At 64.7% G+C, this 101,421-nt stretch carries 83 protein-coding genes, 4 tRNA genes and 2 riboswitches (1 of these 89 running past the window's edge); of the genes, 49 read left to right on the plus strand and 38 right to left on the minus strand.

Annotated elements, in window-relative coordinates; all coding sequences use genetic code 11:
- The 4 genes from EBQ26_RS05230 to cobJ form a co-directional block, all read left to right on the plus strand.
- Window positions 1–1,443: the 3' portion of a precorrin-3B synthase gene (locus EBQ26_RS05230; protein WP_238944154.1), read on the plus strand. The gene continues 3 nt to the left of window position 1, outside the view; only the last 1,443 of its 1,446 coding nucleotides appear in the window; the start codon falls outside the window, past its left edge; the stop codon is at window positions 1,441–1,443.
- Window positions 1,444–1,855: 412 nt separating this feature from the next.
- Window positions 1,856–2,485 carry a precorrin-8X methylmutase gene (locus EBQ26_RS05235; RefSeq protein ID WP_122237967.1) on the plus strand — a complete coding sequence of 210 codons (630 nt, stop codon included), beginning with the start codon at window positions 1,856–1,858 and terminating at the stop codon, window positions 2,483–2,485.
- A gap of 23 nt (window positions 2,486–2,508) precedes the next feature.
- The gene (locus EBQ26_RS05240; protein WP_122238045.1) at window positions 2,509–3,300 is read left to right on the plus strand and encodes a precorrin-2 C(20)-methyltransferase; all 792 of its coding nucleotides are present in this window, start codon (window positions 2,509–2,511) and stop codon (window positions 3,298–3,300) included.
- 97 nt (window positions 3,301–3,397) lie between these two features.
- Complete coding sequence (cobJ, locus tag EBQ26_RS05245) at window positions 3,398–4,282, plus strand: precorrin-3B C(17)-methyltransferase (protein WP_122237968.1); 885 nt, start codon at window positions 3,398–3,400, stop codon at window positions 4,280–4,282.
- Here the strand turns inward: cobJ and EBQ26_RS05250 are convergent.
- Window positions 4,198–5,019 (minus strand): cobalt-precorrin-6A reductase, encoded by an 822-nt coding sequence (locus EBQ26_RS05250; protein ID WP_122237969.1) that lies wholly within the window; start codon window positions 5,017–5,019, stop codon window positions 4,198–4,200. The genes cobJ and EBQ26_RS05250 overlap by 85 nt on opposite strands.
- Between EBQ26_RS05250 and cbiE the strand changes: the two genes are divergently transcribed.
- The 9 genes from cbiE to EBQ26_RS05300 all read left to right on the plus strand — a co-directional run bounded on the left by cbiE (window position 5,018) and on the right by EBQ26_RS05300 (window position 15,376).
- Window positions 5,018–6,343 carry a precorrin-6y C5,15-methyltransferase (decarboxylating) subunit CbiE gene (gene cbiE / locus EBQ26_RS05255; RefSeq protein WP_122237970.1) on the plus strand — a complete coding sequence of 442 codons (1,326 nt, stop codon included), beginning with the start codon at window positions 5,018–5,020 and terminating at the stop codon, window positions 6,341–6,343. The two genes, EBQ26_RS05250 and cbiE, sit on opposite strands and share 2 nt — an antisense overlap.
- A 165-nt stretch (window positions 6,344–6,508) precedes the next feature.
- Entirely contained in the window at window positions 6,509–7,141 is a 633-nt protein-coding gene (locus EBQ26_RS05260; protein WP_122237971.1) for a cobalamin biosynthesis protein, read from the plus strand.
- Complete coding sequence (gene cobM / locus EBQ26_RS05265; protein WP_122237972.1) at window positions 7,138–8,001, plus strand: precorrin-4 C(11)-methyltransferase; 864 nt, start codon at window positions 7,138–7,140, stop codon at window positions 7,999–8,001. The genes EBQ26_RS05260 and cobM overlap by 4 nt, the downstream gene beginning before the upstream one ends.
- Before the next feature lie 68 nt (window positions 8,002–8,069).
- Window positions 8,070–8,918: a precorrin-6A synthase (deacetylating) gene (cobF, locus tag EBQ26_RS05270; protein WP_122237973.1), complete on the plus strand. Its 849-nt coding sequence runs from the start codon at window positions 8,070–8,072 to the stop codon at window positions 8,916–8,918.
- A gap of 82 nt (window positions 8,919–9,000) precedes the next feature.
- The gene (locus EBQ26_RS05275; RefSeq protein WP_122237974.1) at window positions 9,001–10,158 is read left to right on the plus strand and encodes an ATP-binding protein; all 1,158 of its coding nucleotides are present in this window, start codon (window positions 9,001–9,003) and stop codon (window positions 10,156–10,158) included.
- 161 nt (window positions 10,159–10,319) lie between these two features.
- Window positions 10,320–10,838 (plus strand): vWA domain-containing protein, encoded by a 519-nt coding sequence (locus tag EBQ26_RS05280; protein ID WP_238944155.1) that lies wholly within the window; start codon window positions 10,320–10,322, stop codon window positions 10,836–10,838.
- Window positions 10,839–11,428: 590 nt separating this feature from the next.
- A complete protein-coding gene (ppk1, locus tag EBQ26_RS05290; RefSeq protein ID WP_238944163.1) occupies window positions 11,429–13,567 on the plus strand; it encodes a polyphosphate kinase 1 in 2,139 nt (712 codons plus the stop codon).
- Window positions 13,568–13,696: 129 nt separating this feature from the next.
- Complete coding sequence (gene cobW / locus EBQ26_RS05295) at window positions 13,697–14,746, plus strand: cobalamin biosynthesis protein CobW (protein ID WP_122237976.1); 1,050 nt, start codon at window positions 13,697–13,699, stop codon at window positions 14,744–14,746.
- 183 nt (window positions 14,747–14,929) lie between these two features.
- Window positions 14,930–15,376: an META domain-containing protein gene (locus EBQ26_RS05300; protein WP_122237977.1), complete on the plus strand. Its 447-nt coding sequence runs from the start codon at window positions 14,930–14,932 to the stop codon at window positions 15,374–15,376.
- 77 nt (window positions 15,377–15,453) lie between these two features.
- On the opposite strand, the gene EBQ26_RS05305 is transcribed toward EBQ26_RS05300, so the two are convergent.
- Both EBQ26_RS05305 and EBQ26_RS12595 read right to left on the minus strand, forming a co-directional pair.
- Window positions 15,454–15,771 carry a hypothetical protein gene (locus EBQ26_RS05305; RefSeq protein WP_122237978.1) on the minus strand — a complete coding sequence of 106 codons (318 nt, stop codon included), beginning with the start codon at window positions 15,769–15,771 and terminating at the stop codon, window positions 15,454–15,456.
- Window positions 15,746–16,051, minus strand: a complete 306-nt coding sequence (locus tag EBQ26_RS12595) for a hypothetical protein (RefSeq protein WP_147474002.1) — start codon at window positions 16,049–16,051, stop codon at window positions 15,746–15,748. The genes EBQ26_RS05305 and EBQ26_RS12595 overlap by 26 nt, the downstream gene beginning before the upstream one ends.
- A gap of 137 nt (window positions 16,052–16,188) precedes the next feature.
- Window positions 16,189–16,472, plus strand: a riboswitch (cobalamin riboswitch).
- Window positions 16,473–16,655: 183 nt separating this feature from the next.
- Here EBQ26_RS12595 and EBQ26_RS05310 point away from each other — a divergent pair.
- The 6 genes from EBQ26_RS05310 (at window position 16,656) to EBQ26_RS05335 (ending at window position 24,504) form a co-directional block, all read left to right on the plus strand.
- On the plus strand, window positions 16,656–18,857 hold the full coding sequence (locus tag EBQ26_RS05310) for a TonB-dependent receptor (protein WP_238944156.1): 2,202 nt from the start codon (window positions 16,656–16,658) through the stop codon (window positions 18,855–18,857).
- Between the two features lie 156 nt (window positions 18,858–19,013).
- A complete protein-coding gene (locus EBQ26_RS05315) occupies window positions 19,014–19,844 on the plus strand; it encodes an ABC transporter ATP-binding protein (protein WP_122237980.1) in 831 nt (276 codons plus the stop codon).
- A 22-nt stretch (window positions 19,845–19,866) separates the two neighbouring features.
- A complete protein-coding gene (locus EBQ26_RS05320; protein ID WP_122237981.1) occupies window positions 19,867–20,901 on the plus strand; it encodes an ABC transporter substrate-binding protein in 1,035 nt (344 codons plus the stop codon).
- A complete protein-coding gene (locus EBQ26_RS05325; protein WP_122237982.1) occupies window positions 20,891–21,967 on the plus strand; it encodes a FecCD family ABC transporter permease in 1,077 nt (358 codons plus the stop codon). The genes EBQ26_RS05320 and EBQ26_RS05325 overlap by 11 nt, the downstream gene beginning before the upstream one ends.
- 261 nt (window positions 21,968–22,228) lie before the next feature.
- The gene (locus tag EBQ26_RS05330; RefSeq protein WP_238944157.1) at window positions 22,229–23,584 is read left to right on the plus strand and encodes a solute carrier family 23 protein; all 1,356 of its coding nucleotides are present in this window, start codon (window positions 22,229–22,231) and stop codon (window positions 23,582–23,584) included.
- A 26-nt stretch (window positions 23,585–23,610) separates the two neighbouring features.
- A complete protein-coding gene (locus tag EBQ26_RS05335) occupies window positions 23,611–24,504 on the plus strand; it encodes a pseudouridine synthase (protein ID WP_122237984.1) in 894 nt (297 codons plus the stop codon).
- 91 nt (window positions 24,505–24,595) lie between these two features.
- Here EBQ26_RS05335 and EBQ26_RS05340 read toward each other — a convergent pair whose 3' ends face one another.
- The 4 genes from EBQ26_RS05340 to metK all read right to left on the minus strand — a co-directional run bounded on the left by EBQ26_RS05340 (window position 24,596) and on the right by metK (window position 28,501).
- A complete protein-coding gene (locus tag EBQ26_RS05340; protein WP_122238047.1) occupies window positions 24,596–25,273 on the minus strand; it encodes an exopolysaccharide biosynthesis protein in 678 nt (225 codons plus the stop codon).
- 143 nt (window positions 25,274–25,416) lie between these two features.
- Window positions 25,417–26,190, minus strand: coding sequence for a monofunctional biosynthetic peptidoglycan transglycosylase (mtgA, locus tag EBQ26_RS05345; RefSeq protein ID WP_238944158.1), 774 nt, complete (start codon window positions 26,188–26,190; stop codon window positions 25,417–25,419).
- Between the two features lie 32 nt (window positions 26,191–26,222).
- Window positions 26,223–27,134: a shikimate dehydrogenase gene (gene aroE, locus EBQ26_RS05350; RefSeq protein ID WP_122237985.1), complete on the minus strand. Its 912-nt coding sequence runs from the start codon at window positions 27,132–27,134 to the stop codon at window positions 26,223–26,225.
- A gap of 179 nt (window positions 27,135–27,313) precedes the next feature.
- Window positions 27,314–28,501 carry a methionine adenosyltransferase gene (gene metK, locus EBQ26_RS05355; protein ID WP_122237986.1) on the minus strand — a complete coding sequence of 396 codons (1,188 nt, stop codon included), beginning with the start codon at window positions 28,499–28,501 and terminating at the stop codon, window positions 27,314–27,316.
- A 182-nt stretch (window positions 28,502–28,683) separates the two neighbouring features.
- Between metK and EBQ26_RS05360 the strand changes: the two genes are divergently transcribed.
- Both EBQ26_RS05360 and EBQ26_RS05365 read left to right on the plus strand, forming a co-directional pair.
- A complete protein-coding gene (locus EBQ26_RS05360) occupies window positions 28,684–29,595 on the plus strand; it encodes an LpxL/LpxP family acyltransferase (protein WP_122237987.1) in 912 nt (303 codons plus the stop codon).
- 59 nt (window positions 29,596–29,654) lie between these two features.
- The gene (locus EBQ26_RS05365) at window positions 29,655–30,530 is read left to right on the plus strand and encodes an LpxL/LpxP family acyltransferase (RefSeq protein WP_449224045.1); all 876 of its coding nucleotides are present in this window, start codon (window positions 29,655–29,657) and stop codon (window positions 30,528–30,530) included.
- On the opposite strand, the gene EBQ26_RS12600 is transcribed toward EBQ26_RS05365, so the two are convergent.
- The 4 genes from EBQ26_RS12600 to EBQ26_RS05380 form a co-directional block, all read right to left on the minus strand.
- Window positions 30,493–30,723, minus strand: coding sequence for a hypothetical protein (locus tag EBQ26_RS12600; protein WP_147474003.1), 231 nt, complete (start codon window positions 30,721–30,723; stop codon window positions 30,493–30,495). The two genes, EBQ26_RS05365 and EBQ26_RS12600, sit on opposite strands and share 38 nt — an antisense overlap.
- Window positions 30,720–32,459 (minus strand): single-stranded-DNA-specific exonuclease RecJ, encoded by a 1,740-nt coding sequence (recJ, locus tag EBQ26_RS05370; protein ID WP_122237988.1) that lies wholly within the window; start codon window positions 32,457–32,459, stop codon window positions 30,720–30,722. Before recJ ends, EBQ26_RS12600 begins: the two co-directional genes overlap by 4 nt.
- A 148-nt stretch (window positions 32,460–32,607) precedes the next feature.
- Complete coding sequence (locus EBQ26_RS05375) at window positions 32,608–33,657, minus strand: hypothetical protein (RefSeq protein ID WP_122237989.1); 1,050 nt, start codon at window positions 33,655–33,657, stop codon at window positions 32,608–32,610.
- A gap of 477 nt (window positions 33,658–34,134) precedes the next feature.
- Complete coding sequence (locus EBQ26_RS05380) at window positions 34,135–35,091, minus strand: CoA transferase (protein WP_122238050.1); 957 nt, start codon at window positions 35,089–35,091, stop codon at window positions 34,135–34,137.
- Window positions 35,092–35,268: 177 nt separating this feature from the next.
- Between EBQ26_RS05380 and metH the strand changes: the two genes are divergently transcribed.
- On the plus strand, window positions 35,269–38,040 hold the full coding sequence (metH, locus tag EBQ26_RS05385; protein ID WP_122238051.1) for a methionine synthase: 2,772 nt from the start codon (window positions 35,269–35,271) through the stop codon (window positions 38,038–38,040).
- Window positions 38,041–38,202: 162 nt separating this feature from the next.
- Window positions 38,203–38,562: a hypothetical protein gene (locus EBQ26_RS05390; protein WP_122237990.1), complete on the plus strand. Its 360-nt coding sequence runs from the start codon at window positions 38,203–38,205 to the stop codon at window positions 38,560–38,562.
- A gap of 256 nt (window positions 38,563–38,818) precedes the next feature.
- Here the strand turns inward: EBQ26_RS05390 and EBQ26_RS05395 are convergent, their stop codons facing one another.
- From EBQ26_RS05395 to EBQ26_RS05405, 3 genes are all read right to left on the minus strand, one after another.
- Complete coding sequence (locus EBQ26_RS05395) at window positions 38,819–40,099, minus strand: multifunctional CCA tRNA nucleotidyl transferase/2'3'-cyclic phosphodiesterase/2'nucleotidase/phosphatase (protein ID WP_122238052.1); 1,281 nt, start codon at window positions 40,097–40,099, stop codon at window positions 38,819–38,821.
- Between the two features lie 67 nt (window positions 40,100–40,166).
- The gene (locus EBQ26_RS05400; protein ID WP_122237991.1) at window positions 40,167–40,856 is read right to left on the minus strand and encodes a glutathione S-transferase family protein; all 690 of its coding nucleotides are present in this window, start codon (window positions 40,854–40,856) and stop codon (window positions 40,167–40,169) included.
- Window positions 40,857–40,913: 57 nt separating this feature from the next.
- The gene (locus tag EBQ26_RS05405) at window positions 40,914–41,489 is read right to left on the minus strand and encodes a 5-formyltetrahydrofolate cyclo-ligase (RefSeq protein WP_122237992.1); all 576 of its coding nucleotides are present in this window, start codon (window positions 41,487–41,489) and stop codon (window positions 40,914–40,916) included.
- Window positions 41,490–41,504: 15 nt separating this feature from the next.
- Here EBQ26_RS05405 and EBQ26_RS05410 point away from each other — a divergent pair, with 15 nt between their 5' ends.
- Entirely contained in the window at window positions 41,505–43,559 is a 2,055-nt protein-coding gene (locus EBQ26_RS05410) for a lytic transglycosylase domain-containing protein (protein WP_122237993.1), read from the plus strand.
- A gap of 156 nt (window positions 43,560–43,715) precedes the next feature.
- Here EBQ26_RS05410 and EBQ26_RS05415 read toward each other — a convergent pair whose 3' ends face one another.
- A complete protein-coding gene (locus EBQ26_RS05415; RefSeq protein WP_122237994.1) occupies window positions 43,716–46,019 on the minus strand; it encodes an NADP-dependent malic enzyme in 2,304 nt (767 codons plus the stop codon).
- Between the two features lie 131 nt (window positions 46,020–46,150).
- Between EBQ26_RS05415 and EBQ26_RS05420 the strand changes: the two genes are divergently transcribed.
- The gene (locus tag EBQ26_RS05420) at window positions 46,151–48,178 is read left to right on the plus strand and encodes an ATP-dependent helicase (protein WP_122237995.1); all 2,028 of its coding nucleotides are present in this window, start codon (window positions 46,151–46,153) and stop codon (window positions 48,176–48,178) included.
- 213 nt (window positions 48,179–48,391) lie between these two features.
- Here EBQ26_RS05420 and nusG read toward each other — a convergent pair whose 3' ends face one another.
- From nusG to EBQ26_RS05455, 7 genes are all read right to left on the minus strand, one after another.
- On the minus strand, window positions 48,392–48,970 hold the full coding sequence (gene nusG / locus EBQ26_RS05425) for a transcription termination/antitermination protein NusG (protein ID WP_122237996.1): 579 nt from the start codon (window positions 48,968–48,970) through the stop codon (window positions 48,392–48,394).
- Window positions 48,967–49,356, minus strand: coding sequence for a preprotein translocase subunit SecE (gene secE, locus EBQ26_RS05430; protein WP_122237997.1), 390 nt, complete (start codon window positions 49,354–49,356; stop codon window positions 48,967–48,969). The genes nusG and secE overlap by 4 nt, the downstream gene beginning before the upstream one ends.
- A 108-nt stretch (window positions 49,357–49,464) precedes the next feature.
- Window positions 49,465–49,540 (minus strand) — tRNA-Trp (locus tag EBQ26_RS05435).
- 51 nt (window positions 49,541–49,591) lie between these two features.
- Window positions 49,592–50,782, minus strand: coding sequence for an elongation factor Tu (gene tuf, locus EBQ26_RS05440; protein ID WP_095543731.1), 1,191 nt, complete (start codon window positions 50,780–50,782; stop codon window positions 49,592–49,594).
- 67 nt (window positions 50,783–50,849) lie between these two features.
- Window positions 50,850–50,924, minus strand: a tRNA-Thr gene (locus tag EBQ26_RS05445).
- Between the two features lie 35 nt (window positions 50,925–50,959).
- Window positions 50,960–51,033: transfer RNA gene (locus tag EBQ26_RS05450), tRNA-Gly, on the minus strand.
- Window positions 51,034–51,065: 32 nt separating this feature from the next.
- A tRNA-Tyr gene (locus tag EBQ26_RS05455) sits at window positions 51,066–51,151 on the minus strand.
- A gap of 45 nt (window positions 51,152–51,196) precedes the next feature.
- Between EBQ26_RS05455 and EBQ26_RS05460 the strand changes: the two genes are divergently transcribed.
- The 12 genes from EBQ26_RS05460 to EBQ26_RS05515 all read left to right on the plus strand — a co-directional run bounded on the left by EBQ26_RS05460 (window position 51,197) and on the right by EBQ26_RS05515 (window position 66,996).
- Entirely contained in the window at window positions 51,197–54,355 is a 3,159-nt protein-coding gene (locus EBQ26_RS05460) for a hybrid sensor histidine kinase/response regulator (RefSeq protein ID WP_122237998.1), read from the plus strand.
- Between the two features lie 159 nt (window positions 54,356–54,514).
- A complete protein-coding gene (gene pilB / locus EBQ26_RS05465; protein ID WP_122237999.1) occupies window positions 54,515–56,248 on the plus strand; it encodes a type IV-A pilus assembly ATPase PilB in 1,734 nt (577 codons plus the stop codon).
- Window positions 56,249–56,269: 21 nt separating this feature from the next.
- Entirely contained in the window at window positions 56,270–57,502 is a 1,233-nt protein-coding gene (locus EBQ26_RS05470; RefSeq protein ID WP_122238000.1) for a type II secretion system F family protein, read from the plus strand.
- Window positions 57,502–58,377: a prepilin peptidase gene (locus tag EBQ26_RS05475; protein ID WP_122238001.1), complete on the plus strand. Its 876-nt coding sequence runs from the start codon at window positions 57,502–57,504 to the stop codon at window positions 58,375–58,377. The genes EBQ26_RS05470 and EBQ26_RS05475 overlap by 1 nt, the downstream gene beginning before the upstream one ends.
- Window positions 58,377–59,000 carry a dephospho-CoA kinase gene (gene coaE / locus EBQ26_RS05480; RefSeq protein ID WP_122238002.1) on the plus strand — a complete coding sequence of 208 codons (624 nt, stop codon included), beginning with the start codon at window positions 58,377–58,379 and terminating at the stop codon, window positions 58,998–59,000. The genes EBQ26_RS05475 and coaE overlap by 1 nt, the downstream gene beginning before the upstream one ends.
- Before the next feature lie 105 nt (window positions 59,001–59,105).
- Window positions 59,106–60,344, plus strand: coding sequence for an FAD-dependent monooxygenase (locus tag EBQ26_RS05485; RefSeq protein ID WP_122238003.1), 1,239 nt, complete (start codon window positions 59,106–59,108; stop codon window positions 60,342–60,344).
- 118 nt (window positions 60,345–60,462) lie between these two features.
- On the plus strand, window positions 60,463–61,326 hold the full coding sequence (locus EBQ26_RS05490) for an HAD family hydrolase (protein ID WP_390614170.1): 864 nt from the start codon (window positions 60,463–60,465) through the stop codon (window positions 61,324–61,326).
- 13 nt (window positions 61,327–61,339) lie between these two features.
- Window positions 61,340–62,113 (plus strand): 2-C-methyl-D-erythritol 4-phosphate cytidylyltransferase, encoded by a 774-nt coding sequence (gene ispD / locus EBQ26_RS05495; protein WP_122238004.1) that lies wholly within the window; start codon window positions 61,340–61,342, stop codon window positions 62,111–62,113.
- 116 nt (window positions 62,114–62,229) lie between these two features.
- Window positions 62,230–62,736 (plus strand): 2-C-methyl-D-erythritol 2,4-cyclodiphosphate synthase, encoded by a 507-nt coding sequence (gene ispF, locus EBQ26_RS05500; RefSeq protein ID WP_122238005.1) that lies wholly within the window; start codon window positions 62,230–62,232, stop codon window positions 62,734–62,736.
- A gap of 28 nt (window positions 62,737–62,764) precedes the next feature.
- On the plus strand, window positions 62,765–63,790 hold the full coding sequence (locus EBQ26_RS05505; protein WP_122238054.1) for an NAD(P)H-dependent glycerol-3-phosphate dehydrogenase: 1,026 nt from the start codon (window positions 62,765–62,767) through the stop codon (window positions 63,788–63,790).
- A gap of 99 nt (window positions 63,791–63,889) precedes the next feature.
- Window positions 63,890–64,882: a KpsF/GutQ family sugar-phosphate isomerase gene (locus EBQ26_RS05510; RefSeq protein WP_122238006.1), complete on the plus strand. Its 993-nt coding sequence runs from the start codon at window positions 63,890–63,892 to the stop codon at window positions 64,880–64,882.
- 212 nt (window positions 64,883–65,094) lie between these two features.
- Window positions 65,095–66,996 (plus strand): GspE/PulE family protein, encoded by a 1,902-nt coding sequence (locus EBQ26_RS05515; protein WP_122238007.1) that lies wholly within the window; start codon window positions 65,095–65,097, stop codon window positions 66,994–66,996.
- Between the two features lie 222 nt (window positions 66,997–67,218).
- Here EBQ26_RS05515 and EBQ26_RS05520 read toward each other — a convergent pair whose 3' ends face one another.
- The 9 genes from EBQ26_RS05520 to EBQ26_RS05560 all read right to left on the minus strand — a co-directional run bounded on the left by EBQ26_RS05520 (window position 67,219) and on the right by EBQ26_RS05560 (window position 79,563).
- Window positions 67,219–69,717: a DUF1631 family protein gene (locus tag EBQ26_RS05520; protein WP_122238008.1), complete on the minus strand. Its 2,499-nt coding sequence runs from the start codon at window positions 69,715–69,717 to the stop codon at window positions 67,219–67,221.
- 114 nt (window positions 69,718–69,831) lie between these two features.
- Complete coding sequence (secF, locus tag EBQ26_RS05525) at window positions 69,832–70,782, minus strand: protein translocase subunit SecF (RefSeq protein WP_122238009.1); 951 nt, start codon at window positions 70,780–70,782, stop codon at window positions 69,832–69,834.
- Window positions 70,783–70,797: 15 nt separating this feature from the next.
- Window positions 70,798–72,708: a protein translocase subunit SecD gene (gene secD / locus EBQ26_RS05530; RefSeq protein ID WP_122238010.1), complete on the minus strand. Its 1,911-nt coding sequence runs from the start codon at window positions 72,706–72,708 to the stop codon at window positions 70,798–70,800.
- 207 nt (window positions 72,709–72,915) lie between these two features.
- A complete protein-coding gene (gene yajC / locus EBQ26_RS05535) occupies window positions 72,916–73,245 on the minus strand; it encodes a preprotein translocase subunit YajC (protein WP_122238011.1) in 330 nt (109 codons plus the stop codon).
- A 353-nt stretch (window positions 73,246–73,598) separates the two neighbouring features.
- Window positions 73,599–74,711 (minus strand): metallophosphoesterase, encoded by a 1,113-nt coding sequence (locus EBQ26_RS05540; RefSeq protein ID WP_122238012.1) that lies wholly within the window; start codon window positions 74,709–74,711, stop codon window positions 73,599–73,601.
- Window positions 74,711–76,060, minus strand: a complete 1,350-nt coding sequence (gene miaB, locus EBQ26_RS05545) for a tRNA (N6-isopentenyl adenosine(37)-C2)-methylthiotransferase MiaB (protein ID WP_095552298.1) — start codon at window positions 76,058–76,060, stop codon at window positions 74,711–74,713. The genes EBQ26_RS05540 and miaB overlap by 1 nt, the downstream gene beginning before the upstream one ends.
- A 170-nt stretch (window positions 76,061–76,230) precedes the next feature.
- Complete coding sequence (locus EBQ26_RS05550; protein ID WP_147474004.1) at window positions 76,231–76,800, minus strand: hypothetical protein; 570 nt, start codon at window positions 76,798–76,800, stop codon at window positions 76,231–76,233.
- 191 nt (window positions 76,801–76,991) lie between these two features.
- Window positions 76,992–78,212, minus strand: coding sequence for a CaiB/BaiF CoA transferase family protein (locus tag EBQ26_RS05555; protein WP_122238055.1), 1,221 nt, complete (start codon window positions 78,210–78,212; stop codon window positions 76,992–76,994).
- Window positions 78,213–78,378: 166 nt separating this feature from the next.
- Entirely contained in the window at window positions 78,379–79,563 is a 1,185-nt protein-coding gene (locus EBQ26_RS05560) for an acyl-CoA dehydrogenase (protein WP_122238014.1), read from the minus strand.
- Between the two features lie 134 nt (window positions 79,564–79,697).
- Here EBQ26_RS05560 and EBQ26_RS05565 point away from each other — a divergent pair, with 134 nt between their 5' ends.
- Entirely contained in the window at window positions 79,698–80,672 is a 975-nt protein-coding gene (locus EBQ26_RS05565) for a LysR substrate-binding domain-containing protein (protein ID WP_122238056.1), read from the plus strand.
- A gap of 132 nt (window positions 80,673–80,804) precedes the next feature.
- On the opposite strand, the gene EBQ26_RS05570 is transcribed toward EBQ26_RS05565, so the two are convergent.
- Together EBQ26_RS05570 and EBQ26_RS05575 are read right to left on the minus strand one after the other, a co-directional pair.
- Window positions 80,805–81,563, minus strand: coding sequence for a sulfite exporter TauE/SafE family protein (locus EBQ26_RS05570; protein ID WP_122238015.1), 759 nt, complete (start codon window positions 81,561–81,563; stop codon window positions 80,805–80,807).
- 10 nt (window positions 81,564–81,573) lie between these two features.
- On the minus strand, window positions 81,574–83,145 hold the full coding sequence (locus EBQ26_RS05575) for an MFS transporter (protein ID WP_122238016.1): 1,572 nt from the start codon (window positions 83,143–83,145) through the stop codon (window positions 81,574–81,576).
- Window positions 83,146–83,757: 612 nt separating this feature from the next.
- On the opposite strand from EBQ26_RS05575, the gene EBQ26_RS05580 reads away from it, so the two are divergent.
- From EBQ26_RS05580 to EBQ26_RS05605, 6 genes are all read left to right on the plus strand, one after another.
- On the plus strand, window positions 83,758–83,988 hold the full coding sequence (locus EBQ26_RS05580; RefSeq protein WP_122238057.1) for a DNA gyrase inhibitor YacG: 231 nt from the start codon (window positions 83,758–83,760) through the stop codon (window positions 83,986–83,988).
- A gap of 78 nt (window positions 83,989–84,066) precedes the next feature.
- Entirely contained in the window at window positions 84,067–85,125 is a 1,059-nt protein-coding gene (rfbB, locus tag EBQ26_RS05585; RefSeq protein WP_122238017.1) for a dTDP-glucose 4,6-dehydratase, read from the plus strand.
- A gap of 45 nt (window positions 85,126–85,170) precedes the next feature.
- Window positions 85,171–86,070, plus strand: coding sequence for a dTDP-4-dehydrorhamnose reductase (gene rfbD, locus EBQ26_RS05590; RefSeq protein ID WP_122238018.1), 900 nt, complete (start codon window positions 85,171–85,173; stop codon window positions 86,068–86,070).
- A 108-nt stretch (window positions 86,071–86,178) separates the two neighbouring features.
- Complete coding sequence (locus tag EBQ26_RS05595; protein ID WP_122238019.1) at window positions 86,179–86,469, plus strand: BrnT family toxin; 291 nt, start codon at window positions 86,179–86,181, stop codon at window positions 86,467–86,469.
- The gene (locus EBQ26_RS05600; protein WP_122238020.1) at window positions 86,456–86,767 is read left to right on the plus strand and encodes a BrnA antitoxin family protein; all 312 of its coding nucleotides are present in this window, start codon (window positions 86,456–86,458) and stop codon (window positions 86,765–86,767) included. Before EBQ26_RS05595 ends, EBQ26_RS05600 begins: the two co-directional genes overlap by 14 nt.
- 185 nt (window positions 86,768–86,952) lie before the next feature.
- Window positions 86,953–87,222, plus strand: a complete 270-nt coding sequence (locus tag EBQ26_RS05605; protein ID WP_122238021.1) for an SWIB/MDM2 domain-containing protein — start codon at window positions 86,953–86,955, stop codon at window positions 87,220–87,222.
- 303 nt (window positions 87,223–87,525) lie between these two features.
- Here the strand turns inward: EBQ26_RS05605 and EBQ26_RS05610 are convergent, their stop codons facing one another.
- The 4 genes from EBQ26_RS05610 to EBQ26_RS05625 form a co-directional block, all read right to left on the minus strand.
- Entirely contained in the window at window positions 87,526–88,992 is a 1,467-nt protein-coding gene (locus EBQ26_RS05610) for a cobyric acid synthase (RefSeq protein WP_122238058.1), read from the minus strand.
- Window positions 88,993–89,213: 221 nt separating this feature from the next.
- Window positions 89,214–90,203: a tripartite tricarboxylate transporter substrate-binding protein gene (locus EBQ26_RS05615; protein WP_122238022.1), complete on the minus strand. Its 990-nt coding sequence runs from the start codon at window positions 90,201–90,203 to the stop codon at window positions 89,214–89,216.
- A 341-nt stretch (window positions 90,204–90,544) separates the two neighbouring features.
- Window positions 90,545–91,015, minus strand: a complete 471-nt coding sequence (gene bfr, locus EBQ26_RS05620; protein ID WP_122238059.1) for a bacterioferritin — start codon at window positions 91,013–91,015, stop codon at window positions 90,545–90,547.
- 318 nt (window positions 91,016–91,333) lie between these two features.
- Complete coding sequence (locus tag EBQ26_RS05625; RefSeq protein WP_124781111.1) at window positions 91,334–91,945, minus strand: class I SAM-dependent DNA methyltransferase; 612 nt, start codon at window positions 91,943–91,945, stop codon at window positions 91,334–91,336.
- Between the two features lie 137 nt (window positions 91,946–92,082).
- Window positions 92,083–92,331: riboswitch (cobalamin riboswitch) on the plus strand.
- 213 nt (window positions 92,332–92,544) lie between these two features.
- Here EBQ26_RS05625 and EBQ26_RS05630 point away from each other — a divergent pair.
- Together EBQ26_RS05630 and EBQ26_RS05635 are read left to right on the plus strand one after the other, a co-directional pair.
- A complete protein-coding gene (locus EBQ26_RS05630) occupies window positions 92,545–94,236 on the plus strand; it encodes a PepSY-associated TM helix domain-containing protein (RefSeq protein ID WP_238944159.1) in 1,692 nt (563 codons plus the stop codon).
- On the plus strand, window positions 94,233–96,377 hold the full coding sequence (locus EBQ26_RS05635) for a TonB-dependent siderophore receptor (RefSeq protein WP_122238025.1): 2,145 nt from the start codon (window positions 94,233–94,235) through the stop codon (window positions 96,375–96,377). The genes EBQ26_RS05630 and EBQ26_RS05635 overlap by 4 nt, the downstream gene beginning before the upstream one ends.
- 286 nt (window positions 96,378–96,663) lie before the next feature.
- Here the strand turns inward: EBQ26_RS05635 and EBQ26_RS05640 are convergent, their stop codons facing one another.
- Window positions 96,664–97,287 carry a LysE family translocator gene (locus EBQ26_RS05640; RefSeq protein WP_122238026.1) on the minus strand — a complete coding sequence of 208 codons (624 nt, stop codon included), beginning with the start codon at window positions 97,285–97,287 and terminating at the stop codon, window positions 96,664–96,666.
- Window positions 97,288–97,405: 118 nt separating this feature from the next.
- Here EBQ26_RS05640 and EBQ26_RS05645 point away from each other — a divergent pair, with 118 nt between their 5' ends.
- From EBQ26_RS05645 to EBQ26_RS05655, 3 genes are all read left to right on the plus strand, one after another.
- The gene (locus EBQ26_RS05645; protein ID WP_122238027.1) at window positions 97,406–98,311 is read left to right on the plus strand and encodes a LysR substrate-binding domain-containing protein; all 906 of its coding nucleotides are present in this window, start codon (window positions 97,406–97,408) and stop codon (window positions 98,309–98,311) included.
- A 103-nt stretch (window positions 98,312–98,414) separates the two neighbouring features.
- A complete protein-coding gene (locus tag EBQ26_RS05650; RefSeq protein WP_122238028.1) occupies window positions 98,415–99,587 on the plus strand; it encodes a glycerophosphodiester phosphodiesterase in 1,173 nt (390 codons plus the stop codon).
- Window positions 99,588–99,751: 164 nt separating this feature from the next.
- Window positions 99,752–100,954, plus strand: a complete 1,203-nt coding sequence (locus tag EBQ26_RS05655) for an alpha/beta hydrolase family protein (RefSeq protein ID WP_122238060.1) — start codon at window positions 99,752–99,754, stop codon at window positions 100,952–100,954.
- Window positions 100,955–101,421: the final 467 nt, after the last annotated feature.

Consider the following 101,421-nt stretch of genomic DNA (forward strand, 5'->3'; position numbering starts at 1 on the left):
CAAAACGAAACTGCCCGCGTGCAGGGCTGGTGCCCTGGCGCATGGCGGCCCATGCCGTCGGGCGATGGGCTGGTGCTACGCGCGCGGCCGCCGCTGGGGCGGCTGACGGCGGCGCAATGCCTGCGCCTGGCGCGGCTGGCGGCCTCGCACGGGGCAGGGGTGGTGGAGCTATCCAGCCGCGCCAACGTGCAGTTGCGCGGCCTTGCCGATGCGCGCCATGCGACGGTGTTGCGCGCGCTGGCGGGGGCGGGCCTGCTCGATGCCGATGCGGCGCTGGAGCGGCGGCGCAACGTGGTGATCGATCCGCTGTGGCGCGCGGGCGATGGCGTGTTGGCGCTGGCACAGCGCTTGCAGGCCGCTATCGCCCAAGCGCCGGGGCTGGCGGATTTGCCCGCCAAGTTTGGCTGGGCCGTGGTGCGCAACGCCCAGGGCTTGCAGGAGTGGCCTGCCGATGTGCGCTTGCTGCCCGCAGCGCCAGGGTCTGCTGCCTCGCCTGAAGGGCGACCGGCGGCCTGGTGGGTGCAGCCCGATGGGCAGCCCTGGGCGCTGGCCGCCGCCACCGCAGAGGATGCCGTGGCCACCGCCATCGCGCTGGCGCAGTGGTGCGCCGCGCAGGCACAGGCGTTGCGCCAGCAGGGGCAACGGCCAATGCGTTTGCGCGCACTGCTGGCCGCCTGGCAAGCGGCGCAGCCACCGGCACTGGCTGCCATGCAGGCCGCGCAACAAACCGCACAAAAAAACACGCAAGAGGCTGCCCCCAAAACCGCCTCGCCGTGGCCCAGCATGCCGCCCTGGCCTTTGCCCGCAGGAGTGTGGCGCTGCGCCCTGCCTGCGGCAGGGCCCTCGGCGCCCCCACTCCCGCCTGCACCGGGTTGGTTGCCCGGCCTGGGTTGGCTGGCGGCGGCGCCGCTGGGCCGCATATCGGCCCGCGCGCTGGCGCGCCTGGCAGGCGCTTTGCACGAAGCGCCCGGCGCAGTGCCAGGCGCGCCTTTGCTGCGCATCACGCCCTGGCGCATGGTGTTGATCGAGATGGCCCAAAAGCCCGATACCCATTGGCTGCAAGCAGCGGGTTTGCTGGATGCGCAGCAGTGGCTCACCGGCGCTGACGACGCCCGCTTGCGCGTTTCAGCCTGCCCGGGCGCGCCCGCCTGCCATCAGGCGCTGACGCCGACCCAGGCGCTGGCGCTGGCGCTGGCCGAGCACGTGCCGCCCGGCGCGCATCTGCATATTTCCGGCTGCCCCAAGGGCTGCGCCCGCCAGCAGCCCGCCACCGTCACGCTGTACGCCACGCCGCCCGAGGCCCGCGGCGGCTGCGCCGCCCCGCCCCTGTTTGCGCTGGTGCGCAACGGGGCTTGCCACGACCGGCCCAGCGCGTATTGGAGCGCGCAGGCGCTGCACGAGCCGCCCGCGCTGGTGGCCGCACGGCTGTTTGCCCAGCCGTAGCGCGGCCCATCCCCTCCGCCCCTGCCCGCACTGCCCCCACACCGCTGCTGGCCCACGCTCTAGAGCGTGTGATGCACTTTCCGCCCCCCGCGAGAGCGCCCCGGCGTGTGCAGTGCAAGGCGCTGGCCCCGCCGCAGCCTGGCTGCGCTGCAAGGGGGCGGCAACGCCGCAATGCGCATGCCGGGGCGCTTCTCCCTTCGGGCTGGCCCCAAAACCATGCACTCGCTGCGCCCTCTCGCTTGCCAAGGCAGCCAGCCTTGGCGGCGCGCGCCGCCTTGCGATTACACGGTTTTGGGGCCAGCGCGGGGGAGCGCAAAGTGCATAACACGCTCTAGAAACACGCGCTCAAGCGACGCCACCGGGCGCTATCATCCTGCCCCTTTTACCTAGGCAAAAAGGGCAGGCAAGGCCGATGCAACACGTTTACGAGACCGATGGCGCCGCGATTTACCGGCAGTCTTTCGCCATCATCAGGCGCGAGGCCGATCTGGGCCGCTTTTCCCCCTTGGAGGAGCGCGTGGTGGTGCGCATGATCCATGCCGCCGGACTGGTGGAGTTGGCGCGCGATGTGGCGTTTTCCCCCGGCATGGCGCAAGCGGCGCAGCAGGCGCTGGAGGCGGGCGCGCCCGTGCTGTGCGATGCGCGCATGGTCAGCGAAGGCATTACCCGCGCGCGCCTGCCAGCCGACAACCCCATCATCTGCACGCTGCACGATGCGCGCACGCCCGCGCTGGCGCAGCAGTTGGGCACCACGCGCAGCGCGGCGGCGGTGGAGCTGTGGCGACCGCACCTGGCCGGGGCGGTGGTGGCCATTGGCAATGCACCCACGGCGCTGTTTCACCTGCTCAACATGTTGCAAGAGCCTGATTGCCCGCGCCCGGCAGCCATCATCGGCTGCCCGGTGGGCTTTGTAGGCGCGGCGGAATCGAAAGAGGCGCTGCTGCACACGCTGCCCGCCCCGGCGCTGATCGTGCACGGGCGTTTGGGCGGCTCGGCCATCACCGTGGCGGCCATCAATGCGCTGGCCAGCAGCGCCGAGTGATGCACCCCGACACCCCGATGACGATGCGCACAGACGAGCAACCCGGCGGCAGCGGCCACCACCACGGCAACGCCAGCCAGGGCGTGATCTGCGTGGGGCTGGGCCCGGGCGACCCGGAGCTGATGAGCCTCAAAGCCGCGCGGCTGGTGCGCCAGGCGCGACAGGTGGCGTATTTCCGCAAGGCCGGGCGCGCGGGCATGGCGCGCCAAATCGTGCAGGGCCTGCTCGCGCCCGATGCGGTGGAGCACGCGATGGAATACCCCGTCACCACTGAGATCCCTCTGGACGACCCGGCCTACGCCCGCACCCTGGCGGCGTTTTACGACCACTGGTGCCAGCGCCTGGCCGCGCTCTCGCGCACGGCGCAAGTGGTGGTGTTGTGCGAGGGCGACCCGCTGCTGTACGGCTCCTTCATGCATCTGTACGTGCGGCTGCGCGCGCGCGGCGATGTGCCGCTGGAGCTGGTGCCCGGCATCCCCGGCATGGTCGGCTGCTGGCACGCCGCCGGCCTGCCCATGACCTGGGGCGACGACACCCTGGCGGTGCTGCCGGGCACGCTGCCCGAGCAGGCGCTGGCGCAGCGCATGCGCGAGGCCGATGCGCTGGTGGTGATGAAGGTTGGGCGCAACCTGCCGCGCATCCGCCGCGCGCTGGCTCAGGCGGGGCGGCTGGAGGCTGCCTGGCTGGTCGAGCACGGCACCATGGCGCGCCAGCGCGTGCGCCGCCTGCTGGAGGTGCCCGAGCAGGAAAGCCCGTACTTCTCCATCGTGCTCGCGCCCGGCCACGGCCGCCGCCCCGTGGCGCAGGACGCCTAAGCCATATTCATATCAAAAGAAAAATCACTTCAATAGCATCATACCGAAACAAGGCAGTTTTATTTCTTATTGATTGATAAAAATGGAAAATACCTCTATGCAAACCCAGCCCGCCGCCACCGCTGGGCGGTTATACGTGCTGGGGTTGGGGCCGGGCGACGCCGCCCATACCACCCCGGCGGCGCTGCTGGCGCTGCACGCCGTCAGCGACGTGCTGGGCTACTTCCCCTACGTAGCGCGGGCGCGCCTGGCTTGGGAACACAACCAGGCCAGCGCACCGCACGCAGCCCTGCCGCAACCGCACTGGCACCCGTCGGATAACCGCGAGGAACTGGCCCGCGCACGCGAGGCGCTGGCGCTGGCCGCGCAAGGGCGGCAGGTGGCGCTGGTGTCCTCGGGCGATCCGGGCGTGTTTGCGATGGCAGCGGCGGTGTTCGAGGCCATCGACAGCGCCGCCCCCGCCGAGCAAGCCCTTTGGCAGGCACTGGATGTGCAGGTGCTGCCCGGCGTGACCGCCATGCTGGCCGCCGCCGCGCGCGTGGGTGCGCCGCTGGGGCACGACTTTTGCTGCATCAACCTCTCGGACAACCTCAAGCCCTGGGCCGTGATCGAGCAGCGCGTGCGCCTGGCGCTGGAGGCCGATTTCGCCCTGGCGCTGTACAACCCGCGCTCGCGCAGCCGCCCCGAAGGCTTTGCCCGCCTGCTGCAACTGCTGGGCCGCCATTGCGAGCCAGAGCGGCTGCTGATCTTTGCCCACGCCGTGTGCACGCCGCAAGAGCGCATCCACACCTGCGCGCTGGCGCAGGCGCGCGAGGACATGGCCGATATGCGCACCGTGGTGCTCATCGGCAGCAGCGCCACCCGGCGCGTGGGGCGCTGGGTGTATACGCCACGCTTTCATGCGGGATCGGCAGGCGTGGCCGATGCTGCGGATGCCACTGCCGGGGGCGACGCAGGCCCGCCCGCATCCCCTGGGCCATGACCAGGCCCGCCCTGCCCCAACCAATCGAGCACCTGCGCCACGCTTTGCACACTTGCGCGCGCGGGCAAGGCCGGGCGCTGCACCATGACCACCGGCAGGCCCAGGGCGCGCGCCGCGTCGAGCTTGCCGCGCGTGGCCTCGCCGCCCGCGTTTTTCGCCACCACCCATTCGATGCGGTGCTGGCGCAGCAGAGCCAGATCGTCCTCGGCGCTGAACGGGCCACGCCCCAGCACCACGCTGGCCTGCGGCAGCGGCAGTGCACCAGGCGCATCCACCAAACGCAACAAATAGTGGTGCTGCGGCTGCACGGCAAAGACATCGAGCTGCTTGCGCCCCACGGCCAGAAACACCCGGCTGGGCGCAGCGGGCAGGGCGGCCGCCGCTGCGGCCATATCGGCTACTTCATGCCAGCAATCGCCCGGCTGGAGCTGCCAGGGCGCGCGCTCCAGCGCCAGCAAAGCCGCACCGGTTTCGGCACAGGCCAGGCAGGCGTGGCGACTCATCTGCGCGGCAAACGGGTGGGTGGCATCGACCACGTGCGTGATGCCCTGCGCGCGGATGAACTGCACCAGCCCAGCCACCCCGCCGAAACCGCCGCAGCGCGTGGGCAAGGGCTGGGCCAGCGGCGCGCGCGTGGCCCCGGCATAGGAAAACACGGCGGCAATGCCCGCCTGGCTCAGCGCCCGCGCCAGCGCGCTGGCCTCGCTGGTGCCGCCTAAAAGGAGTACATGTGTCATGGCTGATGCAAAAGAAAATGCCATCCCCGCCAACCACAGCGCCACACCCGATGCGCCCTGGCTGACCTTGATCGGCCTGCAAGAAGATGGTCTGGCCAGCCTCTGCCCCGCCGCGCGGCACGCCTTGGCGCAAGCGCAGCACGTTTTTGGCGCGCCGCGCCATCTGGCACTGGCAGGCGTGGCCGCCGCGCCGCACGGCCCCGGGCGCGCCTGGCCCCAGCCTTTTGGCCTGGCGCCGCTGCTGGCCTTGCGCGGCCAGGCGGTGGTCGTACTGGCCTCGGGCGACCCCTTTTGGTATGGCGTTGGCGGCAGCCTGGCGGCCCATCTCTCGCCGCAGGAATGGCGCTGCTATGCGCAAAGCCCGACATTCTCGCTGCTGGCCGCGCGCCTGGGCTGGCGGCTGGAAGAAACACAGTGCCTGGGCCTGCATGCCGATGCCTTTGAGCGCCTGCTGCCCCACCTCGCCCCCGGCCAGCAACTGGCTGTGCTGCTGCGCGACGGTGCAGCCGCCGCCAACCTAGCCCAATGGCTGAGCGAGCGCGGCTGGGGCGAGAGCGATTTCTCCGTGCTGGAGCGCCTGGGCGGCCCGCACGAGCGCATCCGCCACTGGCGCACGCCACAGGGACATTCATTACAGGGGCATGCACAACAAGGAAATGCACGACACGCCATCGCCGCCCTGGCGGCCGATCCGGCCCAGGCCCCGGCGGCGGTAGCCGTGCGCGCCCGCGGCGGCCCGGCCCTGCCCACCGTGCCGGGGCGGCCCGAACACTGGTTCGCGCACGACGGCCAAATCACCAAATCCCCCATGCGCGCCATCACCCTGGCCGCCCTGGCGCCCCAGCGCGGTCAGCGGCTGTGGGATTTGGGCGCGGGCAGCGGCTCCATTTCCGTCGAATGGTGCCTGGCTGGCGGGCGCGCCGTGGCGGTGGAGCGCGCCGCCGAGCGCGTGGCACACATCACCCGCAACGCCCAGCGCTTTGGGCTGCGCCACGCCCTGCGCGTTGTGCACAGCCCGGCGCTGGAGGCCCTGCCCGCGCTGCACCAGCAAGGCGCGCCCGATGCCGTCTTCGTCGGCGGCGGCTTTGACGGCGCGCTGTTTGACTGGCTGCGACAGCACCTGTCCAAGGGCTGTCGTATGGTCGTCAACGCCGTCACCCTGGACACCCAAGCCCTGCTGCTGCAACTGCACGCCGAGCACGGCGGCCAGCTCATCAAGCTGGACTGGGCGCAAGCCCAGCCCCTGGGCCGCATGCACGCCTGGCAACCCGCGCGCACGCTGGTGCAATGGAGCTGGCAGGCCCCCGGCCCAGCCCGGCCATGACGTGCCCCAGGCAAGCCTTCCCGAATGCACAGGCATGGGCGCATGAGCCAAAACGCACAAAACCTCACCTGAAGTTTGAGATTTTGCAAAGGCGCGCCGCCACTTCCTCTGCATGATTGCCAGGACAATACCCGGCAACCAGCAGTACCCCCCAAAAGCCTTCGCATGCCCACCCCATCCTCCCCAGGCCACACCGCTGCTTTGAGAATCACGCTGGGCGTGGGCCTATGCGCGCAAGCCCGCGCCGACGACGTACACACCCTGTGGCAGCAGGCACGGCAAGCGCTCTGCCATGCGCTGCACCAGGCGCGCCTGCAACCGGACGACAGCGCAGCCGCCCCTATGGCACACCAGTTGCACATCGTCACCCTGGCCGCGCTCGCGCACAAATGCGGCCACCCCGCTCTGCGCCATTGGCTGGCGGACGCGCAGGACTGGCACGCCCACCAGCCGCCACGACTGCTGGCCGTGCCCGTGACGGAGCTGCCCGCCCAGCCCGTGCACACCCGCTCGGCACACATGCTGGCGCGCTATGGCAGCGGCAGCGTGGCCGAAGCCTGCGCGCTATGGGCCGCCGCCCTGCTGGGCCAGGCCATGCCCACAACCCGTGGGGCCCCTGCCAGCGCCGCGCAACCGCCGCGCGCGCGCCTGCTGCTGCCGCGCATCGTCGCCGCCAACCGGCGCGCCACACTGGCCGTCGCCATGAGCGCCGCCGAAGTCCAAACCCTGGGCGCCGCGCTGCAATCGGCGCTGGCCGCGCTCGCCCCCAAAATGCCCCCACCGAAAACCATCGCATGACCGTGCACTTCATCGGCGCTGGCCCCGGCGCTGCCGACCTCATCACCCTGCGCGGGCGCGACTTGATGGCCCGCTGCCCCGTGTGCCTGTATGCCGGCTCGCTCATCCCCGGCGCGCTGCTGGCGCACTGCCCACCCGGTGCGCGCATCGTCAACACCGCGCCCATGAGCCTGGATGCCATCGTGGCCGAAATGGCCGAGGCCCACGCGCGCGGGCAAGACGTGGCGCGCCTGCACTCGGGCGATATCTCCATCTGGTCCGCCGCAGGCGAGCAACTGCGCCGCCTGCGCGCCCTGGGCATCGACTACACCATCACCCCCGGCGTGCCCGCCTTCGCCGCCGCCGCCGCCGCCCTGGGCGCGGAGCTGACCCTGCCCGGCCTGTGCCAATCGGTCGTGCTCACGCGCACCCCCGGGCGCGCCAGCGCCATGCCCGAGGGCGAGCGCCTGGCTGCCTTTGCCGCCACCGGCGCGGTGCTGGCCATCCACCTCTCCATCCACGTGGCCGAGCAAGTGCAAACCGAGCTGCTGCCCCACTACGGCGCCGATTGCCCCGCCGCCATCGTCTGGCGCGCCAGTTGGCCCGACCAAACCGTGGTGCGCACCAGCGTCGGCCAGCTCGCACAAGCCGTGGCCAGCCACATGGAGCGCACCGCCCTCATCCTGGTCGGCCGCAGCCTGCACGCCCAAGACCTGGCCGACTTCACCGAAAGCCGCCTCTACGCCGCCGATTACGATCGCCGCTACCGCCCGCTGGGCGAGGCCCCGCGCTTTCCCGCCAGCGCCGCCATCCACACGCTGGACACCGCCACGGACCAGCCCCGCCCCGTAACCAACGGCACGCCGCCACAAGAAAAATAAATCAAAGAGAAATAAAAACACCATATTTAGGCAACATAATGCTTAAACTATTTTTCCTTTGATCAAAAATGCCAAACACCCCACCATCACCGCCCCTGCCGCCGCTGGAGCTGACGCTGATCGGCATTGGCGCGGGCAACCCGGCCCATCTCACCGGCGAAGCCGCTGCCGCCATGCGCGCGGCCGATCTCATCTTGCTGCCGCACAAGGGCGAAGAAAAAGCCGAGCTGGCCGCGCTGCGCCAGGGCTTGTGCGACGCCGTGCTGCAAGGCTCTGCCCGCCCGCGCCTGGCCGGCTTCGACATGCCCGTGCGCCGCAGCGCGGGCGAGGACTATCTCAACCAGGTCGATGAATGGCACGCCGCCATCGCCGGGCGCTGGCAAGCCACCATCGCCGCAGCCTGGGGGGGCATGCGTGCTGAGAACGCCGACGCCTCTGCCACTTCATCCCCTGCCGCCGCCCCGCTGGCCGTCGCCCTGCTCGTCTGGGGCGACCCGGCCTTGTACGACAGCACCCTGCGCATCGCCGCTCGCCTGCATCCGGCGCCGCAGCGCGTGCGCGTCGTGCCCGGCATCACCGCCATGCAGGCGCTGGCCGCCGCGCACGCCATCGCCTTCAATGCCATTGGCCAGCCCTTCACCGTCACCACCGGGCGGCAGTTGCGCGAGCAGGGCTGGCCCAGCGGCGTCGATACCGCCATCGTCATGCTCGATGGCCAATGCAGCTTCACCGCCTTGCCACCCGCGCTGGCGCAAACCCTGCACATCTGGTGGGGCGCTTACCTGGGCATGCCGCAGCAAATCCTCGACAGCGGCCCGCTGCTGCAAGCAGGCCCGCGCATCCAGCAAGCGCGCGCCCAGGCGCGCCAGCAGCACGGCTGGATCATGGACACCTACCTGCTGCGCCGCACCCCATGATTACAAATCAAAATAAAAACACTTTTATACCCAACATGCCTAAATAGGCATTAATTTTTACCTAAAGAAATAGAATTTTGCCATGCCCTCGCTGCCCGCCCCCTACCCTTTTGCCGCCCTCATCGGCCAGCCCCAACTCACGCAAGCGCTGCTGCTGGCCGCCATCGATCCGCACATTGGCGGCGTGCTCATCGAAGGCCCGCGCGGCACGGCCAAATCCACCGCCGCGCGCGCCCTGGCCGCCTTGCTCGCCCCCGCGCCCTTCGTCACCGTGCCGCTGGGCGCGGCGCTGGAGAGCGTGATCGGCACGCTGGACTTGAACCACGCCCTGGCTGGCCACGCCGTGCGTTTTGCCCCCGGCCTGCTGGCGCGCGCCGACGGCGGCGTGCTCTATGTAGACGAAATCAACCTGCTGCCCGATGCGCTGGTCGATGTCCTGCTGGACGCCGCCGCCAGCGGCGTCAACCTCGTCGAGCGCGACGGCATCTCCCATGCCCACCCCGCGCGCTTCGTGCTCATCGGCACCATGAACCCCGAAGAAGGCGAGCTGCGCCCGCAACTGCTCGATCGCCTGGGCCTGTCCGTGCAACTGGCCAACGTCACCGACGCCCAGGCGCGCCAGGCCATCGTCAAAGCCCGCCTGGCCTTCGACGCCGACCCCGCCGCATTCACCGCACGCTACGCCAGCGCGCAAGCCCAACTGGCCGCGCAATTGGCCGCCGCGCGCGCACTGCTGCGCGACCCGCACGCCCTGCCCCCACCCGAGGCCGTGCACGCCAGCGTCGCCCAGCACTGCATTGCCGCCCAAGTCGATGGCCTGCGCGCCGACCTGGTCATGCTGCGCGCCGCCCGCGCCCTGGCCGCCTGGCAAAGCGCCCCCGCCATCACCCCCGCGCACGTGGCCGAAGTGGCCGAGCTGGTGCTACGCCACCGCCGCGCCCCCGGCGCGCCCCTGCCGCCAGCCACCCAGCCAACCACCCAGCCCCCTGCGCCACCGTCCCCCGCCCACGACGGCACGCCCCCCAACGCCGGACGCCACAGCGGCGGCGATGACCGCAGCCATGACGGCGGCGATGGCAATAGCAGAAACGGCGACCACACCGGCCACCACACCAGCGATAGCGCAAGCGACATCGACTGGGGCGCGCTGCCGCCCGAGCCGGTCGGCATGGCCCCCATCACGCCGCTGAAATCGCTGCGCCCCTTGGCCGCCGCGCGCCCCGGCGCAAAAAAGCCCTAAGCCCCTGGCCCGCCGCAAACGCCAGCCGCGCCAGCGGCCGCCACCGGCACCGCCAGGGGCCGCCCCCCGCCAGCGCCGCCCACGCGCACCACGCCACGCCGCATGACGCGCCCGCAGGCATCGACTGGCCACGCACCCTCATCGCCCGCGGCCCCCAGCCCTTGCGCGCCGAACACCTGCGCCCCCGCAGCCGCGCCGCGCACACCGCCGCGCTGCACTGCTTTGTGCTCGATTGTTCCGCCTCCATGCTCGCTGGCGCGCGGCTGGCGCGCGCCAAAAGCGTGCTGGCCGAGCTGCTGGCCCAGGCCTACCGCTGGCGCGACCGCATCGCCCTCATCCGCTTTGGCGGCCCCGGCGCGGCCGTGCATGTGCCGCCACGCCGCGCCGCCGCGCTGCCGCAAAGCTGGATCGCTCCCATTGGCGGCGGCGGCGGCACCCCGCTGGCCGACGCCCTGGCCCAGGCCGACGCCTTGCTGCACCGCCACGCCCAAGGCCCACGCTGGCTGTGGCTGCTCACCGACGCGCGCACCCGCGCCACCCCGGCGCGCCCCGCGCATGCCCAGCGCATCGTCCTCATCGACTTTGACGACGCCCGCCCCCCCCTGGGCCGCGCCGCTGCCCTGGCCGACGCCTGGGGGCCGGATGTGCTGTGCCTGCCTGCCGCAGCGCTTTGTCATTAGAACGTGTGATGCACTTTGCGCTCTCGCGGGGGGCGGAAAGTGCATCACACGCTCTAAAAAGCCACCAGCGGGCTTCGATAATCGGGCGTTCTGCCCGCGCTGCGCTGGCGTGGATGCGGGCGCAGGCGATACGACGATGGGATCAGCGAATGATGAAAAAGAAAGCAGCCAAAACCAAAACGGCCAAGCCCGCCACAGCCCAGGCGGCCCAGATGACGCAGGCGGCCCCGGCCAGCCCAGGCGAAGCCGTAGCGGCAGATCCAACACCCCCAATCACCCCAACCGGCAAAGCCGCCAAGGCTGCAAAGACAGCCAAAACCAACAAAACCGACAAAACCGACAAAACCGACAAAACAGCCAAAGCACCCAAATCCGCCAAGGCCAGCAAAGCAGCGCCAACAAGCCAGGCTGGCGCCGTGACGGTGCTGCCCGCGCTGGCCGCGCCGGTTTCGGCCAGTGTGGATGTGATGCTCAGCCGCGCCGATGCCGACAGCCTCGCCAGCGCCATGCAGGCTGCGCGGGCCTTGCAAGCGGCCAGCGGCTCGGGCTGGAGTTTGAGCCGCACCCAGATCGAGGCCGAAACGGAGTTGATGGTGCACCTGGCGCGCCCGGCGGATATCCCCTGGCTGGACCGCGATCACAGCATCCTGGCCTTTAACGAGCGCGTGTTCGACTGGGCCGTGCGCGCCGATGTGCCGCTGCTCGAGCGCATGCGCTACCTGAGCATCGTCTCGTCCAACCTGGACGAGTTTTTCGAGGTGCGCGTGGCCGACCACCTGGAGGCCGCGCGCGATGGCGTGCTCGATGACGAATACTCCGTGCAAAGCTACGCGCGCCTGTCGGAAAAAGCCCATGCCCTGGTGCAACGCCAGTACACCCTTTACAACCAGCAACTGCTGCCCGCGCTGATTGAACAAGGCGTGCAAATCTTCTCGCACGGCAAACGCAATGCGGGCCAGCGCCGCTGGGTGCAGGAGTATTTCGAGCGCGAAGTGCGCCCGCTGCTCACCCCCGTGGCGCTCGATCCGGCCCACCCCTTCCCGCAGGTGGCCAACAAATCGCTGAACTTCATCGTGCGCCTCTCGGGCGAGGATGCCTTTGGCAACAGCAACGAAATCGCCATCATCAAAGTGCCACGCGTGCTGCCGCGCTTTGTGCGCCTGCCCGATTCGCTGGCCGGGGGCAAGGGGCGCATCGGCGTGGTCAGCCTCTCCAGCATCATCCGCGCGCATTTGCAGGACATGTTCCCCGGGCGCGCGGTGGTGGAGTTCTCGCAGTTTCGCGTCACGCGCCACTCCGATCTGGCCGTCACCGAAGACGAGGTGCAAAACCTGCGCACCGCCTTGCGCAAAGGCTTGCAGCACCGTCACTTCGGCAAGGCCACGCGCATCGAAGTCTCCAGCCGCTGCTCGCAAACCATCGTCAACCTGCTGCTGGCCGAATTCAACCTGCCCGCGCAAGCGCTGTACCGCGTCGATGGGCCGGTGAACCTGGTGCGCCTGAACCAGATGATCGACCTGCTGGGCAGCGAGCGCAGCCAATTGCTGTTTCCGCGCTGGATTTCGCAATGGCCGCGCTCGCTCAAAAACAGCGACAACCTGTTCGAGCGCATGCGGCAAAAAGACGTGCTGATCCACCAGCCCTTCGAGAGCTTCGACGCCGTGGTGGAGTTTTTGCGCCAGGCCGTGCACGACCCCTGCGTGGTCGCCATCAAGCAAACCGTCTACCGCACCGGCGCCGACTCGGTGATGATGGATTTGCTGCGCGAAGCCGTGCGCAAGGGCAAGGAAGTCACCGCCGTGGTCGAACTCAAAGCCCGCTTTGACGAGGAAAACAACATCAACTGGGCCGAAACGCTCGAAGCCATCGGCGTGCAAGTGGTGTACGGCATCGTCGGCCTCAAAACCCACGCCAAGATGCTGCTGGTCACGCGGCGCGAGGCGCGCGGCCTCAAACGCTACGGCCACCTCTCCACCGGCAACTACAACCCCAAGACGGCCAAGCTCTACACCGACTTGAGCTACCTGACGGCCAACGACACCCTCACCGCCGACATGGACGCCGTCTTCACCCTGCTGGCCAGCCAGGTCAAGCTGCCCAAGCTGGGCAAGCTGCTGGTGGCCCCCTTCACCCTGCACGCCACCATGATGGAGCGCATCGCCCAGGTGCAGGCCGCCGCCCAGGCCGGGCACAAGGCGCGCATCGTCGCCAAGATGAACGCGCTGACCGACTGGCGCCTGGCCGAAGCCCTGCACAAAGCCGCGCAAGAAGGCGTGCAAGTGGATTTGATCGTGCGCGCCGCCTGCATCCTGCCGGCCGTGCACGCCACGCCCAAAGGCGGCGCAGTGCGCATCCGCTCCATCGTCGGGCGGTTTCTGGAGCACTCGCGCGTGTTCTTCTTCCAAGCCGGCGAGGCCGAGCACCTCTACCTCTCCAGCGCCGACTGGATGAACCGCAACATGGCCCGCCGCGTGGAACTGGCCTGGCCCGTGCGCGACCCGCTGCTGCGCCAGCGCATCATGGACGAATGCCTGGTGGCCTATTTGATGGACGACCGCGACGCCTGGATGCTGCTGGAAAACGGCAGCTACCGCCGCCTCGAAGGCGAAGCCGCAGGCGTCAGCGCCCAGCAACTGCTGGCGCACTACTTCAGCACCGCGCCAGCGGCCAAAGCCCGCCCGCGCAAATCGTCCGCCGCCCAACTCACCGCCCGCGCGCGCAAGAAATAATCATTTTTTACATATCAAAGGAAATATCGAAAATACCATTTCGGCATGATGGTTATGAAAAATTAATTTTCAAAAATGAACTTTGATATGTAAACCACGTTTCTCAACCCAAGCACTCGCTATCGACCCATGCACACCACCAAAATCCCCGCCACCGTCATCACCGGCTTTCTGGGCAGCGGCAAAACCACGCTGCTGCGCCACATCCTGAACAACGCCCAGGGGCGGCGCATCGCCGTCATCGTCAACGAGTTTGGCGAGCTGGGCATCGATGGCGACATCCTCAAAGCCTGCGGCATCGGCTGCGACGAAGCAGGCCGCGAGAAGGAAGGCCAGCTCTACGAACTGGCCAACGGCTGCATGTGCTGCACCGTGCAGGAGGAGTTCTTCCCCGTCATGAAGCAACTGGCCGAGCGCCGCGCCGACATCGACGCCCTGCTCATCGAAACCAGCGGCCTGGCCCTGCCCAAGCCGCTGGTGCAAGCCTTCCAGTGGCCCGAAATCGCCGGCGTGTTCACCGTGGACGCCGTCGTCACCGTGGTCGATACCCCCGCCGCCGCCGCCGGGCAATTCGCCGCCAACCCGCAAGCCGTCGATGCCCAGCGCCGCGCCGACCCCAACCTCGACCACGAATCGCCCCTGCACGAGCTGTTTGAAGACCAGCTCGGCGCCGCCGACCTGGTGGTGCTCAACAAAACCGACCTGGTGGACGCTGCCGCGCTCGCGCAGGTCGAACACCTGGTGCGCGCCGAACTGCCGCCCGAAGTCAAAGTCGTGCAAGCCAGCGAAGGCCGCCTGCCGCTGGACGTGCTGCTGGGCCTGCACCGCGCCGCCGAGGCCACCATCGACCAGCTCCCCAGCCACCACGACCATGACGAAGACCACGACCACGACGAATTCGACTCCCTCGTCATCGACCTGCCCGAAGTGCAGCGCGAGCCACTGCTGGCCGTGCTGGCCGAGCTGGTGAAAGCCCAGGCCATCCTGCGCGTCAAAGGCTTTGCCGCCCTGCCCGGCAAACCCATGCGACTGCTGGTGCAAGGCGTGGGCAGCCGCTTCGACCACCACTTCGACCGCCCCTGGCAAGAAGGCGAAGCGCGCCGCACGCGCCTGGTCTTCATCGGCCAGGAACTGGACGAAGCCGCCCTGCGCGCCGCATTGGCAGCCGCAGCCGCCTGAGAACCCTTTATATACCAATCAAAAGGAAAAAATATTGCCTTGTTTCGGCAATATGGTATTGAAATCCATTTTCCAACGATTTGAAAACAAGGGCGCAGGCGCGCCCATCCCCATTAACCGCTCATGACCCGCTCATGACCCGCCCGTTGCCCTTGCATCGGCGCCCATGAAAGGAGCTCTCTCATGCCTTCCATCCTCCGCACCGCCGCCCTGCTGGGCGCCAGCCTGACCCTGATGGCCTGCACCTCCACCACCCCCAAAGCCCACCAGCCAGAGCCTGGCGCCAACCCCGCCTCCGCCCTCACAGGCCGCTGGCAAATCACCCGCATCGCGGGCCAGCCCGTGAATGCCTCCCAGCACCCCGTGCTGGAATTCGACGCCAGCGCGCACGCCTACTCCGCCACCGCAGGCTGCAACCGCATCTTCGGCCGCTACGAAGTCAGCCAGGGCCGCCTGCGCCTCTCGCCGCCGGGCAGCACGCTCAAAGCCTGCCCGCCCGCACAGCAAGCCCTGGAAACCGCATTGGCGCAAACACTGCAAGCCATCTCCAATGGCCGCTACCACGTCAGCCAGGACCAGCTCGAAATCCACACCCCGGCAGGCGCCGTGGCGCTGCAAGGGCAGCGTTGAGGCCCTGACTCCAACGCCGCTGCGGCCCATAAAGAAAAAGCCTGGATGCTTGAGCGCCCAGGCTTTTTCCACATTCTCTAATCCATTCCTGGAGCATCTGCATCGCGAATATGCAAAGCCATATACCTCAAAACAGGTGCAGCATGAATGAGCATGAGCGGAAATGCCATTTCCTCATCCTCCAGAATTTTCAATAAAAATTCATAATCATCAAAAAGCTGCCCCACAGCATAATCTTCCGGCATTTTGGAAAAACAATACCTATCCTCCTCACGCACATCCCAATAAAAATCCTCTTGCAAAGCCAATTCATGGCATCCCATGCGATATTCAATATGGTCAAAAATCCGGTTCATGATGACCCGCAAATCATGAATCTTGACAATATCTTGCATCCCTATCCTCCTCAATATCCGCAAGCATGAACCGCGTGGCGTAGATTTGAATGGCGCTGTGTGTCGCCTCTGTCACCAAAGCGTAGCAAGCCAGCGCATTCAAATCGACGCCAAGGGCATGCCACTTTTCCAAAAATCCTGCATCCTCGTTTTTTACCCAGGTTTTTCGGGCCTCCAGCACAACCGCGCCCCGCCAAGGCAACTCATCAAACAACATCCTCTTTTCCCAGTTCCCATCCACCCCATGCCACAGGCGGCGCCTGCTGCGCAGGGATGCCACACACCCCTTCTCGCCCAACGGCGATTTTCATGGCCTTGTCGCCCAACTCGCGCCCGCAGCCCTTGCCTTGGCACGATAATCCGCCCCCGGTTTTCACCCGCGCGTGCATCACACGCTCTAAGTGCCAATGCGCCGGGTGAAAGCCATGCTTGTCAGGTGCCTTGCGGTCGGTCACGGCCCAGGGTTAAACGGGAAGCAGGTGCGCTGCCATCCAAGCATGTTCGCCATGGATGGCTGCAAAGCCTGCGCTGCCCCCGCAACGGTCAGCGAATGACCGCCCCGACGCCCGCAGCGCGCCATGCGCATGCGGCAGCCACTGTTCCCCTTTCAGGGAATGGGAAGGCCGGGGCTTGCAGTACGCGCAATGCCTGCCGTCCCGCCATTCGCAAGCCCGGATACCGGCCTGTCAGGCTTGAACTCGGCGGTTGCGGGCGTGCGGCCGGCCGGACACAGCAAACTCCAAGACACGCTGGCGCCCCCCTCCCGGGCGCTGCGGGCGATGGGTGAGGCTGCGACCGTGCCTTTGCCTCTGCCTGGCCGCTGCCCCGTCACCGCGCGTCGCATTACCGCGCATTCGGCCCACGGGCCGCTACCAGGAGCCAGCATGTATCCCCACCACCTGCCCGCCAAGGGCCGCATTCCCTCTCCCTCCCCTCTCTCTGCCTTCCCCCGCACGGCGTTGATGCCTGCCATCATTGCCAAGGCGCTGGCGCCTATGGGCGTGCTGCTGGCGGCCACTTCGGCTGGCGCTGCCGATGCGGCGCGCGAGCTGCCGGCGGTGACGGTGCTGGCCGCCCAGCCCAGCGCCGCAGCGGGCTTGAACCAGCACGCGCCCGCCGACACCGGCTCGCGCCTGGGGCTGACGCCACGCCAAACGCCCGCCAGCGTCAGCGTGATCGGCAGCGCACAAATGGCGGCGCGCCACCTCACGCGCGCGCAGGATGCGGTGCTGGCCCTGCCAGGCATGGGCGAATCACCCTCGCCCGGCAATGGCTCGACCAGCCTGAGCGCGCGCGGCTTCACCGGCCACAGCTCGGTGGCGCAATTGGTGGATGGCACTCGCCTGGCGGTGGCCGCTGGCACGGTGAGCTATCCGTTCTCGACCTGGCCACTGGAGTCGGTGCAGGTGTTGCGCGGCCCCGCTTCGGTGCTGCAAGGCGATGGCACGATTGGCGCCGTGGTCAACTACGTCACCCGCAAACCGCTGTTCGATCGCAGCGAGCGCCAGGCGTTTCTGACGCTGGGCCAGCACAAGCAGGTGCACGGCGGCGTGGGCCTGCGCGGCCCCTTGAGCGATACGCTGGCCTATTCGGCCTGGCTTGATGCCGCGCGCAGCGACGGCGTGCGCCGCGATAGCGCCTACGATCGCCAGAACGCCTCGCTGGCGCTGACAGCGCGCCCCAATGCCCGTTTTGCCGCCACGCTGGCGTTTGATGGCGGCCACAACGATGCCGACACCTACTTTGGCACGCCCGTGCAGGGCCAGGCGGTGCCGCGCCAATGGCAGCGCCTGAGCTTCAACGTGGAGGATGCGCAGGTGAAATACCGCGACCAGGTCTGGCGCCTGCGCCTGCATTACGACGCCGCCCCCGGCGTGCAACTGCGCAACGAGAGCTACCACCTGCGCTCCAGCCGCCAATGGCGCAACGTGGAGGATTACACCTACAACAGCGCCACCGGCCTGGTTGACCGGGCTGATTTCATCGCCATCGGCCATGAACTCAAGCAAAGCGGCAACCGGCTGGAAGTGCAGGCCCAGGGCCAGGTGGCCGGGCTGTCGCACAAGCTGGTGGCCGGGCTGGAAGCCTGGCGCGCCGATCTCGACCACTTCAACAACTCGCCCTACGGCGGCGCCGACAGCGTCGATCCCGCGCGCATCGTGCCCGGGCGCTTTCACAGCCCCGACCCCTTTGGCCTGGGCCATCGCACGCGCCTGAGCACCACGGCGCTGTTTGCCGAAAGCCATTGGACGCTGACGCCGCAATGGACGGTGCTGGGCGGCCTGCGCGCCGACCGCATCCGGGTGCGCACCCAGAACATGCGCGCACTGGATGCACCGCGCCAGATCCGCTACACCCCCGTCACTGGCCGCCTGGGCGCAGTGTGGCAAGCCAGCGAAGCCGTTGCGCTGTACGGCCAGTTCGCCACCGGCACCGATCCGCAAGGCAGCGCGCTGTCGGTGCCCAGGGACAAGAACGCCGAGCTGACCCGTGGCCGCCAATGGGAAATCGGCGCCAAGGGCGAGCTGCCCGCCATCCACGGCGAATGGAGCGTGGCGCTGTACGACATCCGCAAAAGCCGCATCCCCACGCGCAACCCCTACCGCCCGGCCGTGACCGAGCAAATCGGCAGCCAAAGCTCGCGCGGCATTGAGCTGGCCCTGGCCGCCGAACCGCTGCCGGGCTGGACGCTGGACGCCAACCTGGCCCTGCTGCGCGCCCGCTACGGCCAATACCACTCCGCCACCCGCAGCGGCCAGCTCATCAGCTACGGCGGCAATGTGGTCAGCGGCGCGCCCGAGCGCATCTTCAACCTCTGGAGCGGCTGGCAACTGCACCCGCAATGGCAGCTCAGCGCCGGGCTGCGCCACCAGGGCCGCCGTCCGGGCAACCCGGCCAACAGCCGCTGGCTGCCCAGCTATACCGTGCTCAATGCCGCGCTGACCTGGCAGCCCCAGCCCCAAGCCAGCCTCAGCCTGTCGGTGCAAAACCTGGCCGACCGCGTTTACCCGCTCTCGGGCGGCAGCACGCGCTGGCTGCTGGGCGCGCCGCGCACCGTCTCGCTGACGGGCCGGTTCACGTTTTGACGCGCCCTGATACACACAGGCCAAGGTGAACCCGGCCGGGGCGTGCGCCACGCCCGCCTCGGCCCATTTTTTATATTTCAAAAGGAAATAAAATACCCTAGTTTTGGCTTGATATAAATCAAATCAATTTTACTTTGATGTGTATATAAAACATCCATGAACGACACCCATCCCCGCACTGCGCCCCCCGCGCTCAGCCTGGAGGGCATTCACCTGCGCCTGGGCGCGCAGGCCGTGCTGCATGCCCTTGACCTGCACGTGGCCGAGGGCGAACGCCTGGCCATCGTCGGCCCCAACGGCGCGGGCAAAAGCAGCCTGCTGCATGTGCTGGCAGGCCGCCTGGCGCCCGATGCGGGCTGCGTGCGCCTGTTCGGGCGCGAGCTGCGCCAACTGCCGCCCTGGCAACGGGCGCAGCAAATGGCCGTGCTGCACCAGGCCGAAGACCAAACCCCGCCGCTGGCGCTGCGCGACTATGTGGCGCTGGGCCGCATCCCGCACGGCGGCGGCGCGGGCGATGCCCCGGTGGAAGCGGCGCTGCACCGCTTCGGCCTGCACGCGCTGGCCGATCGGCGCATGGACCAGCTCTCAGGCGGCCAGCGCCGCCTGGCCGCCCTGGCGCGCGCCGTGGCGCAAACCCCGCGCGTGCTGCTGCTCGATGAGCCGACCAACCACCTGGATTTGCGCACCCGCATCGACGCGCTGGACGCCGTGGCCGCCCTGGGCATCACCGTCGTGGCCGTGCTGCACGAGCTGAGCCTGGCGCCCCGCTTTGCCCAGCGCGTGCTGGTCATGCAACAAGGCCGCGCCGTGGCCTGCGGCGCGCCCGCAACCACGCTGACCCCACCCTTGGTCCACGCCGTGTTTCGCATGGATGTGCGCACCTTTCCGCCGCTGCCCGGCCAAGCCCATCCCGCACTGCTATTCGACGCGCCGCCAGGCGCACGCCCGTTTGACGCCATCGCCCCTGCCTTTGCCGCCAGGCCATGAGCTTTTCTCATTCCTTGCCACCATGATGACATTGCCTCTTTCTTTACGCCGCCTGGCCCTGTTGCTGGCCGCCTGCGCCACCCTGCCTGCCGCCCAGGCCCAGCCCTTTCCGCTGACTGTGCCCAGTTGCGGCCAGACGCTGCGCTTCGAGGCCCCGCCGCAGCGCGCCGTGTTCCACGACATGAACATGACCGACATGGCCCTGGCGTTGGGCCTGCAAAAGCACATGGCGGGCGTGACCGGCGTGACCGGCTGGTACCAGGTGCGGCCCGCAATGCGCAAGGCGCTGGCAGGCATCCCCGAGTTGGCCCCGCGCCAGCCCGCGCTGGAAAACCTGCTGGCAGCGCGGGCGGACTTTTTCTTTGCCGGCTGGAACTACGGCATGCACCCCGGCGGCCCCGTCACGCCCGACACATTGGCGCGCCACGGCATCCCCACGCTGGTGCTGACCGAGAGCTGCATCCGCATCGACCCAACCCGCCCCGCCGCCAGCATGGAGCTGCTGTATGGCGACTTCATCAAGCTCGGCGCCATCTTCGGCAAGCGCGCCCTGGCCGAGCAAATGGTGCAAGGCTGGAAAGAGCGCCTGGCGCGCCTGCCTGCCCCGCCTGCCGGGCCGCCTGCGCGCGTGTTTCTCTACGACTCGGGCGAAGCCAGCCCCTTCACCGCCGGCCTCCACGCCATGCCGCAAGCGCTGATCGCCGCCGCTGGCGGACGCAACGTGATGGACGATTTGCCCACCAGTTGGGGCACGACTTCATGGGAAGTCGTCGCCGGGCGCGATCCGCAGCTCATCTTGCTGCTGGGCAGCCGCAGCGATCCGCAAGCCCAGCGCCTGATCGCCACCTTGCGCGCCCACCCCCTCATGCGCCGCCTGCCCGCCGTGCAGCAGGCGCGCTTTCTGGTGCTGCGCTATGAGGAAATCACGCCCGGCCCGGCCAATATCGACGCCATCGAAAAAATCGCGGCGGCGCTGCACGCTTTGCCCGGCGCTGGCGCACCAGCGTCCCCAGGCGCCACGGCCCCAGCCTCCCCCAAACCCGCCCATGCCCGCTAAGCGCCATACCGCCGCCCCAGCAACGCCCCAGTCGCGCGCGGCGCTATGGCGCAGCCTCTTGCTGGTGGTTTTAAGCATCGCCCTGGCGCTGCTGCTGTGCACCTCCATCGCCTTCGGCCCTGCGCCCCTGGCGCTGGACGAAGTGCCTGCCCTGCTCTGGCAAGGCTGGCAACAGTGGTGGCAAGGCGCGCCAGCCCAAGCCAGCGACAGCGGCATGGCTGCCGCCATCGTGTTCGAGCTGCGCGCGCCCCGCGCCCTCATGGCCGCCAGCGTAGGCGCGGCGCTGGCCGTGGTGGGGCTGCTGCTGCAAACCATCAGCCACAACGGGCTGGCCGATCCCTACACCTTCGGCCTGTCCTCCGGCGCGGCAGCGGGCGCGGTGCTGGTCATCACCACGGTGGGCGACATCGTCGGCATCTGGAGCCTGCCGCTGGCCGCTTTCAGCGGCGGCCTGGTGGCCGCGGGCGCGGTCATGCTGCTCATGCGCGGCCAGCGCCTGCGCTCACCCGAGCGCATGGTGCTGGCCGGGCTGGCCGTCTCCTTTTTGTTCTCGGCGCTGACCTATTTGATGACCTTCATGGGCGACCAGCGCGCCGCCCAATCCGTGCTGTTCTGGACCATGGGCGGCTTTGGCGCGGCGCGCTGGGACAACCTGCCCATCGCCCTGAGCGGCGCGGCGCTGGCCATCGGCTTTGCCCTGGCGCGCCACCGCGCACTGGACGCGCTGCTGGCTGGTGACGCCGCCGCACACAGCCTGGGCGTGGAGCCGGGCGCGCTGCGCCGCCAGGTTTTCATCGCCACTGCGCTGGCCACCGCCTGCTGCGTGGCCGTGGCCGGGGTGATTGGCTTTGTCGGCCTGATGGCCCCGCACCTGGCCCGCGCCGTCGCAGGCGCGTTGCATCGCCGCGCCCTGGCGCTATGCGCCCTCAGCGGCGCGGTGCTGATGCTGCTGGGCGATGTGCTGGCGCGCCGCCTGCTCGCGCCCCAGGAGTTGCCTGTTGGCGTACTTATCGCCCTGGTAGGCGCGGCCTTCGTCATTGGGTTGCTGACGCGCCCAAGACCATAAGCGCAAAAGATGCAATAGGGATTAACACGGATAGGACTCAACCAGGCCGGCAAACTTCCTATGATCCAATGCTGGATTGCGTCGCCGCCGATGCTGGCAACGCAGCCCCGATCGCGGCCGAAAAACGTCGCGTTCTCATTCGATAACTTTCTCTTATCGACGTGTTTTCCCAACCTTTGAGTCCATCACATCCATATGCCAATGCAACGTGAATACGGGAAAGAGCACCCGTACTGGCCACTAGGGCCCTTCAAAGTCCGTTTGCCTTTTATCCATTACCGCTGGGAATTCCCTGAAATGGTGCAGGCCTTCATGATGTTCGTGGTGAACATGGCCGCCATCCCGCTGCTGGAGCAGTACCTGGGCTTTCCCTACGAGGCGGCGCTGGCCGCCGTCATCGTGTGCAACCTGTGCTTTTTGCTGCCGGCCCTGCTGGGCGTGCCGCTGGTGCCTGGCTGGATCACGCCTGCACTGCCTATCGTGACGCTGTACCTGCAAGGCTTCGAGCCGGGGCCGCAGGCCGTCAAGGCCATGGTGGCGCTGCAAATCGAGGTGTGCATCATCTTCATCGTGCTGGGCGTGACCGGCCTGGGCAACCGACTGGTCAACTTCATTCCCAACTCGCTCAAGTGCGGCATCATCATCGGCGCGGGCATTGCCGCCATGATGGGCGAACTCAAGACGGGCGGCCGGGTGGAGGGCGCCCCCCTGTCCATCCTGCTGGGCTCCATGGTGGCGGCCTACATCCTGTTTTCCCTCTCGTTCAAGAGCGTGGTGCTGCGCAACAAGCTCGCCAAGATGATTTCCAACTTCGGCATGGTGCCCGGCATCGTGGTCGCCATGCTGGTTGGCTGGATCGCCAAAGAGTTCCCCTGGCCGAGCATCGAATGGGGCATCACCAGCCCCAACTTCGGCCTGCTGTATGAGCATCTGCCGCTGGTCGCGGGCTGGCCTGACACCGAGATGTACCTCAAGGCCATTCCCACCGCCCTTATCGCCTACGTGATCGCCTTTGGCGACATTCTGGTGGGCTTTACCCTGGTCAAGCGCGCCGATCACCAGCGCCCTGACGAAGTGATTGAAACCAACGTCACCCGCGTGCACCTGGTCACCGGCATCCGCAACGCCATCCAATCGGTGTTTGCGCCCTGGCCCGGCCTGGCTGGCCCGCTGTGGACACCTGTGCAGGCCACCACCGCCGAGCGCTACGCACTGGGACCCAAGGCCATGGACTCCATCTACAGCGGCCAAGGCACGTTCTGGATCTCCGGCCTCATCGCCATGTTCGTGCTGCCCCTGGTCACTCTGTTCAAGCCCGTGCTGCCGCTGGCGCTCTCGCTCACACTGATCCTGACGGCCTACATCTGCATCATGGTGGGCATGGAGGAGCTGAAGGACTCGGCCGAGCGCGGCGTAGCCGGCATCGTGGCCGTGACGCTGGCCATGCCCGATCCCAAAGCGACGATTTACGCCATCGTGGTGGGCCTGGTGCTGTACTTCCTCATCGAGCGTCAAAACGCCACGGAGCGCAGCAAAGGCGATTTGTCGATCATTTCCGACGGCACCGAAGCCATTGAAGCCGGTGATGAGCGCGGTCAGGCAGCCCGCAAAAACTGATCGCCGCCCCAGCGGCAACAGGCGCGATGCGACGCGGCAACGCGCCTGAGGGCTACAGCCGCGCGGGCGTATGGGCCGGGGAGTCGGGCCAGATGCTGGACTTCCTGGCGCGGCGCTTTCCGCGCGTGGATATGGCCGTGTGGCGCGCCCGCATTGCGCGCGGCGAGGTGCTCGACGCACAGGGCCGCCCCGTGCGCTGCGACACCCGTGTGGAAGGCCTCTCGCACGTCTTCTACCGCCGCACGCCCGAGCAGGAAGCGCCCATCCCCTTCGAGGCCCAGGTGCTCTACCAGGACGCGCACCTGGTCGTGGCCGACAAACCCCACTTTCTCCCCACCGCGCCAGGCGGCCAGTACGTCGAGCAAACCCTGCTGACCCGCCTGCAACGCCAGTTGCGCCTGCCGCGCCTGGCGCCCCTGCACCGCCTGGACAAGGACACGGCCGGTCTGGTGCTGCTCTCCCCCGAGCCTGCCGGGCGCGACGCCTGGCACACCCTGTTTCGCAGCCGCACCGTGCGCAAGCTGTATGAGGCCGTGGCGCCCTGGCGCGCCGAGCTGGAGCTGCCGCACACCCACGCCAGCCGCATGGAAGAAGGCGGTGCGCGCTTTTTCACCATGCACGAAGTGCCCGGCGCGCCCAACAGCCAAACCCATATCGAAATGGCCGCGCGCAGCGGCGCGTGGGCGCTGTACCGCCTGCGCCCGGTCACGGGCAAAAAACACCAGTTGCGCCTGCACATGGCGGCGCTGGGCGCGCCGATCCGGCACGACGCGTTTTACCCCGAGATCAACGACCCGCCGCCGGGCGACTACAGCCGCCCCCTGCAACTGCTGGCGCGCGAGCTGGCCTTTACCGACCCCGTCAGCGGCCGCGAGCGGGTGTTTGTCAGCCAGCAGCGGCTGCAATGGCCGCCTGATTAGACCTTTGATTACAAATCAAAAGAAAAGAAATCAACCCGTTTAGGCAAATCCAGCTTAGAGCTGAATACCATTTGATTTGCAATAACCCCACTCAGCCCAAAAAGTGCGTGCCTGCCCGCCAGGCCGCCCAGGCCAAGGCGCTGAAGTAGGCGATGGAGCCCAGCGTCATCACATGCCCGCCCAGCACCAGCAGGCCATCGCGCTGGGTGATGCCCAGCGCCAGCAGCAAGATACCGATGCCGGGCAGCGTGTTGGACAGGGGCACCAAGCCCAGCGGCAGCATCAGCAGCACGGCGGCCACCATGATGACCAGGCCGTTGATACGGTTCATGGCGCCGCGCGTGAGGGCGGGCAGGCGCTGGGGTTTGAGGTAACGATCCACCTTGCGCAAGATGCCCACGCCGCGTTGCAGCACGGGGCGCAAGCGGGCTGTTTCCACCTGGCGATCGGCCACGAAGGCGGGCAGCCACAGCGGGCGTTGCAGCGTCACCGAGATGGCGATGAGCAAGATGGCCAGCCCGAACACCGTGGAAACGCCCGGCAGCGAGACGGGGATGAGAAACGGCAGGCTGAGGATGGCGCAGAGCATGAGCAAGCCCTTGTCGCCCATCAAAGCCATCAGCTCGCGCACGGAGAAGGCCGGTTTGTCGATACGCGCCAGCAGTTGGGCCAGGATTTCGCTGGCCGACCACTGGGCGCCGCCCGGGCGGGCCTGGGCGTTGGCGTGGTCGTCGGCAGAGCGGTCAGAGGAATGGGGGGGATGGGACACGGCAGTGGGCGGGATAAAAGTGAAAGGGCCAGCAAAGGCCGCCAACAGGCTGTTCTGCGGGCGGCGGCGCTGAAATCAAGCTCCCCTTCTGTGACGACTTGTTGCGAGCCGCATCAGGGCATTGCAGCGCAGCTCGGGCCAGTTCAGCGCATCGCCGCCATGCGCTGCTCGATCACGCGGGCGCGCTGCTGCACGTAGCGGCCGCCGCCACGCCCGCTCGGTTGTGCGCTGGGTTGCCCACGCAGTTGCCCGCTGAGTTGCCGCCCCAACGCACGCGGCTGGGGCAGCAGCACGGCCAGTTGCGCGGCCTGGCGCGCACTCAGGCGCTGGGCGGGAATGGCGAAGTAGTGCTGCGCCGCTGCTTCGATGCCGTAGAGCGCATCGCCCCATTCGACGTGGTTGAGGTAGAGGTCCAGGATGCGGGGCTTGTCCAGCGCCGCCTCCAGCATCCAGGTCAGCGCCAGCTCCTGGCCTTTGCGCAGCAGGTTGCGCTCGCGGCTGAGGTAGAGGTTTTTCGCCAGTTGCTGGGTGATGGTGGAGCCGCCGCGCACGCGCCCGCCCGCCTCACCCTCGCGCCAGGCGCGCTGCACGGCTGGCCAGTCCACGCCGCTGTGGGTGAAGAAGTGGTTGTCCTCCGAAGCGATGACGGCCTTGCGGGCGTGATCGGCAATCTGCGCGCTGGCAACGGGCTGGTGCCGCCATACGGGCATGGACGCGGCATCGGCAGCCGTCGCCGAGGCAGCCTGGCGCAGCTTCTCCCACACCGCGCTGCGCTGGAAGCTGGTCGAAGGCGGCTGCCACAGCCGCAGCGAGAAGATGGAGAGCAAAAACACGATTTGCAGGCTCAGCCCGCACAACAGCAGCAACGCCAGCCAACGCCCCAGCCAGCGCAGCGCGGTGTGCATCATCTCCCCCATGGCGGCCAAACCTTGTGCGCCCACAGCCGCACTTACGCCAGCTCGCGGCGCAAGCGCTCCAGCACGGCGGCGCTGTCGGGGCGCACGCCGCGCCAGATGGCAAAGGCTTCGGCCGCTTGCTCGACCAGCATGCCCAGCCCGTCGCGCACGCGCACGGTCTTGCCGGCGGCCTGCATTTGGGCGCGCACTTCATCCAGAAAAGCAGCGGCGGCAGCGCCGTACATCATGTCGTAGGCCAGCGCGCCATCGGCCAGCAGCGCGCCTAGGCGGGCGATGGGCAGGCGCTGGCCTTGCAGGCTGCTGGCGGTGGCGTTGATGAGCACGTCGATAGCGGGCGCTGTGCCTGCGCCAGCCGGGGCGGCCAGGGCGGCATCCACCGCATCCAGCGCCAGGCTGTGCAGGGCCACGCCGTGTGCAGCGGCAAAGTCTGCGTGGCGCTGCGCCAGAGCCTGGGCTTTGTCTGCGCTGCGGTTGGCGATGGCGATGGCGGCGGGGCGCTGCTCGATCAGGGGCGCGAGCACACCCGCGGCCGCACCGCCCGCGCCCAGCAGCAGCACATGGCGCTGCGCCAGGGGCGTGGCGGCGTTGTGGGTGATGTCGCGCACCAGGCCCGCGCCGTCGGTGTTGAAGGCTTGGATCTCGCCACCGGGGTGCAGGGCCAGAGTGTTGGCCGCTTGCGCCAACGCCACCTGGGCATGGGCGCGGTGGGCGCATTGCGCGGCTTCGTGCTTGAAAGGGACGGTGACGTTGCAGCCTTTGACGCCCTCGGCCTGCAAGCGCGCCAGCGTGGCGGCAAAGCCATCGAGCGGGCTGAGGCAAGCGCTGTAACGCAGGGCCTGGCCGGTTTGCTCGGCAAACCATTGGTGGATTTGCGGCGAGCGGCTGTGGGCGATGGGGTTGCCGATGACGACGTAGGCATCGGTCGGGGCGGAAGTGGCTGGCATGGGCGGTTGGGCGTCGCTAAGATGATTTCAAACCAAAAGTAAACTCAGAGCAATCCATATGTTGCCGTAATAGGCATATTATATTTCCTATTGATTTGAAATAAAAAGCCTTCGGGCCGCGCAAAAGGGTTTGTGCGGCCCGAAGGGCGGGGCTGTGCAGCCTGGGGGTTAGGGCCTGTTCAGTCCTTCAGCCCGGCAGCCGCGCGCAGGGCTGCAGCCCGGTCGGTGGCCTCCCAGGTGAACTCCGGCTCATCGCGGCCGAAGTGGCCGTAGGCGGCGGTTTTCTCGTAAATGGGGCGGCGCAAGTCCAGCATTTCGATGATGCCGCGCGGGCGCAGGTCGAAGTGCTCTTGCACGAGCTGGGCGATTTGCTCGTCCGGGATCACGCCCGTGCCTTCGGTGTAGACGGTGACGTTGATGGGCTTGGCCACGCCGATGGCATAGGAGACTTGGATTTGCGCCTGGCGCGCCAGCCCGGCGGCCACGATGTTCTTGGCCACGTAGCGCGCGGCGTAGGCGGCAGAGCGATCCACCTTGGTGGGGTCCTTGCCGCTGAAAGCGCCGCCGCCGTGCGGGCAGGCGCCGCCGTAGGTGTCGACGATGATCTTGCGGCCCGTCAGCCCGCAATCGCCCTGCGGCCCGCCGATGACGAAGCGGCCCGTGGGGTTGACCAGGTATTTCGTGTCCTTGAGCCATTCCTTGGGCAGCACGGGCTTGATGATTTCCTCGATCACGGCCTCGATGAAGCTGTCCTTGAGCTTGGTGGCCGTCTCGCTCTGGTCGGGGCTGTGCTGGGTGGAGAGCACCACGGTGTCGATGCTGTGGGGCTTGCCGTCCACATAGCGCATGGTCACCTGGCTTTTGGCGTCGGGGCGCAAGAAAGGCAGACGGCCATCGCGGCGCAACTGGCTTTGGCGCTCGACCAGGCGGTGCGCGTAGTAGATGGGCGCGGGCATCAGCTCGGGCGTTTCGTCGCAGGCGTAGCCAAACATCAGGCCCTGGTCGCCCGCGCCGATGTTGAGTTCGTCGTCGCTGGCCTTGTCCACGCCCTGGGCGATTTCCTGGCTTTGCTTGTCGTAGGCCACCAGCACGGCGCAGCCTTTGTGGTCGATGCCGTACTCGGTGTTGTCGTAGCCGATGCGCTTGATGGTGTCGCGCGCGATCTGGATGTAATCGACGCTGGCGCCGGAGGTGATTTCACCGGCGAGCACCACCAGGCCGGTGTTGGTCAGCGTCTCGGCGGCCACGCGGCTCAGGGGGTCTTGCGCGAGCAGCGCATCTAAAATGGCGTCCGAAATCTGGTCGGCCACCTTGTCGGGATGGCCTTCGGAGACCGATTCCGACGTAAACAGAAAATCATTAGCCATAAAAAAAGCTCCTTCTCAAGAAGTTAAGGGTCACTGGCGTTGCCTGCTGCCTTATCTCGATGAAGAAGAAGCTCTGGCGAACGCTTTAGCAGCATTTGTCTGGAGCATTGCGCCCCGCCGCCCTGCAAGTTGCCCGTTAACTCGGCGGCTAAAGCGGCCGATTCTAATCCTCCCCCTTCTTCATGACCTTCCTTTTGCGCCTGTTCTCCCTGCTGCCCATGCGGCTGTTGCAGCTTTTGGGCTGGGCGCTGGGCTGGCTGGTATTTGCCGCCTCGCCCACCTGGCGGCGGCGCTTTGTCGCCAACGCCGCCCAGGCGGGCTACCGCTTTGCACAGGTGCGCGCCGCCGTCGGCCATGCCGGGCGCATGGTGGCGGAGCTGCCCAAGCTCTGGTGCGGCCCGCCCGTGCCCGTGGCGCTGGGGCCTGCCGAGCGCGCGTTGCTCGATCGCATCCGGGCCAGCGGGCGCGGCGTGCTGTTCATGACGCCGCACATGGGCTGCTTTGAACTGTCCTCGCAAACCGTGGCGCAGTACCTGCAATTGGGCGGGGGCAAGGGTGAGGGGGAGAGTGACAGGCGCGGGCCGATGGTGGTGCTCTACCGCCCCGCCCGCCAGGCCGCGCTGGCGCGGCTGCTGCAAACGGCGCGCAACCGCCACGGCCAAGTCGCCGTGCCCACCGACATGGGCGGCGTGCGCGCCATGCTCAAAGCCCTGCGCAAAGGCGGCGCCGTCGGCCTGCTGCCCGATCAGGTGCCGCCCTGGGGCATGGGCGAATGGGCGCCTTTTCTGGGCAAGCCCGCCTACACCATGACGATTGCCGCGCGGCTGATTGCGCAAACCCGCCCGCTCATCGTCATGGCCCGCTGCGAGCGCCTGGGGCTGTGGCAAGGCGGCTACCGCCTGGTGCTGCAAGAGCTGGCGCTGGATGCGCGCAGCGACCCGAGCGCCCTGGTGCGCCAGATCAACGAAGCCGTGCAGCAGCAAATCCACGCCTGCCCGCAGCAATACATGTGGGGCTATGCGCGCTACAAAGTACCGCGCGGCATGCCCGCCGATCAGCCCCACCCGCAGCGGCTGGAGGAGTTGCAGCCATGAGCGCCGCGCCGTCACCCAACGCACCGCCCGCCGCACCACCCCCGCCACCGCCGCCGCGCCTGGGCCAGCGTCTGGGCGGCTGGGCCACCATCGGCCTGATGCGCCTGCTGGCCTGCCTGCCGCTGCCGCTGCTGCGCGCGCTGGGCTGGGCGCTGGGGCAGGTGCTTTACATGCTGGCACGCCCGCGCCGGCGCGTCACCCTCATCAACCTGCGCCTGTGCTTCCCCGAAGAAAGCGAGGCCCAGCGCCGCCGCTGGGCGCGCGCCTCGTTTGTGTACTTTTGCCAGACCTGGCTCGATCGCAGTTGGCTGTGGCTGGCCGCGCCGGACAAAATCCGCCAGCGCGTGCGCGTGCGCGGCATTGAGCACATGCGCGCGCCCGGCCCCGTCATCCTGCTGGCGCCGCATTTCTACGGGCTGGATGCCGCAGGCGTGGCGATGGCGCTGGAGAACACGCGCACCGCCGTGAGCATTTACACCACCCAGCCCAACCCGGTGCTCAACGCCTGGATCAAGCAGCGGCGCGCGCGCTTTGGCCGCGTGCTGCTGTTCAACCGCGCCCAGGGGCTGCGCCCCGTCATCAAGGCGCTGCGCGAAGGCGGGGCGCTGTTTTTGCTGCCGGACATGAATTTCGGCCCGCGCGAATCGATCTTCGTGCCGTTTTTCGGCGTGCCTGCGGCCACCGTGGCCTCGCTGCCGCGCTTTGCCAGCATGGGCGGCGCGCGCGTGCTGCCGCTGCTCTCGCGCGTCACGCCCCAGGGCTACGACATCGAGCTGCTGCCCGCCTGGGGCGACTTTCCCAGCGGCGACGATGTGGCCGATACCGTGCGCATGAACCGGGAGGTCGAAGCCTGGATTCGCACCATGCCAGCGCAGTATTTCTGGGTGCACAAACGCTTCAAAACCCGCCCGCCGGGCGAGCCGCCGGTGTATTGATGGGTTTTATTTCCATTTCAAAGGAAATAAAATCACCCAGTTTCGACTTGATGGTCATCAAGTGATATTTCGCTTGATTGGATTCCCGAAAATATCCAATCAAAGGAAACAAGACCTTTTGATGAATATGCCGAAATAGGGCAATTTTTTTGCCTTTGATTGAAATAACCTCGACCTCCAAACAGGCGCTCATGCCCCTGCAACGGCTTGGCCACGCTGCGGCTGCGCCATCGCCTCGATGAGAAAACGCAGGCGCTTGCGGCCCATCCAGGTGTCGGTCTCCAGCCGGTAGGCCAGATGGGCCTGCGCGGGCAGGCGCTCGGTGCGGCCGAACCAGATGCCTTCGACCACCTGGCCCTGGTGCAGCAGTTGCAGGCTCAGGTGCTTGCCCGCCACCACGCGTTGCTCCAGCACGTGCAGCGGCTCCATGAACAGCGGCGCGGCAAAGCCCTGGCCCCAGACTTGGCTTTGCAGGGCGTCGGCCGTCTCCACATTGCGGTAGTGCGCGGGCAGCGGGCCATCGACCCAGGTGGCGCCGGTCAGCGCCGCTTCGTCCAGCCATTCTTCGGCGATGGTTTGCAGGGCGCTCTGGAAGGTCTCCAGATGCTCGGCGCGCAGGGTGCAGCCTGCGGCCATGGCATGGCCGCCGAATTTCTCCAGCACCTGGGGGTGGCGTTTGGCGAGCAAATCCAGCGCATCGCGCAGGTGAAAGCCGGCGATGGAGCGCCCCGAGCCTTTGAGCAGCCCGCCGCCATCCTGCGCGGCGCTGGGCGCAAAGACGAAGGTGGGGCGATGAAATTGCTCCTTGATGCGCGCGGCGACGATGCCCACCACGCCTTCATGAAAACCGCCATCGGCCACGGTGATGGCGGCGGGCATGCGGGTGTTGCGCGCCAGGCGTTGCAGCACGCTGCCGATGGCCACTTGCTTCATGTCGCTTTCCAGGCTGCGGCGCTGGCGGTTGATGTCATCGAGAATCTGGGCCAGCTCCTCGGCGCGGGCGGGGTCGTCGGTGAGCAGGCACTCGATGCCCAGCGTCATGTCCGTCAGGCGCCCGGCGGCGTTCAGGCGCGGCGCCAGCGCAAAGGCCAGATCGCCCGCGTGGGCATGGGCGGCGTTGCGGCGGCTGAGCTCAAACAGCGCGCGCATGCCCGGCGGCATGTGGCCCGCGCGCATGCGCGCCAGACCTTGGCTGGCCAGCAGGCGGTTGTTGGCGTCCAGCGGCACGACGTCGGCCACGGTGCCCAGCGCCACCAGCGGCAGCAGGGCATCGAGCCGGGGCTGGCTGCGCGCATCGAACGCGCCGCGCGCGCGCAGCAGGCCGCGCAGGGCGAGCAAGACGTAAAACATCACGCCCACACCGGCGAGGTTTTTGCTGGCAAAGGCGCAGCCAGGCTGGTTGGGGTTGACCAGCGCGTCGGCCTCGGGCAGGGCGGCGGCGGGCAGGTGGTGGTCGGTCACCAGCACTTGCATGCCCAGCGCGCGCGCGTGGGCCACGCCGTCCAGGCTGGCGATGCCGTTGTCCACCGTCACCAGAAGCTGGCCGCCCAGGGCGTGCACGCGCTCGGCCAGGCGCGGGGTGAGGCCGTAGCCATCTTCGATGCGGTTGGGCACGAGGTAGTCCACCTGCGCCGCGCCCAGCATGCGCAGGCCGCGCAGGGCGACCGTGCAGGCGGTGGCGCCGTCGCAGTCGTAATCGGCCACGACGACGATGCGCCGCTGCTGCGCGATGGCGTCGGCCAGCAAGGCGGCGGCGGCATCAATGCCTTTGAGCGGCGCAGGCGGCAGCAGGGCTTGCAGGCGCTGGTCGAGTTCTTCAGCGCTGACGACGCCGCGCGCGGCAAACAATTGCGCCAGCAAAGGGTGCGTGCCCGCTTGTTGCAAGGTGTGCACGGCTTGGGCAGGAATGGGGCGGGGCAGAAAACGCATGAAATACCACAGGCCAAGGCAAGGCGGGAGGGCTGAGACAGGCAGCCAATCCGCACCATCTACCAATCAAAGAGCATTTTTTCAATTTGAAAAATAAATAGGGGATTGCCATAACAAACCCATCCCATTTTCCTTTGTTTTGTAAAATTCAAAGCTGCGCCAGCAGCGCCGTGACGGGATCGGCCCCGCTGCGCCAGGGCGGCCATTGCTGCCAGCGCCGGGCCAGGCGGGCGAGCCAGCCGCTGCGCGCGGGGGCCAGCGCCACGGCGTGCTGCGGGCCAGCCAGGATCAGCTCGCAGGGCTGGCCGCTTTGCACCTGGCGCAGCAGCTCGGCCAGCACGCAGGCATCCAGCGCCTGCCACTCCTGCGCCCAGCCGTAGAAGTCGCCTTGCAGCGCGGGGGCGCGCAGCGCGGCATGGGTATGCAGGCGCTCCAGCCGCGCCACGGCGTGCGCCGCATCGGCCGGGGCATGGCCCGCGCCTGAAAACCACAGCGCGTTGATGGGCAGCAGGCCCTGGGCGGCGCGCGCGTCGTTGACGGGGTGATCGTGCAACAGCATTTGCGCCTCGGCCTGCGCGCGTTGCAGCAAGCGCGTGTGCGCCAGCGCGGGGGTGTAGAGCCGCACGTCCTGCCGCGCCACACGGTCGATGGAGGGCAGGGCCAGCCCGCGCAACCACGGCGCCTGCGCCAGCCAACTGCCCGCCGGGCCGGGGTGCAGGCTCAGGCCGTCTTCGGCCCAGAGGGTTTGCAGGCTGTGGCGCAAGGCCTCCAACTGCTCGGGCGGCAGGGGTGAGAGGGCGGGATCGACCAAGGTGATGCTGTCGGTGGCGATGTGCACATGGCAGGGCGTGACCTGCGCCCAGCCATCGCCCGCCTGCACGCCATGGCCGTGCTGCGCGGCCAGCAATGCGGCCAGGGCGGGCGGGCTCTCCGCGTTGGCGTTGGCGTTGGCGGCCTCCTCCGCAGCAGGAGAGTCTGTCAACGCCGCCTGCACCCAGGCGCGCTCGTGCGCAGCCAGGCCATCGTCGCCCTCGGCCCATTCGCCCGCCGCCGCGCCACGCAGCCAACGCACGGGTTGCAGCAGGGGCAGCAGCGCCTGCAAATGCGGGGTGTGCAAGCGCTCGCCCGTGGCCTGGAAAAAGTCCCGCATGCCATCTATGGCGGCAAAGGGCAGGATGTGGATGGGAGCAGTGGGCATAGGCGGGTGGGCGGCACGAAAGGCGGGCGATTCTAGAGCGTGTGATGCACTTTTCGCCCCCCGCGAGAGCGCCCCGGCGTGTGCAGTGCAAGGCGCCGTCCCCGCCGCAGCCTGGCTGCGCTGCAAGGGGACGGCAACGCCGCAATGCGCATGCCGGGGCGCTTCTGCCTTCGGGCTGGCCCCAAAACCATGCACTCGCTGCGTTGGCCCGCTTACCAAGGCAGCCAGCCTTGGCGGCGCGCGCCGCCTTGCGATTACACGGTTTTGGGGCCAGCGCGGGGGAGCGCAAAGTGCATCACACGCTCTAGGGGGTGTTGAGCTTGGGTTTGCGAAGCGGTTTTTCGAGGCAAAAGCCGCAGATGCAAGGCGAAAACGCTTGCAAGGCCCGAACACCTTGCAAGCGTTTTCAACGCAGCAGTTGCGGTTTTTTGACCGAAAACACCGCCGCAATACGGAGTCTCAACAACCCCTTGGGGCCTACGGGGCATCGGGCATCGGGTACAGCGGCACGTCGTGGCGGGCGGCCAGCGCCTCCAATTGCGCGCAACTGCGCCCGGCGACGAAGCGGGCAATGGCCGCGCGGGTGTCGTCAGCCAGCATGTCCGGCGCGGCTTCGGCCTGGGCGGCATCGCCAAGAGCGCCAGCATCAATCAGCACCTGTTGCCACAACCGCAGGGCAAAGTGCGGCTCCAGCGCCGCCACTGCCACGCGGCCATCCAGGCATGGGTAGATGCGGTAGCCCGCGTGCTGGCCGCCCAGGATTGCCGTGGGCTGGGTCAGGCCCCAGCGGCGCGGAATGGCCAGCCAGCGCGCACCGTCGAGCAAGGCCACCTCACGCACGCAGCCCGCACCGCTGCGCTCGCGCGCCAGCAGGCAGGCCAGCACCGCTTCGCTGGTCAGCAGCGCACCGGCCATATCCGCCAGCAGCGAGGCGGGCATCTCCATGCCCGGCACCAGGCCCGCTTCCGCCTGGTAGGTCAAGTCGTGGCCGGCTTCGTTGGCCCGGTCGCTGCCATCACCCCCCTGGCCCAGCGCGCCGACGATTTGCACCACATTCAAGCGGGGGTGGCGCGCCTGCAAGGCGGCTGCGTCCAGCCCCAGCCGCGCCATGGCCGCCGGGCGAAACGAGGTGAGCAGCACATCGGCCTGCGCCAGCAGGGCATGCAGGCGTTGCTGGCCCTGGGGCGATTTCAAGTTCGCCTGCACCACTTCCACCCTTTCATGCATTTCGGCATAGGCGCGCGCTTCGTACACGGCCATGGGATCGCTGGTGGCTGCACCCGCTGGCGCAGGCGCTTCCACCTTGGTGCAACGCGCCCCCAGGCTGCGCAAACGCATCAGCGCCGCAGGCCCGGGCAGATTGAGCGCCAGGCTGACGATGTGCACGCCCGCCAGCATGGCATGGGCGGCGGTGGGAGAGGTGGAGGGGGACATGGTTGCTCCTTTGAACACGCTCTGAATCGTTGGCAGGCGGGATGCATGCAAAGAAACCATCCACCCCCACTGGCGGCACGCCTGCACCGCCCGGCCATCATAGGCGTCGCGCGCGGGATTGGGCGCACTGGCACAATCGCGGGCTTTCCCGAATACCCCCACTTTGACAGGCCCTTCATGACCGCCGCCGCCCCTGCCGCCTCTTCTGCCACGCCCCCTGCCCTGCCGCCGCTGCGCTTGGCGGGGCTGGAGCCTTTGACCATCGACGAGGGCACGCTGTTCGTCAACATTGGCGAGCGCACCAACGTCACCGGCTCCAAGGCGTTTGCGCGCATGATTCTCAACGGCCAGTATGAAGAAGCCCTGGCCGTGGCGCGCCAGCAGGTGGAGAACGGCGCGCAAATCATCGACGTGAACATGGACGAGGCCATGCTGGACTCCAAGGCGGCGATGGTGCGCTTTCTGAACCTGATTGCCAGCGAGCCGGACATTGCGCGCGTGCCCATCATGGTCGATTCCTCCAAGTGGGAGGTGATCGAGGCCGGGCTGCGCTGCATCCAGGGCAAGGGCGTGGTCAACTCCATCTCGATGAAGGAGGGGGTGGAGGAGTTCAAGCGCCAGGCCACGCTCATCAAGCACTACGGCGCGGCGGCCGTGGTGATGGCCTTTGACGAGAAGGGCCAGGCCGACACCTTTGCGCGCAAGATCGAAATCTGCGAGCGCGCCTATCGCATCCTGGTCGATGAGGTGGGCTTCCCGCCCGAGGACATCATCTTCGACCCCAACATCTTCGCCGTGGCCACCGGCATCGAGGAGCACGACAACTACGCCGTGGAGTTCATCGAGGCCACGCGCTGGATCAAGCAAAACCTGCCGGGCGCAAAAGTCTCGGGCGGGGTGAGCAACGTCTCCTTCAGCTTTCGCGGCAACGACCCGGTGCGCGAGGCCATCCACACCGTGTTCCTCTACCACGCCATTGCGGCGGGCATGGACATGGGCATCGTCAACGCCGGCATGATTGGCGTGTATGACGACCTGGAGCCGACCTTGCGCGAGCGCGTGGAGGACGTGATCCTCAACCGCCGCCCCGATGCGGGCGAGCGCCTGGTGGAAATTGCCGAAAGCGCCAAGGGCCAGGCCAAGGACGAGAGCAAAAAGCTCGAATGGCGCGGCACGCCAGAACACCCCGTGCCGGTGGAAAAGCGCCTGGCCCATGCGCTGGTGCAGGGCATCACCGACTTCATCGTGCAGGACACGGAAGAGGCCTGGCAGGCCATTCGCGCCAAAGGCGGGCGGCCGCTGCACGTCATCGAAGGGCCGCTGATGGACGGCATGAACATCGTGGGCGACCTGTTCGGCCAGGGCAAGATGTTTTTGCCGCAGGTGGTCAAATCCGCGCGCGTGATGAAGCAGGCCGTGGCCCACCTGGTGCCCTACATCGAGGAGGAAAAGCGCCAGCTCCAGGCCAGCGGCGCGCAGGTCAAGAGCAACGGCAAGATCGTCATGGCCACCGTCAAGGGCGATGTGCACGACATCGGCAAGAACATCGTCTCCGTCGTGCTCGAGTGCAACAACTTCGAGGTCGTCAACATGGGCGTGATGGTGCCCTGCCACGAAATCCTCGCCAAAGCCAAGGAAGAAGGCGCGGACATCATCGGCCTCTCGGGCCTGATCACCCCCAGCCTGGAGGAAATGCAGTACGTGGCCGGGGAGATGCAAAAGGACAACTGGTTCAAGGAGCGCGGCATCCCGCTGCTCATCGGCGGCGCCACCACCAGCCGCGTGCACACCGCCGTGAAGATCGCGCCGCACTACGAAGGCCCGGTCGTCTACGTGCCCGATGCCTCGCGCAGCGTGGGCATTGCGCAAAACCTGCTGGGCGAAGGCGCCAGCGCCTTCATCGCCGAGACCCAGGCCGATTACGAGCACGTGCGCCAATTGCACGCCAACAAAAAGCCCGCCGCGCTCTGGCCGCTGGACAAGGCGCGCGCCAACGCCACCCCCATCGACTGGAGCGCCTGGCAACCCGCCACGCCGCGCGCGCTGGGGCGGCGCGTATTCCACAACATCGATTTGCGCGAGCTGGAGCGCTTCATCGACTGGGGGCCGTTCTTCCAGACCTGGGACCTGGCTGGCCCCTTCCCCGCCATCCTGGACGACGAAATCGTCGGCGTCGAGGCGCGGCGCGTCTATGCCGATGGCCAGGCCATGCTGCGCAAGATCATCGACGGGCGCTGGCTCAAGGCCAGCGGCGTCATGGGCCTGTACCCGGCCAACAGCGTGGGCGACGACATCGTTTTCTACCGCGACGAGGCCCGCACCCAGCCACTGATGACCTGGTGGGGCCTGCGCCAGCAAGCGCCCAAACAGGCAGTGGGCGGCGTCATGCGCCCCAGCCGCTGCCTGGCCGACTTCGTCGCGCCCCAAAGCAGTGGCATTGCCGACTACGCCGGCATGTTCGCCGTCACCGCCGGGCTGGACATCGAGAAAAAAGAAAAGGAATTCGAGCGCGCGCTGGACGACTACTCGGCCATCATGCTCAAGGCCCTGGCCGACCGCCTGGCCGAAGCCTTTGCCGAATACCTGCACTGGCGCGTGCGCACCGACCTGTGGGGCTACGCCGCGCAGGAGGCGCTCACCAACGAGGAGCTGATCGCCGAGAAATACCAGGGCATCCGCCCCGCGCCCGGCTACCCCGCCTGCCCCGACCACAGCGCCAAAATCGCCTTGTTCGAGACCCTGCGCACCGACGAAATCGGCATGCGCCTGACCGAAAGCCTGGCCATGTGGCCCGCCTCCAGCGTCAGCGGCTTTTACATCGCCCACCCCGAGAGCAGCTACTTCACCCTGGGCAAGATCGGCCAGGACCAACTGCAAGACATGGCCCAGCGCCGCGCCATGCCCGAGGACGAACTGCGCCGCCTGCTCGCGCCCGTGCTGGAGCATTGAGCACTGGCGGTGCGTTGGGCGCGCCGCGCTCAAGCAGGTTCACTTTCCCGCCAACACGATCTAACACATGTTACGAACGGCCTAGAATGGCGTTGCCCTTTCGGAGTCTGACCGCCATCGTGCGCAGGCTTGGGGCGACCAACCACACCAACGGAGGATGTCATGCAATACAAAACCCCCTTGCTCGGCGCCGCGGCCCTGGCCTTGAGTCTGGCGTTTGCCCCTGCGGCGCAAGCGCAGAAAAACCGTCTGGAGGCCAATGCCTACAAACGCTGCGAAGCCCACCAGCAGCACGACGCGATGTGCCGGGCGCGGGTGCGCGGCGGGGCGGATGTGCGCATCACGGGCAGCGTGCGCGGCGGCGGACTGTTGCGGGAAAACCTGCTGGCGCCGCACGCCATGCCCAGCGCTGCGGGCAAGCCTGTGTTGATGACTTGGGACAGAAAGGCCAATCTGACCACTTACGGGCGCGTGCCCTCGGCGCACCAGCCGTGGCGCGATCCAGCGCGCTGGTATTACTGATCGCCCCTGGCCGCGCCCCGCAAGGCGCGCCCGGCCTGCGGCGGCTGGATGGCGCAGAAAAGCCATGAAAACAGCAAACCCTGGCGCGTCTGGCGTGCCAGGGCTTTCTTTTGGCCGGTTGCGGCATCACCAAAATTATCAATCAAAGGAATAAAAACAAACCTATTTCGGCTTGATAGGCATTGTAGTCATTTTCCTTTGATATAAAAATACAACAATACCGACGCACATGGCGCTGCGATGGGGCGGCCTCTCCCTATGGGATGTGCTCCTGAGGGGTGTGGTCGGCCAGGCGCTCCGCCGCCCGCTGCACGGCATCCACCCGCGCCTGGTGAATGCACTGACCGATGGCTTCGCCGCGCAACCCTTGGCGGGCGGCTTGCTGGGCGATGGCGGCGGTGTCCACCTGCTTGGCCTGCTGCCACGCGCCCATCAGCACGCGCCGCGCCAGCCAGTCGGGCGCGGACTGGCCGTGGGCGTAGGCGCACACTTGCAAGGCCAGCGCCAGGCGCTGGGGGCGGCGGAAGGCATCGCAGCGCTCCAGCAGTTGCACGATGGTTTGGGCGGGGTCGGTTTGGGTTGGGCTGGTTTGGGCGGCTTGGACGCAGGCATCCTTTGAGGCCATCGGCGCTGCGCTGGCGGCCAAAGCGTTGACGTTGCTCCAGGCGCTGAAGGCAGCGCATTCTCGGGCGGCCAGATCGGCCAGATCGCGCACATCGGCGGGAATTTTCATGCGCTGGGCCAGGGCGTCGCGCTCGGCGCTGCTGAGGGCGTGGGCCAGACAGGCGTAGCGCACAGCCAGCGGGGCGCGCTCCTGGCAGGCCAGCGCCAGCATGGCCAGGGCGTGCTCGCCTGCATGCTCGCCGTGGCCCGGGGGGGCAGCGCGTTGCCACAGGGCTTCCAGCTCGGGCAAGGCCACGGCCAGCGCCCCGCAAGCGCGCAGGGTGTGGAGCATGCGCTGGGGGGCTGGCTCCATCAAGCCACGGGCGATTTCCTGCCAAACGCGCTCGGCAGTCAGGTGCGCGACTTCGCCCGCATCGACCATGTGGCGCATGAGCTGCATGGTTTCGCTGGCGATGGCGAAATCGGCAAAGCGGGCGGCAAAACGCGCCAAGCGCAGGATGCGCAAGGGGTCTTCGGCAAAAGCGTCGCTGACGTGGCGCAGCACTTTGCCTGCCAAGTCGGCGCGGCCGCCAAATGGGTCGATGTATTCGGGCGCGCCGTCTGCGCCCTGGCGCTGGGCAATGGCGTTGATGGTGAGGTCGCGCCGCGCCAGGTCTTGCTCCAGCGTGACGTGCGGCGCGGCATAAACGGTAAAGCCTTTGTAGCCCACGCCGCTTTTGCGCTCGGTGCGCGCCAGCGCGTATTCCTCATGGGTTTGCGGGTGCAGGAAAACGGGGAAGTCCTTGCCCACGGCGGTGAAGCCTTGCTCCAGCATCCATTGGGGCGTGGCGCCGACGACAACCCAATCGCGGTCTTGCAGGGGCAGGCCCAGCAGCGCGTCGCGCACTGCACCGCCGACCATGTAAATCTGAATGGGGGAAGACGGCTGTTGCTGCATCGGTTTCCACTGCTTTCCCGTGGCGCGCCCTGCAAGAGGGGCATCAGCGCCCGAGGCGGTAAGGCTCCTCGAAGGGGCGGAAGTCGTGCTCGGCGCAGGCTTCGCGCACCCATTGCTGCACGCTGGGCAGCGCCTGCACGGCCTGCATGTATTGGCGGGCGGTGGCGCTGACGGGCAAGGCATAAGTCTCGAACCGCATGACGACGGGGGCAAAAAAGGCATCAACCAAGGTGAAATCGCCAAACAGCAGGCCGCCTTCATGGTGGCGCAGCAGCTCGCTCCACATGGCGTCCAGCCGGGCCACGTCCTGGCGCAGGTCTTCATGGTCGCGCCAGGCCAGCGCGCCAGCCTCGGGCAGACGGGCCTCAATGTTCATGGGGCAGAGGCGGCGCAGGGCTTTGAAGCCGGTGTGCATTTCCGCGCAGATGCTGCGTGCCCGCGCCCTTTCATGCATGGAGGCGGGCCACAAGCGCTGCTCGGGGAATTTCTCGGCCAGATACTCGGCAATGGCCAGCGAGTCCCACACCACCAAGTTGCCGTCCACCAGCACGGGCACAGTGCCTGCGGGGCTGATGGCGCCGATGGTTTTCTTGAATTCCGAGCCGCGCTCGAAGCTGTCAAAACGCACGCGCACTTCGCGAAAGGCAATGCCTTTTTCCCGCAGCATCAGCCAGGGCCGCATGGACCAGGCAGAGTAGTTTTTGTTGCCGATGTAAAGCGTTAAGGCAGGCATGGCGTTTTTTTACCTTTCGATGTGCTGGCGCAATGGCGGGGGCGCGATTGAACAACGCTATTGCACAGGCCAGATCACGCCGTTGTCATTGAGGATGGCGTCCAGCGGCTGGTCGTGCGGCTCGGGTTCGAAGTCGTCGATGAAGCCCTCCGTATAGCCCAGGCCGACGGTGTAGGGGCGCGGCGACAGCTCAGCGAGCGTGCGGTCGTAAAAGCCGCCGCCGTAGCCCAGCCGGTAGCCGCCGGGGCCATAGCCCACGCAGGGCACGAACAGCAAGGTGGGCTCCAGCACTTCGGTGTCCTTGGGTTTGGGGATGCCGTAGGCGTCCTCCTCCATCGGGCAGCCGGGGTACCAAGCGTGAAAGCGCAGGGTTTTGTGCACCTTGTCCACCACCGGCAGGGCGATGCGGCGGCGCAGCGGCTCGTCCAGCAGCTCGCCATCTTCCTTCCAGCGGTGCAGCGCGGGCAGCGGATCGAATTCGCCCTTGATGGGCCAATACGCGCCGATAACGGTTTCATGGCGATGCACCAGCCAAAAACGCATCACTTGCTGCAATTGGGCGTTTTTCACCGCGCGCTCGGCCATGTTGACGCGCTGCTGTACCAGTCTTTTCCTCAGCGTGGCTTTGTCCATCTCATAATCCCCGGCATGCGAATACCTGACCCGCGATCGACCCCCATTCTGACATCAGTTTGCGCCGCCTTTGCCCTGCTGGGCGCTGCCGTGCAAGCGCAACCGCAGGCGGCCAGCACCGCCCCAACCGGCCCGCTGGCTGCGGCTGTGCAAGCCGCCTCGCATGCGGCGGGCGACAAGGTCATCGTGCAAATGCGCGCAGCGTATGCCTCCAAAAACCAGGCCCGCCTGGCGCAATTGCTGCCGCTGGTGCAAGGCCACCCGCTGGAGGGCTGGGGCGCGTATTGGGCGCTCAATGTGCGCCTGAAAGAAGCCAGCCGCGAGGAGGTCGATGCCTTTCTGGCGCGCTACCGGGGCAGCTACGTGGAGGATCGCCTGCGCAACGATTGGCTGCTGCAACTGGGCCAGCGCCGCCAGTGGGCCGAGTTCAGCCACTACGCCAAGGGCTTTCGCATGCAGGACGATCCGCAAGTGGCCTGCTATGAGCTGCTGATTGACGACATCCAGGGCCGCGCCACCCCTGCCGCGCCGCAGCGCGCCCTCTCGCTGTGGTGGGGGCAAACCAAGGCCGACGACGGCTGCCACCATGCGGTGGAGGAGTTTTTTGCCGATGGCCGCATCCAGGCAGCCGACATCTGGCAGCGCGCCCGCATTGGCGCGCACCTGGGGCGCGCCGCCATCGTGCGCCAGGCGGTGACGATGGCAGCCCCGCAATCGCTGCCCTACGTCGATCAGGCCATGGGCAAACCCGCCGCTTTTTTGCAGCACAAGGCGCTGGCCACCGATGCCGCGCGCCTGGCGCTGGCGCACGTGGCTTTGGCGCGGCTGGCCGCCAGCGACGAAGCCGCGGCCGCCGCCTACATGCAAACCGATTGGGCCAAGCGCCTGCCGCAGGCCGAGCGCGATTTCGTCTGGGGCGCGATCGGGCGCTGGGCGGGCATCCGCCTCTCGCCGCAGGCCAGCGGCTACTTCGCGCAGATCAAGAACGACCGCCATCTGCTGACCGAGCAGCAGCAATGGAAGGTGCGCGCAGCTCTGCGCGCTGGGCAGTGGGCGCAAGTGGCTTCGGCCATTGACGCCATGGATATGGACGAGCAGCAAAAGCCCACCTGGACGTATTGGCGCGCCCGTGCTCTGCAAGCCACCGGCAAGCCCGACGACCAGGCCCGCGCGCAAAGCCTGTTGCAGTCCATCGCCGGGCTGACGGGTTTTTACGAGCAACTGGCCTACCACGCCATTGGCGGCAAAGTCATGGCCCCGCCTGAGCCAGCGGCGCTCACGCCCGACGAGCAAGCCCGCGCCACCAACAATCCCGGCCTGCGCCGCAGCATTTACGCCATCCACATCGGCCTGCGCAGCGAGGGGGTGCGCGAGTGGAACTACACCACCAACCTGCACCAAAAAGGCGGCATGAGCGACCGCGACCTGCTGGCCGCCGCCGAATTCGCCTGCCGCTACCACGTGTGGGATCGCTGCATCAACACCAGCGAGCGCACCAAAGGTTTCATGAGCTTTCGCCAGCGCTACCCCATGCCGTTCAAGGACGCGGTGGTGGCGCGCACGGCGGAAATCGGGCTGGATCCGGCCTACGTCTATGGCCTGATCCGGCAGGAGAGCCGCTTCATCATGGATGCGCGCTCCAGCGTGGGCGCTTCGGGGCTGATGCAAGTGATGCCCGCCACGGCGCGCTGGACGGCCAAGCGCATCGGGCTGGAGAACTTCCAGACCAGCGACCTCAACCACAAAGAAACCAACATCGCCATCGGCACCGCCTATCTGAAGCTGGCGCTCGATGAGTTTGCCGGCTCCATGCCCCTGGCCGCTGCGGCCTACAACGCCGGGCCGGGCCGCCCGCGCAACTGGCGCAACGGCCCCGAGCTGGAGGCGGCCATCTGGGCCGAGAACGTGCCGTTCAACGAAACGCGCGATTACGTGCAGAAAGTGCTGGCCAACGCCACGGTGTATGGCGCCATCCTCAGCGGCCAGCCCCAGTCGCTGGGCAGCCGCCTGGGCCTGTCCATCGGCCCGCGCCCCGAAGGCAGCCCCGCCGCTATTGCGGATTTACCATGATCCAATCAAAGTAAAATCTACTTTAGCACCATCATGCCGAAACAAGGCATTTTCTTTGCCTATTGATTTGTAAAAAACCGCTCATGAGGCCACATTGGCCATGAGCGGTTTTGCATGTGCGGTATGGCTTAGGAGCGCTGGGTCAAGCCGCCGCCATCACTCCGGGCGCGAATTGGCATCGGCCACGCACAGCGCCGTCATGTTGACGATGCGGCGCACGGTGGTGCTGGGGGTGAGGATGTGCACGGCCTTGGCCGCGCCCAGCAGCATGGGGCCGATGGCGATGTTGTGGCCGGCGGCGGTTTTGAGCAGGTTGTAGGCGATGTTGGCCGCGTCAATGCCCGGCAGCACCAGCAAGTTGGCGTCGCCTTGCAGCGTGGTGTTGGGCATCAGCGCCAGGCGCGCCTGCTCATCGAGCGCCACGTCGCCGTGCATTTCGCCGTCCACCTCCAGCCAGGGCGCTTGCTCGCGCAGCAGCGCCAGGGTTTGGCGCATCTTCACGGCGCTGGGCGTGTCGCTGCTGCCAAAGCTCGAATGCGAGAGCAAGGCCACCTTGGGCTGGATGCCAAAGCGCCGCATCTCTTCAGCGGCGGCCAGGGTGATCTCGGCCAGTTGCTCGGCGCTGGGGTCGTAGTTGACGTGGGTATCGACCAGAAACACCTGCCGCCCAGGCAGCATCAGCGCGTTCATCGCGGCGTACATGCGCGCGCCAGGGCGTTTGCCAATGACTTGATCGACGTAGTTGAGGTGGTGCGCGTAGCTGCCCCAGGTGCCGCAGATCAGCCCCTGCACATCGCCCTTGTGCAGCAGCATGCTGCCAATGAGGGTGAGGCGGCGGCGCATCTCGATCTTGGCGATGGGGATGGTCACGCCCTTGCGCTCGGTCATCTGGTGGTAGGTGCGCCAGAAATCCTGGTAGCGCTCGTCTTGCTCGACGTTGACGACGTCGTAATCGCGCTCCTGCTTGAGGCGCAGGCCGAATTTCTCGATGCGCTGGGCGATGACCTCGGGGCGGCCGATCAGCGTGGGGCGGGCGATTTTTTCGTCCACCACGATTTGCGCCGCCCGCAGCACGCGCTCCTCCTCGCCCTCGCTGTAGGCGATGCGCTTGTTCTGCGCCGCCTTGGCCGCCAGGATGATGGGCTTCATCATGGTGCCGGAGGTGTAAACGAAGTTTTGCAACCGCTGCACGTAGGCATCCATGTCCTCAATCGGGCGCGAGGCCACGCCGCTGGCTTGCGCGGCTTTGGCCACGGCCGGGGCGATGCGGATCATCAGGCGCGGATCGAATGGCTTGGGGATGACGTATTCCGCCCCGAACATGAGTTTTTCGCCCACATAGGCGCGCGCCACTTCCTCGCTTTGCTCGGCCTGCGCCAGCTCGACGATGGCGTGCACGGCCGCCACTTCCATCTCATCGGTGATGGCCGTGGCGCCGCAATCGAGCGCGCCACGAAACAGGTAGGGAAAGCACAGCACGTTGTTGACCTGGTTGGGGTAGTCGCTGCGCCCCGTGGCAATCACCGCATCGCTGCGCACGGCCTTGACTTCGCTGGGCAAAATCTCCGGCGTGGGGTTGGCCAGCGCCAGCACCAGGGGTTTGTCGGCCATGCGCGCGACCATCTCGGGCTTGAGCACGCCGCCTGCGGACAGGCCCAAAAACACGTCCGCGCCTTCGATCACTTCGGCCAGCGTGCGCTGATCGGTTTTTTGCGCGTACTGGGCCTTGATTTCGTCCATCAATTCGGTGCGGCCTTCGTACACCAGGCCGTGGATATCGGTGACCCAGACGTTTTCCTTCTTCAAACCCAGCTTGAGCAACAACCCCAGGCAGGCCAGCGCCGCTGCGCCTGCGCCAGAGGTCACCAATTTGACATCCTCAATCTTCTTGCCCACCACGCGCAGGCCGCCAATCACCGCCGCGCCCACGACAATGGCCGTGCCGTGCTGGTCGTCGTGGAACACGGGGATTTTCATGCGCTTGCGCAGCTCGCGCTCGACGAAGAAGCACTCGGGGGCTTTGATGTCCTCCAGATTGATGCCGCCAAAGGTCGGCTCCAGCGCGGCGATGATGTCCACCAGCTTTTGCGGGTCCTTCTCGTCGATTTCGATGTCGAACACATCAATACCCGAGAACTTCTTGAACAGTACGCCCTTGCCCTCCATCACCGGCTTGGAGGCCAGCGCGCCAATATCGCCCAGGCCCAGCACCGCCGTGCCATTGCTGATGACGCCCACCAAATTGGCGCGGCTGGTGTAGCGCGCGGCGGCGGCCGGGTCTTTCTGAATCTCCTCGCAGGGCGCGGCCACGCCGGGCGAATAGGCCAGCGACAGCTCGTACTGGTTCATCAACTGCTTGGTGGGCGTGACGGAAATCTTGCCCGGCACGGGCTGTTCGTGGTACTCCAGCGCGGCTTCGCGCAACAGAACTTTCTTATCTTGTGGCTTTTGATCTGGCATGGTGTGAGCGTCAAAGTGGCGCGGGCGGGCGCCCGGCAAGCGAAACAAGCCGCCAGTGTAGCGCCGCGATTTTGCGAACCAGCTCTGACTATGATGGCGCCCCTTGACCGTTTTGCCCTCCTGCGCTTGCCATGTCCGGACTCAATCTCGCCCAAACCCAAGCCGTGCACCACATCAGCGGCCCCTCCTTAGTGCTTGCGGGCGCAGGCTCTGGCAAAACGCGCGTCATCACCCACAAAATCGCCCATTTGATCGAGCGCGGCCTGCCCGCACAGCGCATCGCCGCCATCACCTTCACCAACAAAGCCGCCGCTGAAATGCGCGAGCGCGCCCGCGGGCTGATCGGCAAGCCTGCCAAGGATGTGCTGATTTGCACCTTCCACGCCTTGGGCGTGCGCATGGTGCGCGAAGACGGGCAGGCGCTGGGGCTCAAGCCCCAATTCAGCATCCTCGACAGCGACGACGTGCTCTCCATCCTCAAAGAGTGCGGCGGCACCACTGATGCCGCCCTGGCGCGCCAGTGGCAATGGACCATCAGCCGCTGGAAAAACGAAGGGCTTAACAGCGCCAGCGCCTTGCAAGCCGTCCAAAACGAAGCCGAAAAAGTAGCCGCTGTGGTCATGGCCCGCTATGAGGAGCGCCTGAGCGCCTACCAAAGCGTGGATTTCGACGATTTGGTCGGCCTGCCACTGGCGTTGCTGCGCCAGCATCCCGAAGTACGCGAGAAATGGCAAACCCGCCTGGGCCATGTGCTGGTGGACGAATACCAGGACACCAACGCCACGCAGTACGAACTGCTCAAACTGCTGGTGGGCGAGCGCGGGCATTTCACCGCCGTGGGCGACGACGACCAATCCATCTACGGCTGGCGCGGCGCCACGCTGGAGAATCTGAAAAAGCTGCCGGTGGACTTTCCCACCCTGCGCGTCATCAAGCTGGAGCAAAACTACCGCTCCACCAGCGCCATCCTGCGCGCGGCCAACCACGTCATCGGCCCCAACCCCAAGCTATTCCCAAAGACGCTGTACTCCGAGCTGGGCGAGGGCGAACCCGTGCGCGTGATGGATTGCGACAGCGAAGAGCATGAGGCCGATCGCATCGTCCACCGCATCCAAAGCCTGCGCGCCGCCAACCCCATCCCCGAATGGCGCGACTTCGCCATCCTCTACCGCGCCAACCACCAGGCCAAGCCACTGGAAAAAGCCCTGCGCAAAGCGCAAATCCCCTACAAAGTCTCCGGCGGCACCAGCTTTTTCGACCGCGCCGAAATCCGCGACCTGTGCGCCTGGTTTCGACTCTGGAGCAACGAAGACGACGACCCCGCCTTTCTGCGCGCCATCACCGCGCCGCGCCGCGGCATCGGCCACCAAACGCTGGCGCAATTGGGCGAATTCGCCACGCAAATGCAATGCAGCCTGTTCGCCGCCATCTTCAGCCCCATGCTCAGCACCCGCCTGAGCGCCCGCGCCCTGGGCAGCCTGCAAGAATTTGGCCGCCAAATCAACGACTTGCAATACCGCGCCCGCCACGCCACGGGACAGGACGCCGCACGCCAATTTCTCAAAGACTGGCTCCAAGACATCCGCTTTGAAAGCTTTTTGCTCGACCACTCCGACACCACTGCCGCCGCCACCGCCCGCTGGGACAACGTGCAAGAGTTTTGCGACTGGATGGCCCAACGCGCAGGCGGCGCCATCGAAGCCCCCGATATGGCCAGCCAGCAAGCGCAGTCCGCCCCCAAAAGCCTGCTCGAAGTCGCCCAAACCATCGCCCTGCTCTCCACCTTGAGCGAGCAGGAAAAAGAGCAAAACGTCGTCACCCTCTCCACCCTGCACGCCGCCAAAGGCCTGGAATGGCCCCACGTCATCATGGCAGGCGTCAACGAAGGCGTGTTGCCCTTCCAGCAAGGCGAAGAGCCCATCGCCGCCTCGCGCCTGGAAGAAGAGCGCCGCCTCATGTACGTAGGCATCACCCGCGCCCAACGCACCCTCGCCGTGAGCTGGACACGCCGCCGCAAAAAAGGCCGCGATTGGGTCGCTGGCAAACCCAGCCGCTTCATCGCCGAAATGAACCTCACCCCCGACACCGCCCGCGAAGACCCGCGCGCCAAACTCCGCGCCCTGCGCGAAGAATTCGCCCGCAAAGCCGGCGGCATGTGAGCACTGGTTTTTTGATCGATCTGGAATGTCCTGATTTTATAAATCAAAAGGAAATAAAATTGCCTAGTTTTGGCATGATGACAATACCAAAACATTTACCATGATTTGCAATTCACAGAAACACCCCTGCTCGTCAAGCCATGAAAAAACCGCCTATACAGGCGGTTTTTTCATGGCAACCTTATGGGGTCAAGGGCTATGTGGGCCAAGCCATCAGGTCTTCTCAACTTGGCTGAACTCCAGCTCCACCGGCGTCGAGCGACCAAAAATCATCACCGACACCCGCAGGCGGCTGCGCTCGTAATTGACCTCTTCCACCGTGCCATTGAAATCGGCAAACGGGCCTTCCTTGACACGCACCAACTCGCCCACCATGAACTCGATTTTGTGGCGCGGCCGCTCGCCCCCCTCCTCCAGACGATTGACGATCTTCTGCACCTCCGCCTCGGGAATTGGCGTCGGCTTATTGCGCCCACCCACAAAGCCAGTGACCTTGCTGGTTTGCTTCACCAAATGCCATGTCTCATCGTCCATCACCATTTCGACAAAGACATAGCCGGGGTAGAGCTTGCGCTCAGCCATCTTGCGCTGGCCGTTTTTCATCTCCACCACTTCTTCCGTAGGCACCAGGATGCGACCAAACTTGGCCTCCATCCCCTCACGCGCCACGCGCTCGGCAATATTGCGCTCTACTGCTTTCTCCATGCCGGAGTAAGCATGCACGATGTACCACTGCTTCGCAAAACCCGTCGTCTCGGTTTCGCCAGTCGGCTTGTTCTCTGCGTCACTCATCCATTCCTCCATCCCAGCAGCAAATCAAAAACCACCCACCCCACAGTCATGTCCGCCAACCAAAGGAACAAGGCCATCACGACAGAAAAAGCAAAAACATAGCCCGTCATCTGAGTGGCATCTTTGCGCCGAGGCCAAACCACTTTTTTCAGTTCATTCCAAGAGTCACGCACATAAACGATGAAGTCGCGCCCTGGATTCGACCAAAGAAACACCAGTGTCGCCAACACCAAGCCAATCAGCAACGCCCCCCACTGCACGAAAGCGCCATGGGCAGACAACCAATAGAACGCCACAACGCCACCAACGGCAAACAAAACCGCAATGACAAGCTTGAACACACTGGCGCCAGAGCCAACCGTTTCAACCTGCGAGGGTGCTGACATTTCTCACTCCATGCACCCGAAAAACCTCAGATGCCAAACATTCATACAGAAAAACCCGCCATGTGAGGGCGGGTTTCATTCAAAAGAAGCGGTTGAGACAACCTCTTCTGGCAGGGGCAGTAGGAATCGAACCTACAACCTTCGGTTTTGGAGACCGACGCTCTGCCAATTGAGCTATACCCCTAGACCTTCAGAAAATTTGCGAATCACCTTCGCAAATTTTCACTTTCAAAACTCAAGCAATGATCTTGGCCACCACGCCGGCGCCGACGGTACGACCGCCTTCACGGATCGCGAAGCGCAGACCTTCTTCCATGGCAATCGGAGCAATCAGCTTGACGGTGATGCTGACGTTGTCGCCAGGCATGACCATTTCCTTGCCTTCAGGCAGTTCGATGGAGCCGGTCACGTCCGTGGTGCGGAAGTAGAACTGCGGACGGTAGTTGCTGAAGAAGGGGGTGTGACGACCGCCTTCGTCCTTGCTCAGCACATAGACCTCGGCCGTGAAGTCGGTGTGCGGCTTGATGGTGCCGGGTTTGGCCAGCACTTGACCGCGCTCGACTTCTTCGCGCTTGGTACCACGCAGCAACAGACCGACGTTGTCGCCAGCCTGACCCTGGTCGAGCAGCTTGCGGAACATTTCCACGCCGGTGACGGTGGTCTTTTGCAAGTCACGGATGCCGACGATTTCGATTTCTTCGCCGACTTTGATGACGCCACGCTCGACACGGCCGGTGACCACGGTACCGCGACCAGAGATGGAGAACACGTCTTCCACGGGCATGAGGAAGGTGCCGTCCACGGCGCGCTCGGGGGTGGGGATGTAGCTGTCCAGGGCTTCAGCGAGCTTGAGGATGGCTTCTTCGCCGATGGGGCTTTGGTCGCCTTCCAGGGCCAGCTTGGCAGAGCCGCGGATGATGGGGGTGTCGTCGCCAGGGAAGTCGTACTTGGAGAGCAGTTCGCGCACTTCCATTTCGACCAGTTCCAGCAGCTCTTCGTCGTCCACCATGTCGGCCTTGTTCAGGAAGACGATGATGTAGGGCACGCCCACCTGGCGCGAGAGCAGGATGTGCTCACGGGTTTGGGGCATGGGGCCGTCAGCGGCGGAGCAGACCAGGATGGCGCCGTCCATCTGAGCGGCACCGGTGATCATGTTCTTGACGTAGTCGGCGTGGCCAGGACAGTCCACGTGGGCGTAGTGGCGGTTGGCCGTTTCGTATTCCACGTGCGAGGTGTTGATGGTGATGCCGCGAGCCTTTTCTTCGGGCGCATTGTCGATCTGGTCGTAGCCCTTGGCTTCGCCGCCGAACTTCTTGGACAACACGGTGGCGATCGCTGCAGTCAGCGTCGTCTTGCCATGGTCCACGTGACCAATCGTGCCCACGTTCACGTGGGGCTTGGTGCGCTCAAACTTACCTTTTGCCATTTCTCAAACCTCGAAAGAAATGAATTACCAGAGACAAAACAACAAACCGCCACTGCAAGCGGCGAATTGGTGCCCATGGCGGGAATCGGACCCGCGACCTCTCCCTTACCAAGGGAGTGCTCTACCACTGAGCCACATGGGCACTGAAGCTCACACCAGATAAGACAACACCCCATCTGGAGCGGGAGACGGGAATCGAACCCGCGTCATCAGCTTGGAAGGCTGGGGTTCTACCATTGAACTACTCCCGCAGAATTTGCAATTGCATGCAAATCAAGAAGCCTGGTGGAGGGAGCTGGATTCGAACCAGCGTACTCGTTAGAGGGCAGATTTACAGTCTGCTGCCTTTAACCACTCGGCCATCCCTCCGTAAAAGGTAGACTATAGCATAAAAAATCTTCGCTCAGTTCATCCATGAAAATTTTTCGCCAACATGGCTCGTTGTCTGGATTGCAAGCCCAACGCCTCATGCTCAAGAGCATCCCTCTTGCAGCCATTGCCATCATGGCATGCCTCTTGGTGGCCATCCTCGGCACCACAAAGTTCGTGGAATATCGTGCGCGCGATGCCAAATTTTTGCGCGATCAAGCCATACAAGCCGCGAGGGTGCTAGAACATGTCGATGTGCTTTCCGATACCTCGCCACTGAATCAAGTTAACGAGCTGGTCTGGGCTCTGGAGGACTTGCAAAACACACTCCCGCATGACTCAAAAGCAACCTCTGCCATTGTGCTCGCTTACCGTCAGGCATTGAATTTGCGTGACAGCCTGCGTTTTATCCGCCCCAGCAGTCCCGAGATCACTGTTTCGCATATTCACTCCCTCTTGACTGAAGCCCGGCATGCCTTGAGACGCGAGATGGAAGCCAGTGCTGCTGCACACTTTCGCATCCTTGAACAAAATTTGCTTTTTTGGAATTTTGGAATTGCAACCGCGTTGATTCTCGTGAGCATTCTTGGCGGATGGCTGCTCTATCGCTACGGATATCGACCGATGTCATCACTGCGAACCATCTTAAGCGTATGCGCACGCAAAGACAGTACGCCAACGGCCTTGGCTGATGCAGACCTGTATTTGCTTGAGCCTAGTATGCGCGCCAACATCCAAACCATCTATCGACTACTACGTGAAGGCGATCAGCTCGCAGCACAAATGGCGCAGCGTGTTCAAGGTTTCCAAGCATCACAGCAAATGCTGGAATTAGCCAAAGCCATTCCAGGCGTCGTCTTTCAATACGAATACCTAGCGGACGGCACACGCATACACCATTTCGTCAGCCCTAAAGCCTGGTCTTTCTTCGGCCAATCAGAGCCCGAAGGCGCAGCAGACGCTGCGCAATACGGACACGACTGGGAGGATGCGTCACCCATTCCCCTTGCTTTAACCCATAGCCTTTTCGAGCACGTAGCGCAGCAGCAATCCCCAGCACCCCAAGTATTGGAATACGACACAGAAATCGCTTATGTGGGTCAACAGCGGTGGATTCGTACATTGGCCACAGCTACTCCGCAAACGAGCGGATCGACTATCGTCAATGGTGTATGGCTAGATGTCAGCGAGAGCATTGAACAAGCGCAAGCGTTGACCAAAGCTCATAGCGACGCAGAGCGCGTCGCTGAAGAAAAAGCCCGGCTATTAGCTGTCATGAGTCACGAGATTCGCACACCTCTCAATGGCATACTGGGCATGGCCCAATTGGCATTGAAAAGTGATATGCCTGTAATGCAACGCGAGCGCATTCGCAAAATTCTCAGCTCCGGCCACCATCTGATAGAGATAGTTAATGATGTACTGGATTTTTCAAAAATTGAGAGTGGTCAGCTGGCATTAGAGCAAACGTCTTTCTCCCTATCGCATCTGGTGGCGGAGGTCTGCGATCTACTCGCACCACGTGCCGCTGAAAAGGGGCTGGAGCTTTGGGTAGACATTCCTCCCCCGCTCTATGGCAATTGGCTGGGAGACCCATTCCGACTACGCCAAATTCTCGTGAACTTTACGGTTAACGCAATCAAATTCACCCAGGCAGGCGAAGTCTCGATACACGCAAAAATCCTTGACCACTCCTCACCTGGGCCCGATGCGAAAAATCTGGAACAAGAATCAACCCTGCTACTCATCGAAGTCCATGACACAGGCATCGGTATTTCATCGCAAGACCAAAAAAACCTATTTCAGGCTTTTCGACAAGCCGATGCATCAATCACACGGCGTTACGGGGGGACAGGGCTGGGCCTAGCCATTTCCAACCATTTTGCGCAATTGCTAGGCGGACAAACGGGCGTACGCAGCCGTCCAGGAGAAGGCAGCGTATTTTGGTTTACCGCACGTATCCAACGCGCTAGCCCAGACGCAACTCACGATGAATTGCGTGGCTGGCAAGTCTTAATTGCGGAAAGCCATGACGGTGCTCGCGCTGCTTTGCGCAAAACGCTGGCCAATGCTTTCGCCTGCAAAGTGGTAGAGGCGAATTCAGGACATCAAGTTCTCCAACTTTTACAAACTAGCCGAGAACGTTTTGACCTGTGCATTTTTGCATCACAACTGGCCGACATGAACGCAATCCAGTTACTGCAAGCAACAAGGCAAGCCAACTACCCTGGCCCCATATGGTTTGCTGGCTACCAAGACTCCCCTGAACTTGCTACCTTAGGGAAAGAACCCGGTGTCTCCATACTGACCAAGCCACTGGGTCTGGATATCCTTGCTTTGGCTGCGAAACAGGCTCTTTCTCATACCGGCAGTCATTTTGAATACGCATCGTCTGCACCCCTCCGCTTTCTCATCGTAGACGATAACGCCCTCAATCGCGCCATTGCCGCAGACTTCCTACAAAGCAACCCCGACCTGCATAGCAGCATCGATTTTGCTGAGAACGGCCAGCAAGCCATTGAAAAAATCCTTGCAGCGCAAGAACTCCCATACGATGCCGTACTGATGGATGTAGAAATGCCGGTCCTAGACGGGCTGTCTGCGACAAGGGAAATCCACGAACTGCTTCAAGACCCGCCTCCCATTTTCGCCATGTCGGCACATCATGGTGGAGAGCAAGAAGCCCAAGCGTTAGCCAGTGGCATGCTGGACTTCATTCATAAGCCCTTGGTCGAAACCCAATTCTGGAAAGTCCTCAGCGCTTGGCATATCACCCCGCTGCGCGCCGCCGCCCCCGTTTCACAGCCTGCGGATTTACCTGCCCAAAGTGACACTTTTGACCACCATGCATGGCTAGACCTCGTGCATAGCCTCTCTTTTGAGCGAGCACAAGAACTGGCAGAGCAGTTCCTCACACAATCCGAGCAACAACTACAAGAGCTCACCAGCGCTTACAACTCTCAGGACGTCAGCAAACTTTACGCTGTCCTGCACCAAATCAGCGGTACCGCCGGCTCATTTGGATTGATCGCAGCGGGATCGGCTGCGAAAGCCATGTCTGCGGCCATCCGATCACAACAGCAAAGCCAGCTACCCACCCTGCTGATACAGCTTCAAACGGCCCTGCATCACGGACAAGCCCACTTAAAAGGGCTGATTGCCCAATCCACTGCGATGGAAAAACAACCTGATGAAAATAGTTAACCATTGCCAGCACACCCCCACCTGAAAACGTAACCACTTGTACAGCAATCCGGCTACACTGCCATTGCATCATGGCTGTTCAACGACCCCATTCCATCCACAGGAACAGGGGCATCTGCCTATCGGGTCGCTCAACTCTCTATAACTCTATTGATCAATATGCCCACTGAAGAAGTCACCAAAAAAGCCCCCGTGACGGTTGCCTTGCCAACTGTAGCTCGGGCCTTTTTGGCGTCCAAACAACTCACTCAGGAACAAGTCGACACAGCACTGCAAAGGGCGCAAAGTGAGCGCCGAGATTTTTTAGAAATCGTTATAGAAAGCAACCTTCTTTCAAGTGCGCAAGTTGCAAAAACCATCTCGGATGTTTTTGCCGTCCCTTACATTGATCTTGATGCTATTGAGCCCTTGCGGCTTCCCTCTCAATTACTGGATCTGAAACTTTGTCGCACCTATAAAGTGATTGCCCTTGGAAAAAAACAAGGTCGACTCATTATTGCCAGCAGCGATCCCAGCAATCGAGATATTGCAGAAAAGATCAAATTTGCAACACAGTCTTCTGTAGAATGGATTGTTGCCGATTTAAACAAAATCAACTCATTATTGGAAACAATTGCAAAATCCAACTCCTTGGATTCACCCTCCTCCTCGGATGATTTTGAATTTGGCGAATTTGAAATAAGTTCCGAAACGGAAGCGGAGGACGACGCTTCCGCGGTTGCAGATGCAGATGATGCCCCGGTTGTTCGATTTTTTCAAAAAATGATTGTGGACGCCGTTCGCATGGGGGCATCTGACTTGCATTTTGAACCTTACGAGTTTAGTTATCGCGTACGTTTTCGAATCGATGGAGAGCTGAGGGAGGTTTCCTCTCCCCCAATAGGAATCAAAGAAAAAATAGCCTCGCGCATTAAAGTGATTTCCCGAATGGATATTTCCGAAAAACGCATCCCACAAGATGGACGAACAAAAATGCGTATAGGCGGAAAATCTATCGATTTCCGTGTTAGCACACTACCTACACTGTTTGGGGAAAAAATAGTAATACGTATCCTAGATTCCAGCAGCGCAAAGATAGGCATTGACGCACTTGGATACGAACCCATCGAGAAAGAGCGCCTGCTTAAAGCTATTGAAAGACCATATGGGATGATTTTGGTTACAGGCCCAACAGGCTCCGGCAAAACCGTTTCCCTTTACACTTGTCTAAACCTTCTGAATAAGCCTGGCGTCAATATTTCTACCGCAGAAGATCCCTCTGAAATCAACTTACCTGGTGTTAACCAAGTTAATGTTAACGACAAAGCAGGCCTCACCTTCGCAGCTGCGCTCAAATCCTTTTTACGACAAGACCCTGACATTATCATGGTGGGGGAAATCCGCGACTTGGAAACAGCCGATATTGCCATTAAGGCCGCACAAACAGGCCACCTAGTGCTATCCACACTCCACACCAACGATGCCCCCACTACCTTAACACGCTTGCGCAATATGGGCATAGCCCCATTCAATATCGCCTCCAGCGTGATTTTGATTACAGCCCAACGTCTAGCACGAAGGCTATGTGTTCACTGCAAAGAGCCTGCAGAAATCCCGGTGGACGCCATGATTGATGCCGGATTCAGCTACGATGATTTGGATGGCTCATGGGTGCCTTATAAAGCTGTTGGCTGCTCTGCCTGCAACAACGGCTACAAAGGGCGGGTCGGTATTTACCAAGTCATGCCCATCTCCGAAGAAATTCAACGCATCATTCTTGCCGATGGCTCTGCCTTAGAAATCCAAGATCAGGCCGAAAAAGAAGGCGTGCGCACTTTGCGGCAGTCCGGCCTGCAAAAAGTCAAGATCGGTGTCACCTCATTGGATGAGGTGCTGGCCGTTACCAATGAATAATGCATAGATTGGAGATATTTTATGGCCACAGCAACTGCCAGAACCAGCACCAAAAACGAAACCAAAAATTATTTATTTGAATGGGAAGGCAAAGACCGTAATTCTCGCGCTGTTCGAGGTGAAATATCGGCCGCTGGAGAAAATCAAGTCCGCGCCACCTTGCGCAAACAAGGCATTTACGTTACAAAAATCAAGAAGCGCCGAATAAAATCCGGCAAAAAAATCAAAGGCAGAGACATTGCCACCTTCACACGCCAACTTTCCACCATGATGCGCGCAGGCGTTCCCTTGCTGCAGTCATTTGATATTGTCGCACGAGGCAACCCTAACCCCAGCGTGACCAAATTATTAAACAACATCAAATCCGATGTAGAAACAGGCACTGCGCTCAGCGGCGCCTTCAGAAAATATCCATTATATTTTGACAATTTATACTGCAATCTTGTTGAAGCCGGCGAAGCCGCCGGTATTCTGGAAGACTTGCTAGACCGGCTGGCAACTTATATGGAGAAAATGGAAAATGTCAAGTCCAAAGTCAAATCTGCATTGATGTATCCCACTGCTGTCATGATCGTCGCAGCCATTGTGCTGACTGTAATCATGTTATGGGTAATTCCCGCCTTCAAAGAGGTGTTCACCAATTTTGGCGCCGATTTGCCTGCCCCGACCTTGATTGTGATGGGCATCAGTGATTTTGTAGTGAAATGGTTTTTGCTTATTGCCATTGTGTTAGGTGCAACAGGCTATTTCTCGCTACAGGCGTGGCGGCGTAGTGAGAAAGTCCAAATTTTTGTAGATCGGCTTCTCCTCAAACTGCCTATTTTTGGTGAGTTGGTCAATATGTCCAGCATTGCACGTTGGACGCGCACGCTTTCCACCATGTTTGCAGCAGGTGTTCCTTTGGTGGAGTCGCTAGATGCTGTTGGTGGCGCATCTGGTAATTACATCTATCGCAAAGCGACTGAAGAGGTTCAAAAAGAGGTGGCAACGGGTACCAGCCTGACAACCGCCATGACCAACACCAATGTTTTCCCCTCAATGGTTCTGCAAATGACTGCTATTGGCGAAGAATCCGGCTCGCTAGACCATATGCTGTCCAAAGCTGCCGATTATTACGAAGCAGAAGTGGACACCAAAGTGGAAGGCCTCTCCAGCCTGATGGAGCCTATCATTATTGTGGTTTTGGGCACATTGATTGGCGGCATCGTGGTTTCGATGTATTTGCCAATCTTCAAACTGGGCCAGGTGGTTTAATGACGATCGATAATCCATTAACGGCTGCTATTTTCGGGATTTTTGGCTTATTGCTGGGCAGCTTTCTCAACGTCGTCATCTACCGATTACCGGTGATTCTGAAAAAGAATTGGCGACGCGACTGTGTTGCCTATTTACGTGAACAAGGGATGGATCTTGCAGAAGAGCCAGAAGCACCCTCTTTCAATTTGCTCACGCCGCGCTCCCGCTGTCGGCAGTGCGGGCATGCCATTTCTGCACTGGAAAACATCCCTGTTCTGAGCTATCTGGTGCTGGGCGGTAAATGCCGAAGCTGCCGCACGCCCATTGGCATACGCTACCCGATGGTGGAAATTGCCACGGCCGTTGCGTGCGCACTGTGCGGCTACCACTGGGGCTGGAGTTGGGCTGGGCTGCTGTGGGCGGGCTTTTGCACGGCCATCATCACCTTGGTCATGATCGACTGGGACACCATGCTACTGCCCGACGATATCGTGCTGCCGCTGCTGTGGGCGGGGCTGCTGGCTTCGTGGGGGCAGTGGATTGCCACGCCGCTTTCCGCTTCGGTTCTGGGCGCTGCCGTGGGCTATCTCTCGCTGTGGTCGGTGGGTGCCTTGTTCAAACTTCTTTTCAAAAAAGAAGGCATGGGGCATGGCGACTACAAACTGCTGGCCGCGATGGGCGCTTGGCTCGGCGTAGGCGCCATCGTGCCCATCGTCCTGTTTTCTTCGTTGGTGGGCGCTTGCGTGGGCATCGCATTGCGGCTGAACAGCCGCTTGGGTCAAGGGCAGCCTATGCCCTACGGGCCTTTCCTCGGTGGTGCGGGCTTGATTGTTTTGGCGCTTTCGCCCGCCACCATCAACCAATGGATTGACCGTTTGATTCTGGGGGGCTGATGGCACCTGGGCAAACGCTGCGCATCGGGCTGACCGGCGGCATCGGCAGTGGCAAAAGCACGGTGGCCGCGCTGCTGTCGGCGCATTGCTGGACCGAAATCATCGATGCCGATCACATCTCCAGAAGTCTCACTGCCGCGGGCGGCGCAGCCATTGGCCCCATTGCGGCCCAATTTGGAGAGGCATTCATTGATGGCTCAGGTGCGATGGATCGCCAGCGCATGCGGGAGCTGGTGTTTCGCGATGCCCTGGCCCGCCGTGCTTTGGAAGACCTTTTACACCCCCTGATCTTCCAAGCCATTCACGCGGCGATTGGTCAGGCACGCGCACCAGTCGTTGTGCTGGATTTGCCCCTGCTGGTGGAATCCGCCCGCTGGCGCCCATGGCTGGATGGCGTGTGGGTTGTGGACTGTCCCGTCGAAATCCAAATCGAGCGTGTGCAGCGCCGCTCGCAACTGGAGCGCGCCAGCGTTGAGCGCATTGTGCAAACCCAGGCCAGCAGGGCGCACCGTTTGCGGGCGGCCGACATGGTCGTATTCAATGGCGACATTTCCCAAAGTGTCCTGACCTGTCAGGTGGTGCAGGCCGCCCGCCTATGGGGGGTGCCTCTTCGTCCTGAGTGAAACGCGCGTATAGTTTGCCGCTTTGCGTCTTCGTCAAGAGCGGCTTGGTTCTTGCGCACTCGCCCGCGCTTTCAACGTCGCCCTACCCCGCCTGTTGTGTCTGTCATGCATCCATCCCCATCGTTTCTGATTGTCGGCGGCGGTATTGCAGGCCTGAGCGCCAGCATCGCCCTGGCTTCGCAAGGCCACTCCATTGAACTGATCGAACAAAATCCGGCATTCCAGGAGGTGGGCGCAGGTCTGCAACTCAGCCCTAACGCCTGGCGTTGCATGCGCCAGTGGGGCCTGGAAGATGCCTTGCTAGAGATTTGCAGCCTGCCCGAGGCCATTGTCGCGCGCAACATCACCACCGGTGAAGTGCTCGGGCGCCAGCCTTTGGCTGGGCACGCGCTGCGCCGCTTTGGCGCGCCCTATGGCACGGCGCTGCGCACCGATTTGCACCGCATCTTGCTGAACAAGGCCAGGGAGTTCAGCCAGTTCTCCGCCGTCATGGGCAGTCAGGCGCTGTCGGTGCAGCAAGACGGATCGCGCGTCAGCGTCCAACTGCGCAGCCGCTTGAGCAATGAGATGACGGCCGATGCCCTGCTGGTTGCCGATGGCGCCCGCAGCAAGCTCGCTGCCAGCCTGCTGCCGCAATTTGAGCCTATGCGCTCGGGCTACACCGCGTATCGCGGGCTGCTGCGGCAATCGGCTTTGCCATTTCAGCTACGCACATCCACGGTCAATGCCTGGATGGGGAGGCACCTGCACGCCATCACCTATCCCGTGCAACAAGGGCATTTTCTGAATGTGGTCATCGTCGTCTCCGAGCGCATCCTGGGCCATCTTTCGCAGCGCGGCCCAGCCGACTTTCCCACGCTGCTGACCACGATTGAACAGCAGCAACCCCTGTTTCCCAAATTGAAAGACCTGTGCCTGGCCATCAACTCCTACGGCATCAACACCATGGGCGGGCGCTGGACGGAGTGGCCGCTGCAAATCCGCCAGCCCGTGCGCGACCCCGATGAGCTGGCCATTGGCCGCATTGCATTGCTGGGCGATGCCGCACACCCCATGGTGCCCTTTCTGGCGCAAGGCGCCGCCATGGCGATTGAAGATGCGGAGCAACTGCGCCAATCCCTGCAAGCCCAACCGCAGCTCAACGCTGCCCTGGCGCACTATGCCTACGCGCGTGTGCAGCGCTGCGGCAAAGTACAACGCGGCGCGCTGCGCAATGGCCGCATCTTCCACCTCAGCGGGCCTTTGGCCCTGGGACGCAATCTCGTCATCAAGACCATGACCCAGCAGGCGATGGATCGCCCCTGGCTTTATGCAGGCGGCCCCATTCCCGCCAGCGGCCTCTAATGAGGGCACAGGCCCAATCCCAATAAAAACAAATCAAAGAAAAACATCAATCAAAACCCAATTGCCAAAACAAGCAAGTTTGTTTGCCTATTGTTTTGCAAAAAAAGAGCTGCCCACCATGCCTGAAACCCCATCCGCCCGCCCCATGATGCGCCCCTTGAAACAGTGGCCGCTGGCGCAGCGCAACGCCATCCAGGGCGTGATGACCGATATCGACGACACCCTCACCCGCGACGGCCACATCGTGCCCAGCGCGCTGGACGCCTTGCACGCCTTGCGTGCGTGCGGCCTGCGCCTGATCGCCATCACCGGCCGCCCGGCGGGCTGGAGCGCGCCCTACGCCGAGCAATGGCCGCTCGATGCCCTGCTGGCCGAAAACGGCGCTGTCGCCTTCGTGCGCCAAAGCGATGGGCGCATGGCCAAGCTCTACCAGCAAAGCGCCCAAGTGCGCGCGCACAACTTCGCGCGCATGCAAGCGCTGGCCCAGCACATCACCGCCACCGTGCCCGGTGCCCAGCTCGCCACCGATTCGCCCGGGCGCGAGTGCGACATCGCCATCGACCACAGCGAATTCACCCAACTGCCCCAGGAGCACATCGCCCACGTCGTGCGCCTGATGCAAGAAGCGGGCATGCACGCCACCGTCAGCTCCATCCACATCAACGGCTGGTTTGGCGAGCACAACAAATGGCAAGGCGCGCAATGGATCGTGCGCCAACTCTGGGGCCGCGCCCTGCCCGACGAGCTGACGCAATGGGTGTATATCGGCGACTCCACCAACGACGAAACCATGTTCGCGCACTGCACCCACAGCGTCGGCGTCGCCAACATCGCCCGCTTTGCGCCCGCCATGCGCCACCTGCCCGTTTACGTGGCCGAAGCCGAGCGCGGCGACGGCTTTGCCGAAATGGCCGCCCTGCTGCTGGCTGCCCAGAGCGCGCCTGCCACCGCGCCAAGCCCGGCATGCAGCATCAGCCACTGAAGCCGCGCCCACCATGCCAGCCATGCCAAACCGCATCTGGGCCTTGATCCCCGCCGCAGGCGTCGGCCTGCGCGCTACCGCCACCACTGACGCTGCGGCCACCACCGCGCCAACAACGCCGCCACAGCCCAAGCAATACCAGCGGCTGCTGGGCCAAAGCCTGCTCTCGCACACCCTGCGCGCCTTTGGCCAGGTGCCCGCCATCGCCCACACCATCGTCGTCATCGCGCCGGGCGATGCCATCTTCCACACCCAGGCGGAAAACACCCAGCCCCACGCCAGCGCCCACGCCGTAGGCGGCGCCAGCCGGGCCGAATCCGTGCGCAACGGCCTGCACGCCCTGCGCACCCACCACGGCGCGCAAGCCGATGACTGGGTGCTGGTGCACGACGCCGCGCGCTGCCTGATTGCGCCAGCGTGGATCGAGCGCCTCATCCACGCCGTGCAAGGCCACCCCGTCGGCGGCCTGCTCGCCCTGCCCTTGCCCGACACCCTCAAACAGCAAGCCCCCGCTGGCGATGGCCAGCCTGCGCATGTGGCCGCCACCATCGCGCGCAGCGGCAAATGGCTGGCCCAAACCCCGCAAATGTTTCGCCTGGGCGCGCTCAGCGCCGCGCTGGAAAACGCCGATCTGGACGCCATCACCGACGAAGCCAGCGCCATCGAGGCCACCGGCCTGCGCCCGCTGCTCGTGCCCGCCAGCGCGCAAAACATCAAAGTCACCTACCCCGAGGACTTCGCTTTGGCCGAGGCTATCCTCCAGATGCGCCAGCGCGCCCCCGAATAACCCAATTATCCAATCAAAGGAAAATCCACTTATTTCATAACAAGCCGAAAATAGGTGATTTTATTTCCTTTTGATATGTAAATTATATCTGGCAGCAGCACTACAGGAGCCACCCCATGTCCACCCCCGCCCCCACCTGGCCCGCCCTTCGCATCGGCGAAGGCTGGGACTGCCACGCCCTCGTCCCCGGCCGCGCGCTCATTCTGGGCGGCATCCGCATCCCGTATGAGCGGGGGCTGCTGGGCCACTCCGACGCCGACATCCTGCTGCACGCCCTCACCGACGCCCTGCTGGGCGCCGCCGCGCTGGGCGATATTGGCCGCCACTTCCCCGATAACGACCCCGCTTTCAAAGACGCCGATTCCACCGCCCTGCTGCAAAAAGCCTGGCAACACGTGCAAGCCCAGGGCTGGCGCATCGTCAACATCGACAGCACCATCATCGCCCAGGCCCCAAAACTCGCCCCCCACATCGATACCATGCGCCAGCACATCGCCCACGCCCTGGGTCTGAGCGTCGCGCACATCAACATCAAGGCCAAAACGGCAGAAAAACTCGGCCCCGTCGGCCGCGGCGAATCCATGGAGGCGCGCGCCGTCGTACTGCTGTGCCAGGCCACCTGAGAGCCTGTTCCCTATGAGCACCTCCTCCCTGAACATCGTCGTCCTCGGCGGCGGCGCCTGGGGCACCGCCGTCGCCCTGGCTGCGGCCCAGCACCCGGCAGGCCACACCGTCACCCTCTGGCTGCGCGATGCCGCGCAAGCCGCCGCCACCGAGCAAGCGCGCTGCAACCAGCGCTACCTGCCCGATATCGCCCTGCCGCCCGCGCTGCGCATCGCCAGTGGCGCGCCCGATGCCCTGCTGGCACGCGCCCAGCTCGTCGTGCTGGGCACGCCCGTGGCCGCGCTGCGCGCCACGCTGCACGCCATCGCCCCCCAGCTCAGCGCTCGCGGCGCCGATGCGCCCCCCGTCGTCTGGCTGTGCAAAGGGCTGGAGCAACCGCCCGAAGGCCATTTATCTCCCGGCCTCTTGCCCCACGAAATCCAGCAAAGCGTCGCTCCCGCTTTGCCCTGCGGCGTGCTCAGCGGCCCCAGCTTTGCGCAGGAAGTGGCCCGCCAGCAACCCACCGCCCTGGTCGCCGCCAGCGCCCACGCGCCGGTGCGCCAGCGCCTGCTGGAGGCGTTTCACGCCAACGCCTTGCGCGTGTACGCCAATGACGACGTCACCGGCGTGGAAGTGGGCGGCGCGGTGAAAAACGTGCTGGCCATCGCCACCGGCGTGTGCGACGGGCTGCAGCTGGGCCTGAACGCGCGCGCCGCCCTCATCACCCGCGGCCTGGCGGAAATGACGCGCCTGGGCCTGGCCCTGGGCGGGCGGGCGGAGACCTTTCGCGGCCTCTCGGGCATCGGCGATTTGGTGCTCACCGCCACCGGCGGCCTCTCGCGCAACCGCACCGTCGGCCTGATGCTGGCCGAAGGCCAGCCGCTGCCCGCCATCCTGCAATCGCTGGGCCATGTGGCCGAAGGCGTGTACTGCGCGCGCGCCGTCGTGCAGCGCGCCGCCGCGCTGGGCGTGGAAATGCCGCTGAGCGCCGCCGTGGTGCGCCTGCTCGATGGCCAATGCAGCGCGCGCGAACTCGTGCACGGCCTGCTCAGCCGCGATCCAGCCCGTGAATAAGCCAAAATTGCCAATCAAAAGAAAATAAATTAGCATATTTCGGCATATTCACATTGAAATTAAATTTATTTTTGATTTATAATCATCACCGATTGCGCCATGACCGCCCCTTCCACCTTTGACAGCCAGCGCGCCCTGCACATGGCGCGCCAGGCCATCCAGACCGAAGTCGAGCAACTCCAATCCCTGCACACCCGCCTGGGCCAGCCCTTTGCCCAGGCCGTGGAGCTGCTGCTGCGCAACCGCGCGCGCGTCGTCGTCACCGGCATGGGCAAAAGCGGCCACATCGGCCGCAAAATCGCCGCCACGCTCGCCTCCACCGGCACGCCCGCCTTCTTCTTGCACCCGGCCGAAGCCAGCCACGGCGATCTGGGCATGGTCACCGCCGAGGATGTGGTGCTGGCCATCTCCAACAGCGGCGAGGCCGAGGAAGTCGTCGCCATCCTGCCCGCGCTGCGCCGCTTGGGTGCGACCATCATCGCCATGACCGGCCAGCCGCAATCGGCCCTGGCGCGCCACGCCGATCTGGTGCTGGATACTCACGTCACCCGCGAGGCCGATCCGCTCAACCTCGCCCCCACCGCCAGCACCACCGTGCAAATCGTGCTGGGCGACGCGCTGGCCGTGGCCGTGCTCGATGCGCGCGGCTTTCGCGCCGAAGACTTCGCCCGCTCCCACCCCGGCGGCGCGCTGGGCCGGCGCCTGCTCACCCACGTGCGCGACGTCATGCGCAGCGGCGACGCCATCCCCCGCGTACCGCAGGAGGCCGGGTTTGCTGCCCTGATGCACGAAATCTCCGCCAAAGGCATCGGCGCCACCGCCATCGTGGACGCACAAAACCGCCCCATCGGCATCTACACCGATGGCGATTTGCGCCGCCACATCGAAGCCGGGCTGGATTTGCGCGGCCAAACCGCCGCCCAGCTCATGCACCCCAGCCCGCGCACCATCGGCGCCGACGCCCTGGCCACCCAAGCCGCCGAGCTGATGGAACGCCACCGCATCACCAGCTTGCTCGTCACCGAAGCGGCCAGCGGCCAGCTCATCGGCGCACTGCACGTGGGCGATTTGATGCGCGCCAAAGTGATTTGAGCGCCGACGGCGCTGCTAGGCAGGCCGCTCTGGACTGGCAGGTAAGGTAGGCAGGCGGGCCGGCCAGTGAGTTGGCGAGTCCCTCGGCAGGCGCCTTGGTGCGCCAGCAGCCATGGGACAATTTCGCGCGACGCCACGCCGCACGCCCCTTGCGCAAGAAGCCACGCCCGGCGCGCGCATCCATCCATCCATATACAGGCCAGAGAGTGAGCATGAACGCGCCAAATCCCCCAGAGCACCCCTCCCCCCCCGCACTCCAGGCCGAAGGCCAGCAGCCGCCTGAAACGCTACTGCCCGCGCTGGAGCTGCCACTGCCGGACGGCCCCAGCGGCCCCGTGCCGCCCAAGCGCCACGCCGGGCCGCTGCACTGGCTGCAAATCGTGCGCTGGCTGCATGACGATGGCCTCATCTCTTCCGAGGAAGCGCAACGCACCATCGCGCGCTTTTCCCGCGCCGAAAGCGCCCAAAACCCGCTGGTGCGCCTGGACGGCGCCATGGCCCGCGCCGATGGCAGCGGGCGGCTGGACATCGACGCCCTAGCCCAATACGTCGCCCAATGCGCTGGCGTGGAGTTTTTGCGCATCGACCCGCTCAAGGCCGATGTGGGCCGCATTGCCGAAATCATGAGCGCGGCCTACGCCAACCGCTACAACGTCCTGCCCATCAGGGTGCTGCCCCATGAAGTAGTCATCGGCACCTGCGAGCCCTTCGTCACCGACTGGGTGCCCGAGATCGAGCGCCAAAGCCGCCGCGCGGTGCGCCTGGTCGTAGTCAACCCGCAAGAGCTCAAGCGCTACATCAGCGAGTTCTACGCCCTCTCCACCTCCGTCAGCTCGGCGCAGAAAAACAGCTCCGCCCACAGCACCCTGGCCAGCTTCGAGCAACTGGTCGAGCTGGGCAAAACCGGCCGCCAGCTTGACGCCAATGACCAGGGCGTGATCCGCGTCGTCGAATGGCTCTGGCAATACGCCTTTGACCAGCGCGCCAGCGACATCCACCTGGAGCCGAGGCGCGAGCAAGGCGCCATCCGCTTTCGCATCGATGGCGTGCTGCACACCGTCTATCAAATGCCCATTGGCGTGCTCAACGCCATGATTGCGCGCATCAAGCTGCTGGGGCGCATCGACGTGGTCGAGCGCCGCCGCCCGCAGGACGGGCGCATCAAAACCCGCACCCCGCAAGGCCAGGAAGTGGAAATGCGCCTGTCCACCCTGCCCACGGCCTTTGGCGAAAAAATGGTCATGCGCATCTTCGACCCCGGCAACGCCATCAAAAACCTCAGCGAGCTGGGCTTTTCCCAACACGACAGCCGCCGCTGGGAGGAGCTGGTCAACAAGCCTCACGGCATCATCCTCGTCACCGGGCCGACGGGTTCGGGCAAGACCACCACTCTGTACTCCACCCTCAAGCGCGTGGCCACGGAGCAAGTCAACGTCAGCACTGTGGAAGACCCGATCGAAATGATCGAATCGAGCTTCAACCAAACCCAGGTCCAGCCCCAAATCGACTTCAGCTTTGCCGAAGGGCTGCGCGCGCTGATGCGGCAAGACCCGGACATCATCATGGTGGGGGAAATCCGCGACCTGGAAACCGCCGAAATGGCCGTGCAAGCCGCCCTCACCGGGCACCTGGTGTTCTCCACCCTGCACACCAACGACGCCCCCAGCGCCATCACCCGCCTGATGGAGCTGGGCGTGCCCGCCTACCTCATCAACGCCACCTTGCTGGGCGTGCTGGCCCAACGCCTGGTGCGCACGCTTTGCCCCAGTTGCAAGCAGCCCGATGAGGATTTCGACCCCGACACCCTCGCCCAGGCCATCAAGCCCTGGAAGCTCAACCTCAGCGAACGCAAGATCAGCCCCTACCGCCCAGTGGGCTGCCCCGAGTGCCGCATGAGCGGCTTTCGCGGCCGCATGGGTTTGTACGAGCTGCTCACCGTCACCCCCGCCGTGCAGGCGCAAATCCATGCCCAGCTCAACCTCTCGGCGCTGCGCCGCGAAGCCGTGCAGGCCGGCATGCGCCCCCTGCGACTGGGCGGCGCGCAACGCATTCTCGACGGCACCACCACCCTGGACGAAGTGCTGACCTCCACGCCCGAGCCACAGCACAGCTAAAAGCCATGCCTCGCAGGCTCTTGCCCTCTGTATGCTCAAGCGCCTGCACGCCAAGGCGATTTATTTTTACAAATCAAAAGGAAAATAAATCGCCTTGTTTTGGCAAATTTTGTATTAAATCACTTTTACTTTGATTTGAAATTACGCAGGCATGCGTCCTCACCCCGATGCTTGCCAGGTCAAGGAAAAAAGGGGACTCGGCGTGAAGCAGACACAGCCCCATCAGGCGCCGCTGCCCATAGGCACATGCATCGTGCCCGCCCCCTCCAGCGACTGGAACTGGGTCAAGGCCACGCGCGTGGCGCGCAACATCAAGCCCTCCCTGTCGATCGGCACCAGCGCCCCTTGCTCAAAGTAAGCAGCCAGGGTGCGCAACTTGAGCAAAAAGCTGCGCCCATCCTGCGTAGCCAGCACCTGCAAATGGTGCTGGCCACTGTGCCAAACGTATTGCACGCGCAGGCTTTGCGCCAGCTCGCCCGCGCCCAGTCGCAAATCAAACCATTCGCCCACCGTGCGCGTCTTGGCCCATTCGATGACTTCCTCGCTCACGGGCGTGCTGCTATCGCGCTCCTGCAACACCGTCAGCCCGGGGATTTGCATGCCCAGCATCAGCTCGATGGTGTCGTTGCTCAAGGGGATGTCTTCCACCCCTTCGCTGCTGATGAAGTTCTCCAGATTCTCCAAACGGGCCGAGACCTGCTTGAGCCGCTCCATCGGGATACCGGCTTGGTCCTTGGCCAAAAAGGCTTCGTGCAGCCAGCTTTCGGCCTGACCGATCAGGGCATCCTGCGCCATGTCCACCACGCCAATCAGGCGCAAGCCTTCCCGCAGGCGACGCAGCAGCCCAGGCATGGCCTGCACCGCGCGCCTGCGCTCGCGCACATGGGTTTTCGCTGTTGTGGCCCACACCAGCAGAGCCGCCGTTTGCTTGAGGCGCAAGGTCTGTGGCCCTTTGGCGCTGGTGCGCACGGCCGAAACGGCCAGCACCTCCGCCCAGTTGCGGAACAAAAATGCGCGCACTTCTTCGCGGATATCCAAGTCTTGCAGCAGCTTGCGCAGCTCAATGGTGAATTTGACCAGCAGGGTTTCTTTTTCCTCCACCTGCTGGGCCAGCGAAACCACCTTGCCTGCCGTGTGGTCTTGCGCCAGGTGTTTTTGCAAAAAGGCTTCGAATTCACTGAGCGCCAACTCGAAGACCTTGATGCCCGTGTCCGGGTACTGCTCAATCATTTGCACGATACGGCGCAGCTCCACCTCCAGGGCGCTGCCGTTGAATTCGGCTCCGTCAAAACCCATGGCGGCACTGCCCATGCGGTCGATCAAAGCGCGGGCCGGATGCTCGGCGTTGGTGAAAAAGGTGGGGTCAGCCAAGGCGATACGCAGCACCGGCACTTGCAGGCGGGCAAACAGCACTCGCACCAGCGCGGGCACGCGCTCCTCCGAAATCACGCTTTGGAACATCAAGGCCACCATTTCGATGATGGCTTTTTCATTGGCCTGGCTGGCGTCCTCTTTAATGGCTTGCGACTGCTCTCGCACCACATCCGCCACTTGCTGGCCCACGTGCGGCGATTGCGCAAAGGCCGTTTGGGCGGCCACTTCCTCCAGGCGCGCGCCACCCTTGGCCTGCTGCGCTTGCATCGCGCGCTCCAGCACGGTATCCACAGCTTTGGCCTGATCGGCTACCGCATCGCCAACGCCCAGCACATACGCCAAGCGGGCGCGCATGTCGTGCCACAGGGCATTGACTTGTTGCAGCACCGGGCGGCCGAACTTGGCGTCCGGCGCTTTCAGCTCACCAGCCATGGCCACGGGCATGGGCATGTGCGCGCCTGGCACCAACAATTGCGGCGCCAAAAAACCCGGTGGTGGCGCAGCAGCAGCGGCCATCTCCGGCGGCGGCACCATGCCAGACAGCACCGCCAACCCCGAGGACGGCACGGCCAAACCGGACGGCACGCCCATGGCCACCAGCGGCACGCCGCCAGGCATCGGCACGGCCATACCATGCGCCGCCCCATCAGGGGGATAGGGGTAAGGGCGTGGCGAACGCCCGGCAGGCTCGGCTGCGGCTGCGGCGGCGCTGGATTGCTGCAAAGGCTCAATGCCATGTTTGGCCAAAAAGGCGTTGCTCTCCTGATAGGCCTTGAGCAGCAGCGTGCCCCATTCCTTGGCGATGCCTGCCATGACCCAGCCAAAGGCTTTTTTCGATAGCGCGGCTTTTTGCCACGCGGTCACCAGGTTTTCCGACACCATCGTGGGCCGAATGGGGTCGCGCAGATCCAGCCGGTGATCGGGCTCCAGACGCAGCAGCCGCTTGCGCAGCTCGGTAAAGCCGGGGTCAACCTTCTCCGCGACCTGCATGCTGACCCGCGCAGAGGTAATCAAGCCTTCGATAGCGTCGTCACTGATGAGTTGAAGCTCATCAATGCTGGCGTCTTCAACCGAGCGCAGCTTGCTGGTGGCGATGGGGTCTACAAACGCCTCACGCCAGATCGCCAACAGGGTTTGCGCCCATGTACGGCGGTGCAAAGCGTACTCCTGCTGCCATTGCGGCACAGGCAGCTCGCGCGTCTCAAGGCTGTTGTCCCCGAGCGCACTCTGGAAATACTTCACCACGAGCCGATCCAACTCGGGGATGCTGGTGCACAGGCTTTGCAGAAAGTGCTGCCTGGCCATGCGAGCGAGCGATTCGTTTTGATAGGGGTTGGAGCTTTCCATATCGTCGAGCCATGCGCTATCCGGGGGGCGGTGCGGGGTTCAGTCCTAAAAGGCTCTAATGGCTTTGCATACAGGAAGCGCTGCCCAAGGCGCGACGCTTCCACGTAAAAACCATTACACCACCGCTCCAGCGTTGGGGTCGTTGGGATCGATTTCCGTCTTTTGCGGCTTGACCAAGTCCTCGCGCTTGACACCCATCCACAACACCAGGCCCGAGCCAACGAAAATGGACGAATACACGCCAAAGACGATGCCAATGGTCAGCGCCAGCGCGAAATAATGCAAGCTCGGGCCGCCAAAAAACAGCATGCACAACACCATCGCCTCCGTAGAAGCGTGGGTGATGACGGTACGGCTCATGGTGCTGGTGATGGCGTGATCGAGCACTTGCGCCGTCGTCATCTTGCGCTGCTTGCGAAACATCTCACGCACACGGTCGAAAATCACCACCACTTCGTTGACCGAATAGCCAAACACGGCCAGCACGCCGGCTAGCACGGCCAGCGAAAACTCCCATTGGAAGAAGGAGAAAAAGCCCAGGATGATGACCACGTCGTGCAGGTTGGCCACGATGGCGGCCACGCCAAACTTCCATTCAAAGCGCAAAGCCAGGTAAATGGTGATACCCAGGGCCACGAACCCCAGCGCCAGCAAGCCCTGCTCGGTCAGCTCATCGCCCACTTGCGGGCCGACGAATTCCGTACGCAGCAGTTGCGCCTCGGGCGCGCTTTTTTGCAGCTCAGCCAGCACTTGTGTGCTTTGCTGATCCGAGGTCAGCCCCTCTTGCACCGGCAGGCGGATCAACACATCACGCGAGGTGCCAATGTTTTGCACTTGCACTTCGCGGTAGCCCATGGCGCTGATGCTCTCGCGCACTTGCTCCAGGTTGGGGGCCTGCGGGTATTGCACCTGCATCACCGTGCCGCCGGTGAATTCGACCGACAGGTTCAAGCCCTTGGTGGCCAGGAAAAACACCGACAACACAAACAGGATGATGGACACGATGTTGAACACCAACACGTGCCGCATAAAGGGGATGTCTTTTTTGATTCTGAAAAATTCCATGATGACTTCCCTCCTTCAAGCCTGGCCGTTGGGGCCGGCATCTGCCGCACCCAGTTGCGCTTTGGTCGAGCCTTCAGGCCGCCACACCTGACCGATGGAGATGGATTTGAGGCGGTTGCGTCGGCCATACCACAGGTTGACCAGGCCGCGCGAGAAGAACACCGCCGAGAACATGCTGGTGAGCACGCCAATGCAATGCACCACCGCAAAGCCGCGCACGGGGCCGTGGCCAAAGGCCAGCAGCGCAAAGCCGGCAATCAAGGTGGTGATGTTGGAGTCCAGAATCGTGGCCCAGGCGCGCTCATAGCCCGCATAAATGGCCGCTTGCGGCGTTGCGCCAGCGCGCAGCTCTTCGCGGATCCGCTCGTTAATCAGCACGTTGGAGTCGATCGCCACCCCCATCGCCAGCGCCATGGCGGCAATGCCCGGCAGCGTCAGCGTGGCTTGCAGCATGGACAGCACCGCCAGCAGCAGCAGCACATTGACCATCAGCGCAATGGATGAGAACACGCCGAATACGGCGTAGTACACGCACATGAAGACGACGATGAGCAGCATGCCCCAAACCACGCTGTTCTGGCCGCGCTCGATGTTTTCCTGCCCCAGGCTGGGGCCGATGGTGTATTCCTCGATGATTTCCATCGGCGCGGCCAGCGCGCCCGAGCGCAGCAGCACCGCCGTTTCCGTCGCCTCGCGCGTGGTCATAGAGCCGGAAATCTGCACCCGACCGCCGCCAATCTCCTCATTGATGTTAGGCGCCGTCACCACCGTGCCCTGGCCGCGCTCGAACAAGATGATGGCCATGCGCTTGTTCACGTTGGCGCGCGTGACGTCGCGGAAGATGCGCGCCCCCGGCGCGTCGAACTCCAGATGCACCACGGGCATATTGCCGCGCTGCTGGTCAAAGCCGGGCTGGGCGTCGATCAGGTTTTCACCCGTCAGCTCCACGTGGCGCTTGACCACCACGCGGCGGCCTTCGGCATCTTCAAACACTTCCGAGCCAAACGGCACCGGCCCGGCATTGCGCTCGGCCAGTCGCCCTTCGGTGGACTCATCCACTAGGCGGATTTGCAGCGTGGCGGTGCGGCCAATCATGCGCTTGGCCTGCGCCACATCCTGCACACCAGGCAACTGCACCACGATGCGGTTGGCGCCCGATTGCTGAATCACCGGCTCGGCCACGCCCAGCTCGTTGATGCGGTTGTGCAAGGTGCCAATGTTTTGTTTCAGCGCCTGCTCCTGCACGCGCTTGACGGCCTCGGGCGTAAAGGTCAGACGCAAACGCTGATCCGTGCTGGCGGCGGGATCGACCGCCATGTCGGGATAGCTGGCGGCCACCACGTCGCCGATGCGCTGGGCATCTTCGGGCGTGCGCAAGGTGATTTCGATGGCCTGACCATCGCGGCGCATGCCGCCGTGGCGAATGTCTTTTTCGCGCAAGCTGGTGCGCAAGCCGCTGAGGATGGCCTCGCTGCGCTGCACCATCGCGCCCTCCATATCCACTTGCAAAGTGAAGTGCACGCCACCGCGCAAGTCCAGCCCCAAATACATGGGCTTGGCATGGATCGCCTGGAGCCAGGCGGGCGTGCGCGAGAGCAAATTCAGCGCCACCGAATAGGCCGGGTGGTTTTCATCGGGCACCAGGGCCGCGGCAATGGCATCGCGGGCAGGGGCCTGATCGTCCTGGGTTTGCACGCGCACGCGCAAGGAGCCTGCGTCGCGCTCAATGCTCTTGGGCTCGATTTTCTGTGCCTGCAAAATGTTGCGCACCCGCGCCTCCAGCGCCTCATCCACCGGCGCATCGGCGCGCAGCGAAGCCACCTGAACGGCGTAATCCTCGCCAAAAACGTTGGGCAGCGTATAGAGCAGGCCCACCACCACCGCAATCACCATGATTGCGTATTTCCATATTGGGTAACGGTTCATGTTCGCTTCAGTCGTGAATGTCCATCCTGCACGCCCGATCCATGCGAACACGCTGGCGATGGAAAAACGCCCTGAAGCCGCAGCGGCAGGGCGTTGGAGTTTTCAAAGGGCCTGCCCTCGCAATGGACACCGAAGCCGGTGCGCGCCAAAGCCAGACGGAGCTGGCCGGGCATTGCGGGACAGGCGCCCAAAGGCATGGCGCCCCGTTCAAGCGCCCTTGTGATCCAGCGTGCCCTTGGGCAGCACTTGCCCGACGGCGCTGCGTTGCAGTTGGATTTCGATGCCGGGCGCCACTTCCAGGTGAATCCATTGGTCGCTCAGCTTGGTCACGCGCCCGACCATGCCGCCCGCAGTGGTGACTTCATCGCCCTTGGCCAGCGCGTCGATCATGGCGCGGTGCTCTTTCTGGCGCTTCATTTGGGGGCGGATCATGATGAAGTACATCACCACGAACATCAAAATCAGCAGCGGCAGGCTGGAAAACACCGAGGCGGGCTGAGCGGCCGCAGCCGTCTGGGCAAAAGCAGTCGAAATCATTGGAACAAGTTCTCCACAAAAAACGCCTGCCAGCGCCGGGGCGCCACTGGCAGCAAACGCGCATTGTATGCGCAGGGGTTTCTGGCAAGCCTTGCCGATATGGCCCTGGCTGCGCGGAAATCAATGGCGCCCGGGTAAAACCGCCACCTCTGTCCGCCAGCCGCCTTGCTGTGCCGCTTGGCGGGCAAGCCCGTTGCCCCGGCCTGCGATTCAACGCCCGCGCCATGCTCCTTGCCGCATGAACAGAAGCTTTAATACACATCAAAAGGAAAACAAAATGCCAATTTTCGGCAACATGATATTGATATCCAATTTCTCATGATGTGTAAATAGCAAGCCGCCACAGGTAAGTACTACGGTGCTACGGTGGGCCAGTTCTCGCCGGTGTCAAAGACCAGGGTTTTCTCCGGCCAGCGCAGGGCGGCGAGGTGGAAGCGGCTTTGGCACGGGTCGTGCTGCCCTTGCAGGCGTTCGCTCCAGCGTGCGCCGGCGGAGAAGTCCACGCAAAAGACGTTGCCGCGCTTGCCGTGCCAGGCGTTGCCGGGGATGCCTGCGAACAGCGCGCTTTCGGCATGCGCGCCGGGGCCGGGGGCGTCAAAGAGCCGCCAGTAGTGGCCGATGACCACGGGCGTGGCCTCGTCGTAATCGTTCCACCAGGGTTGGCGGTCGGTGAAGCGCCATTTGCCGCCTGCGTAAAAGGGCTGGGCGGCGGCGGCTTCAACGCCGGTGGTGAGGATTTTGAGGGGGTTGTGGGTTTGCTTGAGCAGCTCGCGCTCGCCGTGCGCGCGCAGCAGCGGCGGTTGGTGCTGGCCATCTTCCAGGTCATGCGGCCAGGCGGCGCGCTCTTGCTGGATGCGGCGTTGCAGCGAGCCGCTGCGCGCCTGTTCGGCCGCTTGTTCTTCGAAGCAGTCGTACTGGCGGCGCGCCGTGCCCAAGGCAAAGCCGCGCGCGGCGGCGATGGGCGCGGCCTGCCAGGCGGCGTGCACCACGCGCAGGTCTTCGCGCTCCAGCGCCACGGGCAGGCGGTTGCACAGCGCGGCGTGGCGCTCGCGCTGGGCGGGCGAGGCGATGACGAAGGGGGCGTATTTGGCGCGGTCGCGCTCGGTGCGCGCGTCGAAGTACCAGCCTGCGCCGTCCTTGGCGTCTTCGCGGATGAGGTTGACTTCGTGGTTGCCCAGCACGGCGGCGCAGCGCCCGGCCTCATAAACCTCGCCAAACCAGTCGAGCACGGCCGGAGTGTTGGGGCCACGGTCGCACAAGTCGCCCACGAAAACGAGGGTGCGGCCCGCCGGGTGGCGACCCTGGCGGTCGTAGCCCAGGTGCGCGAGCAGGGCTTGCAGCGCGTCCCATTCGCCGTGCACGTCGCCAACGATGTCCAGCGGGCCACCTGGCAGGAGGCCCACCAGGCTGGGCGTTGGCGCGGCGGGGGTGGCTGGGGTGTCGGAAGATTTGGGGGCTTGGGCCATCAGGCGTGCTCCTCGACCAGGGCCTGGCCGCGCAGGGTGTAGGTCATGGCTTCGGTGATGCGCACGTCCAGCATTTGGCCGATGAGCGCGGCGCTGTCCACGCCCTGCGGGGCGGGGAAGTTGACGACGCGATTGCATTCGGTGCGGCCCATCAGCTCGCTGGCGTCGCGCTTGGAGCGCCCTTCGATGAGTAGGCGCTGCACGCTGCCCACGCGCTCTTGGCTGATGCGCTGGATGTTGGCGTTGATGGCCGCCTGCACGGTTTGCAGGCGCTGGAGCTTGATTTCGTGCGGCGTGTCGTCGTGCAGATTGGCCGCAGGCGTGCCCGGGCGCGGGCTGTAGATGAAGGAGAAGCTGTTGTCAAAGCCGATGTCGTCGATGAGTTTCATCAGCTTGGCAAAGTCTTGCTCGGTCTCGCCGGGAAAGCCGACGATGAAGTCGCTGCTCATGGCCAGATCGGGGCGGATGGCGCGCAGCTTGCGCACGGTGCTTTTGTATTCCATGGCGGTGTAGCCGCGCTTCATGGCCATGAGGATGCGGTCCGAGCCGTGCTGCACGGGCAGGTGCAGGTGATCGACCAGCTTGTCGATTTTTTCGTAGGCGGCGATCAGCCGGGGCGTGAATTCGTTGGGGTGGCTGGTGGTGTAGCGGATGCGCTCGATGCCGGGGATTTCGGCCACGTATTCCAGCAGCAGGGCGAAGTCGGCGATCTCGCCGCTCTCGCCCATGGGGCCGCGGTAGGCGTTGACGTTCTGGCCCAGCAGGTTGATTTCTTTCACGCCCTGGCTGGCCAGATCGGCCACTTCGATCAGCACGTCCTCGAACGGGCGGCTGACTTCCTCGCCGCGCGTGTAGGGCACGACGCAGTAGCTGCAATATTTGCTGCACCCTTCCATGATGGAGACAAAGGCCGTGGCGCCTTCCACGCGCGCGGGCGGCAGGTGGTCGAACTTCTCGATTTCGGGGAAGGAAATATCCACCTGCGGGCGGGCCTGCACCTCGCGCTCGGCCAGCAGTTGCGGCAGGCGGTGCAGGGTTTGCGGGCCGAACACCACGTCCACATAGGGCGCGCGGCGGATGATTTCCTCGCCCTCCTGGCTGGCCACACAGCCGCCCACGCCGATTTTGGCGCCGGGCTTTTTCAGCAGACGCGCGCGGCCCAGGTCGCTAAAGACTTTCTCCTGCGCCTTCTCGCGCACCGAGCAGGTGTTGAACAGGATCAGATCGGCGTCTTCCATCCGATCGGTTTTTTCGTAGCCCTGGGCTTCGTGCATGACGTCGGCCATCTTGTCCGAGTCGTACTCGTTCATCTGGCAGCCAAAGGTTTTGATGAAGATTTTCTTTTTCATGGGGAAGCAGAGAAATGGCCTGCGCCACGGCAAACCCGTCTGGCCGCATGCAGCGGGCAGACGGGGCGAGGCGAAAACAAGGGGGTGGAGATGCGAAACCGGCGCGCCGGTTCAGGGCCAAGGGCCAGGGGCCGAGCGAAGCTGGCCGCTGGAGCAGCGCGCGGCCAGCGTCAGTGGCCGGAATAAGGGGCAATGCCCTGGATGCCGGTTTGACCGTGGATGCCGCCGTAGCCGGTGATGCCGCGCGCAGCCGGAGCGCCGCCACGCGGGCCATCTTTGGTCACGCCCACGCCCAGGGGCGCGACCTGCACTTCATGCGGATCTTGCTTGGCCGGGGGCAACAGGCCCAGCAGGCGGCGCGGGGGGATTTCCTCCTCACGCAGCAGCCAGGCCTTGTGCAGCATGCCCGTGCTGGGCTCAATCATGTAGCGCACCAGCAGCGAGCGGCCGGTGTGCACGGTGTAGGGCACCAGATGATTGCTTTGATCGATCAGGCGCATGCCCGGCGCGATGGCAATCGGGTCGCCGTTGAGGCGGGCAGCGTGCGGCCCATCGATGCGCAACAGGCCATACAGCGCCGTGGGCGGGAATTCGCGCGCCGTCACGACCTGGTAGGGCACAACCGCCTGCGCCTGAGCGGCAGGGGCGGTCAATGCACCCAGTGCGAGGGCCACTGCACACAGCCGGACGGCTGCAACACAGCGATGGGAGAAAGGGTGGGCGGAGGGCCAGCGGGTCATGGTGTATATCCAGAGGCTGAAAAGAGGCCGCCGATTGTAGTGGCCGCCTTTTTCCGAGCGTTTTGGCCTGTTTTGGCCTGTTTCGGCGGCGCAACAATCCAAAAAATTACCAATCAAAGGAAATAAACTCACCTTGTTTCGGCAATATAGTAATCAAATCATTTTTACTTTGATTGGATAATTCACCAAACTCACACCACCGCCTGCGCGCGCAGCGCGGCGATGGCCTCGGCATCCAGCCCCAGCTCTTGCAGCACCTCGTCCGTATGCTGCCCCAGCGTGGGCGGGGCCAGACGGTTTTGCACCGGCGTGGCCGAGAGTTTGATGGGGCAGGCCACTTGCGGCACCTGGCCGGTTTGCGGGTGGGACAAATCAAAACGCATGCCGCGCGCCTGCACCTGCGCATCGGCAAACACTCCCGAAAGCGTGTTGATGGGGCCGCAGGGCACGGCCTTGGCCTCCAGCGCGGCAATCCACTGGGCGGTGCTGCGCTGGCGGGTAAGGGCTTGCAGCAAGGGGATGAGCGCGTCGCGGTGCTGCACGCGCTGGGCGTTGGTGGCAAAGCGCGCATCGGCGGCCAACTCGGGCGCACCCGCTTCGGCGCAAAAGCGCTGGAACTGGCCGTCGTTGCCGATGGCCAAAATCATGTGGCCGTCGGCGGTGGGGAAGTCCTGGTAGGGCACGATGCTGGGGTGGGCATTGCCCAGGCGGGCCGGGTCCTGGCCGGTGGCCAGGTGGCCCAGGGCCTGGTTGGCCAGGCAGGCAACCTGCACGTCCAGCAGCGCCATGTCGATGTGCTGGCCTTGGCCGCTTTGCTCGCGCCAGGCCAGCGCGGCCAGGATGGCGTTGCTGGCGTACAGGCCGGTGAGGATGTCGGTCAACGCCACGCCCACCTTCATCGGCCCGCCGCCAGGCTCGCCATCGGGGCGGCCGGTCACGCTCATCAAGCCGCCCAGGCCCTGGATGAGAAAGTCGTAGCCCGCGCGCGGCGCGTAAGGCCCGGTTTGCCCAAAGCCGGTGATGGAGCAGTAAATCAGCCGCGGGTTGAGCGCGGCCAGGCTGTCGTAATCCAGCCCGTACTTTTTCAGCCCGCCGACCTTGTAGTTCTCCAGCACCACGTCGGCGCTGGCGGCCATTTGGCGCACCAGCGCCTGGCCCTGGGGCTGGGTGATGTCGATGGTGATGGAGCGTTTGTTGCGGTTGGCGCAGAGGAAGTAGGACGCCACCTCGCTGGGCTGCCCGTCGGCCCCCTTGACCCACGGCGGCCCCCAGCGGCGCGTGTCGTCGCCTTCGCCGGGGCGCTCGACCTTGACGACATCGGCCCCCAAATCGGCCAGCAATTGGCTGGCCCACGGCCCGGCCAGGATGCGGGAGAGATCGAGTACGCGGATGTGCGAGAGAGCGCCTGCCATGGCTATGCCTTCCAAAAAACAATTTTCCAAATCAAAAAACCCTATTCAAAAATTTTTTGAATAGGGTTGTGCCTAAACAGGTTGATTGCATTTTCTTTGACATGAAAATTCAATCAAGGCCAACCCCAAGGCTTACACCTCGGGGCTGGCCTTGCGGCACGCGTGCTCAATTGGCAAACGCCGCAATGCCGGTGATGGCGCGGCCCAGAATCAGGGCGTGGATGTCGTGCGTGCCTTCGTAGGTGTTCACCACTTCCAGATTCACCAAATGGCGCGCCACGCCGAACTCGTCGCTGATGCCGTTGCCGCCGAGCATGTCGCGCGCCATGCGGGCGATCTCCAGCGCCTTGCCGCAGGAGTTGCGCTTGATGATGGAGGTGATTTCCACCGGCGCCTGGCCCGCATCTTTCAGGCGCCCCACTTGCAGGCAGCCTTGCAGGCCCAGGGAGATTTCCGTCAGCGCATCGGCCAGCTTTTTCTGGATCAACTGGTTGGCCGCCAGCGGACGGCCGAACTGCTGGCGGTCCAGCGTGTACTGGCGCGCCGTGCGCAGGCAATCCTCGGCCGCGCCCAGCGCGCCCCAGGCGATGCCGTAGCGCGCCGAGTTCAGGCAGGTGAACGGGCCTTTGAGGCCACGCACCTCGGGGAAGGCGTTTTCCTCGGGCACAAACACCTCGTCCATCACGATCTCGCCGGTGATGGAGGCGCGCAGCCCCACTTTGCCGTGGATGGCCGGCGCCGACAGGCCCTTCCAACCCTTTTCCAGCACAAAGCCGCGAATCTGGCCTTGCTCATCCTTGGCCCAGACCACAAACACATCGGCAATCGGGCTGTTGGTGATCCACATCTTGCTGCCCGTGAGCACATAGCCGCCCTCGACCGCGCGGGCGCGCGTGGCCATGCTGCCGGGGTCGGAGCCGTGGTTGGGCTCGGTCAGGCCGAAGCAGCCAATCCACTCGCCCGTGGCCAGCTTGGGCAGGTATTTCTGCTTGGTGGCTTCGCTGCCGAATTCGTTGATGGGCACCATCACCAGTGAGGACTGCACGCTCATCATCGAGCGGTAGCCCGAATCCACGCGCTCAACCTCGCGTGCAATCAGGCCATAGCACACGTAATTCAGCCCCGCGCCGCCGTACTGCTCGGGGATGGTCGCGCCCAGCAAGCCCAGCTCGCCCATCTCGCGGAAGATGGCCACATCGGTTTGCTCATTGCGAAACGCCATTTGCACGCGCGGCGCCAAGCGCTCCTGGCAATAGGCGCGCGCGGCATCGCGCACCTGGCGCTCGTCCTCGCTCAGTTGCGCATCGAGCAGCAGCGGGTCTTCCCAATTGAAAGCGGCTTTGGCGGACATGGGGGCATCTCCTTTGGTATCTGTCAAAAGTGAAAAAAGCGCATTCTAAAAACCCAAAATACGCCCATCAAACGCTTTTATCGCATGCATTTGTGCGAAAAATGCACACCGAAAACCACCAGCGCCCCCCAGCCATGCGCCGCAAAATCCCCAGCACCAACGCCCTGATGGCCTTTGAGGCCGCCGCCCGCCATGAAAGCTACACCCGCGCCGCCGAAGAACTGGCGCTCACCCAAAGCGCCATCTGCCGCCAAATCGGCAGCCTGGAGAGCACCTTGGGCACCGCCCTGTTCCGCCGCACGCGCCGCGGCGTGCAACTGACCGAAGCCGGGCAAAGCTACTACCGCCACATCACCCCGCTGCTGGACGCGCTGGCCCAAAGCACCCTCAACCTGATGGCGCAAAAAGGCGCGGGCGCGGCGCTGGAGCTGGCCGTGGTGCCCACCTTCGCCACGCGCTGGCTGCTGCCGCGCCTGGGGCAATTCCAGCGCCTGCACCCCGAAATCCAGGTGCACATGCACGTGCAAACGCGCCCTTTTTTATTCGAGCAAGGAGACGTGCACAGCCCGCTGGACGCCGCCATCTACTGCGGCAACGCGGGCTGGCCCGGCACCGTGGCGCACTTTCTCATGCACGAATACCCCGTGCCCGTATGCAGCCCCAAGCTGGTGGCGGGCCTGAGCGCGGCGGGCGAAGGCCACGGCGCCAGCAAAAGCGAGGGCGAAGGCGGCGACGAAATCGGGGGCGCCACCCTGCCGCCGCACGCCATCACCACCCTGCCGCTGCTACAGCAATCGACCCGCCCCTACGCCTGGCGGCAATGGTTTGAAGCCCAGGGCCTGCGCGCCGAGGGCGATATGGCCGGCACGCGGCTGGAGCTGTTTTCCATGCTGGCGCAGGCGGCCAGCCAAGGCATGGGCGTGGCGCTGATTCCGCCCTTTCTCATCCAGCAGGAATTGGCCGCAGGCGCGCTGATCGTGCTCAACCCGCGCCCGCTGTGCAGCGAACGCGCCTACTGGCTCATCGTGCCCGAGCGCAAAGCCGCCCACCCCGCCCTCACCGCCCTGAGCCAATGGCTGCAAGCCCAGGCCCGCGCCGACGCGGCTTGAAAACACCCTTATTTATAAATCAAAGGAAACAAAATCACCTTGTTTTGGCAATTTTTCATACAATTCATTTTCCATTGATTTGTAATGAACAAATCTGGCGTCCGGCACGTAGTGTCGCCCTCGCAGTAGCAGCTATCCCCCAAACGCATCCCAGGCGGTGCGCACAATCAGCACGCCGACGACGGCGATAAACACCCAGCGCACAAAGCCCGAGCCGTATTTGAGCGCCATGTGCGTGCCCAGCACGCTGCCGACGATGTTGGCCGCCGCCAGCGGCAGCATCCAGTGCCACCACACATGGCCCATCATGCCCAGCAGCAGCAGCGAGGCCAGGTTGGTGGAGATATTGATGAGCTTGGCGTGGGCCGAGGCGTGCAGAAAGTCATAACCGAGCAGTCGCACAAAAGCCAGCACCAGAAAGCTGCCCGTGCCGGGGCCGAAAAAGCCGTCGTACACGCCCAGCGCAGCCGCAGCGGCACAAGTCAGCCCAATCTCCTTGCCCCGGCTGGCCAGAGGCTGGTGGCGCTGGCCCATATCCTTGCGCGCCAGGGTGTAGAGCAGCACGGCCAGCAACACAAAGGGCAGCAGCTTGCGCAACAGCCCGGCCGAGGCCACCGTCACCAGCCACGCGCCCACCAGCGCACCCACAAAAGCGGCGGCAATGCCGGGGCCAATGCTGGCCCAGCGCAATTGCACCCTGCGCGCGTACTTCCAGGCGGAAAACGAGGTGCCCCACACCGCCCCCGATTTATTGGTTCCCACCAATGTGGCAGGCGGCGCGTGAGGGAACACGGCAAACAGCGTGGGCAACAGCACCAGCCCGCCGCCGCCAACAATGGCATCGACAAAACCGGCAAACGCCGACGCGAGGGGGACGAGCAACCACTCCATATGCAGTCCTTCATGGGCAATCTTTGTGCTGTGCGGGCAAGGCCGGGGCTGCCGGGCGCCACAGCAGCAGCGCCAGCAGCGCAACCGCCAGCAACGCGGCGCTGGCGCTGGCCACGGCCACAAAGGCGCGGTCAAATGCGGCGCTGGCCGCTTGCCGCAGCGCATCCGCCCAGGGCGCGGGCAGGGTTTCGGCGGCCAGGCGCGCTTCGTCCAGACTGTCGTAAATCTGCGGCAGGGCGGCATACGCTGACGCATCAGGCAAATGCAAGCTGGCGGCATACACCGCCGTCATCAGGCTGCCCAGCAGCGCCACGCCCAGCAGCCCGCCCAGCTCGTAGGAGACCTCCTCCATCGACGCAGCCATGCCCGCCTGGCTCTCTGGCGCACTGAACATGATGGCCGATGAGGCCCCCGTCACCGCCACGCCATAGCCGCCGCCCAACAGCGCCAACGCCGCCACCAGCGGCCAGCCCATGCCCTGGTAGAGCGCCAACGTGCCCAGCAACCCGGCCACGCACACCGCCATGCCGCCAAGGATGACGGCGCGCGGCCCGCTCCGCCCGGCCAGCGCGCCCGCCAGCGGCCCAGCCAGGAACGAGGCCAGCGCGATGGGCAACACATACAGCCCCGCCTGCAAAGGGCTGAGCGCGCGCACCAGTTGCAGCCATTGGCTGAACACAAGCTGAAAGCCGATGAAAGCGATGGAGCACATCAGCGCCGCCACCACACCAGTGGCAATACCGTCGTGGCGCAGCAGGGAAAAATCGATCAGGGGATAGGCGATGCGCCGCTGCCTGCGCACAAACCACCCCAGCAGCGCCAGCCCCACGGCCGCAGCCAGCGCCACCTGCGCCCAGGGCGGGCGCACCTGGGCGGCCGTCTGGATGGCATAGGTCAGCCCCAGCATGCCCAAGAGGGCCAGCAGCGAGCTGGGCCAATCCCACGCCACAGCCGGGCCTTGGCCTTGGCTTCGGCGCTGGCGATCGGGGCCGATGACGGCAAACACCAGCCCCAGGCTCAGCAGCACCACCGGCACGTTGATGAGAAACACCGACCCCCACCAAAACCGCGTGAGCAAAAAGCCCCCCAGCACCGGCCCCAGCGCTGCGCCGCCCGAAGCCACCGAGGCCCAAATGCCAATGGCCAGGCCGCGCTCGCGCTCATCGGCAAACGTCAGGCGGATCAGCGCCAGCGTGGCGGGCATCATCAACGCCGCGCCGCAAGCCAGTGCAGCGCGCGCGGCAATCAGCCACGCCGCGCTGGGCGCATACGCCGCCCACACCGAGGCCAGGCCAAACAGCGCCAGCCCGGCAGCAAACACCCGGCGGTGGCCAAAGCGGTCGCCCAGCGTGCCCGTGCCCGGCAGCAAGCCCGCCACCACCAGCGGGTACATGTTGACGATCCACAACTTCTGCGCCGCGCTGGCGCGCAAATCGTGCGTGAGGATGGGCAAGGCGGTGTAGAGCACCGTCATGTCGATGACGATGAGCAGCAGCGCAGTGGAAAGCACCGCCAGCGCCAGCCAGCGCTGGGGCGAAGGCGGCTGAGCCAGGGCGACGGAATCGGGCGAAACAGAGGGCATCGGCAAGTGTGGGGAGCGATCCATCCAGCAGACCATCCCAGATGGCTGCATGGCACTGAACAGGGCTGGCGCGGCCAGGGCAAGCGCCCTGATACCACCAAATTACAAATCAAACAGGAAAATTTTTACCCTTATTTCTGCAATATGACAGGAAATTGAATTTTTCTTTGATCTACAAATACGCAAAACTTCGAGCATGCAAACCAGCCGCAAAAACCGTGCGCGGCCCTCCAGGCCGCGCGGCCGCATCATAGAGCGTGTTATGCACTTTCCGCCCCCCGCGAGAGCGCCCCGGCGGGTGCAGTGCAAGGCGCGGTCCCCGCCGCAGCCTGGCTGCGCTGCAAGGGGACGGCAACGCCGCAATGCACATGCCTGGGCGCTTCTCCCTTCGGGCTGGCCCCAAAACCATGCACTCGCTGCGTTGCCACGCTTGCCAAGGCAGCCAGCCTTGGCCGCGCGTGACGCCTTGCGATTACACGGTTTTGGGGCCAGCGCGGGGGAGCGCAAAGTGCATAACACGCTCTAGAGGCGTGGCATCGGCTTTGCGCCCAGCGCGAAAGCGCCCCGGCGCTTGCCGCCCAGCCTGGCGCGCCAATGCCACAATGCCCGCCCATGAACGCCCCTGCCCCCACGCCCGCTCCCGCCGATGCCGCGCCCCCTGCGGCAGCCGCCCCCATCGCCATCGCCTGCCCGCGCTGCCGCACCATGACGCAATACGCCCCCAGCAACCCCTGGCGGCCGTTTTGCAGCCAGCGCTGCCAGAAAATCGACATGGGCGCCTGGGCCAGCGAGACTTTTCGCATCGAAGCCGCCCCGCCCGGCCCCGACGATGCGCCGGAGTGACATGCCGCAGTGACGCACCGCAGGCCCACTCAGCCCCCTCACCGCTTCCCCTCACCGTTTTGTCCTGAAAGAACCCTCATGATTTTGGTCACTGGCGGCGCCGGCTTCATCGGCGCCAACTTCGTACTTGATTGGCTGGAACGCATTGACGAGCCCGTGCTCACGCTCGACAAACTCACCTACGCCGGCAACCTGCAAAACCTCGCCAGCCTGGAGGGCGACGCGCACCACACCTTTGTGCGCGGCGACATCGCCGACGCCGCGCTGGTGGCCGATTTGCTGGCGCGCCACCAACCGCGCGCCATCGTCCACTTCGCCGCCGAAAGCCATGTGGACCGCTCCATCCATGGCCCGCAAGCGTTTTTGCACACCAACATCACCGGCACCTTCACCCTGCTCGAAGCCGCCCGCGCCTACTGGCAGGGCCTGCCAGAGCCGGCGCGGCAGCGCTTTCGCTTCGTGCACATCTCCACCGATGAGGTGTACGGCTCGCTCGCGCCCGACGCCCCCGCCTTCACCGAGCGCAACCCCTACGAACCCAACAGCCCCTACAGCGCCACCAAAGCCGCCAGCGACCACCTCGTGCGCGCCTGGCACCACACCTACGGCCTGCCCGTGCTCACCACCCATTGCAGCAACAACTACGGGCCGCTGCACTTTCCGGAAAAACTCATCCCGCTGGTCATCACCCGCGCGCTGGCCGGCCAGCCCCTGCCCATTTATGGCGATGGGCAGCAAATCCGCGACTGGCTGTACGTGCGCGACCATTGCCGCGCCATTGCCCGCGTGCTCGAAGCAGGCCAGCCGGGGCAGACCTACAACATCGGCGGCCACAACGAAATCGCAAACATCGACATCGTGCGCCGCATCTGCGCCCTGCTCGATGCGCTGCGCCCGCGCAGCGACGGCGCCAGCTACGCCGAGCAAATCACCTTCGTGCCAGACCGCCCCGGCCACGACCGCCGCTACGCCATCGACGCCAGCAAAATCCAGCGCGAGCTGGGCTGGCAGCCCGCCGAAACGTTCGACACCGGCATCCGCAAGACCGTCCAGTGGTATCTGGACAACCCCGCATGGGTGCAAGGCGTGCAAAGCGGCGCCTACCGCGAATGGGTCGCGCAGCAATACCCGGATTGACCGCCCCCGCCATCTGCCCTGCGCCATCGACAAAGGAGCGACGCCATGAAAATTCTCTTGCTCGGTAAAAACGGCCAAGTCGGCTGGGAGCTGCAACGCAGCCTGGCCGTACTCGGCGATGTGGTGGCCCTGGGCCGCGAAGAAGAAAACGGCCTGTGCGGCGACCTGGCCGATGTGCAGCGCCTGCGCGAAACCGTACACGCCGTGCAGCCCGACGCCATCGTCAACGCCGCCGCCTACACCGCCGTGGATCGAGCCGAAAGCGAGCCCGAGCGCGCATTCGCCATCAACGCCCACGCCCCCCGCATGCTGGCCGAGGAAGCGCAGCGGCTGGACGCCTGGCTGCTGCACTACAGCACCGATTACGTTTTCGACGGCACGGGCCAAGCGCCCTGGCGCGAAGGCGACGCCACCGGCCCGCTGTCCGTCTACGGCGCCAGCAAACTGGCGGGCGAGCAAGCCATTGTGGAAAGCGGCGTCAAACACCTCATCCTGCGCACCAGTTGGGTGTACAGCGCGCGCGGGCACAACTTCCTCAAAACCATGCTGCGCCTGGGCCGCGAACTGCCCGAGCTGCGCGTGGTGGACGACCAAATCGGCGCCCCCACCGGCGCCGAGCTGCTGGCCGACGCCAGCGCCCACGCCCTGCACCACGCCGCGCTGGGCAGCGCCGCCTTCAGCGGCACCTACCACCTGGCCGCACGCGGGCACACCTCCTGGCACGCCTATGCCAGCCTGATCTTCGAACGCGCCCAGGCGCTGCGCCCCGAGCTGCCCCTGGCCAAGCTGCTGCCCATCGCCAGCGCCCAATACCCCACCCCCGCCGCCCGCCCGCGCAACTCGCGCCTGAACGTCAGCGCCTTTGAAACCACCTTCGATCTGGAGCTGCCGCCCTGGCAAAAAGGCGTCGAGCGCGTGGTGGATGAGCTGCTGCTGGGCGCGTAGTGCCAGTTCACAACCCCTGCGTGGGCTGACACAGCGCCAGACAACAAAGCCGCAATGCAAAGCCTCCGCCCCATCATCTGTATATACAAAGAAGAAATACAATGAGCCATGGATCGCTTCTTCGAATGGGACAGCAACAAGGCAAAAGCCAATTTCCGCAAGCACGGCATTCATTTCGAGGAAGCCGCCCGGGTTTTTGACGACCCATTGGCCCTCACAGTGCAAGACCGCATCGAAAACGCAGAGCTTCGCTGGCAAACCATTGGCATGGTCGGCGGTTGCCTGGTGCTTTTGGTAGCGCACACCGTGCGCTTGGATGATGAGGGCATCGAAATCGTGCGCATCATCAGCGCCAGGCGCGCAGACCGCGCAGAAAGGAAACGTTATGAGCATGGTTAGATACAAACAAGGCCAGTTGCCAGCCTTGACCGAGCAACGCAAGGCCGAGCTGCGCAAGCTGGCGCAACAACCTGACAGCGCCATCGACCACAGCGAGATTGCGCCGCTGGACGAACAGTTCTGGCTGAACGCGCAGCCCAACCCGTTTTACAAGCCCGTCAAAACCCATGCCTCGGTGCGCATAGATGCCGATGTGATGGCATGGCTCAAAAGCCAGGGCAAGGGCTACCAAACCCGCATGAATGCCATCTTGCGCGAGGCCATGCTCCGCGCCCTGAAAGACCAGCCGCATTCATAAAGGCCCGCCCCGCCCCCTGCGCAACACATGTTTACGAAGAAATGCCCCGAATTGGCATCCATGCCCGGGCCAAAGGCGATGGGCGGGATTTTTTTCGCTAGCATTGCGCGGCTTCAAGCTTTAAGGGCCGCAGCGGTGACCGTCTCGCGGCCAGCCTTCATCCCTTAACCCAAAAGGAACCTCTCATGGCCACCGCCAAGAAACGCACCCCCAACGCCGCTTTCATGAAGCCGCTCAAGCCCAACGCCAAACTGGCCGCCGTGGTGGGCAGCACCCCCATCCCCCGCACCGAAATCGTGAAAAAGCTGTGGGACTACATCAAGGCCAACAACCTGCAAGACGCCAAGAACAAGCGCAACATCAACGCCGATGACAAGCTGCGCCCCATCTTCGGCAAAGACCAGATCACCATGTTCGAGCTGGCTGGCCTGATCGGCAAGAACGTCGAGAGCTGATGCCCTGCGGCGGCGCAGCGCAGCGCGCGCAATGGCCGCCCAGGCTGCCTTGGCCGCAAGAGCCGCTGCCTTGACCTCCAGCCCCCAAGCCCGCCTTTTGGCGGGCTGTTTTTTTATCCATCAAAAGGCAAATTCACTACAGACTGGATATGCCGAAACAGGCCGTTTTTGTTTCGCTTTGAATGGCAATTGCAAAATCCAGAATTACACACCAAAGTAAACAATGCTTGATACACACCATACCGAAACAGCATGGTTTTATTTCTCTTGAAATAAAATTCAAACCACACCAAACGCCTGTGCCTACACCTCGCTGCGCTGGAACCACACATCCACCCCGTCGCCCAGGCGCGCGAACACCGCCTCCAGGCCCTGAGCCTGTGCGCCAAACAGGGCTTGCAGCACGCTGGTGTTTTCAAACAGGCCATGCAGGTAGCAGCCCAGCACCTGGCCCTCACCGTTGGCCCAGGCCAGGCCGGGCAGCGCCTCTTGCAGGCGGTGGCCGCTCTCCAGCATGGCCGGGTAGGGCCGGGTCTGGCCCTGGTGGATTTCGTAGGCGGTCACTTCCACGCCCGATAGCGCCTGCCAGGCCCCTTGCAGCGCGCCCAGGCGGTAAGGGCCGCGCCGCACGGTTTTCTGCGCCTCGAACACCGTCACCAGCGCCAGCAGGCCCAGGCCGGGCTGGTTGCCCAGCGGGTCGTCCAGATCGATCAGGCTTTCGCCCAGCATTTGCAGGCCGCCGCAAATGCCCAGCACGGGCTTGCCCCGGGCGGCGTGGCGGGCGATGGCGGCGTCCAGCCCCTGGGCGCGCAGCCAGCGCAAATCGGCGCTGGTGGCTTTGCTGCCGGGCAGGATGATCCAGTCCGCCTCCTGCACCTCGGCGGCGCTGCGCACCCAGCTCAGCCGCAGGCCGGGCACGGTTTTGAGCGGCTCGAACTCATCGAGATTGCTGATGCGCGGGTAGGCGACGACGGCCACGCGCAGCCCGGCACCGAGCGCGCCGCCGCCTGCTGCATGGGCCGCGCCGGTTGGCCGGTCGTCAAACACGCCATCTTCCTCGGGCAAGCCATGCGCGGGCAGCATGGGGATGGTGGCGACCACGGGCACGCCGGTGCGCTCGCGCAGCATTTCGGGCGCAGGCGAGAGCAGGCGGGCGTCGCCACGGAATTTGTTGAGCACAAAGCCGTGGATGAGGGCGCGATCCTGCTCGGGCAGCAAGGCCCAGGTGCCATACAGGTGGGCAAACGCGCCGCCACGGTCGATATCGGCCACCAGCAGGGCATGCACTTGCGAGCCGCCATCGCGGCAGTGGCGCGCCACGCGCATATTCACCACATCGCTGGCGCTGAGGTTGATTTCGGCGGGCGAGCCTGCGCCTTCGATCACCACCACGTCGTAGCTGGCGCGCAGGGCATCGAGCGAGGCGGCGATGGCGGGCCAGACGTGCGCGCTGCGCTCACGCCACGGCAGGGCCGAGAGCGCAGCATCGACTTGCCCCAGCAGCACGACTTGGCTGCGCGTGTCGGCCTCGGGCTTGAGCAGCAGCGGGTTCATGCGCACATCGGGCGCCACGCCTGCGGCCAGGGCCTGGAAGTATTGGGCGCTGCCGATTTCGCCATAGCCGCCCTCGGGCGTAGCGACGACGCGGGCGTTGTTGCTCATGTTCTGCCCCTTGAAGGGCGCCACGCGCCAGCCCTGGCGGCGATACCAGGCGCACAGGGCGGTGGCCAGCCAGCTTTTGCCCGCGCCGCTGGAGGTGCCCAGCACCATGACGCACAAAGCCTGGCGCTGGCCGGGCTGGGGTTGCGGGAGGGCGGCAAGCGGTTGGGGCGCGGGGCTTTCGGCGTCGGTCATTTCTCAATCATGAAGCAAAAACAAAAACAGCCCATGGCACGTCTATCAAGCCATGAGCTGATTTGAAAAATTTTTTGATCTGCAATCAAGCGCGGCGGCAAGCATGCCGCCGCCCTTGCGCGCAGTCACCGCGCCAATCAGTCCGCAAACTGGCCTGCGGCCTTGATGACTTCGCCCCATTTCTGGATTTCGGACTGCACAAACGCTTTGTGCTTGGCCGGCTCCACGCGCTCGTCGTTGGCCACCACAGCGCCCAGGCCTTGCTGGCGCTGGATGAATTCCGGCTCTTGCAGGGCCTTTTTCAGCGCGGCGTTGATGGTGTCCAGCACCTGCTTGGGCGTGCCCTTGGGCGCGTACAGACCGTGCCAGATGGTGACGTTGAAGTCCTTGAAGCCCGCCTCTTGCAGCGTGGGCAGCTCTTTGTACAGCTCGCCGCTCAGGCGCTGGGGCGTGGTCACGGCGTAGGCCTTGACCTTCTTGCCCGCGATTTGCGGCGTGGTGTTGGTGGTCTGGTCGCACAGCACGTCGATCTGGCCGCCCACCAGATCGGCAATGGCCGGCGCGGTGCCGCCGTAGGGGATGGTCACCAATTGCATGTTGATGGCTTTCTGGAACATCAGGCCGCACAGGTGCGAGGCCGACCCCAGCCCGGCATTGCCCAGGTTGACGCCGTTTTTGGTCGACTTCATCCAGTCCAGCAGGCCGGTGAAGTTGCTGGCCTCCATGCTGGGGCGAGCGATGACGGTCATGGGCACGTCGTTGATGATGCCCAGGTACTCGAAATCCTCCAGCACGTTGAACGAGAGCTTGCGGTACAGCGTGGGGATGGTGGACATGCCAATGTGCGTGAGCAGCAGGGTATGGCCATCGGGCGTGGCGCGCGCGGCCTTGGCGATGCCGATGGTGCTGCCCGCGCCAGCGGCGTTGTCCACCACGATGGAGGCGTTGCCCAGGTGCTTGCGCAGCGCTTCGGAGAAGTCGCGCGCGACTTTGTCGGTCGGCCCGCCTGCGGAGAAGGGCACGATGATGGTGATGGGCTTGCTGCCCGGATAGCTTTGCGCCAGGGCAGGCTGGGCCAGGGCGACGGCGGCCACAGCGGCGGCGGCGAGTGCGGTAAGACGTGCCATAAAGGGATTCCTTTGCAAACAAAAGATGTAAACCAAAGACCGCGCCCGGCGCGCCGCAAAAAATCAGGCCAGGCCCGCTGCGGCGGCGAACGCACAAGGCGCGTATTGTGGATGATGCGCATGGCCTGCCAGCCCGGATGCCGCACCGCCCTAGGGTTAGCCCGGATGCGGGCGCACGGTGCGCCTCTGCGCTCATCGGCCCAATCTCTGGCGCGCACAAAAAAGCAGGCCACCGGGGGCCTGCTCAGGGAAATGGGCGCTGCGCGCCTCTTTTCTCGCTTTCTTTTTGAGTTCTTCTTGATTTCACCGTGGGGCGATGAAATCGCTTGCTCCACCCTGTTTCAATTACCCATTTGCGCTTGCAGGTAGTTTTGCAGGCCGACTTTCTCGATCAGGCCCAGTTGCTGCTCCAGCCAATAGGCGTGGTCTTCCTCCGTATCGCGCAATTGCGCCAGCAGCATGTCGCGGGTGACGTAATCGCCCATGCTCTCGCACAAGGCCATGGCTTTGCGCAGGCGATCGCGCACTTCGATTTCGGTGTCCAGGTCTTTTTGCAGCATCTCGGGCACTTCCAGACCGGGGGCGATCTCCAGCGCACGCATGTCGGGCTTGCCGCCGAGCATGAAGATGCGGCGCATGATGGCGTCGGCGTGCTGGGTTTCCTCCTCCATCTCGTGGTTGAGGCGTTCGTAGAGCTTTTTCAGCCCCAGGTCTTCATAGCGGCGCGAGTGGAAGAAGTATTGGTCGCGCGCGGCCAGCTCGCCGCGCAGCAGGTGGTTCAGGCACTCGAGAACTTGTGGATGGCCTTGCATGATGGTGTGTTCCTTGGTCGGTGATGGGTTGTGGCGCTGGCCGTTCAACACGGGGGTTGACGCAGGCTTTGAATCGGGCCTTGGCACGGGCTGAAAAGCCGCGCCAGGCCAGCGAATGGCCGCGCAGTATGGCGGCAATGCCCGCGCTTGTGAATCCATTCCCCTGCTGGCGCGGTCTGCATGGGTATGCAAAGGGGCGTGAGAAGCGTTCTTTTTCTTGCTGCACGCCCGGGTGCATTTTTTATCAATCAATAAGAAAATAAATTGCCATGTTTCGGCATGATGGCAATAAAGTTCAATTCACAATGAAATGCAAACTCAGGCAGGCTTGCGGCCTGTGAGCAAAAACAGCGGGTAATCACCCGTTTCGCGCTGGATGCTCGCCAGCGGCTGCATCGCCACCTGCTCCAGCCCGGCCTGACGCGCCAGCGCTTGCAGAGCTTCAGGCTCAAAGCCCAGGTGGTGCACGCCTTTGGCGGCGTTGTCGCCGTGAAAGCTGCCGTCCTCGGCGTACAAATCCACCAGCGCGATTTGCCCGCCAGGCGCCAGCAAGTCGGCAAACACGCGCAGCAGCGCGGCGGTATCGGCCACGTGGTGCAACGCCATGCAACTGACGATGGCGTCAAAGCGCCCGGGCAGGCCCGCAAAAATGTCCTGCTGCACCGTCTCGATATTGGCAACGCCCTTCTCGCGCAGCACTTGCAGCATGCCCGCCGAAGTATCCAGCGCCGTAACTTTGGCCACCCGTGGCGCCACGGCGGTGGCCAGCAAGCCGGTGCCTGCGCCAAAGTCCAGCACGTGGGCCTGGGCAGAGAGTTCCAGGCGCGCCAGCAGGCGCTCGGCGACATCGGCCAGTTGCTGGGAGATGGGGCGCTTGTCCCAATCGCGGGCGCGGGCATCGAAGTGGTTGACGGTGGGGGAGGCAGTCATGGCAAAGATCAAACAGCAAAAAACAAAAACGCGCTGCGGTGCAGCGCCAAAGCCGTGATTATCCCGAGCCGCGTTTGTGCCCGCTTGCGCAAAGGCTTTGCCCAAACGCCGTCGAGCGGCCAAGCGCGCCGATACAATCGCGCCCCTCTCTGACAGGTGCTGCGCACGGCCTTCTGCCGCCCGCAGTGAAACGGGAAACAGGTGCGCGGCCCGCGCTGCAAATCCTGTGCTGCCCCCGCAACGGTCAACAGACGATGCACGACACAGGCCAGCCGCCCACGGCGCTGGCAGCCACTGCGCAAGCGGGAAGGCGTGATCCGTGCCCCGGCGCATCCGACGCGCCGGACGCTGTAAGCCCGGATACCGGCCTGTCGGCCAGAGGGCGTGATGCGCATTGGCATTCGCCCTCATTCACTTGAGCGCGCGGCGGGTTGACGTGTGTCTTGGGAGCCTTGCGCTGGCCCAGGCCCGCAGCGCTGATGCCCTTATCGGGCCACCGAGCGCATTGCGCCCCCCCAGGCAACACCTCGCATCCATCCGCCCCGCATGTCACGTATTGCATACCAGCCACGGGCGGTGGCTGGGGGAAACGGGTTTGCATGGATCGCCAATCGCGGCGCGTCTCGCCCATGGCATGGGTGTATCGCTTTCATCGCTGGGCAGGGCTGCTGGCGGGCTGGCTGCTGTTCGCCATTTGCCTGACGGGCACGCTGGCCGTTTACAAATTCCCGCTCAAGGCCTGGGCCAATCCCACACTGGTCAGCGCCTGCCTGCCGCCGCAAGCCTGCCCGCCCGCGCTCTCGCCGGATGAGGCGCTGGCGCGCTTTCAGCAAGCCTTGCCCGAGCAGCGCCCGCGGCTGCTGGCGTTTCCGGCCGATGCCTATTCCATCCACAGCTATTCCTACACGCTCGATAGCGGCGGGCGCGCCTGGCTGAACCCGCACACCGGGCAGGTGCTGCCCAGCCTGCCCTCGCACTTTGCCGATTTCGTCCAGCGCCTGCATGCCCGGCTGTGGATGGGCAGCACCGGGCGCTGGCTGGTGGGCGTGCTGGGGCTGCTGATGCTGTTTTCGCTGCTGACCGGGCTGGCGCTGCACTGGCGGCGGCTGGGGCGCGACTTGTTCAAGCTGCGGCTGGGCCAGGGCGGGCGCAAGGCGTGGAGCGATGTGCACAAGTTCATTGCCGTTTGGCTGCTGGGCTTTCATCTGCTGATCGCCGCCACGGGCGCCTGGCTGGGGCTGGAGCCGTTGACGGGCTGGCGCTCGCCCCCACCGCCCACGCTGCGCGGCGCAGGCGGCGCAAGTGGAGCAGGCCGAGCGCCCATCGCCATGCCGCCGCCCTCGGCCTTCATCGCCCAGGCGCAGGCCCAACTGCCCGCCCTGACCCCCACGCACATGAACTTCGCCGCCTTTGGCAAGGCGGGCGCTTCGGTGCGCGTGCAGGGCGATTTGCCCGGCCTGGCGCTGGTGCAGCGCGGCCAAAGCATGGTGGTGATGCACGGCGACGACGCGCAGCTGCTGGCCGTGGTGGACCGCCGCGAACAAGGCCCGCTGACGCGCGCGCTGGCCATGATGCGGCCGCTGCACTATGGCTACTTCGGTGGCCGCTGGATGGTGCTGGCCTATTTCCTGATGGGCGCGGCCTGCACGGCGCTGGTGTTTTCCGGCCTGGCCGTGTGGTGCGCGCGCACGGCCGATGCCGCGCGGCGCCGCCAGCCAGGCCAACCCGACGCAACCGCCCCCGCAGCGGACGCGCTGATGGCGCGCCTGAACGCGGGCGTAACGGCGGGCCTGGTGCTGGCCCTGTTGCTGGCGGCGGCGCTGGCGCAATGGAGCTGGACGCCCTGGGGCGCATCCTGGCTGGCCGCCTGGGGCGGGCTGCGTTTTGACGGCGCGCACGACTTGCTGGGCCGCGCCACGGTGGCCCCGGAGTTGTGGGGCTTTCTGATCGCCTGGGGGCTGCTGGCCCTGGCGCTGGCTTGTGCACCCACGGCGCGGCGCGCCTGGCGCTATGCCTGCGGTGCGGCCGCGCTGCTGCTGGCGGCGCTGCCCTGCCTATCGGCGCTGAGCAGCGGCGGCTGGCGGCAGGACTGGCTGCGCGGCCAGGGCGAGCCGCTGTGGATCGCCCTGGCCTGCTGGCTGCTGGCGCTGCTGTGCGCATGGGCCGCCTGGCGTCTGGCGCAACCACCCAGCCCCGCTGCCGCTGGGCGTGCGCCGCGCCCAGCGGCATCCCCCCACCACGCCCCTGACGCATTGACTGTTTTTTTATCGCAACAAGGAGAAAAACCATGACATGGCATCGATACCTCATGGCTGGCGCCGCCCTGTGCGCCAGCGCCCAAGGCGCGCTGGCGGCGGACGCCCCGACCGCCCAGCCCACGCCGACGGACCAGGCCGGAAAAACCGAGAAAGCCGCCAGCGCGGCCGCTCAGCCCGTGCCCGAGCTGGCGGAACTCACGGTGTCCGCCACGGCCGACGCCATTTCCGCCAGCGCCGCCACGCGCGTGCCCGCCAGCGCGATGGAAACGCCCTTCAGCGTCACAGCGGTGGATCGCACCCTCATCGAGCACAGCAGCGCCACCAACCTGGCCGACGTAATGCGCTACGCCGCCACCGTGGGCGGCACCGACAACTTCGGCAACGCGGGCGAATTCTTCAGCGCGCGCGGCTTTCAGCTCTCGGCGGGCAAGAACTACTTTCGCGATGGCCTGCGCTACCGCAAATACGGCCAGGTGCCGCTGTACGACATCGAGCGCATCGAAGTGCTGCGCGGCCCGGCCACGGTGCTCTACGGCGCGCTGGAGCCAGGCGGCGTGGTCAACATCGTCAGCCGTCAGCCCTCGCGCACCTTTGGCGCATCGGCCCGGCTGCGGCTGGGGCAAGACCGCTACCGCCAAGGCAGCGTGGATGTGACCGGCCCGCTGGGCCAGCGCGCCAGCTACCGCTTGCAGGCGCTCAGCTCGCAGGCGCACAGCTTCCGCGACGTGGTCAGCGGCAAGGCCAAGGGGCTGACCGGGCAGATCAACACGACGCTCACGCCCGACACCCTGCTCACGCTGCGCGCCAGCGCCTATGCCGACCAGCGCACGGGCGACCGTGGCACCGTGCTGGCCGTGCAGCCGGACGGGCGCGTGGGCTTTGCCGACGTGCCGCGCTCGCGCTTTCTGGGCGAGCCTTACGCGCGCTTCAAGTTCCAGGACACGCAGCTGTCGCTGAACCTGCACCACCAGCTCAACCACCAGTGGCTGCTGCGCGGCGACCTCGTGCACTCACGCCAGGAGGAAGACCGCACCTACATGTGGTTCCTGGGCGATAACAAACCCGTCGGGCGCGACGGCCTGCTCAAACGCCAGGTGGGCGACTGGGACGCCCGCCTGCGCGGCAGCCTCGGCCGCGTGGAGGCGGTGGGCGAGTTCAGCGGCGCGGGCTTGCAGCACCGGCTGCTGGCGGGCGCGGAGTTCGAGCGCTTCACCAACCGGCGCACCAACAACCGCTACCAAAGCTCGGCCATCCACATCTACAACCCCGTGTACGACGCGGTGCGCCCGCCCAATGGCCGCCAAACCCTCAAAAGCGTGTATGCCGACCGCTTCGACAGCCACAGCCTGTACCTGCAAGACGTGATGCGCTGGCGCGAAACGCTGACCGTCATGGCCGGGCTGCGCTACGACCAGGTGGACGCCAAAGACCCCGACAAAAACCAGCCGCGCGAGCACTTCCGGGGCGTGACGCCGCAGTTGGGCGTGGTCTTTCACCCCAACGAGCAAATCTCGCCCTACCTCAGCTACACGCGCTCGTTCGTGCCGCAAAGCGGCACCGACCGCTTTGGCAAACGCTTTGAGCCGCAAAAGTCGCGCCAGTGGGAAGCGGGCGTCAAGTTCAACCTGCAACCGGCGCAAACCTTCTTGACGCTGGCCGCCTACCGGCTGGAAAAGCGCAACCTCAAGATGACCGACCCGGAGGATCCGCAGTACTCGCGCCTCTCCGGCCTGCGCAGCAGCCAGGGCCTGGAAGCGACGCTGCACACCCGCCCCCTGCGCGGCCTGGATTTGACGGCCAACTACGCCTACGTTGCCAAGGCCCAATTCGACCAGGACGACCGCTACGCGGGCAACACCACGCCCAACGTGCCGCGCCATGCGCTGGGCGTGTTTGCCGACTACCGCTTCCAGGGCGACTGGTCGCGCTGGGGCGCCAGCCTGGGCCTGACCCACGTGGGCAAGCGCCAGGGCACCAACGACAACAGCTTCCAGCTGCCCGCCTACACGCTGGTAGATCTGGGCCTGCGCTACCGCTTCAGCGAGCAGGCATCGGCCTCGCTCAGCCTGAAAAACGTGTTTGACCGCCGCTACTACACCGGCGCCATCAACGCCACCACCATTGGCGTGGGCGCGCCGCGCCAGGCCTTTATCGGCCTGGAATGGCGGATGTGATGGGTGTGTGATCGAGTGTGTGATCGGGCCTGCAATTGCGCTTATGGCCCGGCAGTAGCCCGCGCCCCAGCCCTCACATCAGCCCTCTCCCACGCGCAGGAGAGGGCTTCCAACAGAGCCAACAGGGCTGAAACCCGAAAATTTATCGATCAATAGGAAACAAAATCACCTTGTTTCGGCATGATATGAATCATATTGTTTTTACATTGATCGATAAATTCAACACCCCGCTTGCCTGCCGTGCCTGCCCCTGTGCCACGCAGGGGAAAGCAGGGGGGCGCTATGTTCAAGCCGTCCACAACAGCCAGCCCCCCAGCAACATGAGCGCCAGGCCAATGGCCCGGTCCACCCCTTTTTGCCGTGCCAGCAGGCGATCGCGCATGGCGGGGTGCGCGAAAAACACCGCCACCGCCGCAAACCACAGCACATGCGCCAGCGACATGAACAGCCCATAAGCGAAATGCAGCGCCAGGGGCGCATCTGCACGCACGACCTGGGTGTACGTCGCCACCACAAACAGCATGGTTTTGGGATTGAGGGCATTGGTGAAAAACCCCATGCAAAACGCATTCCAGGGCGATGGCTTTCGCTCAGGCACGGCGTTATTTTCCGTTCCGTTTGGTTTGGGCAACGGATGGGATCGCCACGATTGATAACCCATCCATACCAAATAAGCCGCACCTGTTGATTTCAAAACCCAAAACCACCCAGGCGACTGCAAAATCACCGCAGAAATCCCAAAAACCGTATATATCACATGAACTTGTACACCAAACCCAATACCCAGCGCACAGAATAAACCCGCACTTTTGCCAAATGCATAGCTATTGCGTGTCACCATCGCAAAATCCGGCCCCGGGCTAATTACCGCCAAAATGGTAATCACGGCAACGGCCCACAATTCATGCATGAAAAACTCCCCATCAGAAAAGACGACATATTCGAATAATCCTATTTTTCACAATTTCCAGCGTCATGAAAAACGATTTATAGTGCCTCGAATCTGATAGTTTTCATCGACCATCGCCATGCCACTACCTCACCTGACTGCACTGCGTTTTTTTGAGGCGGCAGCGCAAACGGGCAGCTTCGTCAAGGCAGCCGAGCAGTTGCACGTCACCCACGGCGCAGTCAGCCGCCAGATTCGCCAACTGGAGCGCGCCTTGGGCGTGGAGCTGTTCGAGCGGCGCAACCGCGCCGTTTTCCTCAACGCCGCAGGGCGTTCGCTGCACGCCGTGACGTCATCGGTGTTTGCCCAGCTTGAAGAGGCCGTGCACCGCTTGCAAGCCAGCCGCAACGACACGCTGGTGGTGTCATGCGAGCCCACGCTGGCGATGAAGTGGCTGATTCCCCGCCTGCCCGCCTTCCAGCAGGCACATCCGGGCATCCAACTGCATTTGCTGGCCGCTGGCGGCCCTATCGACCTGGTGCGCTCCGGGGTCGATGTGGCGCTGCGGCGCAACGATTTCCCCTGGGGCAACGGGGTGTACGCCCGGAAGGTGTGCGACGAATGGGTGGGGCCGGTGTGCCGCGCCAACCCCGCAGCGCCGCAGGCCACGGCCCAAGCCACGCTGGGCAATGCCACCTTGCTGCACTCGGCCAGCCGCCCCAAGGCCTGGCCGACCTGGAGCCGCCTCACCGGCGTGCCCCTGGAAGGCCACGCGCGGCTCGATTACGAGCATTTTTACCTCTGCCTGCAAGCGGCCACGGCGGGCCTGGGCGTGGCCATGGCATCGTTTTTGATGGTGCAAGACGAATGGCGCAACGGCCAATGGCAGGCGCCCTACGGTTTTGTGCGCGATGGCTCGGGCTATTACCTGCTTTCGGCCGAGCCACTGACCCAGCCTGAGGGCAAGCGCGAGCGCTTCTGGCAATGGCTGGTCGCCGAAATGGCGGCATGCCCGGCACCCGCCCATGCGCACACGCACACCTGAAAACAGGCGCAGATGTCAACGAAATGTCACACAACCGGCCTATAGTGCGCGCCTTTGCACCCAAGCACATCCCTACCGAACCTTGATGAAAAGGAGACCTCCCATGCCCACACCACAATGGCTGCGCCTGACCCCGCTTTGGGCCTGCGCCGCGCTGGCCCTGAGCGCTTGCAGCGGCGACGATGCCGCCAGCCGCTACCCCACCCTCACCGGCGATGCGCCGCTGGTCATTGGCCACCGCGGTGCCAGCGGCTACTTGCCCGAGCACACGCTGGAGAGCTACCGCCGCGCCATCGCGCTGGGCGCGGACTTCATCGAGCCCGATCTGGTCGCCACCAAGGACGGGCACCTCATCGCCCGCCATGAACCCAACATCAGCGCCACCACGGACGTGAAAGACCGCCCCGAATTCGCCAGCCGCAAGCGCACCATGGTGGTCGATGGGTTTGAGGAAGAAGGCTGGTTCGCCAGCGACTTCACCCTGGCCGAAATCAAGACCCTGCGCGCCATCCAGCCCTTGGGCGAGCGCGACCAAAGCCACAACGGGCGCTACGAAATCCCCACCCTGGATGAAGTGCTGGCGCTGGCGCGCAGCGAAAGCCAGCGCAGCGGCCGCACCATCGGCGTGTACCCGGAAACCAAGCACCCCACCTACCACCAGCGCCTGGGCCTGGCGCTGGAAGACCGACTGCTGGAGGTGCTGGCGCGCTACGGCTACAAGGACAAAACCGCGCCCGTCATCGTCCAATCCTTTGAAGTGGCCAACCTCAAATACCTGCGCAGCAAAACCCAGGTGCGGCTGGTGCAGCTCATCGACGGCTACGACCTCAACCCCGATGGCAGCGTGGACCAATCCCTGCCCTGGGGCCAGCCCTACGACCTGACCGCCGCAGGCGACAGGCGCACCTACAGCGACCTGCTCACCCCCGCCGGTTTGCAGGAAATCGCCACCTACGCCGACGGCATCGGCCCGTGGAAGCCCTACCTCATCCCCTCGCGCCAAACGCTCGATGCCGCAGGCAAGCCCGTGGACCTGAACCGCGATGGCCGCATTGACGAGCGCGACCGCACCCTCATGCCCGCCACCGCCGTCGTTGCCAACGCCCACAAAGCCGGGCTGGTGGTGCACCCCTACACCTTCCGCAGCGAAGCGCGCCGCCTGGCCGCCAACTTCCAGGGCGACCCCAAAGCCGAATACCGCGCCTTTTATGAACTGGGGGTAGATGGCGTGTTCAGCGACTTCCCCGACCACGCCGTCGCCGCGCGCGAGCGTTGAGGCCACAAACCACAAGGGCCGGGGCAAGAAGGCCTGTCGTCCCCATCCACACACCGCGCTCATCCCCAGGCTTGGGCAGCGCGTGGATGGGGATGACACGCCTTGGGGGGCTTTGTTCAACATTTCCTACAATGCGCCGTTTTTCGGCTTTCCCCCTGCTGCCCATGCCCACCCCTTTGCTGTCCGCGCGCTTGTGCGCCACCTCCGCCCGTTGGCTACTCACCGCCGCTGCCGCAGCCGTCTTGGCCGCGTGCGGCGGCGGCTCGGATCCGGAACCCCTGCCGCCCGAGCCACCCGCGCCCGCCATCGGCGATCTGGTCGGCGCCCAACCCCTCAAACCCGTCAGCCGCGCAGAAATCACCCAAGCCCTGGCCAGCCACAGCGAACGCATCCAGGGCGTTGCCCCGCGCTACGACGTACAAACCTACCGGCTGACCTACCGCACGCACGACAAGGACGGCGCGCTGGTCGAAGCCTCCGGCCTGCTCACCCTCCCCGTCAAGCCCGCCGGGCAGCCCAGCCCCGTGGTCAGCTACCAGCACGCCACCATCTTTTACGACGCCGAAGCCCCCTCCAACCGCATCGAAGGGCAAGAGCCGCCCATCGTCCTGGCCTCGCTGGGCTACATCGTGGTCGCCGCCGATTACGTCGGCTTTGGCGCTACCAAAGGGCAAGAGCACCCCTACCTCGTCGCCACCCCGGCCGCGCGCGCCGTCATCGACATGCTCACCGCCGCCCAAACCTGGCGGCGCCAAAACCACGTCGCCGACAACGGCCAGCTTTACATGGCGGGCTACTCCGAAGGCGGCTACGCCACCATGGCCGCCCAGCGCGCCCTGGAGCTGGGCGACAGCCCCGCCCTGTTGGCGCAACTGCAAGCGAGCTTTCCCGGCGGCGGCCCCTACGACGTGCAAACCACGCTGGACACCCAGGTGCAACGCATCCGCGACCGCTACTGGTGGGGCCATTTGATCCAGCCCGGCCTGCTGCGCCACCTTGGCTCCAGCGTGCGCAAAGAGCTGCGCCGCGTGCTGCTGCGCCTGACCTCACCCGAAGACGCCGACGTGCGCTACCAAACCACCTTCATGGACCGCTACATGGCCGACGACAAAGACGCCATCGCCCGCGAAAGCAACGTCCACCAAGGCTGGAAGCCCAGCCGCCCGGTGTACCTGTTCCACGGCCGCGACGACCAGACCGTGCCCTACGAATCGGGCCTGTCGGCCTACAACACCCTGCGCGCCCAGGGCGGCAGCCCCGTCACCCTGCACGACTGCACCCATACCCCTTCGCGCCACACCGAATGCGTGCCGGAATACTTTTTGCTGACCGTGCGGCAAATGGCGACCACGGCGCGTGATTTGTGACGCCCAGCTCTTGCGGAATTACAAATCAAAGGAAATAAAATAACTTTGTTTCGGCATGACTATCAATACATGGAATTTCCTTTGATTGAACACCCTCAATGGCGCAGCACCATCGGGGTTGGCACCGCCCAGCAACCACCAATCAAAAGAATAAAAATCATGCCATTTCGGCATGATAGACAAATACCCGTATTTCTTTTGATTGAAAATCCTCAGCCTCTTGAGCTATCCGCCACCTGCTCTACCAAGCACAGCGCCTTCGCGGTGCAGACGAGGGCATGCCCACGGCCCAGGCAAAACAAAGCCGCCAGTCCGTAGTGACACACGGCCTGGCGGCTTTCTAGAGCGTGTTATGCACTTTTCCGAGAGGTGGTGCTGAGCTTGGATACAGTGCCAGCATGTCTCGCAAGCCTTACCCCAGTGATGTCAGCGATGAAGAATGGAGCTTTGTCGCCCCTTATCTGATC

Origin of the sequence: Allofranklinella schreckenbergeri, assembly GCF_003703475.1 — a bacterium.
GTDB classification, from domain to species: Bacteria; Pseudomonadota; Gammaproteobacteria; order Burkholderiales; family Burkholderiaceae_C; genus Lampropedia; species Lampropedia schreckenbergeri.

Bases quoted from the DNA above. Each gene is read 5' to 3' on its own strand.
- EBQ26_RS05335 (WP_122237984.1), top strand. From the start codon at position 23,611: ATGCGACGCGGCAACGCGCCTGAGGGCTACAGCCGCGCGGGCGTATGG.
- bfr (WP_122238059.1), bottom strand. From the start codon at position 91,015: ATGCAAGGCCATCCACAAGTTCTCGAGTGCCTGAACCACCTGCTGCGC.
- EBQ26_RS05390 (WP_122237990.1), top strand. From the start codon at position 38,203: ATGCAATACAAAACCCCCTTGCTCGGCGCCGCGGCCCTGGCCTTGAGT.
- EBQ26_RS05565 (WP_122238056.1), top strand. From the start codon at position 79,698: ATGCGCCGCAAAATCCCCAGCACCAACGCCCTGATGGCCTTTGAGGCC.
- EBQ26_RS05460 (WP_122237998.1), top strand. From the start codon at position 51,197: ATGAAAATTTTTCGCCAACATGGCTCGTTGTCTGGATTGCAAGCCCAA.
- EBQ26_RS05610 (WP_122238058.1), bottom strand. From the start codon at position 88,992: ATGGTGCTGGGCACCTCCAGCGGCGCGGGCAAAAGCTGGCTGGCCACC.
- cobM (WP_122237972.1), top strand. From the start codon at position 7,138: ATGACCGTGCACTTCATCGGCGCTGGCCCCGGCGCTGCCGACCTCATC.
- mtgA (WP_238944158.1), bottom strand. From the start codon at position 26,190: ATGGGGGAGATGATGCACACCGCGCTGCGCTGGCTGGGGCGTTGGCTG.
- EBQ26_RS05595 (WP_122238019.1), top strand. From the start codon at position 86,179: ATGGATCGCTTCTTCGAATGGGACAGCAACAAGGCAAAAGCCAATTTC.
- recJ (WP_122237988.1), bottom strand. From the start codon at position 32,459: ATGCGTTTTCTGCCCCGCCCCATTCCTGCCCAAGCCGTGCACACCTTG.
- EBQ26_RS05540 (WP_122238012.1), bottom strand. From the start codon at position 74,711: ATGGCCCAAGCCCCCAAATCTTCCGACACCCCAGCCACCCCCGCCGCG.
- tuf (WP_095543731.1), bottom strand. From the start codon at position 50,782: ATGGCAAAAGGTAAGTTTGAGCGCACCAAGCCCCACGTGAACGTGGGC.
- metH (WP_122238051.1), top strand. From the start codon at position 35,269: ATGACCGCCGCCGCCCCTGCCGCCTCTTCTGCCACGCCCCCTGCCCTG.
- EBQ26_RS05305 (WP_122237978.1), bottom strand. From the start codon at position 15,771: ATGCAAGATATTGTCAAGATTCATGATTTGCGGGTCATCATGAACCGG.
- EBQ26_RS05375 (WP_122237989.1), bottom strand. From the start codon at position 33,657: ATGCCCACTGCTCCCATCCACATCCTGCCCTTTGCCGCCATAGATGGC.
- secD (WP_122238010.1), bottom strand. From the start codon at position 72,708: ATGAACCGTTACCCAATATGGAAATACGCAATCATGGTGATTGCGGTG.
- EBQ26_RS05400 (WP_122237991.1), bottom strand. From the start codon at position 40,856: ATGCCTGCCTTAACGCTTTACATCGGCAACAAAAACTACTCTGCCTGG.
- EBQ26_RS12600 (WP_147474003.1), bottom strand. From the start codon at position 30,723: ATGAGCGCCTGTTTGGAGGTCGAGGTTATTTCAATCAAAGGCAAAAAA.
- EBQ26_RS05360 (WP_122237987.1), top strand. From the start codon at position 28,684: ATGACCTTCCTTTTGCGCCTGTTCTCCCTGCTGCCCATGCGGCTGTTG.
- EBQ26_RS05315 (WP_122237980.1), top strand. From the start codon at position 19,014: ATGAACGACACCCATCCCCGCACTGCGCCCCCCGCGCTCAGCCTGGAG.
- EBQ26_RS05415 (WP_122237994.1), bottom strand. From the start codon at position 46,019: ATGCCAGATCAAAAGCCACAAGATAAGAAAGTTCTGTTGCGCGAAGCC.
- cobF (WP_122237973.1), top strand. From the start codon at position 8,070: ATGCCAAACACCCCACCATCACCGCCCCTGCCGCCGCTGGAGCTGACG.
- pilB (WP_122237999.1), top strand. From the start codon at position 54,515: ATGCCCACTGAAGAAGTCACCAAAAAAGCCCCCGTGACGGTTGCCTTG.
- EBQ26_RS05320 (WP_122237981.1), top strand. From the start codon at position 19,867: ATGATGACATTGCCTCTTTCTTTACGCCGCCTGGCCCTGTTGCTGGCC.
- EBQ26_RS05300 (WP_122237977.1), top strand. From the start codon at position 14,930: ATGCCTTCCATCCTCCGCACCGCCGCCCTGCTGGGCGCCAGCCTGACC.
- EBQ26_RS05250 (WP_122237969.1), bottom strand. From the start codon at position 5,019: ATGACACATGTACTCCTTTTAGGCGGCACCAGCGAGGCCAGCGCGCTG.
- ispD (WP_122238004.1), top strand. From the start codon at position 61,340: ATGCCAGCCATGCCAAACCGCATCTGGGCCTTGATCCCCGCCGCAGGC.
- EBQ26_RS05570 (WP_122238015.1), bottom strand. From the start codon at position 81,563: ATGGAGTGGTTGCTCGTCCCCCTCGCGTCGGCGTTTGCCGGTTTTGTC.
- EBQ26_RS05420 (WP_122237995.1), top strand. From the start codon at position 46,151: ATGTCCGGACTCAATCTCGCCCAAACCCAAGCCGTGCACCACATCAGC.
- metK (WP_122237986.1), bottom strand. From the start codon at position 28,501: ATGGCTAATGATTTTCTGTTTACGTCGGAATCGGTCTCCGAAGGCCAT.
- EBQ26_RS05240 (WP_122238045.1), top strand. From the start codon at position 2,509: ATGCGCACAGACGAGCAACCCGGCGGCAGCGGCCACCACCACGGCAAC.
- yajC (WP_122238011.1), bottom strand. From the start codon at position 73,245: ATGATTTCGACTGCTTTTGCCCAGACGGCTGCGGCCGCTCAGCCCGCC.
- EBQ26_RS05310 (WP_238944156.1), top strand. From the start codon at position 16,656: ATGTATCCCCACCACCTGCCCGCCAAGGGCCGCATTCCCTCTCCCTCC.
- secF (WP_122238009.1), bottom strand. From the start codon at position 70,782: ATGGAATTTTTCAGAATCAAAAAAGACATCCCCTTTATGCGGCACGTG.
- EBQ26_RS05645 (WP_122238027.1), top strand. From the start codon at position 97,406: ATGCCACTACCTCACCTGACTGCACTGCGTTTTTTTGAGGCGGCAGCG.
- EBQ26_RS05600 (WP_122238020.1), top strand. From the start codon at position 86,456: ATGAGCATGGTTAGATACAAACAAGGCCAGTTGCCAGCCTTGACCGAG.
- EBQ26_RS05650 (WP_122238028.1), top strand. From the start codon at position 98,415: ATGCCCACACCACAATGGCTGCGCCTGACCCCGCTTTGGGCCTGCGCC.
- EBQ26_RS05605 (WP_122238021.1), top strand. From the start codon at position 86,953: ATGGCCACCGCCAAGAAACGCACCCCCAACGCCGCTTTCATGAAGCCG.
- EBQ26_RS05275 (WP_122237974.1), top strand. From the start codon at position 9,001: ATGCCCTCGCTGCCCGCCCCCTACCCTTTTGCCGCCCTCATCGGCCAG.
- rfbB (WP_122238017.1), top strand. From the start codon at position 84,067: ATGATTTTGGTCACTGGCGGCGCCGGCTTCATCGGCGCCAACTTCGTA.
- miaB (WP_095552298.1), bottom strand. From the start codon at position 76,060: ATGAAAAAGAAAATCTTCATCAAAACCTTTGGCTGCCAGATGAACGAG.
- cobJ (WP_122237968.1), top strand. From the start codon at position 3,398: ATGCAAACCCAGCCCGCCGCCACCGCTGGGCGGTTATACGTGCTGGGG.
- EBQ26_RS05625 (WP_124781111.1), bottom strand. From the start codon at position 91,945: ATGACTGCCTCCCCCACCGTCAACCACTTCGATGCCCGCGCCCGCGAT.
- EBQ26_RS05640 (WP_122238026.1), bottom strand. From the start codon at position 97,287: ATGCATGAATTGTGGGCCGTTGCCGTGATTACCATTTTGGCGGTAATT.
- cbiE (WP_122237970.1), top strand. From the start codon at position 5,018: ATGGCTGATGCAAAAGAAAATGCCATCCCCGCCAACCACAGCGCCACA.
- cobW (WP_122237976.1), top strand. From the start codon at position 13,697: ATGCACACCACCAAAATCCCCGCCACCGTCATCACCGGCTTTCTGGGC.
- EBQ26_RS05325 (WP_122237982.1), top strand. From the start codon at position 20,891: ATGCCCGCTAAGCGCCATACCGCCGCCCCAGCAACGCCCCAGTCGCGC.
- EBQ26_RS05405 (WP_122237992.1), bottom strand. From the start codon at position 41,489: ATGGACAAAGCCACGCTGAGGAAAAGACTGGTACAGCAGCGCGTCAAC.
- EBQ26_RS05555 (WP_122238055.1), bottom strand. From the start codon at position 78,212: ATGGCAGGCGCTCTCTCGCACATCCGCGTACTCGATCTCTCCCGCATC.
- EBQ26_RS05470 (WP_122238000.1), top strand. From the start codon at position 56,270: ATGGCCACAGCAACTGCCAGAACCAGCACCAAAAACGAAACCAAAAAT.
- EBQ26_RS05580 (WP_122238057.1), top strand. From the start codon at position 83,758: ATGAACGCCCCTGCCCCCACGCCCGCTCCCGCCGATGCCGCGCCCCCT.
- nusG (WP_122237996.1), bottom strand. From the start codon at position 48,970: ATGAGTGACGCAGAGAACAAGCCGACTGGCGAAACCGAGACGACGGGT.
- EBQ26_RS05655 (WP_122238060.1), top strand. From the start codon at position 99,752: ATGCCCACCCCTTTGCTGTCCGCGCGCTTGTGCGCCACCTCCGCCCGT.
- EBQ26_RS05635 (WP_122238025.1), top strand. From the start codon at position 94,233: ATGACATGGCATCGATACCTCATGGCTGGCGCCGCCCTGTGCGCCAGC.
- EBQ26_RS05410 (WP_122237993.1), top strand. From the start codon at position 41,505: ATGCGAATACCTGACCCGCGATCGACCCCCATTCTGACATCAGTTTGC.
- EBQ26_RS05380 (WP_122238050.1), bottom strand. From the start codon at position 35,091: ATGTCCCCCTCCACCTCTCCCACCGCCGCCCATGCCATGCTGGCGGGC.
- EBQ26_RS05475 (WP_122238001.1), top strand. From the start codon at position 57,502: ATGACGATCGATAATCCATTAACGGCTGCTATTTTCGGGATTTTTGGC.
- ispF (WP_122238005.1), top strand. From the start codon at position 62,230: ATGTCCACCCCCGCCCCCACCTGGCCCGCCCTTCGCATCGGCGAAGGC.
- coaE (WP_122238002.1), top strand. From the start codon at position 58,377: ATGGCACCTGGGCAAACGCTGCGCATCGGGCTGACCGGCGGCATCGGC.
- ppk1 (WP_238944163.1), top strand. From the start codon at position 11,429: ATGGTGCACCTGGCGCGCCCGGCGGATATCCCCTGGCTGGACCGCGAT.
- EBQ26_RS05575 (WP_122238016.1), bottom strand. From the start codon at position 83,145: ATGCCCTCTGTTTCGCCCGATTCCGTCGCCCTGGCTCAGCCGCCTTCG.
- EBQ26_RS05615 (WP_122238022.1), bottom strand. From the start codon at position 90,203: ATGGCACGTCTTACCGCACTCGCCGCCGCCGCTGTGGCCGCCGTCGCC.
- EBQ26_RS05510 (WP_122238006.1), top strand. From the start codon at position 63,890: ATGACCGCCCCTTCCACCTTTGACAGCCAGCGCGCCCTGCACATGGCG.
- secE (WP_122237997.1), bottom strand. From the start codon at position 49,356: ATGTCAGCACCCTCGCAGGTTGAAACGGTTGGCTCTGGCGCCAGTGTG.
- EBQ26_RS05550 (WP_147474004.1), bottom strand. From the start codon at position 76,800: ATGACCCGCTGGCCCTCCGCCCACCCTTTCTCCCATCGCTGTGTTGCA.
- rfbD (WP_122238018.1), top strand. From the start codon at position 85,171: ATGAAAATTCTCTTGCTCGGTAAAAACGGCCAAGTCGGCTGGGAGCTG.
- aroE (WP_122237985.1), bottom strand. From the start codon at position 27,134: ATGCCAGCCACTTCCGCCCCGACCGATGCCTACGTCGTCATCGGCAAC.
- EBQ26_RS05560 (WP_122238014.1), bottom strand. From the start codon at position 79,563: ATGTCCGCCAAAGCCGCTTTCAATTGGGAAGACCCGCTGCTGCTCGAT.
- EBQ26_RS05485 (WP_122238003.1), top strand. From the start codon at position 59,106: ATGCATCCATCCCCATCGTTTCTGATTGTCGGCGGCGGTATTGCAGGC.
- EBQ26_RS05515 (WP_122238007.1), top strand. From the start codon at position 65,095: ATGAACGCGCCAAATCCCCCAGAGCACCCCTCCCCCCCCGCACTCCAG.
- EBQ26_RS05630 (WP_238944159.1), top strand. From the start codon at position 92,545: ATGGATCGCCAATCGCGGCGCGTCTCGCCCATGGCATGGGTGTATCGC.
- EBQ26_RS05520 (WP_122238008.1), bottom strand. From the start codon at position 69,717: ATGGAAAGCTCCAACCCCTATCAAAACGAATCGCTCGCTCGCATGGCC.
- EBQ26_RS05260 (WP_122237971.1), top strand. From the start codon at position 6,509: ATGCCCACCCCATCCTCCCCAGGCCACACCGCTGCTTTGAGAATCACG.
- EBQ26_RS05490 (WP_390614170.1), top strand. From the start codon at position 60,463: ATGCCTGAAACCCCATCCGCCCGCCCCATGATGCGCCCCTTGAAACAG.
- EBQ26_RS05235 (WP_122237967.1), top strand. From the start codon at position 1,856: ATGCAACACGTTTACGAGACCGATGGCGCCGCGATTTACCGGCAGTCT.